The organism is Mycobacterium sp. PSTR-4-N, assembly GCF_022348085.1.
Lineage (GTDB): Bacteria > Actinomycetota > Actinomycetes > Mycobacteriales > Mycobacteriaceae > Mycobacterium.
Window position 1 is genome coordinate 1 of record NZ_JAKRFN010000019.1, and the last position, 115343, is coordinate 115343.

At 69.5% G+C, this 115343-nt stretch carries 83 protein-coding genes and 1 riboswitch (1 of these 84 running past the window's edge); of the genes, 33 read left to right on the plus strand and 50 right to left on the minus strand.

Annotated features, from left to right (window positions below):
• Both MHN84_RS21875 and MHN84_RS21880 read right to left on the minus strand, forming a co-directional pair.
• A partial coding sequence (locus MHN84_RS21875; protein ID WP_241206617.1) for an iron ABC transporter permease occupies window positions 1-829 on the minus strand: 829 nt, incomplete at its 3' end.
• Window positions 826-1794: an iron ABC transporter substrate-binding protein gene (locus MHN84_RS21880; RefSeq protein ID WP_374238402.1), complete on the minus strand. Its 969-nt coding sequence runs from the start codon at window positions 1792-1794 to the stop codon at window positions 826-828. The genes MHN84_RS21880 and MHN84_RS21875, both read right to left, overlap by 4 nt.
• A gap of 376 nt (window positions 1795-2170) precedes the next feature.
• Here MHN84_RS21880 and MHN84_RS21885 point away from each other — a divergent pair, with 376 nt between their 5' ends.
• The 7 genes from MHN84_RS21885 (at window position 2171) to MHN84_RS21915 (ending at window position 12719) form a co-directional block, all read left to right on the plus strand.
• On the plus strand, window positions 2171-3547 hold the full coding sequence (locus MHN84_RS21885; RefSeq protein WP_241206619.1) for a hemolysin family protein: 1377 nt from the start codon (window positions 2171-2173) through the stop codon (window positions 3545-3547).
• Window positions 3540-4601, plus strand: a complete 1062-nt coding sequence (locus MHN84_RS21890) for a hemolysin family protein (RefSeq protein ID WP_241206620.1) — start codon at window positions 3540-3542, stop codon at window positions 4599-4601. Before MHN84_RS21885 ends, MHN84_RS21890 begins: the two co-directional genes overlap by 8 nt.
• 5 nt (window positions 4602-4606) lie before the next feature.
• Window positions 4607-5581 carry a 3-methyladenine DNA glycosylase gene (locus MHN84_RS21895; protein ID WP_241206621.1) on the plus strand — a complete coding sequence of 325 codons (975 nt, stop codon included), beginning with the start codon at window positions 4607-4609 and terminating at the stop codon, window positions 5579-5581.
• On the plus strand, window positions 5578-7779 hold the full coding sequence (locus MHN84_RS21900) for a malate synthase G (RefSeq protein ID WP_241206622.1): 2202 nt from the start codon (window positions 5578-5580) through the stop codon (window positions 7777-7779). The genes MHN84_RS21895 and MHN84_RS21900 overlap by 4 nt, the downstream gene beginning before the upstream one ends.
• A gap of 47 nt (window positions 7780-7826) precedes the next feature.
• Window positions 7827-9719, plus strand: coding sequence for a substrate-binding and VWA domain-containing protein (locus MHN84_RS21905; RefSeq protein WP_241206623.1), 1893 nt, complete (start codon window positions 7827-7829; stop codon window positions 9717-9719).
• 52 nt (window positions 9720-9771) lie between these two features.
• Window positions 9772-11373, plus strand: coding sequence for a peroxidase family protein (locus tag MHN84_RS21910; protein ID WP_241206624.1), 1602 nt, complete (start codon window positions 9772-9774; stop codon window positions 11371-11373).
• A 167-nt stretch (window positions 11374-11540) separates the two neighbouring features.
• Window positions 11541-12719 (plus strand): alkane 1-monooxygenase, encoded by a 1179-nt coding sequence (locus MHN84_RS21915; protein ID WP_241206625.1) that lies wholly within the window; start codon window positions 11541-11543, stop codon window positions 12717-12719.
• Here the strand turns inward: MHN84_RS21915 and MHN84_RS21920 are convergent.
• Window positions 12702-13532: an SDR family oxidoreductase gene (locus MHN84_RS21920; protein ID WP_241206699.1), complete on the minus strand. Its 831-nt coding sequence runs from the start codon at window positions 13530-13532 to the stop codon at window positions 12702-12704. The two genes, MHN84_RS21915 and MHN84_RS21920, sit on opposite strands and share 18 nt — an antisense overlap.
• A gap of 43 nt (window positions 13533-13575) precedes the next feature.
• Entirely contained in the window at window positions 13576-15009 is a 1434-nt protein-coding gene (locus MHN84_RS21925; protein WP_241206626.1) for a PE-PPE domain-containing protein, read from the minus strand.
• 891 nt (window positions 15010-15900) lie between these two features.
• Here MHN84_RS21925 and MHN84_RS21930 point away from each other — a divergent pair.
• The 5 genes from MHN84_RS21930 (at window position 15901) to MHN84_RS21950 (ending at window position 21866) form a co-directional block, all read left to right on the plus strand.
• Window positions 15901-17226, plus strand: coding sequence for a PE-PPE domain-containing protein (locus tag MHN84_RS21930; RefSeq protein WP_241206627.1), 1326 nt, complete (start codon window positions 15901-15903; stop codon window positions 17224-17226).
• 184 nt (window positions 17227-17410) lie between these two features.
• Window positions 17411-18892, plus strand: a complete 1482-nt coding sequence (locus MHN84_RS21935) for an NAD(P)/FAD-dependent oxidoreductase (protein ID WP_241206628.1) — start codon at window positions 17411-17413, stop codon at window positions 18890-18892.
• A gap of 58 nt (window positions 18893-18950) precedes the next feature.
• Window positions 18951-19613: a cutinase family protein gene (locus tag MHN84_RS21940; protein ID WP_241206629.1), complete on the plus strand. Its 663-nt coding sequence runs from the start codon at window positions 18951-18953 to the stop codon at window positions 19611-19613.
• Between the two features lie 192 nt (window positions 19614-19805).
• Complete coding sequence (locus MHN84_RS21945) at window positions 19806-21011, plus strand: PE-PPE domain-containing protein (protein ID WP_241206630.1); 1206 nt, start codon at window positions 19806-19808, stop codon at window positions 21009-21011.
• A gap of 27 nt (window positions 21012-21038) precedes the next feature.
• Window positions 21039-21866: a class I SAM-dependent methyltransferase gene (locus tag MHN84_RS21950; RefSeq protein ID WP_241206631.1), complete on the plus strand. Its 828-nt coding sequence runs from the start codon at window positions 21039-21041 to the stop codon at window positions 21864-21866.
• Here MHN84_RS21950 and MHN84_RS21955 read toward each other — a convergent pair.
• The 4 genes from MHN84_RS21955 to MHN84_RS21970 form a co-directional block, all read right to left on the minus strand.
• Window positions 21863-23233, minus strand: coding sequence for a cytochrome P450 (locus tag MHN84_RS21955; protein WP_241206632.1), 1371 nt, complete (start codon window positions 23231-23233; stop codon window positions 21863-21865). The two genes, MHN84_RS21950 and MHN84_RS21955, sit on opposite strands and share 4 nt — an antisense overlap.
• Window positions 23234-23258: 25 nt before the next feature.
• Window positions 23259-24743 carry an NAD(P)/FAD-dependent oxidoreductase gene (locus MHN84_RS21960; RefSeq protein ID WP_241206633.1) on the minus strand — a complete coding sequence of 495 codons (1485 nt, stop codon included), beginning with the start codon at window positions 24741-24743 and terminating at the stop codon, window positions 23259-23261.
• 33 nt (window positions 24744-24776) lie between these two features.
• Complete coding sequence (locus MHN84_RS21965; protein WP_241206634.1) at window positions 24777-26327, minus strand: hypothetical protein; 1551 nt, start codon at window positions 26325-26327, stop codon at window positions 24777-24779.
• 347 nt (window positions 26328-26674) lie between these two features.
• Window positions 26675-27457, minus strand: coding sequence for an alpha/beta hydrolase (locus tag MHN84_RS21970; RefSeq protein ID WP_241206635.1), 783 nt, complete (start codon window positions 27455-27457; stop codon window positions 26675-26677).
• 58 nt (window positions 27458-27515) lie between these two features.
• On the opposite strand from MHN84_RS21970, the gene MHN84_RS21975 reads away from it, so the two are divergent.
• Both MHN84_RS21975 and MHN84_RS21980 read left to right on the plus strand, forming a co-directional pair.
• Complete coding sequence (locus tag MHN84_RS21975; RefSeq protein WP_241206636.1) at window positions 27516-28697, plus strand: LLM class flavin-dependent oxidoreductase; 1182 nt, start codon at window positions 27516-27518, stop codon at window positions 28695-28697.
• A gap of 325 nt (window positions 28698-29022) precedes the next feature.
• Window positions 29023-30315, plus strand: coding sequence for a hypothetical protein (locus tag MHN84_RS21980; protein WP_241206637.1), 1293 nt, complete (start codon window positions 29023-29025; stop codon window positions 30313-30315).
• Window positions 30316-30322: 7 nt separating this feature from the next.
• Here the strand turns inward: MHN84_RS21980 and MHN84_RS21985 are convergent, their stop codons facing one another.
• The 3 genes from MHN84_RS21985 to MHN84_RS21995 are packed head-to-tail and all read right to left on the minus strand — an operon-like array spanning window position 30323 to window position 32216.
• Window positions 30323-31030: a nitroreductase family protein gene (locus MHN84_RS21985; protein ID WP_241206638.1), complete on the minus strand. Its 708-nt coding sequence runs from the start codon at window positions 31028-31030 to the stop codon at window positions 30323-30325.
• A gap of 2 nt (window positions 31031-31032) precedes the next feature.
• Window positions 31033-31542, minus strand: a complete 510-nt coding sequence (locus MHN84_RS21990; RefSeq protein WP_241206639.1) for a DUF2505 domain-containing protein — start codon at window positions 31540-31542, stop codon at window positions 31033-31035.
• Entirely contained in the window at window positions 31542-32216 is a 675-nt protein-coding gene (locus MHN84_RS21995) for a flavodoxin family protein (protein WP_241206640.1), read from the minus strand. The genes MHN84_RS21990 and MHN84_RS21995 overlap by 1 nt, the downstream gene beginning before the upstream one ends.
• A gap of 88 nt (window positions 32217-32304) precedes the next feature.
• Here MHN84_RS21995 and MHN84_RS22000 point away from each other — a divergent pair, with 88 nt between their 5' ends.
• Window positions 32305-33129, plus strand: a complete 825-nt coding sequence (locus MHN84_RS22000) for a class I SAM-dependent methyltransferase (protein WP_241206641.1) — start codon at window positions 32305-32307, stop codon at window positions 33127-33129.
• Here the strand turns inward: MHN84_RS22000 and MHN84_RS22005 are convergent.
• The 23 genes from MHN84_RS22005 to secA2 all read right to left on the minus strand — a co-directional run bounded on the left by MHN84_RS22005 (window position 33126) and on the right by secA2 (window position 79059).
• Complete coding sequence (locus MHN84_RS22005; RefSeq protein ID WP_241206642.1) at window positions 33126-34382, minus strand: phthiocerol/phthiodiolone dimycocerosyl transferase; 1257 nt, start codon at window positions 34380-34382, stop codon at window positions 33126-33128. The two genes, MHN84_RS22000 and MHN84_RS22005, sit on opposite strands and share 4 nt — an antisense overlap.
• Before the next feature lie 34 nt (window positions 34383-34416).
• Window positions 34417-35274, minus strand: coding sequence for an ABC transporter permease (locus tag MHN84_RS22010; protein WP_241206643.1), 858 nt, complete (start codon window positions 35272-35274; stop codon window positions 34417-34419).
• Window positions 35274-36113, minus strand: coding sequence for an ABC transporter permease (locus tag MHN84_RS22015; RefSeq protein ID WP_241206644.1), 840 nt, complete (start codon window positions 36111-36113; stop codon window positions 35274-35276). The genes MHN84_RS22010 and MHN84_RS22015 overlap by 1 nt, the downstream gene beginning before the upstream one ends.
• Window positions 36110-37111, minus strand: coding sequence for an ATP-binding cassette domain-containing protein (locus MHN84_RS22020; protein ID WP_241206645.1), 1002 nt, complete (start codon window positions 37109-37111; stop codon window positions 36110-36112). The genes MHN84_RS22015 and MHN84_RS22020 overlap by 4 nt, the downstream gene beginning before the upstream one ends.
• 27 nt (window positions 37112-37138) lie before the next feature.
• Window positions 37139-41521: a type I polyketide synthase gene (locus MHN84_RS22025; protein ID WP_241206700.1), complete on the minus strand. Its 4383-nt coding sequence runs from the start codon at window positions 41519-41521 to the stop codon at window positions 37139-37141.
• Window positions 41522-41574: 53 nt separating this feature from the next.
• Entirely contained in the window at window positions 41575-46950 is a 5376-nt protein-coding gene (locus MHN84_RS22030) for a type I polyketide synthase (protein ID WP_308192978.1), read from the minus strand.
• Between the two features lie 29 nt (window positions 46951-46979).
• Entirely contained in the window at window positions 46980-52439 is a 5460-nt protein-coding gene (locus MHN84_RS22035; RefSeq protein ID WP_241206647.1) for an SDR family NAD(P)-dependent oxidoreductase, read from the minus strand.
• Window positions 52440-52444: 5 nt separating this feature from the next.
• Window positions 52445-57214, minus strand: coding sequence for a type I polyketide synthase (locus MHN84_RS22040; RefSeq protein WP_241206648.1), 4770 nt, complete (start codon window positions 57212-57214; stop codon window positions 52445-52447).
• A complete protein-coding gene (locus tag MHN84_RS22045) occupies window positions 57211-58959 on the minus strand; it encodes an AMP-binding protein (protein WP_241206649.1) in 1749 nt (582 codons plus the stop codon). Before MHN84_RS22045 ends, MHN84_RS22040 begins: the two co-directional genes overlap by 4 nt.
• A gap of 96 nt (window positions 58960-59055) precedes the next feature.
• Window positions 59056-64536 (minus strand): type I polyketide synthase, encoded by a 5481-nt coding sequence (locus tag MHN84_RS22050; protein ID WP_241206650.1) that lies wholly within the window; start codon window positions 64534-64536, stop codon window positions 59056-59058.
• Window positions 64533-66314 carry an AMP-binding protein gene (locus MHN84_RS22055; protein ID WP_241206651.1) on the minus strand — a complete coding sequence of 594 codons (1782 nt, stop codon included), beginning with the start codon at window positions 66312-66314 and terminating at the stop codon, window positions 64533-64535. The genes MHN84_RS22050 and MHN84_RS22055 overlap by 4 nt, the downstream gene beginning before the upstream one ends.
• 570 nt (window positions 66315-66884) lie before the next feature.
• Window positions 66885-67595, minus strand: a complete 711-nt coding sequence (locus tag MHN84_RS22060) for a thioesterase II family protein (protein WP_241206652.1) — start codon at window positions 67593-67595, stop codon at window positions 66885-66887.
• Between the two features lie 29 nt (window positions 67596-67624).
• Window positions 67625-70492 (minus strand): aminomethyl-transferring glycine dehydrogenase, encoded by a 2868-nt coding sequence (gcvP, locus tag MHN84_RS22065; protein ID WP_241206653.1) that lies wholly within the window; start codon window positions 70490-70492, stop codon window positions 67625-67627.
• Window positions 70493-70668: 176 nt separating this feature from the next.
• Window positions 70669-70762: riboswitch (glycine riboswitch) on the minus strand.
• 42 nt (window positions 70763-70804) lie between these two features.
• Complete coding sequence (locus MHN84_RS22070) at window positions 70805-71425, minus strand: MerR family transcriptional regulator (protein WP_221362162.1); 621 nt, start codon at window positions 71423-71425, stop codon at window positions 70805-70807.
• 226 nt (window positions 71426-71651) lie between these two features.
• Window positions 71652-72146 carry a bifunctional nuclease family protein gene (locus tag MHN84_RS22075; RefSeq protein ID WP_241206654.1) on the minus strand — a complete coding sequence of 165 codons (495 nt, stop codon included), beginning with the start codon at window positions 72144-72146 and terminating at the stop codon, window positions 71652-71654.
• A 92-nt stretch (window positions 72147-72238) separates the two neighbouring features.
• Entirely contained in the window at window positions 72239-73000 is a 762-nt protein-coding gene (locus MHN84_RS22080) for a MerR family transcriptional regulator (protein WP_241206655.1), read from the minus strand.
• Between the two features lie 37 nt (window positions 73001-73037).
• On the minus strand, window positions 73038-73508 hold the full coding sequence (garA, locus tag MHN84_RS22085; RefSeq protein ID WP_241206656.1) for a glycogen accumulation regulator GarA: 471 nt from the start codon (window positions 73506-73508) through the stop codon (window positions 73038-73040).
• A 146-nt stretch (window positions 73509-73654) separates the two neighbouring features.
• Window positions 73655-74050 carry a glycine cleavage system protein GcvH gene (gcvH, locus tag MHN84_RS22090; protein WP_241206657.1) on the minus strand — a complete coding sequence of 132 codons (396 nt, stop codon included), beginning with the start codon at window positions 74048-74050 and terminating at the stop codon, window positions 73655-73657.
• A gap of 39 nt (window positions 74051-74089) precedes the next feature.
• The gene (locus MHN84_RS22095; RefSeq protein WP_241206658.1) at window positions 74090-74908 is read right to left on the minus strand and encodes a DUF881 domain-containing protein; all 819 of its coding nucleotides are present in this window, start codon (window positions 74906-74908) and stop codon (window positions 74090-74092) included.
• 1 nt (window position 74909) lies between these two features.
• The gene (locus MHN84_RS22100) at window positions 74910-75242 is read right to left on the minus strand and encodes a small basic family protein (RefSeq protein WP_143818167.1); all 333 of its coding nucleotides are present in this window, start codon (window positions 75240-75242) and stop codon (window positions 74910-74912) included.
• Entirely contained in the window at window positions 75239-76117 is an 879-nt protein-coding gene (locus MHN84_RS22105) for a DUF881 domain-containing protein (RefSeq protein WP_241206659.1), read from the minus strand. The genes MHN84_RS22100 and MHN84_RS22105 overlap by 4 nt, the downstream gene beginning before the upstream one ends.
• A complete protein-coding gene (locus tag MHN84_RS22110) occupies window positions 76114-76749 on the minus strand; it encodes a CDP-alcohol phosphatidyltransferase family protein (RefSeq protein ID WP_241206660.1) in 636 nt (211 codons plus the stop codon). The genes MHN84_RS22105 and MHN84_RS22110 overlap by 4 nt, the downstream gene beginning before the upstream one ends.
• Window positions 76750-76758: 9 nt before the next feature.
• Entirely contained in the window at window positions 76759-79059 is a 2301-nt protein-coding gene (secA2, locus tag MHN84_RS22115; protein ID WP_241206701.1) for an accessory Sec system translocase SecA2, read from the minus strand.
• A 231-nt stretch (window positions 79060-79290) separates the two neighbouring features.
• On the opposite strand from secA2, the gene MHN84_RS22120 reads away from it, so the two are divergent.
• Entirely contained in the window at window positions 79291-81186 is a 1896-nt protein-coding gene (locus tag MHN84_RS22120) for an ABC transporter ATP-binding protein/permease (protein ID WP_241206661.1), read from the plus strand.
• A gap of 45 nt (window positions 81187-81231) precedes the next feature.
• Window positions 81232-83148 (plus strand): ABC transporter ATP-binding protein/permease, encoded by a 1917-nt coding sequence (locus MHN84_RS22125; RefSeq protein ID WP_241206662.1) that lies wholly within the window; start codon window positions 81232-81234, stop codon window positions 83146-83148.
• 3 nt (window positions 83149-83151) lie between these two features.
• Here MHN84_RS22125 and MHN84_RS22130 read toward each other — a convergent pair whose 3' ends face one another.
• Window positions 83152-84651: an FAD-binding protein gene (locus tag MHN84_RS22130; RefSeq protein ID WP_241206663.1), complete on the minus strand. Its 1500-nt coding sequence runs from the start codon at window positions 84649-84651 to the stop codon at window positions 83152-83154.
• Window positions 84648-85139, minus strand: coding sequence for a VOC family protein (locus MHN84_RS22135; RefSeq protein WP_241206664.1), 492 nt, complete (start codon window positions 85137-85139; stop codon window positions 84648-84650). Before MHN84_RS22135 ends, MHN84_RS22130 begins: the two co-directional genes overlap by 4 nt.
• 190 nt (window positions 85140-85329) lie before the next feature.
• Here MHN84_RS22135 and MHN84_RS22140 point away from each other — a divergent pair, with 190 nt between their 5' ends.
• Window positions 85330-85767 carry a hypothetical protein gene (locus MHN84_RS22140; RefSeq protein WP_241206702.1) on the plus strand — a complete coding sequence of 146 codons (438 nt, stop codon included), beginning with the start codon at window positions 85330-85332 and terminating at the stop codon, window positions 85765-85767.
• Here MHN84_RS22140 and MHN84_RS22145 read toward each other — a convergent pair.
• On the minus strand, window positions 85761-86441 hold the full coding sequence (locus MHN84_RS22145) for a TetR/AcrR family transcriptional regulator (protein ID WP_241206665.1): 681 nt from the start codon (window positions 86439-86441) through the stop codon (window positions 85761-85763). The genes MHN84_RS22140 and MHN84_RS22145 overlap by 7 nt on opposite strands.
• 106 nt (window positions 86442-86547) lie before the next feature.
• Here MHN84_RS22145 and MHN84_RS22150 point away from each other — a divergent pair, with 106 nt between their 5' ends.
• Window positions 86548-87003: a nitroreductase/quinone reductase family protein gene (locus MHN84_RS22150; RefSeq protein ID WP_241206666.1), complete on the plus strand. Its 456-nt coding sequence runs from the start codon at window positions 86548-86550 to the stop codon at window positions 87001-87003.
• Here the strand turns inward: MHN84_RS22150 and MHN84_RS22155 are convergent.
• From MHN84_RS22155 to MHN84_RS22175, 5 genes are all read right to left on the minus strand, one after another.
• A complete protein-coding gene (locus MHN84_RS22155) occupies window positions 87000-87674 on the minus strand; it encodes a S1 family peptidase (RefSeq protein ID WP_241206667.1) in 675 nt (224 codons plus the stop codon). The genes MHN84_RS22150 and MHN84_RS22155 overlap by 4 nt on opposite strands.
• A gap of 214 nt (window positions 87675-87888) precedes the next feature.
• Window positions 87889-89301, minus strand: a complete 1413-nt coding sequence (locus MHN84_RS22160) for an FAD-dependent oxidoreductase (RefSeq protein WP_241206668.1) — start codon at window positions 89299-89301, stop codon at window positions 87889-87891.
• 10 nt (window positions 89302-89311) lie between these two features.
• Window positions 89312-90208 (minus strand): sterol desaturase family protein, encoded by an 897-nt coding sequence (locus tag MHN84_RS22165; RefSeq protein WP_241206703.1) that lies wholly within the window; start codon window positions 90206-90208, stop codon window positions 89312-89314.
• A 49-nt stretch (window positions 90209-90257) separates the two neighbouring features.
• Window positions 90258-91835, minus strand: coding sequence for a carboxylesterase/lipase family protein (locus MHN84_RS22170; protein WP_241206669.1), 1578 nt, complete (start codon window positions 91833-91835; stop codon window positions 90258-90260).
• An 82-nt stretch (window positions 91836-91917) separates the two neighbouring features.
• The gene (locus MHN84_RS22175) at window positions 91918-93105 is read right to left on the minus strand and encodes an MFS transporter (protein ID WP_241206670.1); all 1188 of its coding nucleotides are present in this window, start codon (window positions 93103-93105) and stop codon (window positions 91918-91920) included.
• A gap of 85 nt (window positions 93106-93190) precedes the next feature.
• On the opposite strand from MHN84_RS22175, the gene malQ reads away from it, so the two are divergent.
• The 4 genes from malQ to MHN84_RS22195 all read left to right on the plus strand — a co-directional run bounded on the left by malQ (window position 93191) and on the right by MHN84_RS22195 (window position 97994).
• Window positions 93191-95335, plus strand: a complete 2145-nt coding sequence (gene malQ, locus MHN84_RS22180; RefSeq protein ID WP_374238403.1) for a 4-alpha-glucanotransferase — start codon at window positions 93191-93193, stop codon at window positions 95333-95335.
• A gap of 120 nt (window positions 95336-95455) precedes the next feature.
• The gene (locus MHN84_RS22185; protein WP_241206672.1) at window positions 95456-95929 is read left to right on the plus strand and encodes a hypothetical protein; all 474 of its coding nucleotides are present in this window, start codon (window positions 95456-95458) and stop codon (window positions 95927-95929) included.
• 59 nt (window positions 95930-95988) lie between these two features.
• Entirely contained in the window at window positions 95989-96897 is a 909-nt protein-coding gene (locus tag MHN84_RS22190) for a metal-dependent hydrolase (RefSeq protein ID WP_241206673.1), read from the plus strand.
• Window positions 96894-97994 (plus strand): PDR/VanB family oxidoreductase, encoded by a 1101-nt coding sequence (locus MHN84_RS22195; RefSeq protein ID WP_241206674.1) that lies wholly within the window; start codon window positions 96894-96896, stop codon window positions 97992-97994. Before MHN84_RS22190 ends, MHN84_RS22195 begins: the two co-directional genes overlap by 4 nt.
• On the opposite strand, the gene MHN84_RS22200 is transcribed toward MHN84_RS22195, so the two are convergent.
• Complete coding sequence (locus MHN84_RS22200; RefSeq protein ID WP_241206675.1) at window positions 97991-98476, minus strand: NUDIX domain-containing protein; 486 nt, start codon at window positions 98474-98476, stop codon at window positions 97991-97993. The genes MHN84_RS22195 and MHN84_RS22200 overlap by 4 nt on opposite strands.
• A gap of 32 nt (window positions 98477-98508) precedes the next feature.
• Between MHN84_RS22200 and MHN84_RS22205 the strand changes: the two genes are divergently transcribed.
• Entirely contained in the window at window positions 98509-99288 is a 780-nt protein-coding gene (locus MHN84_RS22205) for a hypothetical protein (protein ID WP_241206676.1), read from the plus strand.
• A gap of 11 nt (window positions 99289-99299) precedes the next feature.
• Window positions 99300-100079 (plus strand): SGNH/GDSL hydrolase family protein, encoded by a 780-nt coding sequence (locus MHN84_RS22210; RefSeq protein WP_241206677.1) that lies wholly within the window; start codon window positions 99300-99302, stop codon window positions 100077-100079.
• A 7-nt stretch (window positions 100080-100086) separates the two neighbouring features.
• Here MHN84_RS22210 and MHN84_RS22215 read toward each other — a convergent pair whose 3' ends face one another.
• Both MHN84_RS22215 and MHN84_RS22220 read right to left on the minus strand, forming a co-directional pair.
• Window positions 100087-100665, minus strand: a complete 579-nt coding sequence (locus tag MHN84_RS22215; RefSeq protein ID WP_241206678.1) for a hypothetical protein — start codon at window positions 100663-100665, stop codon at window positions 100087-100089.
• 59 nt (window positions 100666-100724) lie between these two features.
• A complete protein-coding gene (locus MHN84_RS22220) occupies window positions 100725-101531 on the minus strand; it encodes a nuclear transport factor 2 family protein (protein ID WP_241206679.1) in 807 nt (268 codons plus the stop codon).
• 103 nt (window positions 101532-101634) lie between these two features.
• On the opposite strand from MHN84_RS22220, the gene MHN84_RS22225 reads away from it, so the two are divergent.
• The 5 genes from MHN84_RS22225 to MHN84_RS22245 all read left to right on the plus strand — a co-directional run bounded on the left by MHN84_RS22225 (window position 101635) and on the right by MHN84_RS22245 (window position 106550).
• Complete coding sequence (locus MHN84_RS22225; RefSeq protein WP_241206680.1) at window positions 101635-102054, plus strand: hypothetical protein; 420 nt, start codon at window positions 101635-101637, stop codon at window positions 102052-102054.
• Window positions 102055-102245: 191 nt separating this feature from the next.
• The gene (locus MHN84_RS22230) at window positions 102246-102671 is read left to right on the plus strand and encodes an MmpS family protein (protein WP_255730777.1); all 426 of its coding nucleotides are present in this window, start codon (window positions 102246-102248) and stop codon (window positions 102669-102671) included.
• A complete protein-coding gene (locus MHN84_RS22235) occupies window positions 102668-105568 on the plus strand; it encodes an RND family transporter (RefSeq protein ID WP_241206682.1) in 2901 nt (966 codons plus the stop codon). The genes MHN84_RS22230 and MHN84_RS22235 overlap by 4 nt, the downstream gene beginning before the upstream one ends.
• Window positions 105565-105903: a DUF732 domain-containing protein gene (locus tag MHN84_RS22240; protein WP_241206683.1), complete on the plus strand. Its 339-nt coding sequence runs from the start codon at window positions 105565-105567 to the stop codon at window positions 105901-105903. Before MHN84_RS22235 ends, MHN84_RS22240 begins: the two co-directional genes overlap by 4 nt.
• The gene (locus tag MHN84_RS22245) at window positions 105900-106550 is read left to right on the plus strand and encodes a class I SAM-dependent methyltransferase (RefSeq protein ID WP_241206684.1); all 651 of its coding nucleotides are present in this window, start codon (window positions 105900-105902) and stop codon (window positions 106548-106550) included. Before MHN84_RS22240 ends, MHN84_RS22245 begins: the two co-directional genes overlap by 4 nt.
• Window positions 106551-106569: 19 nt before the next feature.
• On the opposite strand, the gene MHN84_RS22250 is transcribed toward MHN84_RS22245, so the two are convergent.
• The 3 genes from MHN84_RS22250 to MHN84_RS22260 all read right to left on the minus strand — a co-directional run bounded on the left by MHN84_RS22250 (window position 106570) and on the right by MHN84_RS22260 (window position 110101).
• On the minus strand, window positions 106570-107637 hold the full coding sequence (locus MHN84_RS22250) for a Fic family protein (protein WP_241206685.1): 1068 nt from the start codon (window positions 107635-107637) through the stop codon (window positions 106570-106572).
• Between the two features lie 205 nt (window positions 107638-107842).
• Complete coding sequence (locus MHN84_RS22255; protein ID WP_255730795.1) at window positions 107843-109012, minus strand: acyl-CoA dehydrogenase family protein; 1170 nt, start codon at window positions 109010-109012, stop codon at window positions 107843-107845.
• A 36-nt stretch (window positions 109013-109048) separates the two neighbouring features.
• A complete protein-coding gene (locus MHN84_RS22260) occupies window positions 109049-110101 on the minus strand; it encodes a hypothetical protein (protein ID WP_241206687.1) in 1053 nt (350 codons plus the stop codon).
• Window positions 110102-110342: 241 nt separating this feature from the next.
• Here MHN84_RS22260 and MHN84_RS22265 point away from each other — a divergent pair, with 241 nt between their 5' ends.
• Window positions 110343-111008 (plus strand): hypothetical protein, encoded by a 666-nt coding sequence (locus MHN84_RS22265; protein WP_241206688.1) that lies wholly within the window; start codon window positions 110343-110345, stop codon window positions 111006-111008.
• Window positions 111009-111021: 13 nt separating this feature from the next.
• Here MHN84_RS22265 and MHN84_RS22270 read toward each other — a convergent pair whose 3' ends face one another.
• Both MHN84_RS22270 and MHN84_RS22275 read right to left on the minus strand, forming a co-directional pair.
• Window positions 111022-113370: a Tex family protein gene (locus MHN84_RS22270; RefSeq protein ID WP_241206689.1), complete on the minus strand. Its 2349-nt coding sequence runs from the start codon at window positions 113368-113370 to the stop codon at window positions 111022-111024.
• 65 nt (window positions 113371-113435) lie between these two features.
• Window positions 113436-114221, minus strand: coding sequence for a SigB/SigF/SigG family RNA polymerase sigma factor (locus MHN84_RS22275; protein WP_241206690.1), 786 nt, complete (start codon window positions 114219-114221; stop codon window positions 113436-113438).
• Between the two features lie 242 nt (window positions 114222-114463).
• Here MHN84_RS22275 and MHN84_RS22280 point away from each other — a divergent pair, with 242 nt between their 5' ends.
• Together MHN84_RS22280 and MHN84_RS22285 are read left to right on the plus strand one after the other, a co-directional pair.
• Window positions 114464-115111: a UdgX family uracil-DNA binding protein gene (locus MHN84_RS22280; RefSeq protein ID WP_241206691.1), complete on the plus strand. Its 648-nt coding sequence runs from the start codon at window positions 114464-114466 to the stop codon at window positions 115109-115111.
• Window positions 115112-115147: 36 nt separating this feature from the next.
• Window positions 115148-115343, plus strand: partial view of a hypothetical protein gene (locus MHN84_RS22285; RefSeq protein ID WP_241206692.1) — the 5' portion only. It continues 914 nt past the right edge of the window; the window shows 196 of its 1110 coding nt (coding positions 1-196); the start codon lies at window positions 115148-115150; its stop codon lies off the right edge, out of view.

Consider the following 115343-nt stretch of genomic DNA (forward strand, 5'->3'; position numbering starts at 1 on the left):
GCACGACCAGCGCCGGCCCCTGCCAGCTGCCGAGCCGGCTCACCGGCGCCGGCCGCGGGGTGCCCGAGCCGACGCGCGACGCCGCAGCCCGGCCCCGCGCGGCGTGCTCGGCGACCACCAGGGCCACCGCGAACACCAGCAACACCAGAGACAGCACCGCGGCGCGGGACGGGTTGAACCCCGAGCGGTAGGCGCCGTAGATCACCCAGGTGAAGGCCTCGTACCGCATGGCGGCCACCGCCCCGAAGTCGCTGAGTACGTACAGCGCCACCAGCAGCGCCCCCGCGGCGATCGCCGCCCGAGACTGGCGCAGCGTCACCCCGAACAACACCGCCCAACCGCCCCGCCCCAGCGAGCGCGCCACCTCTTCCTGTGCGGGATCGACCCGGGCCAGCGCGGCCGTCGTCGTCAGCAACACCAGCGGGTAGCTCACCAGCGTCAGGACCAGCACCGCACCCCAGAACCCGGCGATCGACGGCACGGCCGAGACCCACAGGTAGGCCAGCAGATAGCTCGGCATCGCCAGCGGCAGCGTCAGCACCACGCTCCAGATCCGCCGGCCCACCAGATCGGTGCGGGTGAGCAGGACGGCGAGGGTCACCCCCAGCAGCACGCACGCGACGGTCACGGTGACCACCAGCAGCAGCGACCGGCCGATCAGCGCCGCGGTGCGCGGCTGCAGCACCTCGTCGACGACCGCGGTCCAGCCCCGCGAGAACGCGCGGTCACCCAGATAGACCAGTGGGATCAGCGTCGCGGCCGCCACCAGCGCGGCCGCCGCGAACAGCAGTACCGGCGGGCGGGCCGCCCGGATCGAGCCTGCGGTCAATTGGTGAGCAGGCCGGTCTCGACCAGGAGCTCCTGCGTGGTCTCGATATCGTCGAGCTGCGACAGATCGACCGCGGGCGGCTGCAGTTCACTCAGCGGCGGCATCTGCCCCGACGGCGACACGCCCGCGGCGAGCGGGTACTCCTCGGTTTCCTGAGCGAAGTACTTCTGCGCGGACTCGCCGACCAGATAGGACGCGAACCGTTGTGCGCCTTCGGGATTCGGGGCGGCCTTGAGGACGCCGACGCCCGCGACGTTGACCAGACCGCCGGGATCACCGGCGGCCATGAACTTGTTCTGCGCCGTCACCGCGTCCGCGCCCTTGGCGTCGATCAGCTCGTAGAGGTAGTAGTGGTTGACCAGGCCCAGCGGCACCTGACCGGCATCCACGGCGTCCCGCACTGCGACGTTGTTCTCGTACGGCGTGGGGTCCTGGGCCTTGAACGCGCGCAGCCATTGTTCCGCGCCGTCCTCGCCGCGCACCACCCGCAGCCCGGTCACGAACGCCTGCCACGACGCATTGCTCGGCGCGAAGCCGATCTTGCCCTTCCATTCCGGGGCCAGCAGCCCGTCGATCGTGTCCGGCGGCGTGTGCACCAGCGTGGGGTTGTACACCACGACCCGAGCGCGGCCGGACACCCCGACCCAGGTGCCGTCTGCGGCCGCGTATTGCGCGGGGACCGCTCGGAGCGTCTCGGCGTCGATGGGCGCGAAGAGCCCGGCCTTCGACACCGCGCCCAGCGCGCCGGCGTCCTGGGACAGGAAGACGTCGGCCGGGGACTCGTCGCCCTCGGTGATCAGCTGCGCGGCCATCTCCCCCGAGCCGGCATAGCGCGCTTCCACCTTTATGCCGGTGTCCTCGGTGAACTGGGTGAACAGCGGAGCCACCAGCTCCTCGCTGCGCCCCGAATACACCACCACCTTGTCGGCGTCGTCGGTCGTGTTCGACGATCCGCAGGCCGTCATGGCCACCAGCGCGGCGACGGTGGCGACCGCCCCCACCCACCGGGAGGGCCGGGAGTTCGAGCGAGTGACCGACTGTGTGAGCGACATGGGTCCGCCTTTCCTGATCGTTCGCTGTGAACCTACCACCGCGCTAAGGCGAGCCTAACCAGACCGATTGCCCGGCTCGGGGCAGCCGGACAGGTCGGCTAGCATGAACGGGCACTACCGTTTGTCACTGCGCCGAAAGGGATCAGGTGCCGCAGGCACTGGATGGACGCCCATCCGAGCCGGCCATACTCGCCGAGCGGCCCGACCGGGAGCCGGCCGAGACCGAGCCCTCCTCTAGTCAGCCGGGCGCTGGGCCCGGCGTCCCTTGTGTCTTCTCGGGCGGCCGCCGGTGACCGTCGTTACCTCGCTGCTCTCACTGCTGGCCATCGTGGTGCTCACCGCGGGCACCGCGGTGTTCGTCGCCGCCGAGTTCTCGCTGACCGCCCTCGAGCGCAGCACTGTCGAAGCCAATGCGCGATCGGGTAACCGCCGCGACCAGATGGTGCAACGCGCGCACCGCACGCTGTCCACCCAACTCTCGGGGGCGCAGGTCGGCATCTCGATCACCACGCTGGCGACCGGCTTCCTCGCCGAACCCGTGCTGGCCCGCCTCATCGAGCCCGGGTTGGCCGCGTTGTCGCTACCGGAAAGCTTCGCGACCACGCTGGCGCTGATCCTGGCCATTCTGATCGCCACCTCGGTGTCGATGGTGTTCGGCGAGCTGGTGCCCAAGAATCTCGCCGTCGCCCGGCCCGTGCCCACGGCGCGTTTCGCCTCGGGCCCGCAGCTGATGTTCTCGTTCCTGTTCACCCCGCTGATCCGGCTCACCAACGGGACCGCGAACTGGATTCTGCGCCGCGTGGGCATCGAGCCGGCCGAGGAGTTGCGGTCGGCTCGCTCCCCGCAGGAACTGGTGTCGCTGGTGCGCACCTCGGCCGAGAGCGGCTCGCTCGATCCGGTCACCGCCGTGCTGGTCGACCGCTCGCTGCAATTCGGCGTCCGCACCGCCGAGGAGCTGATGACACCGCGGTCGAAGATCGACACCCTCGATGCCGACGACACTGTGCTTGATCTGAGCCAGGCGGCGGTCCGTACCGGGCACTCGCGGTTCCCGGTGATCCGCGGCGACTTGGACGAGACCATCGGCGTCGTGCACGTCAAGCAGGTGTTCGCGGTGCCGCGCGACCAGCGCGCCACCCGCAAGCTGTCCGACATCGTGCAGTCCGTCGCGCGCGTGCCGTCGACCCTCGACGGCGACGCGGTGATGTCCGAGGTGCGTGCCAACGGACTGGCCACCGCCCTCGTCGTCGACGAGTACGGCGGCACCGCCGGCATGGTGACCGTCGAGGACCTGATCGAGGAGATCGTCGGAGACGTCCGCGACGAACACGACGACGAGCCGCCCGACGTGGTCCATGCCGGTGAAGGCTGGCAGGTGTCGGGACTGCTGCGCATCGACGAGGTCGCCGAGAACACCGAGTTCCGGGCTCCGGAGGGCGACTACGAGACGATCGGCGGTCTGGTCCTCGAACAGCTCGGCCACATCCCCGACGAAGGGGAATCGGTGGAACTGGTCGCATTCGACCCCGACGGGCCGATCGACGACCCGATCCGGTGGCTGGCCACCGTGGTGAAAATGGACGGCCGTCGCATCGATCAGCTGGAGCTGACCAGGCTCGGCCGTGCCGCCGACGAGGCCGAGAGCGGCGGGGAATCCGATGGGTGACGTCTTCGGCGTACTGCTCACCTTCGTGCTGCTCGCCGCCAACGCCTTCTTCGTGGCCTCGGAGTTCGCGCTGATCTCCGCCCGCCGCGACCGGCTCGAAGCACTCGCCGAGCAGGGCAAGAACAGCGCGGTCACCGTGATCAGGGCCGGTGAGAACCTGTCCCTGATGCTCGCCGGCGCCCAGCTCGGCATCACGGTGTGTTCGATCCTGCTGGGCCGGGTCGCCGAACCCGCGGTGGCGCATCTGCTGGAGAAGCCGTTCGAGCTCCTCGGCATTCCGACCGCGCTGCTGCACACCGTCTCGTTCCTGGTGGCGCTGTCGATCGTCGTGACGCTGCACGTGCTGCTCGGCGAGATGGTGCCCAAGAACATCGCGATCGCCGGACCCGAGTCGACGGCGATGCTGCTGATCCCGATCTACCTGGTCTGGATCCGCGCCGCCCGGCCGTTCATCGCGTTCTACAACTGGTGTGCCAACACCACGCTGCGGGCGTTCGGGGTGGAACCCAAGGACGAGCTCGACGTGACGGTGTCGACGGTCGAGCTGTCGGAGATGATCGCCGAATCGCTGTCGGAGGGGCTGCTCGACCCCGAGGAGCACACCCGGCTGACCCGGGCCCTGCAGATCCGCAACCGGGTGGTCAACGACGTCGCGCTGCCACTGCACCGGATCCGCGCGGTTCCCGCCGCGCGCTCCGGGGCGGGGCCGACGATCGGCGCGCTGGAACAGGCACTCAAGGAGACCGGGTACTCGCGCTTCCCGGTCGCCGACCCCTCCGGCGCGTACGCCGGCTATCTGCACATCAAGGACGTGCTCCCGCTACTGGACGGTCCCAACGACGATTCGGTGGTGCTGGAGTCGTCGATGGTGCGCCCGCTGCCCCAGGTGCCGGCCTCCATGCCACTCCCCGATGCGCTGACCCGGCTGCGCCGCACCAACAGCCACCTCGCGCTGGTCACCGCGGCCGACGGCGCGATCACCGCGATGGTCGCGCTGGAAGACCTCGTCGAAGACCTGGTCGGAACGGTCCGGGACGGCACCCACCGGGTGTGATTCGGATGGCAGCGCCGATGACGTGGCAGGAGCGGGCCGCCGCCCACCGTCGGCGCGCCGACGCCCTGCTGGCCCCGCACGTCGAGCGCCGGCAGGCCGGGCTGGCTCACCCGGTGTTCGATTTCCTGTTCACCTACTACCGCTTGCGTCCGCGGCACCTGCGCGTCTGGCATCCCGGCTACGGTGTCGTGCTGACCGGGCCCGGGGCGCGGGACTACCTCACCCGGGCCGGCTACCACCGCCACGGCGGCGGGGTCGCCGTCAGCCGCGACCATCTGGTGGCGCGGTCGGACACCGTGGGATTCATCGCCGATCTGCTGACCGCAACGGCGTCACGACCGCCCCGGTTCGGCTGCTTCGGCATGCACGAGTGGGCGATGGTGTACCGGACGTCGGAGGTGCGCCACGGCGCGGTGCCGCTGCGCCTGGGGGCGGCGGGCACGGATGCGGTGGTCGAGTCGATGCCGTTGCGGTGCAGCCATTTCGACGCTTATCGGTTCTTCACAACCGCGGCCGCGCCGCGCAACGCCCGACCGCTGTCGCGGGCGACGCAGATCGCCGAGGAACAGCCGGGCTGCGTGCACGCGGGCATGGATCTGTACAAGTGGGCGGCCAAGCTGGGACCGCTGATCGAATCCTCGTTGCTGCTGGATTGTTTCGCCCTCGCGGTGGACGCGCGGGTGCTCGACATGCGCGCCAGCCCCTACGACCTGCGGGACTTCGGCCTCGCACCCATCCCGGTCGAAACATCCGCGGGCCGAGCGCAATACGCCGCTGCCCAGGAGGCGATCAGCGTGCGCGCCGCCCCGCTGCGGGCGCGGCTCATCGACGCCTGCGACGCGCTCGCGGCCTCGGCTGACAACGGGGCTGCGCTCACCGGCACGGGTGGGGTGTTTACCGGCGGGTACGCTGGTTCGACGGAATTCACGACAGGTAGCGCGGGTTCGAGCGCGCGCATGCCGCCGAGGGAGGACTCATGACCGAACGTGTGACGGTGGGTAACCTGCGCGTCGCCCCGGTGCTGTACGACTTCATCACGAACGAGGCGCTCCCGGGTACCGGTATCGATCCCGACACGTTCTGGTCCGGTGTCGACAAGGTCGTCGCCGACCTCACCCCGAAGAACGAGGAGCTGCTGGCGCGCCGCGACGAGTTGCAGGCCCAGATCGATCGGTGGCATCGGGCCCGCATCATCGGCGGCTTCGACCCCGAGGAGTACAAGCAGTTCCTCACCGACATCGGATACCTCGAGCCCGAGCCCGCCGACTTCACGATCAGCACCTCCGGCGTGGACGACGAGATCACCACCACCGCCGGCCCGCAGCTGGTGGTGCCGGTGCTCAACGCGCGCTTCGCGCTCAACGCCGCCAACGCCCGTTGGGGCTCGCTGTACGACGCGCTCTACGGCACCGACGTGATCCCCACCGACGGCGGCGCCGAGCCCGGCGATTCTTACAACAAGGTGCGCGGCGACAAGGTGATCGCCTACGCCCGGACGTTCCTCGACGGTGCCGCGCCGCTGGCGCAGGGCTCCTGGGCCGACATCACCGGGCTGACCGTCGCCGACGGCGCGGTGACCGTGACGCTGGACGACGAATCGGTTTCGCTCGTGGATCCGGCCCAGTTCGTCGGCTACCTCGGCGAGCCCGACGCCCCGACCGCGGTGCTGCTGGTCAACAACGGCCTGCACATCGAGATCCTCATCGACGCCGACTCCCCCATCGGCTCCACCGACAAGGCCGGCATCAAGGACGTCGTGCTCGAGTCGGCGATCACCACGATCATGGACTTCGAGGACTCGGTGGCCGCCGTCGACGCCGACGACAAGGTGCTCGGCTACCGGAACTGGCTGGGCCTCAACCGCGGTGACCTGGCCGAAGAGGTCCGCAAGGGCGGCAAGACGTTCACCCGGGTGCTCAACGACGACCGCACCTTCACCGGTCCGGACGGCGCGGAGGTCACGCTGCCGGGCCGCAGCCTGCTGTTCGTCCGCAACGTCGGCCATCTGATGACCAACGACGCGATCGTGTTCGCCACCGATGACGGGTCCGACGCCGCCGAGGTGCCCGAGGGCATCCAGGACGCCCTGTTCACCAGCTTGATCGCGATCCACGGCCTGCGCGACGAGGACGGGAACGGCCCGCTGCTCAACAGCCGCACCGGCTCGATCTACATCGTGAAGCCGAAGATGCACGGCCCCGACGAGGTCGCCTTCACCTGCGAGCTGTTCAGCCGCGTCGAGGACGTGCTGGGGCTGCCGCAGAACACCATCAAGGTCGGCATCATGGACGAGGAGCGGCGCACCACGCTGAACCTCAAGGCCTGTATCAAGGCCGCCGCCGACCGCGTGGTGTTCATCAACACCGGCTTCCTGGATCGCACCGGCGACGAGATCCACACGTCGATGGAGGCGGGTCCGATGATCCGCAAGGGCGCGATGAAGTCGACCGCATGGATTCAGGCCTACGAGAACCAGAACGTCGACATCGGTCTCGAGACCGGGCTCTCCGGCAAGGCGCAGATCGGCAAGGGCATGTGGGCGATGACCGAGCTGATGGCCGACATGGTCGAGCAGAAGATCGGCCAGCCCAAAGCGGGTGCGACCACCGCCTGGGTGCCGTCGCCGACCGCGGCCACCCTGCACGCGATGCACTACCACGCGGTCGACGTGTTCGCGGTGCAGAAGGAGCTCGAGGGCAAGCGCCGCTCCAGCCTCGACGACCTGCTGACGGTGCCGTTGGCCAAGGAGCTGGCGTGGGCGTCCGACGAGATCCGCGAGGAGGTCGACAACAACTGTCAGTCCATCCTCGGCTACGTGGTGCGCTGGATCGACGCAGGTGTCGGCTGCTCGAAGGTGCCCGACATCCATGACGTCGCGCTGATGGAGGACCGGGCCACGCTGCGGATCTCCAGTCAGCTGCTGGCGAATTGGCTGCGGCACGGGGTGATCACCGCCGACGACGTCAAGGCGAGCCTGCGGCGGATGGCCGCCGTGGTCGACGAGCAGAACGCCGCGGATCCCGATTTCCGGCCGATGGCGCCCGACCCGGAGGGCAGCATCGCGTTCCAGGCGGCTCAGGAGCTCATCCTCGACGGTTGCGCGCAGCCCAGCGGCTACACCGAACCGATCCTGCATCGCCGCCGACGTGAGTTCAAAGCCGCCGCCGGCGCGCACTGAGCTCCGCCGACACACCAGGTCAACGACAAGGCAGGTACTGGACCACTTTGGGTAGACACAGCCTCCCCGATCCCGACGACTCCGACTCGACCAGGCGGCAAGGACCTGCACCCGACGAGTCACAGACCGAACGCTTCGGCGCGGCCCGAAAAGCCGACGGATCGCGGCCCGACGGTCAGCGCAGCGGCGGCTGGGACAACGGCGAGTGGACCGGCAGCCACCGGGCGGTCACCCCGGGACGTCGGAAGATCTCGGTCGGCGTCATCGTCGCGCTGATCAGCGTTGTCGTGATCGTCGGCGCGGTGATCATGTGGCGGTTCTTCGGTGACGCGCTGTCGAGCCGTTCGCAGACGGCCGCTGCCCGGTGTGTCGAGGGTGAGGTCGCCGTCGCGGTCGTCGCCGATCCCGCGATCGCGGAGCCCGTGACCGCGCTGGCGCAGCGCTACAACGACACCGCCGAGCCGGTGGGCGACAAGTGCGTGAAGGTCGAGGTCACCTCCGCCGATTCCGATCAGGTGTTCAACGGGCTGACCGGGGACTGGCCCGGTGACCTCGGGCAGCGCCCGGCCCTGTGGATCCCGGCGAGTTCGGCCTCGGAGGCCCGCCTGGAGGCCAAGACCGGACCGCGCACCGTCAGCGACAGCCGCTCCCTGGTCACCTCGCCCGTGGTGCTGGCCACGTCTCCGCAAGTGCAGGGCGCCTTGAAGGACCAGAACTGGGGCACCCTCGCGCGGCTGCAGAGCGATCCTGCCGGACTCGACGGCCTGGGACTGCAGGGCTGGGGCGGACTCCGCCTGGCGCTGCCCGTGAACCAGGACAGCGACGCGTCGTATCTGGCCGCCGAGGCGATCGCCGCCGCATCGGCACCCGCGGGCTCGCCGCCCAGCGCCGGGCTGGGCGCCGTCAGCACCGTCATGGCCGCGGCCCCCGACCTCGACGACGCCACCGCCGGCACGGCGTTCGACGCTCTGCTGGGCGCTGACGACCCCGCGACCGCACCGGTGCACGCCGTGGTCACCACCGAGCAGCGGCTCTTCCAGAAGGCTGCCGACCTGCCCGACGCGAACGCCAAGCTGGCGGCGTGGCTGCCGCCGGGACCCACCGCGGTCGCCGACTTCCCCACCGTGTTGCTCTCCGGCGATGGACTGGCCCAGGAGCAGATCTCGGCCGCCAGCGAGTTCGCCCGCTTCATGCGCAAACCCGACCAACTCGCCGAGCTCGCGAAGGCAGGGTTCCGGGTGGAGGGCCAGCAGCCCCCGGCCAGCTACGTGGTGTCTTTCCGGCCCCTCGGCACACCGGTCGACCTCGGCGACAACGCGCTGCGGGTCACCATTGCCGACATGTTGGCCAGCCCGGCACAGAGCCCGACGGTCACCGTGATGCTCGACCAGTCGATGCCGACCGACGAGGGCGGGAAATCGCGGTTGAGCAATGTCGTCGACGCGCTCACGGCGCGCCTGCAGGTCCTACCCCCGGATTCCGGGGTGGGTTTGTGGACGTTCGACGGGGTGGCCGGGCGCTCGGAGGTGCCGCTGGGAGCGTTGTCGGACCAGGTGAACGGCCAGCCGCGCTCGGCCGCGGTGACCGCCGCGCTCGACGGGCAGTCGCCGTCTGACGGCGGCGCGGTGTCGTTCACGACGCTGCGCCTGGTCTACACCGACGCATCGGCGAAATATCGTGAGGGTCAGAAGAATTCGGTGCTCGTGATCACCGCCGGCCCGCACACCGACCAGTCGCTGGGTGCCGACGGACTACAGCAGTACGTCAGCGGCGCGTTCGACCCGGCCAAACCCGTCGCGATCAACGTCATCGACTTCGGCGACGATCCCGACCGCTCCACCTGGGAAGCGGTCTCCCGGACCACGGGCGGCACCTACCAGAACCTGTCCAGCTCGTCGGGTCCGGAGCTGGCGTCGGCCGTCGCGACCATGATGGGCTGAGCGCGCCCCGGAGAACCTCCCCCAGCCGCGCTGTTGTCCTATATTGACGTCCGTGACCAGCGGGTTCTGGCGGAAGAACGGTGTCTCGCACGGTGTTCGCATCCTGGCGACCACGCATTTCGCGCTGATCTGGCGCGGGCTGCGCGCGACGCCAGGGGTGTCGAAGCTGGTCAACCGGTGGCTGATCAACTCGCTGATCTACACGATGCCGACCCGAACCGGTGCGTTGAGCACCAAGCAGGACTGGATTTCGTGGGAGTCACTGCACGACCGCCGCTTCAGCCAACGTCATCTGCCGTCGCTGCCGAGCCGTGCGGCCGACCTGCCCGCGCCGGCCACGGTGGCTGCGCTGTTCGCCCGCGCGGGCACGCGATGCCCGGAGTCGCCGAAGTCGACGCTGCTCTTCCCGATCTTCGCGCAGTGGTTCGTCGACGGATTCCTGCGGACCGACCCCCGCAACGACAAGAAGAACACCTCGACGCACGACATCGACCTGAGCCAGCTCTACGGCCAGGAGACAGAGGTGACCACGGTGCTGCGGGCGCACACCGGCGGCCGGCTGAAGACCGAACCCACCCTCGACGCCGAGTTCCCGCCCTATCTCTGCGACGCCGACGGCACCGTCAAGCCCGAGTTCGAGGGTCTGCAGACCGAGTTCCGGGGGCGAGACATCAAGGCCGAGCGTGGCGGTCCCGTACCGGATGCCCGCAGATCCACGCTCTTCGCGCTCGGCATCCCCCGCGGCAACATCCACTACGGCTTCGTGATGATGAGCACGCTCTTCCTGCGCGAGCACAACCGCATCGCGGGGCTGATCAGCGAGAAACACAGGGACTGGTCCGACGACCGGGTGTTCGACACCACCCGCAACACGCTGACCGTGGTGCTGCTCAAGATCGTCATCGAGGACTACATCAACCACATCACGCCGATCAAGTTCCCCTTGTTCGTCGAGCCGGGGATCGGCGCAGGCGAGAAGTGGTACCGGCAGAACTGGATGTCGGTCGAGTTCAACCTGCTCTACCGGTGGCATTCGCTGGTGCCGACCGAGGTCACCGTCGGCGGGCAGCAGCGGCGCTTCGCCGATATGTGGTGGGACACCCGTCCCGTCACCGAACACGGGCTGTCCGCGCTGTTCGACGAGGCCTCGCGCCAGCCCTGCAGCACGATCGCCCTCGGCAACACCGACCCGAGCCTGCTGCCGATCGAGGAGAAGTCGATCACGATCGGCCGCGACACCGGGCTGCAGCCCTACAACGCCTACCGGGAGCTGTGCGGTTTTCCCGCGCTCACCACCATCGACGATCTGACCTCGGATCGGCGGACCCGCGATGCGCTGACGGCGTGCTACGGCGCCGACGGGATGGACCGCGTCGAGCTGTTCGTGGGACTGTTCGCCGAAGACGTCCGGCGCGGCAGCACGCTGCCCCCGCTGATGAGCGCGATGGTGGCGGTGGACGCGTTCTCCCAGGCGCTGACCAACCCATTGCTGGACCCGGGCGTGTACGGTGAGACGACGTTCTCCGCGGTCGGGTGCGAGGTGATCGACTCGACGACGACGCTGTCGGACGTGGTCCTGCGCAACATCTCCGGAGAGGCGCCCGCGCCGCGGGTCAGCCTCGGCCGGCGCCACCGGCGACCCGGCGTCTTCTGATTGGCGAGCAACTGCTCGAAAGGGGTCGGTGAGCAGTCCGACACGACACGCTTCGCTCCTGAGATTGCCCGATGACGAGCAACAATGATATGACGGCGTTACCGGATCGACGCGCGGGGGTGCGAAGATCAGCTAACAGTACGGCGAGGAGGGGGAGCAGGCGCACGATGCCCACCCGACGGCCCGGCCACATCCGATCCGCTGCGGCGCCCCGTGACTGGCGCGACCGCAAGCGCTACGTGTGGCTGCTCGGAATAGTGATCCCCGTCCTGGTCCCCGCCTCGTGGGCAGCCGTTGCGCTGACCGGTTCGGGGCTGTTCTGGTGGTCCGGGCCGGCACTGATGCTGGTGATCATCCCGGTGCTGGACTACCTCGTCGGGCCGGACTCGGAGAACCCGCCGGACAGCGTGCTGGTCTACCTCGAGCAGGACCGCTACTACCGGTGGGCCACCTACCTCTATCTGCCCGCGCAGTACATGTCGCTGCTGCTGGCGTGCTGGCTGTGGACCGGCGGGGGCGGGGTGACGATGACGCCGCCCGACAAGGTCGGCCTGATGCTGACCGTCGGCGGCATCGGCGGCATCGCGATCAACACCGCCCACGAGCTGGGCCATCAGCGCGCACGCGCGGAGCGTTGGCTGAGCAAGGTCGCGCTCGCCCAGACCGGCTACGGCCACTTCTTCGTCGAACACAACCGGGGCCACCACGCGCGGGTGGCCACGCCCGAGGACCCGGCGAGCTCACGTCTGGGCGAGAGCGTGTACGCGTTCTACTGGCGCTCGATCACCGGCAGTCTGCGGTCGGCCTGGTCGCTGGAGAGCAGGCGGCTGCGCCGGCACGGACGATGGGTCTGGACGCTGCACAACGACGTGCTCAACGCGTGGCTGATGGCTGTGGGGCTGTTCGCAGCGCTGATCATCGGATTCGGGGTGCAGGTCGTGCCCTGGCTGATCGGTCAGGCTCTGCTGGGCGTCTTCCTGCTCGAGACCATCAACTACCTCGAGCACTACGGTCTGCGCCGGCAGCGCCGGCCCGACGGCTGCTACGAGCCGGTCCGCCCGGCGCACAGCTGGAACAGCAACTCGGTGATCTCCAATGTCTTCCTGTTCCACCTGCAGCGCCACTCCGACCACCACGCGAATCCTCAACGCCGCTACCAGGCGCTGTGCCACGCCGACGAGGCGCCTCAGTTGCCGGCGGGCTACGCGGCCATGGTGGTGCTGGCGTTGTGCCCACCGCTGTGGCGATGGGTCATGGACCGGCGCGTGAAGGACCACTATCGCGGCGACATCCGGCTGGCCGCGCTGCGGCCCCGGCAGGCGCAGCGGTTACTGCAGCGGGGCTGAGGCCACCTCGCGCGTGCGCTTGAGCGCGATCGCGGCCGTCTTCATCGACAGGGTCGGCGACAGGCGTTCCAGGTACCACAGCGCTTTCCACCAGCGCGGTACCACGATGATGGCGTGATTGCGGCGGACGCCGCGCAGGGCCTGGGAGGCGAACTGATCCGGCTCGATGGGGCGCAGCGCCTCACCGAGCTTGATCAGGTTCTCCCGGCTCACGGTGCGATTGCGCCCGTATTCGCCGCCGGACAGGATCGGCGTGCGCACCACCCCGGGGCAGAGCACCGACACCCGCACGCCGTGCGCGGCCGCCTCGACACGCAGTGTTTTCGACAGCGCGACGACGGCGTGCTTGGTGGCCGAGTATCCGGCCTGGGCGGACGTGGTGATCAGGCCCGCCATCGATGCCGTGTTGACGATGTGCCCGCTGCCCTGCGCGATCATCCGCGGATAGGCGGCCTGTACCCCGTGCACCACGCCGCGCAGGTTGACGTCGATGATGTCCGTCCAGTCCTGCAGGGTGAGCGCATCGACCTCACCGCCGATGCCGATGCCCGCGTTGTTGAACAGGAGGTCGAGACGGCCGCTGGTGCGCACGGTGTCGGCGATGGCGTCCTCGAACGCTGCGGGATCGCGGACGTCGAGGGCGACGGCGTGGGCGGTGGCACCCGTGCCGCGCAGCCGCTGGGCCACCGTCTCGGCGACCTCGACCTGCCGGTCGGCGATCCACACGTGCGCACCCGCAGCTGCCAGTGCCTCTGAGAGGGCGGCCCCGATCCCCGATGCGCCACCGGTGATGAACGCGACCTTGCCCGCCATACCCTCAGTTGCCACGACGGAAGGATAGCCGCCGGCCGCCGTGTCAGTTCTGCGAGTCGGTGCCGCCCCCGGCCGACGAGGACGCCGCCTTCGCCGACGAGGACGCCGCCTTCGCCGTCGCAGTCCGCCCGGTGTCGGACTTGGCGGTCTCGGCGGTCTTGGTGGCCTTCTCGGCCGCGATGGCCTTCAGGACGCCGCGCAGCGGCATGCGGTGCTTGGCCCGCGGCGCGGACGCGGTGCCGGTGTCGCCGTCGCCGTCGGATGCCTCGGTCGGCGTGTCGGAGGGCTGCTCGCCGTCCGGCGCCGTGGCGTCGTCGGCCGGCCGGTCGTCGGGCGTCACGATGTCGCCCGGCTCGTCGGCGGGGACGACGTCGGGATCGGTCGGCTGCTCGGACTCGGAATCGCTTCCGGTGTCGGGAGACTCGGGGCTCGGTGTCGTGTCGGGTCGCGCCGAAGCGTGCTCGCCACCGGTGCCGGTGGCTTCGGTGGCGTTCTTCTCCGAGTCCGCTGTCTCGGTGTCCGCGGTCTTGGTGTCCGCCGCGCGAACCAGAGGGCGAGCCTGCGGCGTGGTCACCGACGTCGAGGCCGTGGTCTCGGCACCCGCCGCGATGTCACCCAGCGTGGGTTTGCCCTCCAGCCAGGTCCGGTCGTAGGCCTTGTCGACGATCTCCCGCAGTTTGGGCTCGATGTCGGCCACCAGTGACCCGAGCCCCAGATCGTAGAAGCCTTGCAGCAGGGGCAGATGCTCGGTGGGCACGTAGACGTAGGTGGTCTTGCCTTCCTTCCAGACGATGTTGTCCGGATCGTCGAGGTCGACCTCGTCGTAGCGCAGGTGGACGTAGACGAAGGCCGCGACACCGTTGGCGACCGCGAGCAGATTGAACGGGTTGGTCGGGAAGTCGGCGATCGGGTCGTACTCGCCGGCGACGTCGACGACGTCGTACTGGGTGTCGGTCGGGGTCCGCAACAGATCCCCCCAGAACCAGCCGTTGACTCCGCCGTACTTGCGGCCGCCGTTACCGAGCAGCACGAAGGACAGATCCTCCGGTGCTGGTGCGTCCTTGTCCTCGGCGTGATCCTGCAGCCACACCGACGCGATGCGCGCTCCCCCGCTGAACGCGTAGACGATCTTGGGATCGGTCCCGACGTGATGGATCGCCCAATCGAGACGGTTGACGTTCTCGGTGACACCGAACTCGATGGGTCCGTACGGCTGAATCCAGTCGTAGCGGACCTCCTTGCACACCTTCGGTGCTTCGCACAGCGCCCCGCCGAGGTTGTCGGCCATGTCCCACGGCGTCGGACCATGATGCAAGACAGTGGCAGGGCCGGGCGGGATCACCGACGAGGCCGAAGATATGGCCGCGGCGGCCGCGGCGGCAGCGGCCGGCATCGCTGCGCCGCCGAACGTCAGCGGGAGTGTCGCCGCAATCGGCAGTGCCGCTGCGGTCATCACTGCCTTGGTCGCTCGTTTCACGCCACATTCCTTCCGAAGAGACGACTGTGCTGTCGTCAGATGACGGGTCAACTGCTGGGGGTAGAGCCGGGGGTGGAGCGGAGTGGGCGAGCGCCGGGAGCGAGAGGGCTCGTGGCCAGTGCCTGAGGGCCACGACTGCGCTTCTCTCGCCGACGCGATGCCGGCGCGTCGACCGTCGCGGACGTTACCGCATGCAACTACTTTTTGCGTGGCTACCTAGCAAACGCGCGGTGACTGAAACTTCCCCTGCGAAGGGCATGTTGCGCCGCTGTGGCTATTCCGGCGTTGTCACCACGCCAGCTGCGCGCCGACGATGCCACGCGGAACAGCACGCGTCGAGGAACCCGTCGTGGATGCCAAAAGTGTTGCGCAACTGGGCTTTTGCCTAAAAACACCTCCGCCGTGGGCGGACGGCGGCGTCAGATGCCGGGGGCCTCGGCAAGCTCACCGTCGATTGCTGGGTGGCGTCGCGTGTCACTTGGGTTTGCTCCGTGGAATCCGTTTGTTACTCGAGAGTCAGTTTGGGTATTGCCGACAGCGTGACCGGAGCTGACGGCGTGGTTCGAGGGCGAGGCAATGTTCACCCGCCGTCCACGCAGCGGCAAAGGTGTGCTGTGGGTGATGGTACAGACCAAAAATTTTTTTTAGCCGACCAGGTGTCAGCAACATCTCAGCTACACACTCTACGAATACAGAGATGGCGATAGTTACAGTAACGTAATTTTCGCTCGCGAATGCCAGCGGTGGAGCATTCTGCCTACTAAAAGCCCGTTCAGCGAGTCTTTTCCTCCCGGGCGTGATGACCGGTGCCTTTTCCTGCCGCCGTGAGCGTAAATTCTCTACTAACGTAGAGAAACTATAAACAATGGATAACAGCAATAGACGACCACTTTGCCCGAATTGCATAAATTGGAAATGTTGGGTTTTTGCTACGAACTTGTTGACGGACGCGCAATATGCTCATGTCGCGCCGAGCACGGCGAGTCGACAATCGTTTCAATTCGGGGAGATGTCATGAAGAACACCATTCGCAAAGCCGGTGTTGCCTGTGGCACCGCTTTTGCCTCTATCGCGCTAGCGCTGACCACTGCCACGGGAGCCAGTGCCGTGAGCACCGCGGTGATCATCGGCGGTATCAAAATCAAATCCATGGACGACACGTTGATGAAGCCGCTGCTCGAGGGCGCCTTCAAAGACGATGTTCGGACGTCGGTGACATGGCCGGCAGAGGCCGGGCCGTACTCGGGCAAGGGCGACATGACACTCGGCGCGTCAATTCGCGTCGGCATCCCGAATCTGGACGCTGCGATCGACACAGCCGTCGGCAATCTGTCTGCTCCCACGGACAAGGTCACGGTCGTCGGATTGTCGGCCGGCTCGCTGGTGGTCAACGAGGTGATGCGCCAGTGGATGGAAGAGGGCACGATGCCCGACCCCTCGAAGGTGACGTTCATCGTCGTCGAGGATTCCAGCCGCCAGGAACTGATCAAAGACGCCAAGTACAGCTCGAAGTACGACTACACCTACCAGCCGCCGCCTGTCACGCCCTTCAACGTGGTCGTGATCACCGGTGAGTACGACGGCATGGCCGACATGCCCGACCGCCCGTGGAACTTCCTGGCCATGGCCAACGCGATAGCCGGCTCGATCGTCGTTCACGTGCCAGTCATGTACACGACCTCGATGGCGGAGCTGGAAGCGCTCAAGGGGACGATGTACTACGAGAAGACCGTCAACGCCAAGGGTGGTGTCACCGAGCACTACCTGGTTCCCACCGCCACGCTGCCGCTGGTGCAGCTGATGCCGTGGCTGAAGCCCAAGGAGGCCGAACTCGAGGCCAAGATCCAAAAGGGCTACAGCCGCTACGATGCCGCCCCCGCCGTCAAGGTCGCCGCGATCGCCGCACCCGAAGTCGAGGCCGTCTCTGACGCGTCGGATGCCCCTAGTACCACCGGCGAGGACGCGTCGGCGGGACAGGCCCAGCCGGAGCCCAAGGTGACGGCACAGGATCGCCGCGACGCACGGGCCGAGGCCCGGGCGGAGGCCAAGGCGAAGCGGGCGGAAGCCAAGGCGGCCCGTGCCGAGGCCAGGGCCACGGCGAAGGCGGAGGCGGCCGCCAAGCGCGAAGCACGGAAGGCAGCCCGCCAGCAGGCTGCCGAGGACGACTCGTCGTCCGATGGATCTGGGTCGTCTGACTCCTCCGGCTCCTCGGAGTAAGCCCTCCCCGGAACTCGAGGCTGCCTGAAGCCTTCAGACACCCGCCCGGAGCCCCGGCCATTGGTCGGGGCTTCGTGGTGTCGGTGGATCGGCCGGGCGGATGTGACGGTGAGCGCGGCCGCGGGCGGCGACCTAAACTGCTGTGGCCCGATGACCTATTTGCTGTGAGGTAGCGTTGATGTCCATGGATTCCCCGCAGTACGACGCGATCGTCGTGGGCGCCGGGTTCGGCGGAATGGGTGCCGCGATCCAGCTGAAGAAGATGGGTTACGACAACATCCTGATCCTCGATCGCGAGGACGACCTGGGCGGCACCTGGCACGTCAACCACTACCCCGGGTTGGCCGTCGACATCCCGTCGCCGACCTACTCCTACTGGTTCGAGCCCAACCCGCGCTGGTCCCGGCTCTACGCCCCCGGCTCGGAGCTCAAGGAGTACGCCGATCACGTCGCCGACAAGTACGACGTGCGCAGGCACATGCGCTTCAATGCCCCGGTCGACGGTGCTCGGTGGGACGAGGAGAACCAGCTCTGGCAGGTCACTCTGTCGGACGGGGAGACCCTCACCGGACGCTTTCTGATCACCGCGACCGGCTACCTGTCCCAGCCGCGCAATCCCGACATCCCGGGCATCGCCGACTTCGAAGGCCGCGTCATCCACAGCATGGACTGGGACGACGACTACTCCCCCGCCGGTGAGCGGATCGGTCTGATCGGCACCGGAGCGACTGCGGTGCAGCTGATCCCCGAGTTGTCCAAGACCGCGGCCGACCTGACGGTGTACCAACGCACGCCGATCCACGTCGTGCCGAAGATGGACTTCGCCATCCCGCCGTTCGTCCGCCGGCTGTTTGCCCGTATCCCCTTGCTGCAGCGTGCGTTCCGCTTCACCACGGATGCCAATCTCGAGGTGATGATGATCCTGTCGGTGGTCAACTACAAGTACTTCCGGCAACTCAACGTCTTCGCGTCGTACCTGTCTGCGCTGCATCGTTTCCTGTCGATCCGCGACAGGAGTCTGCGGGCGAAGCTGACCCCTGACTACGACTTCGGGTGCAAGCGACCCACCTACTCGAACTCCTACTACCGCACGTTGGCCGAACCGCACGTCCACCTGCAGACCGCCGGAATCGAGCGGATCGTCTCCGACGGCATCGTGGCGTGCGACGGCACCAAGACCACGATCGACACGCTGGTCCTGTGCACCGGATTCGACATCTGGGAGGCCAACATCCCGGCCATCGAACTGATCGGCCGCGACGCCCGCAACCTCGGGAAGTGGTGGCGCGACAACGGGTTCCAGTCGTATCAGGGCGTCACGGTGCCTGCGTTCCCCAATCTCTTCATGCTGGCCGGTCCGTACGCGTCCAGCGGCCTGTCGTACTTCAACACCATGGAGTACCAGATGCGGCACATGGACCGGCTGTTCGGCGAGTTGCAGCGCCGGGGTGCGCGCGCTTTCGAGGTCACCGAAGAGGCCAATACGGCTTTCCGCGAACGGATGTCGGCGAAGCTCGGCAAGACCGTGTTCCGGCAGGGCGATTGCGCGCGATCGCGGTCGTACTACTTCAGTCCCAGTGGGGAGACCCTCGTGCGGCCCGCCTCCACCAACGAAACGAACCGCGAGAACGAGAGCTTCCCGCTCAGTCATTACGCCTTCGCCTGACGCTGCAGGTCAGAGCGACGTCAGAGGTTCCTGTGAATGCGATCGCTAGCATGGTCTTATGGGTGTGCGACACGTCAGGGGCGTTCTCGGAGCAGTGATTCTGGCGTCGACGGTGCTGCTGGCCGGGGTCGTCGGCGCTCCGGCAGCGCAGGCGCAGCCCTGCCCGGACATCGAGGTGATCTTCGCCCGGGGCACCGGGGCAGACCCCGGCCTCGGGTTCGTTGGCGACGCCTTCGTCGATGCGTTGCGTTCGCGCGTCGGTGACCGGTCCGTCGGCGCGTATGCCGTGAACTACCCTGCGGGCTTCGATTTCGACAAGTCGGCGCCCGCCGGTGCCGCGGATGCCACTGCCCGTGTGCAGTGGATGGCCGACAACTGTCCATCGACGAGATTGGTGCTCGGCGGCATGTCCCAGGGCGCCGGCGTCATCGATCTGATCACGGTGGACCCGCAGCCGCTGGGCCACTACACGCCTACTCCCCTGCCCGCGCATCTCTCCGACCACATCGCAGCTATCGCGGTGTTCGGCAATCCGCTGCGCGATGTCAAGGGCGGCGGACCTCTGCCGGCGATGAGCACCACCTACGGCCCGCGGTCGATCGACATGTGCGCCCTCGACGATCTGTTCTGCTCGAAGGGGCTGAGCCTGCCGGCGCACTTCGCCTACGTAGACAACGGGATGGTCGACCAGGCGGCGGACTTCGTCGCCGGCAAACTCTGACTCGCGGGCAAACCCGATACCCACCTCTGAGCATCCTCAAACCTCTCATGCCCGGCAATCATCTTGACGTCACGTGTCACCTTCGGTGTCGTCGGCGAAACTCACAGCTGAACATCCCTGTTGTCATCTGGACTGCGAGTAGGGTGTGCGCTACGCAGCAAATTGCAGCGCCGGGGAGAACAGGGGCACCACATGAACAGGTCAGCTAAGCGATCTGCGCGACGCTGGGTCGCGGTGGCCGCCGCGGCCGCCATCGCCCCGCTGGCTGTCGGCGTGCCCAGCCTCGCGACGGCACCCGAGGCGATCGCGGCCCTGCCCGATCAGCTCAAAGTCGTGACCTTGGCGCTCTATCCCGGGGACAACAGCGACGACCACGGCGGCATCATGTGCACCGGAACCCGCACGTGTTCGCCGGTCACCTATCCCTACCTCGACCGCTACACCGGCGCCGACGACCTCCAGAAGGCCTTGGCCGCCACCGATTTCACCAACCCCATGGTGGTGTTCGGGTACAGCCAGGGTGCACGCGTGGTCGGACAGTGGCTCGAAGACCATGCCGGAACCGAGGGCGTGCCGACGCGGGAGCAGATGAGCTTCGTGCTCATCGGCAACCCTGACCGCAAATACGGCGGAACGCACCGGCGGTTCGGCTCGGTCACGCCGGCCACCGACTACGACATCATCGACGTGACACGGCAATACGACCGAGCCTCCGACTGGCCGGACAACCCGATGAACTTGCTGGCATTTCTCAACGCCAACGCCGGCTTGACCAACATCCACGTCAACTACGACGACATCGACATCTACGATCCGGCGAACTACGTCTGGAAAGAGGGCAACACGATCTACGTGTTCGTTCCGACGGAGGACATCCCGCTGCTGGATCCGCTGCGCAAAATGGGACTCGACAAGCTCGCCGACGAACTCAACGGTCCTCTGAAGGCGAAGATCGAGAAGGGGTACGACCGGTCCTATCTTCCGGACTCCCCCGGCTGGCCTCCGGACCTGCTCCCCCCGGTCGTGCCACCGACCCCCGAGCCCAACCCCGAGCCCGAGCCACAGACGCGCACAGCCACCCCCCTGGTGACCGCGCTGACCACTGCGCGGGATGCGCGAAAGGTGCGCGCGGCCGAGTCGGCGGAGCCGACTGACGCCGAACCCGAGGTCGTCCAGCCCGAGGTCGCCCCTGCCGACGAGCCGACGGAGCGAGACGATCTCGCACAGGAGACCGCCCCGGCCGCCCCCGCCACGACTGTCGCGGAGAAGTCCACCGCGAAGAAGGAGGCCGCGGATCGCACAGCGACCCGCAAGCGGCCCTTCGCGCGTCTCTTCGATCGGCACACCCGTGCGTCACATACCGCAGCGAGCGCGGACAGCACCTCTGCGACGCAGTGACCGAGCCGGCTGTGCTTGGCTGATGTCATGGACGTCAGCCATCTCGCACCGCTCGAACAGACCGCTCTGCTGACCGAATACTGCCGCGCACTCGACCAGCGCGCGCCGCGGCCGATCCTCGGCGATCGGTGGGCGCTCGACACCGTCGGTGCCATCGACTACGACTTCACCAGCCTCGCCGCCACCCCCAGCGTGGTGCCGTTGGTGGCTCTGCGCGCCAAGATTCTCGACGAGCTCATCAGCGCGTTCCTGGCAGAACATCCAGATGCCGTGGTGGTCGATCTGGGGGCGGGTCTTTCGTCGGCTGTGCACCGGGTGAACCCCGGCGCCGGAGTCGACTGGTACAGCGTCGACACGCCCGCCGTGCTGGCGCTGCGCGCCGACGTGCTGCCGGCCCATCCGGCCGACCATCCGATGTCCACCGATCTGACCGCCCAAGGCTGGGCCGATCAGATTCCGGCGGACCGGCCCGCCCTCGTGTTCGCCGACGGGTTGATCGCGTTCCTCGACGAGCCGGCGGTGAAGGCATTGTTCTCGGACGTGACAACACATTTCGCGACGGGCGTGCTCGCGTTCAACGACTACGGACCGGTGAGCCGGGCCAACCGGTTGCTGGGTCGGCTGGCCACCTCGCGGAAGACGAACTCGCCGCACGATCAGTGGAACTTCCCCGGATTCGCCGACGCCCGCCGCCCGGAGTCCTGGAATCCCGCCCTGCGCCTTCGCGACGAGCAGAGCGTGATGCAGCGGCCCGAAGCCGCGGCATTTCCCCGCGGGCTGCGTCTTGCCGCGCGGCTCTCCCACCGCATCCCCGCGATCGCCCGCAAGGCGCGGGTGCTGTCCTACCGCTTCTAGCGGCTCTCGCCGTTGCCCGCCGAGACCGAATCGGCGGCGCGCGGTCCGGCCGGTGTGCGGCGGTGCACGACGACGCGGCCACCCCGGCCCGGTGTGACGGTCACGCCGCGGCTGTGGGGCTTCTCGTCGGGTTCGGTGGTCGGCTCGATGCGGAACTCACGCAGGATGGTACGAAGCGTGACCTCCATCTCCATCGTGGCGAAGGAGGCTCCGATGCATCGCATCATGCCGCCGCCGAACGGGATCCACGCGAAGGGGTTGGGCGGCTTGCCGACGAAGCGGTCCGGGTCGAAGCGCTCGGCGTCGGGAAAGCTGCTCTCGGCGGCCATCGCGAGCTGGGTGCTCGCCAGGATCGTGGCGCCCTCGGGAATGATCCACTCCCCCAGCTGGATTCGCGTGCGAGCCCGCCGGAGCGCCGCGGTCAGCACCGGCCGGGTGCGCTGCGACTCGGCGATGGTGGCCAGCAGGAGCTCGTTGCCGCCCGCGTCGACCTCGTCGGTGAGCCGGACCAGCAGGTCGGGATGGCGACGGATGCGTTCGATGGTCCAGGCCAATTGCGTCGAGGTGGTCTCATGCCCGGCCACCAGCATGGTGAGCAGCTCGTCGACGATGTAGTTGTCCGGAATGGGTGCGCCGTCGTCGTAACGAGCCTGCAGCAGCAGTGACAGCACATCGCCACGGTCGGCGAAGTCCGGGTCCGATCGCGCTCGACTCATCAGCGATTTCAGCAGCTCGTCCATCCGGCGTCGGTAGCCGGCGAACTTCCCTCCCGGGCTCCACGGCCCGACGTCCTTGCGCACGACGGACGGCATCAGCGCGATCTTCGATCCGAACTCGACGGCCTTGGGCATCAGCTCACGCATCTCGTCGAGCTCGGCGCCTTCGGCGCCGAACACCGCTCGCAGGATCGTGTTGAGCGTGATCCGCATCATCGGGTCGACGGTCGGGAACTCGACTCCCTCGGCCCAGGAGCCGATCTCGCGCAGCACCTCCTGCTCGGTGATGCTCTCGTAGGCACGCATGTTCTTGCCGTTGAACGGCGGAAGGAGCAGCTTGCGGCGGGCGAGCAGCGCGTCCCCTTCGAGGTTGAAGATGGAGCCGGGGCCGAGCACGTCACCCCCCAGGTTGTTCTGCGGCCGCCCGATCAAGTCGCGGCTGCTGCTGAACAATTCCTTCACCAGCGCGGGATCGCTGATCACCACCGTGGTGCCGAACACCGGCACCTTGAGCGTGAACGTGGAGCCGTAGCGGCGGCCCAGCGCCGCGATGGAGCCGTAGCGGGCCGTGAGCACATACGCGCCCTGAACCAGCTTGGGTAGGGGCGGTCCGGGTGGCAGCTTCACCGGATCCGTGGTGGCCGCTGTCATGGTGTCACCTCGTTCGTCGGGGGCGTCAGGCTATCTGGTAATCGCTGAGCGGGAAATGCTCCTGCTCTTTGACGGCCTGTCGGATGGACGTGGGCCGGAACAGCGGCGCCTCGCCGGACTTGTTGAACCAGTACGACCGCGAATTGGTGCAATCGCCGAGCCGGAACACCGAATCGTCGAGCAGGGTCAGCATGCGATCGAGGAACCGGTCGTTGGCCGCCTCGGTGACCTCGAACGCGCGGCCGCCGCTGCGCTGCAGCTCACCGAACAACCGCTTCATGTGCCGCATCTGGTATTCGACGGTGTCGAACCAGGACATGCCCACCCACGCGTAGGGGCTCGCCTGGTTGATCATGTTCGGGAACATCGGCACCGTCATGCCCTCATAGGCCTGGAACCCGTTCTCCCGCCACCACTTTCCGAGGTCGCGGCCCTCCCGGCCGATCACCGGGATCGCGGGCAGGTTGGATTCCCACACGTCGAAGCCCGTGGCCAGAACCAACGTGTCCACGGTGCGCTTGACGCCGTCGGTCGTCACGATCCCGTCGGGATCGATCCGCTCGATGCCCGCCGTCTCCAGGTGCACGTGCGCCTTGTTGAGCGCGCGGTAGTACACGTTCGACAGCGTCGGGCGCTTGCAGCCGAAGTCGTAATTCGGGGTGAGCTTGCGCCGCAGCTCCCGGTCCCGGATCGACAGGTAGCGGTGCAGGGCGCCGATGGCCGCTGCGGCGCTGTTGACCGGACGGAACTGCCGGAACTTCCACATCGCGATGGTCACCATGACGTCCATGAAAAGATCGCTGGACATCCGCAGGAGCCGTTGTGCCACAGGGAATCTCGCGAACAACTTCTGGGCGGCGGGGCCGAACGAGAGGTCGAACTTCGGCATCACCCAGATTGGGGTGCGCTGATACACGGTCAGCTCGGCGACGTCCTCGGCGAGCTTGGGGATCAACTGCACACCGGTCGAGCCCGTTCCGATGATCGCGGCCTTCTTCTCGCGCAGCGAGTAACCGTCGTTCCATTCCTGGGCGTGCAGCACCGTGCCCGCGAAGTCCTCGATGCCGGGGATGTCGGGCTTCTTCGGCTGGCTCAGGTATCCGGTCGCCAGGATGAGGAACTGCGCGCGGATCGTCTCACCGCCCTGCAGCGAGACCTGCCAGGTCTGCGTTTCCTCGTCCCAGCGGGCCCCGTCGACCGTGGTGTTGAAGCGCATGTAGCGCCGCAGGTCGTACTTGTCGGCGACGTGCTCGGCGTAGGTCTTGAGCTCAGCGCCGGGAGCGTAGAGCCGCGACCAGTACGGGTTCGGCTCGAACCAATACGAATACGTGGTGGATGGGACGTCGACCGTCAGACCCGGATACCGGTTGACATGCCAGGTACCGCCGAGATCGTCTTCCCGATCGAGGATGACGATCCGGCGGTACCCCAGCCGATTGAGCTGGATCGCGGCACCCATCCCACCGAATCCCGCACCGACGATGACAGCGTCGTATTGCTCGGTACTCACGTGGCGATAGTACGGGCGATCGCAGTCCCGTTCCTACTTGCTGTCACCGCCGTCGGACTTGTCCGCGCCTGCCTTGGCACCCGAGCCGCTGCCGCCCGAGTCACGCTTGCCGAACTTCGGCGCCTTCTTGGCCGGTGCCGCGTTGTCCGACGACTTCGACCCTGCGGCATCGCTCTTCGCGTCGGCCTTCGTCGTGTCGGCATCGGCATCGGCCTTCGTCGTATCGGCGGCCTTGCGGTCCTTGCCGAACGACCACTTCTTGGCCGGCTTGGCGGTGTCGTCAGACGACGTGTCGTCGGTCTTGTCGGCAACCGGGGTGACCTCGGCGGCGGGGGTTTCCTTGACCTCGCCCTTGTCGGTGTCCGTGGCACCGGCCTCGACCGTGTCGGTCTTGGTGTCGTCGGTCTTGGCCTGGTTGAACTTGTCGGTGAGGTTCTGGATCGCGTTGGCCAGGAAATCGTTCTTCTTGGCCGGCTTCACCGCGTCGGCCGAGGTGTCCTTGGTGGGCTCCTCGACAGCCGTCTCGACCGCGGGCGTGGTCTTCGACGCGAGCAGCGCGGTCGCGGTGGACGTGTCTTCCTCGCCGGGCTTGGGCCCGATCCACTTGCCGTCCTCGCCGTAGTTCTTCTTGTACTTCAGCGGCACGTAGCTGTTCGGCGGGATGTCGTCGCCCGGCTTCCAGTCCGTCGGCATGAACGGATCTGCCGGGTTGCAGGTCGGGCAGAGCACCTTCGCGAACGGGCGCAGCACGTAGGCCGACAGCGACATCTGCGGGTTCCACAGCGTGCTCTGCGGCACGAAGGGGTACCAGCTCTTCCACAGCGCCGACGTCAGCCGGACCGTGGTGTCCCAGATCTCCTTGCCGGACGGGAAGTCGACCGGCTCGGGATCGTCGAGCAGGTAGTCCCAGGTCGCGTTCCAGCCGGCGTTCGGGTCGAGCAGCCAGGTCGTGTTCGACCATGGGGTCTTCTCACCCGTTTCGCCGAGCTCCTGACCCCAATAGGTCTCGTTCTCGCTGACCGGGTTGATCACATCGCCGAACGTGTAGCCGTCACCGGTGTAGAACTCCCACGGGGCCACCTGGAACATGTGGCTGAGGATGCTCTCGGGGTGCGGACACGGCGGCAGGCCGGAGCAGCCCGCATCCATCGGGAAGTTCGCGGCGAACCAGAGGAACGTGGCGATGCCGGCCTGCTCCGAGTAAGGCTTGAAGGGCAGGAGCATGTCCACGAAGCCCTTGGTCATCTCCTCGTTCGGCGGATCCCACCCGAGGACGTTGACGTCGCTGTAGACCCACCAGCTCTTGCTCTCCTCCATCGCGGCGGAGAAGCGGTTGATGCCGTCGATCTCGGCACGCGGGATGCTCAGCACCGCGTTGAACAGGTTCGGAATGATGTTGGCGTAGGACTGGCCGGGCTTGAGACCCGTCGACGCGGCCACCAGGCTCACGTCCATCGACGAGATCGTGCGCTCCTGGGCGGCGCTGACCGCCGCCTCGACCGGCAATACCGACCCCGCCGCGATCAACGACGCCCCGACAAGCGCAACGCCTGTCGTGACGTACGGCCGCAACGCTGACTGCATGTGTGCATCCCTCTCGTCGGACGTGCTCAGGGCTCTCGCGTAACGGGTCACGACGAGATCACGATGACAGTACCGAAGTGTGATGCAGGTGTCCAGCTAACGAGAAATTGCTACGCCGTCACATGTGTCCGCGACGATGGGCCCGTCTTGCGTGCCTGGCGCACTCGGCGGGCGATTCGGCGTGCCGGCGCTGCCCCGTCGAAATGCGCTGGCTGATCAGGCTTTGCGGCTGTCGGCGACGTCAATATGACCGGTCTCCGCGGTCTCGTCAGCAATGTGAAAGCGCAAACAAGTGGTTGTGGCCCGGGTGCGGCGATGCTTTGCCGGAGGCCGTGCGGCCGCCGGTGTCAGAGCCGCTGCGCGGTCAACCACGCGTCGATGCGGGCCGCCACGGCCTCCCAACCCGGCTCCAGCATCATGTTGTGCCCCATCCGCGGGAAGAACTCGGCCTCGGTCCGGTACGCCCGCGCGGTCGCCTCGACCTCCGCGCGGGTGACCGCCCCGTCGTCATCTGCGCCCAGGACCAGCATCGGGGTGCGGATCCGCTCCGGGTGCGGCCGGTTGAAGATCCCGTCGGTGCCCGATCGCGCGCTCTCCTCCCCCAGTCGCCCGGCATACCGCAGCAGTAGGTCCTCGGGGGTGTGCGGCGAGAAGAACCGCTCCCGTGCCAACTCGGGAGTGCTGACATACGGCAGCGTCCGGCGCGTCACCGACATCTTCGCGAAGTGCCAGGGGTGCCGGCGTAGCCAGCGCAACCCCGACCGCAGGTAGCCCTGTGGCGGCATCGACGCCATCAGCACCGCGACCGGCGCGTCGTGGGACTCCAGATACTTCTGCACGACGAAACCGCCCATGGAGTGCCCGATCGGCACCGGCGGCGTCTCCACGGTCGCGGCGACCGTCGCGACATCGGCCTCGAAGTCGTCGAAGGTGCAGTCGTTGAGGGGTTTGTCCGTGCCACTTGCGCCGTGACCGCGCAGGCTCAGCGCCAGCACCCGGTAGCCGCGATCGGCGAACCAGCCCAGGAAGTGCTCGTCCCAGCACCACGCGGCATGCCAGGCGCCGTGGACGAACAGCAGCGGAACCGGATGGGCGGCGCTCGCCTCACCCCGGTCGAGCACCTCGAGCATGGTCTCCTCGGATCCGGTCGGACAGGCGGGTAGCGCCCCTGATAGTACGGTTCCTCCTATGAGATTCAGCGCCCGACGAGACGGAACATCCACCGGCGGGCTGCGATTCGGGCTGCTCGACGGGATCGTCAACACCCGCTTCTCGCCGACCGCTGCCACCCGGTTCGCCGGCGCCACCGTGGCCATGAACGGGGGTGACTCGCTGTGGGTGGGCGATCACCTGAACTCGCTGATCCCCCGCTCGCTGGCCACCCCCGAGCACCTCGGCGTCGGAGCCAAGCTGGTGCCCAAGGTCGACGCGATCCTGGAACCCTGGACGATGCTCGGACACCTGGCCGCGCGCAACCGCTTCACCCGGCTGCGGCTGGGTGTGTGCGTCACCGACGCCTCCCGGCGCAACCCGGCGGTCACCGCCCAGGCCGCCGCGACCCTGCACCTGCTCACCAAGGGTCGCGCCCTCCTCGGCATCGGGGTCGGCGAACGCGAGGGCAACGAGCCTTACGGCGTGCCCTGGGAGAAGCCGGTGGCGCGGTTCGAAGAGGCCGTGGCGACGATTCGCGCGCTGTGGAACTCCGGCGGTGAACCGATCACCCGGGATTCGGAGTTCTTCCCGCTGCACAATGCGGTGTTCGATCTGCCGCCCTACCGCGGCACGTGGCCGGAGATGTGGGTGGCCGCGCAGGGCCCCCGCATGCTGCGCATCACCGGCAGGCACGCCGACGGATGGGTGCCGTTCACCGTGTCCCGGCCCGCCGACTACGCCCGCTCCCTGAGCGTCGTGCACGACGTCGCCTCCGACGCCGGCCGCGACCCCGCCGCGATCGTCCCGGCGCTGAACCGCGCCGTCGTGGTGGGCCGCACCCGCGACGACGTCGACGAGGCACTCGACGGGGTCATCCTGAAATCGTCGGCACTGGCCGCGCCGGCCGAGACGTGGGCCCGCCACGGCGCCGTGCACCCGCTGGGTGCCGACTTCTCCGGTGTGCAAGATCTCGTCCCGCAGACCATCGACTACGAGAGCGCCCTCGCCTACACCAAGGCGGTGCCGCCGTCGTTGATGCGGGAGATCACCTTCTGCGGCACGGCCGACGAGGTGCTCGACCAGATCGCCGAGTGGCGAGACCACGGGCTGCGCTACCTGCTCGTGCTGAACGCCAGTCAGCTCAATCCGCGGCTGCGCAAGGCGGTCGCGGCCAGTGGACCGTTCGGCACCGTGTTGCGCGGACTCAAGAAACTCTGACCAGACACTCGGGCACGCGAGTTAGCTGACATCGCCGCAGGAGCGGGTTTCGTTACATTGCTGCGTGCGGTCGGCGTGACGTGGGCGGGGCCGGCACGCCCGGTGATTATTTGCCGTCAGGTCAATTTTGCCGCCTCTGCCAGCGAGGTCAGGCGTGTCGCTCGGCGCACGCCAGCGGCGCCGAACTCGTCGTACAGCTTTTCGTGGTCTTTGCACACGACCGTGCCGTCACCGTCTATCGTTACTTTGCTACGGTCGCATTCGTCCGCCGCATACGGGGAGCGGGTTCTATGCTGCCGTCACCTCGACCACAGAAGGATTCTCGATGCACACAGCTTTGCGTCCGTACGCCACCGCGGGCGTTGCCCTGGTGGGGGCCGGCCTGATCGCCGTCGGTCCCGTCACCCCGACTCCGCACGCGTTCGTCGTGCGCGACGCCGACGTCGCGTTGACCGGTTCCGTGGCCAACATTCCGGCCAACGCGTTCATGGCAGCGCTCAACACCCCGGCCAACCTCGTGTTCGGCATTCAGCGCTTCGCGGACGCGATGGCGGAGAGCGGCAGCTGGGAGGTCTCCCAACCCAACAACGTGTGGGGCTGGGACCCGGCGAACCCCGAGATGCTCGAAGGCTTCGTCGACATGCTGGTGCCGTTCCCGGCGCTGTCGCGCCCGCTCGGCGAGCACCTGAACTGGTGGGCCGCTGCGAATCTCCCGATGCACGAGGGATGTGCGTTCGAGTGCACCGACCCCATCGGCATGCTGCAGTCGATGTTCACGGTGCCGATGTGGAAGTTCTACTCCCCGGAGGGCTACACCTTCGGTGAGGTCATCAATCCCGTCGACGGAAAGCCCACCGAGTGGTCGGGCAAGACGATCAAGCTGGACCGCTTCGAGGTCATCAAGTCCGTCGCCGACTACTTCACCGGCGAGCCGCAGGCGTTCCGACCCGTCACGATGTACGACTTCGTCACCGCCAGCGCCAATCTCGCTGCGGCATTGCAGGTCACCGGGCACGTGCCGGACTGGCTGGCCGTGCGGGAGATCGAGACGTTCGTCAAGCTGTTCATCCCCAAGCCGGAGAACCCCGCCGTCGAGGACAAGGACTACCCGGACAATCCGACAGGCTGGCCCGGCGGCGCTCCCGAGACCGCGACCACCACTCTGGTCGGCCTGGACACGCTGAAGGTCGCCAAGACCGAGGTGCAGGCGCCGGCGCAGACCGCCGCGCCGACGCCGGCGGTCACCACGGAGCCGGTGGTCGAGACCACCGTAAAGGCCACCGAGAAGGTCACCGAGAAGGCCGCCGAGGAGGCCGAGGCAACCGAGGCCCCGGACACGGCCGAGGAATCCAGCGACAAGGCCGATGCGTCCACCGGGGGTCAGTCGGGGCGCAAGGGCACGTTCAGCGTCAAGGACACGGTCGCGTCGCTGCAGAAGAAGTTCGAGTCCGCCAAGCAGCAGGCCGAGGACAGCGCGTCGGAGCGCAAGAGCGCCCGGGCGGAGAAGAACGCCGACCGTCAGGCGAAGAGCACAGCCGGGACATCGGCGAGCAGCAAGGCCGACAAGGGCAGCGGCTCCAGCGATTCGGGCGGCGGCGATTCGGGCGGCTCCGACTAGATCCCGCTCAGCGACGCGGTCCGAACCACGCGCGGTTGCCGTACCGGTCGAGGTGCACCACCTCGTCCACCGGCCTGCGCGTGGTCGGGCCGTATCGGCCCTTCGGCCATCCCAGCGGCACCACCGCGCACGGCGTGACGTCCATCGGTAGCCCGAGGATCCGGCGCGCCGACGTGAGATTCCACAGCGGCAACGTGATCAGCGAAGCGCCCAGCCCCATCGAGCGGGCCGCCAGCAGCAGGTTCTGCACGCTGGGGTAGATGGAACCGAAGAACGCCGAGGCGGCCGCGTGCGGCATCGGCACGAACGGCACCTTGCCCTCCCTCGCGCCGAGGCGCAGGCACGCGATCACCAGCACCGGAATCTCGGTGAAGTGCTCCAGCTGCCATTCGATGGCCTTGACGCTCTTGGCCATCTCCTCGTCGTAGGACGCGATGTCGGCAATCGACGTGCGGTGAAAAGCCCGCCACGCCAGCCGGTATCGACGCTGCAGCTTCTTCTTGATCCGCCGGTCCTTGACGACGACGAACTCCCAGTTCTGCCCGTTCGCTCCGGTGGGTGCCCGCAACGCGAGCTCGATGCATTTGAGCACGATCGCGTCGTCGACCGGATCGGGGCGCACCCGCCGGATCGCGCGCTGGGTCATCATCGCCTCGACCAGTGGCATGGAGAGCCGGGCCAGCGCGTCCTCGGCGCTCGGGATCGGTTCGGGCACTGCTACGCCTCCCCGGCGATCCAGGACGCGGTGAACTGCTGCATCTGCGGCACGTCGCGGGCGATCAGCTCGGCGACGTAGCGTTCGATGCGACCGCCCATCATCGGGATCCGCACCTCGACCGTGCCCCGCACGCGCAGCCGCGAGCCCGTCGGAATCGCCTGCAGCACCATGGTTCCCGACCCGGAGCTGGGCACCCCGCGGGCCGTGATCGCGAACTCGCCGTGTGCCTCCCCCGCGTCGGCGCCGGGCCGCCAGGATTCCCTGCGCGTGATCGAGGTGTTCCCCGGCAACATCCGGCCGATCTGGCCGGGCAGCATGTCCTGGCGCAGATCCTGCGTGGTCTGCACGACGACGGCGCCGTCGGGGTCGACGGTCAAGGAATCCAGCGTCATCGAATCACCGCCGTAGGCGGCCAGGCGGGCCAGCCAGTAGTCCCTGGCGGCGAAGGCGGCGAGCACGTCGGCGACCTCGGCGCCCGCCTCGGCGCTCACGTCGAACGGACGGGCCACTACGGACGCTCCGAGGGTGTTCGACCGAACACCTTGTCGGCGACGCGGTCGGCGAATCGCCGTGCCTCTTCGAGGTGTTCGTCGTTGATATTGGTGGGGGGCAGCTTCATGCCCAGGTAGCGCTCCTTGTACTCCCCCGACCCGAGGTAGCTGGTCAGCGACAGCATCGACGGCAGCTCCCCGCCGGGATAGGTGAAGTGGATCCCGTCGACGTAGCGCCCGCCCTTCTTCTCGGCCAGCTTGCGGACCCCGGCGAGGTTCTTGCGCCACTTGCGCCGACACACCACGAACACCGCAAATCGCTTGCCGTCCAACACCGGCCGGGCCTCGTGCGACATGAGGAACGTGCGCAACGGCATCGACACGGTGTCCCACCACGTCGGCGACCCGATGCAGATCAGGTCGTAGGAACCGGTGCGCACCGCCTCGGGGGTGCGGATGTCGCCGGTGCGCTTGAGCGTCTGCGCGGGCAGCATGCCGAGGAACTCCGGCCACACCCGGCGCATCGGGAAGCGGGAGAACCGCTCGGCATAGCGCGGATCGGTGAACTCGATCGGCGCCTCGGTGACCTCGTACCCGCGGGCGCGGAACCGTTCGGCCGCGGCGTCGAGCACCTTTTTGGCCTGCCCTGTGTAGCTGTAGTAGAGCAGCAGCACCTTCGGTGATTCAGCCAACTCCGGCACATCCTTTCCTGGCCTTCCCAACCCCAGCCTTCCCAACCCGGCGTGCCACGCCGGGCCTCGAGCGCATAGCCTCACACACGTGAACGACAAAGTTGCGGTCAATCTGAGCGGCCCCGCGAAGACGATGCTGTCCACGTTGTACCTCAAGGCACTCGACGCCGACTTCGATCAGCCCATCCTCGGTGACACCTTCGCCAAGGCGGCGATCGGCAAGCTCGACTTCGACTGGAGTGAGCTGGAGATCACGCCGAAGTGGGCGCCGCTGTTCACCGTTCGCACCGCGCAGTACGACATCTGGGTGCGGCAGTTCATCGCCGCGCACCCGGAATGCACCGTCGTACACCTGGGCTGCGGGCTGGACTGCCGCGTGTTCCGCGTCGACCCCGGTCCCGGCGTCCGGTGGTACGACGTCGATTTCCCGCAGGTGATCGCGTTGCGCGAGCAGATCTACCCCAGCCGCGACAACTACGAGCTGATCGCCACGCCGGCCACCGAACCGCAGTGGCTCGAGCAGATTCCCGCCGACCGGCCGACACTGCTGATCGCCGAGGGCATCAGCATGTACCTGACCGAGGACGAGGGAATCGCGCTGCTGCGCCGGTTCGTCGACCGCTTCGGTACCGGCGAGCTGCAGATCGACTTCTTCAACTGGCTGGCCATCAAATCGCAGAAGAGCCAGTCGCTGGTGCGCACCTCCGGCTCGGTGCTGTACTGGGCGGTCAACGACCCCCAGCAGATCCTCGACAAGCTGCCCGACATCCGGTTGCTCTCGGCGGCAACGTTTTTCGACGCCAGCACCTACGCCCGGACCGGTCGCGGCATGCACGCGCTCAAACGCCTCGTCGCGGCGGTGCCGCCGCTGCGTACCTCGTTGCAATACCATCGCTACGCGTTCGGCACCTAAGCGCCCGTGCTCGCGGCCTGCTTGGCCACGATGCCGTGCAGCTGGGCCTCGATCGCGGCGATCGACTTGTCGCGATCGGGGCCGTGGCTGTGGTACTCGATCATCAACTGCCCGTTGAAGATCTTCGACGTGTAGATCTCGATGCCCGCGCCCACCGCGAAGTAGAACTCGCCGTGACTGGCGGCCACCTGCATGTCCGGCGGCGTGCGCAGCGGCGGCACGATCCCGTTGTCGGTGAACATCACCACATCGGGCAGCCCGGGCGGATTGCCGACGTACTGCGGGCTGAAGTGCAGGAAGCTCTGCTGGATGACGCCCTCGGCGATGTCCTTCTTGTAGGTGTCGTTGATGTCGCGGGCCAGCGCCGCCACATCGGTGCCCGGATGGATTTCCGCCAGATACGTCGCGATCCCCACCGGATTGGTGCTCTCGGTCGCCGACACCGGCGGCGTCAGCAGGTAGCGCAGATCGACCGGATACACGTACGGCACCGGGATGTTCGGGGTGTTGCGCACCTGCCACTCGGCCATCAACACCGCCGCCGACAGCAGGCTGTTCAGGCCCAGCTTGTTGGCCCGGCAGAACGCGATGATCTTCTCGGTGTCCTGCTCGGACAGCGTGCAGTACTCCATCGGAACCAGCTGCGGCAGCACCGGATTGGTCTCCGAGGGCGCCCGGCGTGACGGCGGCAGCTCGTAGGCGAACATCGCCGCCAGCAGGCGTTCCAGGCCCGAGCGTGGCCTCTTCTCGACGCCACGGCTGGCCAGGATGACCTCCAGCGGCTCCGGCGCGGGATGCACCGTGACCGGCTTGGTGGTCCCGGTGGTGACCAGATCGGTGTAGGTGGAGAACAGCTCCTCGACGAGGCTGAACTGGTGGTGACCGTCGGCCAGGCTGTGGTGGATGTAGAGCGTCGGCTGAGCCACACCGTCACGGATCGTCAGGCGCAGGTGCACCAGCGACTGGGTCTGGTCGAAGATCAGCGGCGGCGCCGGCTGGTCGCCGGTCAGTTCGACCACCTCGATGCCGGAGTGCATCAGATCGTCGAGCACGATCTCCCACTTGCCGTCGGGCAACTGCTCGAGATGCCCACCGAGCACGGGATGCGCCTCGATGAGCGCATCGAAGGCATCCGAGAGCGCGTCGGCGTCCATCGGTCCCGTGACGTGCGCCGCCAGGCCGATGAAGTTGTGCGTCTCGGCGAACATCTCCTCGCTGCGCGCCAACTTGCGGATCCCGGAGGTCGGATACACGTCTGTCACAACTCCCTGTGCGTCGAAAGCGGGGTCACCCGCGGCGGCTGGCCCTGCGATAGCCGATGGCCAGCGGCACCGCGCACACCGCGAAGATGCCGGCGGACCACAGCACCGTGAACAGGACCGGTTCGGCGATGGGCCCGTCCAGTGACAGGCCGCGCATCGCCTTGATCGTATAGCTGACCGGCTGGTGCTCCACGAACGGCTGCAACCACTTCGGGTACTGGTCGAGCGGAACGAATCCGATCGAGAAGAACATCAGCACCGCGACCACGATGTCGGTGGCCTGCGGGACCAGCGTGCTCGACGAGTAGAGCGCGAGCGTCAGCACCGCCGCGGACAACGCCACCCCGAACATCGCGGGCATGAACACCCACGCGATCGCCGCCGGCAGGCCCTGCTCGAACCGGAACCCCAGCGCGAACCCGACACACATCACGACCAGCGTGATCACCACGATGCGGACCCACTCGGCCAGCATCCGCGACAGCAGTCCGGCGGCGCGGTGCATCGGCACCACCCAGAACCGCGACAGCAGACCGGTGTCGCGTTCCCGCATGACGCTGATCGCCCCGATGATCGCTCCGGTCATCCCGCCCACGAGGGCGACCAGCGGAACCTGCCCGTACAGCCCGCTCTGCCCGCTCACCTGCTTGATGACGTCACCGAAGACGATGTCCAGCGCGGCGAGGAACCCGGCGGGCATCACCAGCGACTGCACCAGCGTCGCGGGGTCGCGGCTCCACCGCCGCAGGATGCGGTAGGTCAGCAGCAGCACCTGCGGAACGAGCCGTCGCGGCGAGTTCTCCCACACCCGGGCGTCGCGATGCCGGCCGGACCGGTACGGCGCCTTCGCGACGGGCTCGGGAACCGTCTGCGAGCCCGCCATCACCGCCTCCTCCTGCTGACGATGCGGTGCAGGACGACGGCGACGACCCCGGCGCCCACCGCCCACGCCAGTCCCGGGGTGAGGACGGCCCAGGTCACCTCCGGTGCCGCGTCGGTGGTGTCCCCGGCGAACGCCTGCAGGCCGTAGACCCACTGCGACAGCGGCTGATTGCGGACGAAGCCCTGAATCCAGTCGGGGAACTGCTCGACCGGCTGCAGACCCACCGAGGCCAGCCCCAGAGTCAGCTGCGGCACCAGCATCATCGGTGCCGTGGCCTCGGGGTTCTGGGTGGCGATGCCGATGAGGTCACCGATGACGGCGAGGGTGGCGCCGATCAGCAGCACCAGGCCGGCGAATCCGAGGGTGTGCCACACACTGCCGTGGAACCGGAACCCGATGACGTGGCCGCACGCCACCGACACGACCAGCGCGATCACGCAGCGGTACATGCTGGCCGTCAACCGGGAGGCCAGCGGCATGATCGCCGGGATCGGCATCGCGCGGAACCGCCGGTTGATGCCCTGTACCGAGTCGGTGGCCGAGCGGAACGCGGCGGAGACCGCCGCGAACCAGATGGCCTGCAGGATGATCAGCGGTGTCAGGTACTGCGCGTAGCTCGACAGCGGCTGGACCTGGCCCATCATCTGCTTGAGAGGCAGGTAGTAGCCGATCGTGAACACGATCGATCCGATGATCTGCGTCGCCAACTCGCCGTTGCGCAGCGTCGGGATGATCATCCGGACCGTGAGCACCCACCACTGCTGCAGCGCGCGCACCGGCGGCCGGGAGGCCGCCGGAACGGTGGACCGGGCGGGTGCGGTCGAGACTGCCCCGCTCACGCGTAGGCGCCCGCCGCCGGAACCTCGGTGCGCTCGCCTGCATCCCGGGGCTGATCACCCGTCAGCGCCAGGAACACCTCGTCGAGCGACGGGCGGCGCAACGCGATGTCCATCAACTCGATGTCGGCCTCGTTGAGTTTGGTCAGCGCGGCCATCAGCGTGCGCGGACCCTCCGGCGCCGGCATCGAGATGCGGTCCGAGGTCTCGGTCAGCGCGGCGCGGTTGGCCTGCGGCAGCAGCGGGCCGAGCACACGCACCACCTCCGGAAGGTCCGCGATGTGGCGGGGCACGATCTCGCAGTAGGTGCCGCCGGTGCGCTCCTTGAGCTGGTCGGCGGTGCCCTCGGCGATCACCGTGCCCTTGTCGATCACGATGATCCGGTCGCTGAGCAGATCGGCCTCTTCGAGGTACTGCGTGGTCAGCAGTGTGGCGATGCCGGCTTCCTTGAAGTCGGTGACCAGCTCCCAGATCGCCTGGCGGCTGCGTGGATCCAGACCCGTCGTCGGCTCGTCGAGGAACACCACCTCGGGACGGACCACCAGCCCGCACGCGATGTCGATGCGCCGCTTCATGCCGCCGGAGTACGTGCTGACCGGACGGTCGCTGGCTTCGACCAGATCGAACTGCTCGAGCAGCTCCAGCGCGCGCTCCTTGGCCACCTTCTTCTTCAGACCCTGCAGCCGGCCGAACATCAGCAGGTTCTCCCGGCCGGTCAACATGTCGTCGAGCGCGGCGTACTGCCCGGTCAGCATCAGGGAGCGCCGCACACCGGCAGGATCGGCGACGACGTCGTGGCCGGCGATCAGGGCGCGCCCGCTGTCGGGGGTGATCAGCGTCGACAGGATGTTGACCGTCGTGGTCTTGCCGGCCCCGTTGGGGCCGAGCAGGCCCAGCACCTCGCCGCGGCCCACCTCGAAGCTGACGTCTCGCAGTGCCACCACCGAGCCGAACGACTTGCGGATGCCGGCGACGACGACCGCCTTGTCAGAGCGGGACATGAGCTCCTCCTGCCCGGTTGAGCCGTGTCACGAGAGATCGACGAGCGCCAGCTCGTCTCCGGCCGCATCCGCGTCCTCGGCGGCCAGCGCTTCCCGCGTGATCTCCAGCAGTGCGGTCGAATAGTGCCGGGCAAAGGATTCCACATCGGTGGGGCCCAGCCGGCGGCTGTCGTACCACCAGTCGGTGTAGAGCACCCCGGCCGAGCGGTAGACCCGCAACTCCAGTGCATGCCCCAGGCCGGGCAGTGCGTCCCTGATCGGCATCGCGGTGTCGGTGTCGAAGCGGACCGCGGCGTCCTCGGGCTGATCGGCAGGGACGTCGGGAATGGTGCCCACGTGGGTGAACAGGATGTCGGCCGAGCGGGTGTCCGCCAACGCCCGGGCGGTCGGCGCGTACAGGTAGCGCAACAGGCCGTAGCCGATGCCATAGTGCGGCACCGCCTTCAGCGTCTCCCGCACCTCGTCGAGCAGTGCCGGCGCGGTCGTCTGCTGGGCCGCGGGCAGCGCGACCGGGTGCAGGGTGGAGAACCACCCGACGGTGCGCTGCAGATCGACATCGGGCTTGAGCACCGAACGGCCGCGGCCGCCGAGGTCGACGGCCACGGTGCCCTCGCCGACCGTGGCGGCCACGGTCCGGCCCAGGGCTGCCAGCAGGATCTCCTCGACCGGGAGACGCAGCCGCCGCCGGGTGTCGTCGATCTCCCCGGTCTCGGCGGGCGACAGCGCGCTCGACAGGCGCACCAGGTCGTCGGCGCCGGGGCGCTCGGTCGGCTCCGGGCCGGCCACGGTGACCGTGGCGGCGCGGGCGACCTGAAGCCAGTAGTCGCGGCTGTCCAGGACCGCCGGGTGGGTGGCCAGCCCGGCGCAGCGCTGCGACCACTCCCGCCATGACGTCGGGACCGGGGCGAGGGTGATCTCCTCCCCCGCCATCCGCTGCGAGAACGCAGTAACCAGGTCGGTCAGCAGGACGTCGCGGGAGGTGCCGTCGTCACCCGGACCGCTCGCCACCCCGTGCAGGGTCAGCGCGAGCGACGACCGGCCGCCGTGCGCGCCGCGCAGGAACGTCGCGGTCAGCGGGGCGGTGAGCAGCTGGTGCTCGCGCACCTGCTCGTCCAACGCCGCCTGCACGGCCTCGCGTTCCTGCGGGCTGCCGGCTGCGACGCCGTCTGGCAGGGTCCGGACGATCAGCTCGGTGAACTCAGCGGGGTCGGCGATGTGCTGCTCCCAGGTGCCCGCCCGTTCGACCAGGTGCACGCGCAGCGCGTCGTGGGCCGCGGTGACGGCGGTCAGCACCGCGCGCACGTCGTCCTCGCCGATGTCGGCGCGCAGGCCCAGCACCACGGGGGTGCGCCAGCGGCCGACGTCGCGCAGACCGTGCTCGAGGAAGTAGGCGACGTTCGGCGGCACCGGTGGGGTGACGACGTCGTCGAGTGTCTGCCGGGCCAGGCCGCCTTCGGCGTACCGGGCGGTGAGCGCCTTGGCCAGCGACGACACCGTCTGGTTCTCGTAGAGATCCTGCGGTGTGAGGTCCAGCCCGCGGTGTCCCGCGGTCATCGCGACGCTGATCGCGATCAGTGAGTCGCCGCCGATCTCGAAGAAGTTGGCGTTGCGGTCGATGTCCGGCAGGCCGAGGCACTGTGCCCACACCTGCGCGAGCACCGTCTCGACCGACGAGGCGCCACCGGCGGCGGCCGGTGCGGTCGCCGGCGCCGAGGCGTCGCCGGCGAGACCGTTGGTCGCCGGGGCGCCGCCCAGCCATGCGGCGTTGGCGTTGTGCTCGACCCAGTGCCGCTGCTTGGCGAACGGATAGCCGGGCAGCGTGACCAGGTGTGGCTCCGCGTCGGCGTTCTGGGCTGGGCTCCAAGCCGGCGTCCAGTCGACGTCCACACCCGCCGCCCACAACTGGCCCAGCGCGAGCAGGAACGTGTCGCCGTCGCTGCGGTTCTGCGCCTGATGACGCATCAACCGCACCGCCCGGTGGCGTTCCGACCAGCGCGGGTGCCGGCCCGCCGACGAGGTCAGCGTGCCGCCCGGACCGACCTCGACGAGCACCCGGTCCGGAGCGGAGAGCAGCAGGTCGAGCTCGTCGGCGAAGCGCACCGTGGCCCGGATCTGACGTGCCCAGGTGTTCGGGTTGGTGGCCTCGGCCGCCGACATCGTGGTGCCGGTGATGTTGGACAGCAACGGGATTCGCGGCTCGTTGAGCGTCACCGAGGTCAGGAACGCACCGAACTCGGCGACCACCGGATCCATCAGCCGCGAGTGGAACGCGTGCGACGTGCGGACCCGGCGCGCGGCGACGCCCTTCTCGGCCAACGCGGCCTGGAAGGTGCGGATCGCGTCCTCGCTGCCGGCCACCACACAGCTGCCGGGATCGTTGATGGTCGCGACGTCCACGTCACCGGTGAGATGTTCGGCGACGGCCTGCGGGCTCAGCGGCACCGCGACCATGACGCCGCGCGGGGCGGCATGCATGAGTTGTGCGCGCTTGGCGACGACCCTGATCGCGGTGTCGAGGTCGAACACCCCGGCGATCGTGGCGGCGGCATATTCGCCGATGCTGTGGCCCGCCATGACCGCGGGCTCCACACCGTAGGACTGGAGCAGCTTCGCGAGTGCGTACTCGACGGTGAACAGCGCGGGCTGCGCACGGTCGGTGTGCTCGAGGTTGCGGCCCACCCCGTCGAAGATCTCCGCGCGCAGGTCGTAACCCATCAGCTCGTTGAACCCGGCCACGCACTCGTCGAAGTGACGGGCGAACACCGGCTCGGTGTCGTAGAGGCCGCGGGCCATGCCGATGTGCTGAGCACCCTGGCCAGGGAACAGGAAGGCCACCCGGTCGCCGGACTCCTCCGCGTCCGGGACCCCTTGGCCCTCGAAGACGTTGTCCGTCTCCGCCGCGGACAGCACGGTCGCGGCGTTGGCCTGATCGTGCACCACCGCGGCCAGCCGGAACGGATCCTTGCGGCGCCGGGTCAGCGTGTAGGCGGCGTCGGGCAGGCTGATCTCGTCGCTGTCGGCCAGTTCGCCGGCCAGTGCGGCGCGCGACTGCGCCAGCGCCTCCTGGGTGCGGGCCGAGAGCACCAGCACCTGTGGTTTGGCGCTCGGCGCCGGGGCGGGTGCGTAGGGCGCCTCTTCGAGCACGATGTGGGCGTTGGTGCCGCCCACACCGAACGAGCTGACGCCCGCGCGGCGGATGCCGTCGGATTCCCACGGGCCGTCGGCGGTGCGGATCCGGAACGGACCGCGGTCGATGTGCAGCTCCGGGTTCGGGCTGGTGTAGTGCAGCGTCGCCGGGATCGCCTTGTGCTCCAGGCACAGGATGGCCTTGATCAGCCCGGCGATGCCGGCCGCGGTCTCCAGATGGCCGATGTTCGACTTGACCGAGCCCAGGTAGCAGGGCGCGCTGCGGGTCTCCTCGGCCAGCTCGAACGCCTGCCGCAGACCTTCCACCTCGATCGGATCCCCGAGCGGGGTCCCGGTGCCGTGCGTCTCGACGTAGGTGATCGACGACGCGTCCACCCCGGCGATCGCGTGCGCCTCGGCGATGACCTCGGCCTGGCCCAGCGCGTTCGGCGCGGCGTAGGTCATCTTCGTGGCACCGTCGTTGTTCAGCGCCGATCCGCGGATCACCGCGTGGATGCGGTCTCCGTCGTCGATCGCGTCGGCCAGCGCCTTGAGCACCACCACGCCGACGCCGCTGGCGAAGATCGTGCCGTCGGACCGCACGTCGAACGGCCGGCACTGCCCCGTGGGCGACACCATCGCGCCCTGCTCGTACCAGTAGCCGACGTGGTGCGGGATGCGCAATGACGAGCCGCCGGCCAGCGCGATGTCGCATTCGCCGTTGAGAATCGACTGGCAGGCCAGATGCACCGCCACCAGCGACGACGAGCACGCCGTGGCCACCGACAGCGCGGGCCCGCGGAAGTCGAACTGATGCGCGACGCGGGTGGCGAGGTGGTCCTTGTCGTTCTGCAGGCTCAGGTTCACCATCTCGAAGCTGGCGCCCTGCCCGATCACCATCATCGGGTCGAAGTTCGACATCAGGTTGTGCAGCAGGTAGCCGCTGGAGCTGCTGGTGCCGAACACGCCGACGGTCGATTCCAGACCCGCGGGGTCGTAGCCGGCGTCCTCGAGCGCGTGGAACACCGCCTGCAGGAACAGCCGGTGCTGCGGGTCGAGCATCCGCGCCGCGTAGGGCGTGAACCCGAAGAAGTCCGCGTCGAACTCCTCGATGCCCGGCATCAGCCCGGCCCGCCGGACGTACCCGCGGTTGGCCAGCGCGCGTTCGGTGACGCCGTTGGCCAGCAGCTCGCTCTCCGACAGGTCGACGATCGACTCCACCCCGGCACGCAGGTTGCGCCAGAACGCCGACACCGAGTCCGCGCCGGGGAATTTCCCGGCCATGCCGATGACGGCGATGGCGTTGTCCGGGAGGTCCTGCTCGCCGGTACTGCTCGTCACGATCGTGGTCCTACCTTTCGCCGCGATGCGGCACGTTGACGCGCGGCGGCACGCTGCTGGGCGCGCTCACGCAGGGCGTTGGGACGCTCGGCGGACTCCTGCTCCTCCAGGCCGAGCTGACGGATCAGGTCCACCGCGAGGTCGGTGAGCGTCGCGCCCTGCAGCAGCAGCGCGACAGGCGGTTCGACGCCGAAGTCGCCGCGGATCGTGTTGCGCATCCGCACCGCCATCAGCGAGTCGAGACCCAGCTCGGTGAGCGGCTGCGCGACGTCGACTGCGCTGTCATCGGAGTAACCCATGATCGCCGAGATCCTTCGGCGCAACCGGGCCACCACGACACGGTGCACCTCCGCGGCGTCCATCGCCTTGAGCGCGTCGGCGCCGCCCCAGTCCTCGTCGATGTCGTCGGTCTGCAGCTCACCCACCATGTCGGTGAAGAACCCGATCTGGTGGATCTCGGGGAACGCCGCCGCGGCACGGTCGAGCCGCAGCCGGGCGATGCCGACGCGCGGCAGACCCGCGGCCATCACGCCGCCGAGAGCGTCGACGCCCTCGGCCGGGCTGATCGGGTCGAGCACCGAGAACCGCAGCGTGCTGGCCAGACCCACGTCGGCCCACTGGCCCCAGTTGACCGCGATGGCGGGCAGTCCCGCCGCCTGCCGTGCCGCCACCAGGCCGTCGAGCCAGGCGTTGGCGGCCGCGTATGCCGCCTGCCCGGGCGATCCGAGCAGCGACACGATCGAGCTGAACCCGACCCACCAGTCCAGGTCCTTGCCGACGGTGGCCTCGTGCAGGCGCAGCGCACCCAGGGCTTTCGGCGCCCAGATGGTGTCCAGGCTCTCGCGAGTCATGCCGACGAAGATCTCGTCCTCGAGGACCGCAGCCGAGTGGATCAGCCCGCGCAGCGGCTTACCCGTGTCCTCGGCCGCCGCGACCAGTCGCCCGGCCACGCCGTCATCCGCGATGTCGCCGGTGACGACCTCGATCTCGGCACGCTGCCGCAGCGTGTCGAGTTCGGCGGCCACCTCGTCGGACGGCCCGTTGCGGCCGTTGAGCACGAGCCGTCCGGCGCCGTGGCCGACGAGCCAGCGCACGACCGCCATCCCGACACCGCCGAGCGCGCCGGTGACGACGTAGCTGCCGTCCGCGCGGACCGTCAGCTGCCCCGGCGTGGCGGGCAGCGCGGCGCGGGCGAGCCGCTCCACCAGACGGGTTCCGCCGCGCCATGCGACGACGTCGTCCGCGGAGTTGCCCTCGATCTCGCTGCTCAGCGCGCCGGCCGGATCGTCGGCGCCGGTGTCGAGCAGCGTGGCTTTCAGGTCGGGGTGCTCGTAGGCCAGCACGCGCACCAGCCCCTTGAGGCTGTTGGCGGCCGGGTTGCCCGGGCCGTCCGCCGCGGCGGTCACCAGACCGCCGGAGGTGACCAGCCACAGGCGCGGCGCCTTGCCATGCCAGCTGCCCACGATCGCGCGGACCGTCCCGGCCACGCCCCAGATCACGTCGCGGGCATGGCTCAGGCCGGCAGCGAGATCGTCGCTGGCGGCTCCGAAGTCGCCGAACACGATCACACCGGCAGGCGGCAGATCCGGATCCGCCGTCGCGGTCGCGAACGCCTCCCGCACCGCCGACTCGTCGCCGAGATCGGCGGTGACGACGCGTCGCGTCGGGCCACCGAACCGCTCGGTGAACTCCTGCGCCGCCGCCTGGCCCGCGGCGCCGTCGGCCAGCGCGAGCCAGCTGCCGGTGACCGCTTGGGCGGCGGGCGCAGCGGCCTCGACCCAGCGCGAGTCGAAGATCTTCTGCGACAACGGAAGTGGCACCGTGCGGCGCTGGATCCGCTTGAGCGCCACGTCGTCGACGCGGGCCAGCACGGCGCCTGTGTCGTCGGTCAGCGTGACCCGACCGGTGGCGTCACCGTTGTCGGCGACGCTGACGAGTTCGGCGCGGCATCGGGCCCGGCGGCCCAGCTCCGCGAAGACCCGGATCGTGCCGAAGCCCACCGGCAGGTAGGTGTCCTCACCGGAATCGGCCAGCGTGGCGTCGCTCATCGCGGCGGCCAGGCCCTGCAGCGCCGCGTCGAGCAGCACCGGGTGCAGCGTGATACCGCGCTGCGGGGTCACCGACTCCGGCAGCTCGATCTCGGTGTCGGCGGCGTCGGCGGAGCGGGCGATGCGGGTCAGCGCCGCGAACGCCGGCCCGTGGTGGGCGCCGGTGCGCCGCAGGGCGGTGTAGAAGTCGGCCGGCGACACCGGGGTGGCCCCGTCGGCGGGCAGCGCTTTGCCCGGCGTCTCGGGCTCGGCCGCGGCGATGGTGCCGACGGCGTGCCGGGTCCAGCCCGCGTCGGAACGGGAATGGATCTCGACCCGCTGGACGCCGTCGTCACCGGCGGTGACCTGGGTGGTCAGTTGAGTCTTCGGGTCCAGCGGCAGCATCTGCTCGACCTCGACGGAGACCGCCACACCGGTGGCGGGCCGGCCGAGCGCTTCCTGCGCAGCGGCGAACGCGATCTCGGCGAAACCGGCGCCGGGCATGACCGGCAGGCCGTGCACGACGTGGTCGGCCAGCCACGGGTGCGCACCGGTGCCCACGTCGGACTGCCAGACGTGGCCGTTGCCCGTCGGAAGCTCGACGTGCACCCCGAGCAGCGGATGCGAGCCCGCGTACTGCGGGGTGCCCGCGCGGTCGCTGAGCCAGAACGGCTCGTGCTGCCACGCCGTCGGCGGCACGTCGACGAGCCGGCCCGCTGCGCCCTCGGCGCTGACCGCGGGCGGGCGGACCGCCGCGAGCTGCGCGTGGAAGGCCAGCGTCTCGGGCGTGTCCCGATTGACCGTGGAGCCGACGTGGAAGCGCTTGCTGACCGACTGCGCGGCGAGGGTGTCGCTGATCGCATGGGACAGCAGCGGGTGCGGGCTGATCTCGATGAACGCACTGTTCTCGGCGCTGGCCTCGTGCACGGCCTGGCTGAAGCGGACCGGGTTGCGCAGGTTGGCCGCCCAGTAGTCCGCGGTGTAGAGCGGTGCGTCACCGGTGTAGGCCACGGTGGACAGCAGCGGGATCTTCGGGGCGGCCGGCGTCAGCGACGCCAGCGCCTCCCGCAGCTCCGGCAGCACCGGATCGATCGTCGGGTGGTGCGATGCGACGTCCACCTCGACGCGGCGGGCCAGCCGGCCCTGCTTGTCGACGGTGGCGACGAGCTCGTCGACCTGCTCGGGCGGACCGGCGATGACGACCTGCTTCGGTGAGGCGTACACCGCGATGGTCACGTCCGGCTTGTCGGCGATCAGCTTCTCCGCCGCGGCGGGGTCGAGTTCCAGCAGTGCCATCGCGCCCTGGCCCGACAGCCGCTTCATCAGCCGGGTGCGGGTGGCGATGATGTCGAAACCCTCTGCGGGAGTGAGCACTCCGGCGACGACGGCGGCGGTGGCCTCCCCCATCGAGTGGCCGATCACCGCGTCGGGCTCCACGCCGTAGGAGCGCCACAGCTCGGTCAGCGCGAGCTGCATGCCGACCAGCACCGGCTGGATCCGGTCGATGCCGACGACCGGCTCCCCGGCCTCCAGCGTCTGGCGCAGCGAGAAGCCCACCTTGTCGACGAATGCCGGCTCGAGCTCGTCGACGGCCTTGGCGAACGCGGGCTCCTCCGCGAGCAGCGCCTTGCCCATGCCGGCCCACTGCGCGCCCTGCCCGGAGTACAGGAACACGGTGCCCTTACCGAGGCGGGCGTCGTGGGCGCCGATCACGCCGGGTGCTGGCTGACCGGTGGCCAGCGCGCGCAGACCGGTGACGGCCTCGTCATGGGTGCGGGCGCAGACCGTCGCGATGGTCTGGTAGCGGCTGCGGTGGTGGTTGACGGTGTAGGCGACGTCGGTCAGCGGCACCGACGCGCCGTCGCCGGCGAGCCAGTCGGCCAGCGACCGGGCCGAGGCGGCCAGCCGGGCCGGGGTCTTGCCGGACACGACGAGCGTGGTGACGGCCGGGGCCTCGGCGGTGGCGGGCGCGGGTTCGGGACCCTGCTCGAGCACGATGTGGGCGTTCGTGCCGCTGAAACCGAACGACGACACGGCCGCGCGGCGCGGGTGGTCGCTGGCCGGCCACGGCGTCGCCTCGGTGGGCACGTAGAGCCGCGTCGGCTTCGGATCGATCTGCGGGTTCCACTTGTCGAAGTTCAGGTTCGGCGCGATCGTGCCGTGCGCCAGCGTGAGCACGGTCTTGATGAACCCGGCCACGCCGGCGGCCGCTTCGAGGTGGCCCATGTTGGTCTTGACGGTGCCCAGCGCGCAGGGCACGTCGCCCTTGCCGTAGATGGCGGCCAGCGCGTCGAATTCGATCGGATCGCCCAGAGCTGTTCCGGTGCCGTGGCATTCGATGTAGTCGACGGTGCCCGCGGCGACGTCGGCCGACTTCAGCGCCCGCGTCAGAACGTCGCGCTGCGACGGGGCGTTCGGTGCGGTCAGCCCGTTGGACCGGCCGTCCTGGTTGACCGCCGAACCGCGGATGACGCCCAGCACCCGGTCCCCGTCGCGCACGGCGTCGGTGAGCCGCTTGAGCACGACCACGCCTGCACCCTCGCCGCGCACGAACCCGTCGGCGCGCGAGTCGAACGCGTAGCAGTGCCCGTGCGGGGACAGCATGCCCCACTTGGCAAGCGCCAATTGGGTTTCCGGGCGCAAGTTGAGGTTGACGCCACCGGCCAGGGCGAGGTCGCTCTCGCGCATCCGCAGGCTCTGGCAGGCCAGGTGGATCGACACCAGCGACGACGAGCACGCGGTGTCGACCGCGACCGCCGGGCCCTTGAGGCCGAGCAGGTAAGCGATGCGGCCGACGGTGACGCTGTGCGCGTTGCCGGTGGCCGAGTAGGCGTCGATCGCGTCGGCGTTCTCCGGCGAAGCGTTGTGGTACTCGCTGTAGTACACGCCGAGCATCACCGCGGTGCGGGATTCGCCCAGCTGATCGGGTGCGTAGCCGGCGTTCTCCAGCGCCTCCCACGCCACCTCGAGCGCCACTCGCTGCTGCGGATCCATCGACATCGCCTCACGAGGAGTGATGCCGAAGAAGTCGGCGTCGAAGCCGGTGATGTCCTCGAGGTAGGCGCCCCACTTGGTGGGCATCCGGCCCGGCACGCTCATGTCGGTGTCGTAGAACGCCTCGGCGTCCCAGCGGTCGGCGGGCACCTCGGTCACCGCGTCGGTGCCGCTCTCCAACAGCTTCCAGAAGCTCTCGGGTCCGGTGACACCGCCGGGCAGCCGGCAGCCGATCCCGACGACGGCGATCGGCTCGGCACCGGCGACGCGCGAGGCCTTCTCGAACTGTTCGGCCAGCTTGTCCCGCTGCTCGGCGGACATCGCCGAGATCCGGTCGAAGGTGGTTTTGATGTTGGGGGTTTTTGGCTTGGGGGTCGTCATCAGATGGTGCCCTCACTGCCGGCGTTGGCCGACTCGACGGAAGATTCGATGCTGTCGAAGAGGTCGTCGAGGCTGAACTCGTCGGAGTCGTCAGCCTCTCCGGGCTCCTCCTCCGGTTCGGGCGAGGCCTGCTGCATCGGGGCGAGTAGCTCGGCCACGAACTCCGACAGCTGCGCGATCGACGGGTGGTTCCACAGCATGGTCGCGGACAGGTCGATGCGCACCAGCGCCTTGGCGTCGCGGAGCAGGTTCATCGCCATCATCGAGTCCAGGCCCAGCTCGGGGAACGCCGACTCGACGTCGACCGCGGTCTCCGGCATGCCCAGTTCGCGGGCCAGGATGGCGCGCAGCCGAACCCGCAGCGTCTCCACCGTCTCCTTCGCCGACATCGTCGACCAGTCGATGAATTCGGCTGCCGCAGAAGCGCTCTCGCCGACCGCGGGGGCCGGGGCCGACTCGACCGGCGCGAAGGTCAGACCGCGCACGTCCACCCAGACGGTGCCGTCGGGGCCGGTGACCTGCGCATCGACGACCAGAGCGGCCCCGTCACCGTCGCGCCGGAACACCTCGATGGTGGCCGTGCCCGCAGCTGCGTCGTTCGACTCCGCGAGGCTTTCGGCGCCGGCGGGGAGCAGCAGCGCGGCGTTGTCGGCGTCGGCGAGGCGGGCGACGTGCACCGCGGCGTCCAGCAGGGCCGCGGCAGGCGACTCGGTGTCGGGCACCTCGACGGTGCCGCGTGCGCCGGCGGTCGTCGCGGTGGCGTCGGCGACGGTCCAGGTGAACGGACGGCCCTCGACACCCCAGGCGCGCTGCATGTCCTCGATGGCCGCGCCGTTGAACACGGTGCCGACCGGACTCTGATCGTCCTGCCGCGGCTGCTGCGGGGCGGCGGTCAACGTGGCACTGGCGTGCCGGGTCCAGCGCTGCGGGGCGGCGTCGGCGGTGGCGCTGGACCAGATGGTCAGCGCGTCGCCGTCGGCGACGGCGTGGATCACCTTCGGCGCGTCGGCCAGGATCGGGTACTCGAACCGGACGTCGCCGGCGATCCGGTCACCGCCGACGTGCTCGGCGAGCGTCGACAGCGTGTGCAGCACCACCGAGACGGGCACCACTTCGACACCGCGCACCCGGTGCGCGTTCGCCCAGGTCCGCTCGCCGGGCAGCAGTCGCGCCCGCCACAGGTGCTCGTGGTCGGCCGATTCGGCCGGCTCACCGAGCACCGTGCCCCACTCAGCGGCGGGCACCGCGGACAGATCGGCGTCCTCGCCGGGCCCCGCGACCAGGCGGTCGAGCACCTTGACCGCGGCACGCATGCGATAGGCCTCGGCCAGTCGCGGCCAGTCGGCGCCTGCGAGCACGATCTGCGTGCCGGCTTGCGGGCTGAGCACCGTCGGCAGCATGCGGATCGCGACGTCGTTGGGCATGGGCTCCAGCCCCGCGGCCTTCATCTGCGGCTGGGCGTCCGACCAGGACTTCCACAGCCCCCAGTCGACCACCGTGGCCGGCAGGCCCAGCGCGCGCCGCGCATAGGCGAAGGCGTCGGCGAACGCGTTGGCCGCCGTGTAGTGCGCGACCGCGCGGGACCCGAGCAGCCCGGTGACCGACGAGAACAGCACGAAACGGCGCACCGGCGTGGTCAGCGACAGCTTGTGCAGCACGGCGGCCGCGTCGACCTTGGCCCGGAACATCGGCCGCAGATCGTCGTCGGTCATGTCGGTCAGCAGCGCTTCACCGCCCGCGAGCGAGGCCAGGTAGACGCCGTCCAGCGGCGGCAGGTCCGCGCCGAAGCGCTCGAACACCGCCGCCATCGACGCATCGTCGCCCGCGTCGGCGGCGACCTCGACCAGCGTGGTGCCCTTGGCGGCGACTTCCGCGGCGAGGTCGGCCAGGCCGGTGCCGCGCCGCGACACCGCGACCACGGTCGCCGCGCCCATGTCGGCGAGCTGGCGGATCAGGTACGGACCGACGTTGCCGGTAGCGCCGACGACCAGGTGGCTGGTGTTGTTCTCCAGCCGGTTCACCGCGACGGCGGGCAGCGCGCGGGGCGCCAGGCGCGGCACCCGCCGCTCCCCCGCCCGGTAGACCACCTGGTCGTCACGGTCGGTGCCCGCGCCCCCGAGCGCCTCTGCGGCTTCGGCGTGCAGGTACGCGCCCAGAAGTTCGGCGGGCAGCGTCTCGTCGACGTCGATCAGCCCGCCCCAGAACTCGGGATGCTCCAGGGCCAGCGTGCGACCCTGACCCCACAGCACCGCGTGCGCCGGGTTGGCCCGGTCGCCCTCGGTCACCGGCTGGGCGTTGCGGGTGACGACGAAAAGCCGTGGCGCGGAGGATGTTCCGGCGAGTGCGACGACGATCCGGCGCAGCTCGTCGAACATCTGGTACGCGGCGGCGGCGTCGAAGCGCTGCGCCGGGACCGCCGGCGCGTACACCAGGACATCTGCTGAACCCATGCCGTCGAGCGCGTCGAGGCCGACCGTACGGCCGTTCAGCGCGGCCGCGAGTTCGGCGTCGTCGGAGATCACGGCGATGCCGCCGTCGACGCGCCCGGGCGCGAGATCGCGCACCGGCCAGGTCACTTCGTGCATCCACTCGTGGTAGCCGCCCTCGGCGTGGGTAGCGGGCGCCTCCGAAGCCCCGGAAGCCCCTGCCGGCGCACCGGCGGCCGCGCGCATGGCTGCCGTCTGGATCCAGTGGTGCGCGTGATGCCACGGCGTGGTGGGGATCTGCACGCGAGGCCCGGGACGAGACGGCGTCTTCGGCGGCCGGGTCGTGTGGGTGGCGTTGAGGTTGGTGCGGAACGTCAGGGTGTCGTTGGCGTCGCGCTGCAGCGTCGCGATGCTGTGGTGATGGCTCGGGCCTGATTTCTGGTCTCCGACGAGGGCCGCGAGCGTGTCCTTGATCGCATACCCGAGCAGCGGATGCGGGCTCACCTCGACGAACACGGTGTTGTCGGCACCGGCGGTGGCGACCGCGCGGGCGAACCGCACCGGGTTGCGCAGGTTGGCCACCCAGTGGTCGGCGTCGAAGACATTGGTGCCGTCGGTGGGCCGGCCGTCGGTGGTGACGAGCACCGGGATGGTCGGCGTGCGGGGCTGTAGCGTCGCGAGCTCGGTCCGCAGGTCCTCGAGGATCGGGTCGATGATCGGGTGGTGCGAGGCCACGTCCACATCGACGCGGCGAGCGAGCTTGTCCTGCGCGTCGACCACGGCGATCGCGGCGTCGACCTGGTCCGGCGGACCGGCGATCACGGTCTGGTTCGGCGAGGCGTACACCGCGACGGTCAGCCCGTCGTAGCCCGCGATCAACTCCTCGGCCGCGGCGGCGTCGAGTTCGAGCAGCGCCATCGCGCCCTGCCCGGACAGCCGCTTCATCAGCCGCGACCGGGTGGAGATCACCTTCAGCCCATCGGCGGGGCTCAGGGCCCCGGCCACGACGGCCGCGGTCACCTCACCCATGGAGTGGCCGATCACCGCGTCGGGGACGACGCCGTGGGAGCGCCACAGCGCGGTCAGCGCCAACTGCACACCGACCAGCACCGGCTGGATGCGGTCGATACCGACGACGGTCTCGCCGGATTCCAGCGTCTGGCGCAGCGAGAAGCCGGCCTGGGCCACGAAGTCTGGTTCGAGCTCGTCGACGGCGGCGGCGAACGCGGGCTCGTCGGTGAGCAATCGCCGGCCCATGCCGGCCCACTGCGAACCCTGTCCGGAGTAGAGGAACACGGTGCCGGGCTTGGCGCCGGTTCCGCAGGCGCCGTCGTGCACAGGCACCACGCCGGGGGCGGGGTAGCCCTCGGCGAGCGCGCGCAGGCCGGCGACGGCCTGGGTGCGGTCGGTGGCGGCGACGGTCGCGAAGCGGGGGTGCTGGGCGCGGCGATGGTTCAGCGTCTCGGCGACGTCGGCCAGGCTGACCTCGGCGGCGGCGGGGCTGTCGAGCCAGTCGGCCAGCGCGCCGGCCAGCGATGCGACGCGCGCCGGGGTCTTGCCGGTCACCACCAGCGTGCTCACCGGCGGTTCCGGTTGTGGCGCAACGGATTCGGACTCCGGGGCCTGCTCCAGCACGATGTGGGCGTTGGTTCCGCTGACGCCGAACGACGATACCGCGGCGCGGCGCGGACCGTCATGGGCGGGCCACGGCGTCGGCTCGGCGGCGATGTGGAACTTCTTCGCACCCTCCCCGGCCTGCGGGGTCAGCGTCGAGAAGTGCAGCATCTTCGGGATGAACCCGTGCTGCAGACTCAGCACGGTCTTGATGAAGCCGGTGACACCGGCCGCCGATTCCAGGTGGCCGAGGTTGGTCTTCACCGAGCCGAGCACCAGCGGCGCCGCGTCCTTGCGGTCGCCGTAGACGGCCGAGAGCGCGTCGAGCTCGATCGGGTCACCCAGCCCGGTGCCGGTGCCGTGCGCCTCGACGTAGTCGACGTCGGAGGGCTCCAGCCGGGCGTTGCGCAGCGCCGTGCGCATCAGCTCTTGCTGGGCGGGCCCGTTGGGCACGGTCTGGCCGCTGCTGGCGCCGTCCTGGTTGACCGCCGACCCGCGCACCACCGCGAGCACCCGGTCGCCGTCGCGCTGGGCGTCGGACAGCCGCTTGAGCACCACGACGCCACAGCCCTCGCTGCGCACGTAGCCGTCGGCGTCGGCGTCGAACGTCGCGCACCGGCCCGCGGGCGAGAGCATGCCCCAGCGCGAGCACGCGATGTTGTTCTCCGGGCTCAGGATCAGGTTCACCCCGGCGGCCAGCGCGTGGTCGCTCTCGCCGCGGCGCAGGCTCTGGCAGGCCAGGTGGATCGACACCAGCGACGAGGAGCACGCGGTGTCGCTGACCACGGCCGGGCCCCGCACGCCGAGGAAGTAGGAGAGCCGGCCGGCGGCGAAGTTGGGCGCGTTGCCGAACGGGATGTAGGGGTCGATCTCCTCGGGTTCGAGTACGCCGATCACCGAGCGGAAGTAGTCGTTGGCGGTCAGACCGACGAACACGCCGGTCGACGAGCCGCGCAGGCTGCGGGGGCTGATGTTGGCGTTCTCCAGCGCCTCGACCGCGACCTCCATCAGCAGCCGCTGCTGCGGGTCCATGCCGGCGGCCTCGCGCGGTGAGATCGCGAAGAACTCCGCGTCGAACTCGTCGGGCTTCCATGTGGTGAGGAAGCCGCCCTCGCGGTTGCAGATCGTGCCGGGGACGCTGTGGTCGGGCGAGTAGAACTCGTCGGCGTCCCAGCGGTCGGCAGGCACCCGGATCACGCCGTTGCCGCCGTCGAGCAGGAACTGCCAGAACTGGTCGGCGTCGGCGACGCCGCCGGGCAGGCGCGCACCGATGCCGACGACGGCGATCGGCTCGGTCTCGGCCTTCTGCGCCGCCGCCAGCTTCGCGGACAGATCGTCGATCTTGCGCAGCGCCTCGGTGATGATCGCCCGACGGTCCGGCGCGGCGCCCGAACCGGGCGATCCTGAGCTTGCGGTCATCACACTCAATTCAATCGTTCCGAGAGCCTGGCCAGCAGTTCGTCCTCGGCCAGGTCGTCGTAGGCGTCCTCGGGTTCCCCGATCGCGTCAGCATCGGGGCTGCCGGCGACCTCGTCGTCGTTACCGGCGGTCTCGATTATCTCAGGCAGCACCGACGCCAGATAATCGGTGAGCGCCTCGATGGTCGGATAGTCGAAGACGACCGACGCGGGCAGGACCTCCCCCAGACTTTCGCTCAGCGAGCGCTGCAACGTTACGCTCATCAGCGAATCCATGCCGAATTGGAAGAAGCCGACCGTCGGGTCCAGCGTGTGGGCCGAGGCCAGGCCCATCGCGGCAGCCACCTGCGCGACGACGTGATCGGCCAGCAAATCCCTGCGGTGCTCGGCCGGTGCGTCGCGCAGCGCGGTCCGGAACGCGGTGTCCCCGGTCAGCGTCGCCGCGGCGTCGTCACCGTCGAGCAGCTCGTCGAGGATGTGCAGCTGGGCGCGGGTGTGATACGCCGCCGCCAGGCGCGGCCAGTCGGCGGCGACGACGGTCGCCCGGGCGGGTGCGCCGGGCCCGGTGACCAGGCGCAGCGCCGAGATCGCGACGTCGTCGGGCATCGGCTCCAGTCCGGACTCGGCGGTGGCCTGCTTCTCGAAGCCGGTCTGCACGTCGGCCAGCGACTTCCACAGCCCCCAGTTGATCGCGCACGCCGGCAGGCCGGCGGCGCGCCGGGCGTAGGCGAAGGTGTCGAGGAACGTCGTCGTCGCGGCGTAGTGCGCCAGCCAGCGCGAACCGAGCACACCCGAGATCGACGAGAACAGCACGAACTGCTCCACCGGTTGAGCGAGTGACAGCTCGTGGAGGTGGCTGACCGCGTCCATCTTGGAGCGGAACATCGCGACGACGTCGTCGCGGGTCATGTCCGCCAGCGTCACCGGCCCGCCGCTCATCGCCGCCAGGTAGACACCGCCCAACGGAGGCAGGTCCCCGCCGAACCGCTCGAACAGCGCGCCCAGGGCCGCGCCGTCGGAGGCGTCGGCCGCCGCGGTGACCACGGTCGTGCCCTGCGCCGCCAACCGCGCGGCCAGCTCGTCGAGCCGGGTGCCGGGGTTCCGCGACACGGCGACAACGGTGGTCGCGCCCGTCGCGGCGAGCTCCTCGATCAGCCGCGGCCCGATGTTGCCGGTGGCGCCGATGACCAGGTGGGCTTTGTCCGGGTTCAGTGGCGCCCCGCCGGCACGCGGCAGCTGATGCACCAGCCGTGCCACGCGGCGCTCGCCGGCGCGGTACACCACCTGGTCTTCGCCGTCTCCGGCGTGTGCCTCGGCGAGCACCAGACGGGCCGTCACCGGGGCCGGCGCCGAGGCGTCGACGTCGATCAGCCCGCCCCAGATCTCGGGATGCTCCAGAGCCAGCGTGCGGCCCAGACCCCAGAGCACTGCCTGTGCGGGGTTGGCGCGATCCCCTTCGCTGACCGGCTGGGCGTTGCGGCTGAGCAGGTACAGCACCGGCGGTGCCGGCTGCTCGGCCGCTGCCGCAGCGAGTGCGCGGGCACCGTCGAACAGGTCGTATCCGAGCTCGTCACCGGCGCGCTCAGCCGGCGCGAACAGGACGTGGGTCGCGCCCGAAAGCGCCTGCGCCAGGTCGTCGGCGTCGGCGCCCCGGGTGACGACGGGCGATCCGAGGCGGCGCGCCATCTCGGCGCCGATGCGGTCGTCGCCGACCACCACCCAGCTGCCGGCCGGGGCATCGGTGCCGGGGGTGGCGAGCGGCTTCACCGGCCAGGTGAGTTCGCAGAACCACTCGGCCGGCACCACGGTGTCTGCGGGCAGTGCCCCGGGTCGGCTCGCCGGGACACGGTGCGCCGACCGGACGTCCACCCAGTGCCGGGTGCGCTGCCAGGGGGTGGCGGGCAGCACGACGTGCGGCTCGCCGTGGTGCGGCGTCTGGGGTGGCCGGGTGGTGTGGGTGGCATTGAGGTTGGTGTGGAACGTGACGGTGTCGTCGGCGTCGCGGGCCAGCGTGCCCAGCGAGAGGATGCCTGCCTCGTCGGCCAGCGTGGCGGCGATCGGCTGACCCAGTGTCGGGTGCGGGCTGACCTCCACGAAGGTGCCGTGGTCGGCAGCCGCGGCGAGGATGGCCCGGCTGAATCGGACCGGTTCGCGCACGTTGGCCACCCAGTAGTCGGCGTCCAGCGTCGGGGTCTGCGTCGGGTCGGTGACCGTGGACAGGAACGTCAGCGTCGGCGCGGCCGGCGTGATGTCGGCCAGCGCGGCGCCGATGTCGGCGAGCACCGGGTCCATCAGCGCGGTATGGGAGGCGACGACCATGTTGACGCGGCGGGCGAACGCGTTCTGCGCGGTGACCGCGGCGATGACCGCGTCGACCTCATCGGGCAGGCCCGCCACGACGGTCTGGCGCGGCGACAGATAGCCGGCGATCTCGACGCTGCCGTGCGCGGCGATGTGCGCGGCGGCGGTGTCCTCGTCGACGGCGAGCAACGCGACGGCGCCCTGGCCGGCCAGCCGCGACATGATCGAGGAGCGGGCCGCGATCACGGCGAGCCCGTCGGCCAGGGACAGCGCCCCGGCGACGACGGCCGCGGTCACCTCACCCATCGAGTGGCCGATCACCGCATCCGGATGCACGCCGCAGGACCGCCACAGCTCGGTCAACGCCACCTGCAGGCCCATCAGCACCGGCTGGACTTCGGCATCGCCGCTGACCGGGCGGCCCTCGGCGAGGATCTCCTGCAGCGAGAAGCCGACTTTGTCGACGAACACCGGCTCGATCTCGGCCACCGCGGCCGCGAACGCGGGCTCATCGGCCAGCAACCGCCGACCCATCCCGGCCCACTGCGACCCCTGCCCCGAGTACACGAACACCGTGCCCGGCTTCGGGACGACTCCCCCGGCCGGTACCACGCCGGCGGCGGACTCACCGGCCGCCAGCGCGTGCAGACCGGTGATCGCGTCGGCGCGGGTGCGTGCCGCGACGGTCGCGAACGTCGGGTGCTGGGAGCGGTGATGGTTCAGCGCGTGCGCGACGTCGGCGAGCGACGCCTCCGCGCCGGCACCGGCCATCCACTCCGCCAGCATCCCCGCCTGCGCGGCGACTCGCTGCGGCGTACGACCCGACACCACCAACGTGGTCACCGGGGTGTCGTCGGGCACGTCGGCCGGCACGGTCACGGGCGCCTGCTCGATGACGACGTGGGCGTTCGTGCCGCCGAAGCCGAACGACGAGATCCCGGCGCGGCGCGGCCGCCCGGCCGGCGCCCAGTCGGTGTGCTCGGCCACCACGGCCAGTCGCAACTTGTCGAACGGGATGTGCGGGTTCGGGGTCTGGTAGCCACGATTGGCCGGAATGGTGTTGTGCTGCAACGCCAGCACGGCCTTGGCGAACCCGGCGATCCCGGCTGCGGCCTCCAGGTGGCCGAGGTTGGACTTCACGGCGCCGACCAGCAGTGGCCGGTCCGCGGGCCGGCCCTTGCCGAGTACCGTGCCCAACGCGCGGGCCTCGATCGGATCACCCAGCAGCGTGCCGGTGCCGTGCGCCTCCACATAGTCGACCTCGCGGGGATCCACCCCGGCGGCCGAGTATGCCGCGCGCAGCACCGCCATCTGCGCGGAGGGATTGGGTGCCATCAGCCCGTTGGACCGGCCGTCCTGGTTGACCGCAGATCCGCGGATCACCGCGAGCACCCGGTCGCCGTCACGCTGGGCGTCGGAGAGGCGCTTGAGCACCGCCACGCCACAGCCCTCGCCGCGGACGAACCCGTCGGCGGCGGCGTCGAAGGCATGGCACTGCCCGGTCTTCGACATCGCGTCGGCCTGGTCCAGGCTGCGCGTGCCCGCCGGTGACAGCAACAGGTTCACCCCGGCGGCGAGTGCCACGTCGGAATCCCCGGTCCGCAGGCTCTGGCAGGCGAGGTGGATCGCCACCAGCGACGACGAGCACGCCGTGTCGATGGTGACCGACGGGCCGCGGAAGTCGAAGAAATACGAGATGCGGTTGGCGATGATGCTGATCGATCCGCCGGTGCTGTACCAGGCGTCGATGGCGCCCAGGTCGGCCGCGCCGAGCTGGGCGTAGTCCGCGGCGCTGGCGCCCGCGAACACGCCGGTGCGGGTCTCGGCCAGGGTGTCGGCGGGGATGCCGGCGTTCTCCAGCGCCTCGTGGGTGACTTCGAGCAGCAGCCGCTGCTGCGGATCCATCCGCATCGCCTCGCGCGGGATCACCTCGAAGAACTCGGCGTCGAAGGCGTCGACGTCGCGCAGATAGGAGCCCCAGCGGGTGGTGTTCGCCAACGCGGTCGCGCCGTCGGCGGTGCCGTCGTCGAACGGTGCCCACCGCTCGGCAGGCACCTCGACCACGGAGGACCGGCCCTCGGTCAGGAAGTCCCAGAACGCGTCCGGGCCCTCGATGTTGCCGTCGGCCTCGGCCCCACCCGGCAGCCGCAGGCCGAGCCCGACCACCGCGATCTGCTCGTCGGACGATCCACCGGAGCGCACGCCGACCGGCCCCTCGACCGGCTCCACCTCGCCGCCGGTGAGGAACTTCGCCAGCGAGTCGACGGTCGGGTACTGCCAGAAGTCCACTGGCGACACCGGCCTGCCCAGGTACTCCGACAGCACACCGGTCAGCACCACGGCGTCGCGCGAGCCGACCCCGAGGTCGTGCATCGAGGCGCCGCGCGCGATGTGCTCAGGACTGCAACCGTTGTTCTCAACCAGGTAGTCGGTCAACCAGCGACGAACCGCAGCCTCGTCGAAAGCAGAGGTCATCTAGTGGCGTCCAACCGTTGGAACTTGTTGTCGCGGTACAGGTCTGCGCTCATCGCGCGACGCACCTTGCCGCTGGTGGTCAGCGGCAGCGAGCCAGGTGGCACCAGCGCGAAGTCGGCGAGCCGCACGCTGTGGGTCATCGAGATCGCCGAGGTGACCTGCTGGGTGACCGCCTCCAGCTGCGCCGGATCGACCTGCTTCTTCAACTCGGCGATCACCACCAGCTTCTCGCTCGCGCCGTCGGGCACCGAGATGGCCGCGACCCGACCACCGGTGAACTCCGCGACCGTGCCCTCGATGTCGTCCGGGTAGTGGTTGCGGCCGTCGACGATCAGCAGATCCTTGATGCGTCCGACGATGTAGAGCTCGTCGTCGAACATCACGCCGAGATCGCCGGTGCGCAGCCACGGACCCTTGGGGGTGTCGGCACTGGGCTCGGCGAGCTGCCCGGAGAACAGCTTCTGGGTCAGCTCGGGGTTCTGGTAGTACCCGCCGGCGACGTGCTCGCCGTGCAGCCAGACCTCACCGATCGTGCCGGCGGGGTTCTCCGTCAGCGTCTCGGGATCGACCACCCGCACCGTCGTCGACCGCGGCACGCCCAGCCCGATCTGCTCGGTGCCGTCGTCGGCGACCTCGCTGCGCACCGCCTGCCCCGCAGCCAGCTTCTCGTAGTCGAAGCGCACCGCCGTCGGAGGCCGGCCGCCCGCGGTCGCCACCACGTACACCGTCGCCTCGGCCAGACCGTACGACGGCCGCATCGCAGCATCGGAGAGGCCGAACGCGGCGAAGCGATCGTTGAACCGGCGGACCGTGGTGCCGTGCACGCGCTCGGCGCCGTTGATCATCACGGCCACGGTGCTGAGGTCCTTGCCGGCCATGTCGTCGTCGCTGGTGCGCTTGACGGCGAGCTCGAACGCGAAGTTCGGCGCCGCGGTGAACGCGCTGGGATGCGAGCCGAGCAGCTGCATCCACCGCGCGGGCTTCTGCATGAACGAGATCGGGCTCATCAGCGCGGCCGGGGTGCCCAGCATGATCGGGATGAAGACACCGACGATCAGCCCCATGTCGTGGTAGAAGGGCAGCCACGAGACCACCGTGGTGTCCTCGGGCGCCCGGCCCTCCGGATAGGCCTCGTAGTAGTCGGTGAGCAGCTCGGCGACGTTGACCAGCACGTTGCGGTGGCTGACCACCACACCGGCGGGCAGCCGGGTCGAGCCCGAGGTGTATTGCAGGTACGCGGTCTTGGGTAGCGACACCGGCGCGGCCGGCCGCAGTGGTGAATCGAAGTCCAGCGTGTCGACCTCGAGGAACTTCGGCGCACGCTGACGGTCGAGCTGACCGTAGTGGCGGATGTCGTCGACGACGGCGGAGGTGGTCAGCACGGCGACGGGCTGGGAGTCCTTCATCGCGCCGGTGACGCGCTCGTCGTGCTGGCGCAGCTGCGGCATGGTCAGCGGCACCGCGATGAAGCCGGCCTCGATGGCGCCCAGGAATCCGATGATGTACTCCAGGCCCTGCGGCGCCAGGATCACCGCGCGGTCGCCCGGGGAGCCGAGGGTGGCCAGCTTCGCGGCCACCACGCGGACCCGGTGGTGCACCTCTGACCAGGTCAGCGTCTCGGAGATGCCTGCGGGGTCGGCCTCGTAATCGAAGAACGTGTACGCGTCATCGTCGGGTTGCTGCTGCGCACGGTCGGCGAGGAGCGCGGGAATGGTCGTCACGGTGGGCGCCGTCAATGCTGGCATCAGTGATCCTTTCGCAAACATCTCCCGACATGGTCTCGCGCGTCGGGTCGATCCGGGAAATTCTGGTGGTTCCGTCGCATCGGCATGCTCGCGCGATCAGTTCGATTCGACGCTGTCGAACAGGGAGTCCAGCAGGCTGTCCTCGTCGTCATCGTCGGCGACCGCGGCCTCGTCGCCGCCGGCCTCGGGGTTGAGCTGCTGGGCCAGATAGCCGGCGAAGCTGTCGATCGTCGGGTGGTTGAACAGCATCGTCGCCGACAATTCCAGCCCCACCAGCCGCTCGATCTCGCGGCGGATCGACATCGCCATCACCGAGTTCAGGCCCATCTCGGCGAACGGCCGATCCGTGAGCACATCGCTCTCCGGCAGGCGCAGCTCGGTGGCGAGGATGCCGCGCAACCCGTCGCGCAGCTCGTCGAGCAGCTCGTCGCGATCCAGCGCCGCCCAGTTCCGCGTCGGCGCCGAGGGCCGGTGGGCGTCACCGGTGACCGCGGCCGCGTCGTGCGCCGAGCTCATCGGGGCCATCACGACCTGGTCGATGTCGAACCGGGTGACGTGGTCCCACGCCGCGAACGCCTCGCCCGCTGCGACGGGACGTGAGCCGACCCGCTCCAGCTCGGACACCACGACCTGGGCCTCGTTGCCGAACCCGAGGCCGCGCCAGGCGACCCAGTCCAGGCTGACCGTGTTGTCGCCCTGGGCGTGCCGGGCGCGGGCCAGCGCGTCGAGGTAGGCGTTGCCCGCGGCGTAGGCGCCCTGACCCGGGATGCCGAACACCGCACCCGCGGACGCGGCCAGGTACAGGAAGTCGAGCGCCTGCGGCGGGAACAGGTCGGCGAGCACCGCAGCGCCGGCGACCTTCGGCCACACGGTGCGGTGCACGCGCTCGGGCTCCAGCTCGGTGAGCAGCTGCGCCTCGGTCATGCCGGCGGCGTGGATGACGCCGCGGATCGGCGGAGCGCCGTCGGCGTCGCGGCGATCCAGCACTGCGGCCACCGCGTCGCGATCGGCGATGTCGACGGCGACGGTGTCGACGGTGACGCCGCGCAGCTCCAACGCCTGGATCGCGTCGATCTTGTGCCGCAGCTCCGGCTCCGACACCTGCGCCCACTCGCGTCGCGGCGGCAGCGCGGTGCGGCCGGCCAGCACGATGCGGCGCGCGCCGTGATCGGCGAGCCAGCCGGCCATCAGCAGACCCAGCGCACCCATGCCGCCGGTGATCAGGTAGGCGGCATCGGGCCGGCAGTGCAGCGGCTCGCGGACGGGCGCGTCGGTGATCTCAGCCAGCGTCGGGGTCAGCAGGCTGCCGTCGCGCCACACGGCCACCGATTTGACCGGACTCGACAGCAACCCCTTCAGCGTCGGAGCCAGCGTTTCGGCATCCGTGTCCGCCTCGGGCACGTCGATCAGGCCGCCCCACAGCTGTGGCTGCTCGGCGCCGATGACGCCGGCCAGCCCCCACAGCGGGCTCTGTTGCAGCGCCGACTCGGTGGCCGACTCGAAGACACCCTGCGTGATCACCCACAGCGTGGCGGGGCGACGCGGGTCCCGATCGGCGAGCGTGGCGACGAGGCCGGCCACCTCGGTGGTGAGCCGGACCGCGATCTCCTGGGCCGAGGGTCCGTCGGAGTCGGCGACGTAGACGACCGAACGGGCCTGCGCCACCTCGGTGTCGGTGCCGACCGCCGCGCGCAGTGACTCGGCCAGCGCGCCGGCGCCGACGACCGCGACGGGTCCTGCGTCGGTGCCCGCGGCATCCGCGGTCCAGGGTTGCCAGTCCAGCCGGTGGGCGATCCGGCGCGGCTCGGCGGCGCTCGGAGCCGCCTCGTCGACGTCGACGGCGGTGTAGCGGACGCCGCGCAGGTCGGCGACGACCGTGCCGTCAGCGGATTCGACGGACAGGTCGAGGACGAGGTCATCGCCGTCTCGGCCGCGGTGGCGGCTGACGACGGTGCCGCGCCCCGTCGCCGGTTGCCCGACGACGAACAGCTCGATCGCGGCCGGCACCATCAGACCGGGTGTGGATGCATCGATCAGGCGACCCAGGTTGACGGCGGCGTCCAGCGCAGCGGCCAGCGGCGCTGCCGGCGCGTCGGCGAACGTCACCTCCGTGCGCGCTTCGCCGCCCGTCTGCGCATGCCCGTCGACAGTCCAGGGGTAGGCCAGGCCGTCGATCCCCCAGGCCTGATGCAGTTCGGCCAGTGCGCTCGGGTCATAGCCCGCCACGTTCGAGTCGGCGGGCTCGGCGGGGCCGACGGGCTCCCGGCTGATCCGCGCGCTGACGTGCCGGACCCACTGACGGTCCTGGCTGTCGTCACCGGTGGTCGACGAGATCGTCAGCACGTCCGCGTCGGCGTAGACCTGCACCACCCGCGGTGTGTCGAGGGCGATCGGGAACTCGAACCGGACGTCGGCGAGCGCGGCGGCACCCACCCGGTCGGCGGCCAGCGCCAGCGTCTGCAGCAGCACTGCCAGCGGCACGATCTCCACGCCGGCGAACCGGTGGGGGTGCGTATACGGCCGGGCCTGCGCCGTGAGCCGGGCCTGCCACAGATGTCCGGGCTGCGGGCCTGCGACCGCGGTGTGGCCGCCCAGCACGGTGCCCGGCTGCGGGGCGGTGGCGCCCGTGGACGTCGGCTTGCGGATCGCCCAGTGCCGGGTGCGGTGCCACGGCGTGGTCGGCAGTGCGACCCGTGGGCCGCCCGGATGCGCGGGATGTTCGGTCTCGGGGGGATGTGTGGTGTGGGTGGCGTTGAGCGTGGTGTGGAACGACACCGTGTCGTCGCCGTCGCGGACCAGCGTGCCCAGCGCGTGGTGGTGACCTGTGGTGAGCGTGTCGGCGATCGCGTAGGTCAGGATCGGGTTCGCGCTGATCTCGACGAACGTGCCGATCTCCTGCGCGGCGGCCATCACGGCCCGGCTGAACTGCACCGGCCGACGGACGTTGGCGACCCAGTAGGCGGCGTCGAGCACCGGATCCTGCTCGTCGCGCACGGTGGACAGGAACGGGATCGAGGGGGTGCGCGGGGTGATGGCGGCGAAGGCCTCGCGCAGATCCGGCAGCACCGGGTCCATCAGCGCGGTGTGCGAGGCGACCTCCATGTTGACCCGGCGCGCGAAGCGGTCCTGCGCGCTGACGGCGGCGATGACCGCGTCGACCTCGTCGGGTAGACCCGCGACGACGGTCTGCCGTGGCGACACCAACCCGGCGATCTCGACGCTCGAATAGTCGGCGACCAGCGCCTCGGCGGCGTCGGGATCGAGTTCGACGAGTGCAACGGCGCCCTGGCCGGCCAGCCGCGACATGATCGAGGAGCGGGCCGCGATCACGGTCAACCCGTCGGCCAGGCTCAGCGCGCCGGCGACGACGGCGGCGGTCACCTCGCCCATCGAATGCCCGATCACCGCGTCGGGGTGCACCCCGTAGGAGCGCCACAGCTCGGTCAACGCCAGCTGCAGGCCCATGAGCACCGGCTGGACTTCGGCGTCGCCGCTGACCGGGCGGCCCTCGGCGAGGATCTCCTGAAGTGAGAAGCCGACTTTGTCGACGAACACCGGCTCGATCTCGGCCACCGCGGCCGCGAACGCGGGCTCATCGGCCAGCAACTGCCGACCCATCCCGGCCCACTGCGACCCCTGCCCCGAGTACACGAACACCGTGCCCGGCTTGCAGGCACCGATGTGCGGGCCGACGACGCCGGGCGCGGACTGGCCGGCCGCCAGCGCCTGCAGGCCGGCAATCGCGTCGGCACGGTTGCGCGCGGCCACCGTGGCGAACTTCGTGTGGTGGGAGCGGTGGTGGTTCAGCGCGTGGGCGATCTCGGCAAGCGACGTCTCCGCCCCGGCACCGGCCATCCACTCCGCCAGCATCCCCGCCTGCGCGGCGACGCGCTGCGGCGTGCGGCCCGTCACGACGAGCGTGGTCACGGCCGGCTCGGGGGTGGGGGCGGGTGCGCCCGATCGGGGTGCCTCTTCGATGACGACGTGGGCGTTCGTGCCGCCGAAGCCGAACGACGAGATCCCGGCCCGGCGCGGTCGACCGTTGCGCTTCCACTCGGTGTGCTCGGCGACCACCCGGAGGCGCAGGTTGTCGAACGGGATGTGCGGGTTGGGATTCTGGTAGCCGAGGTTGGCCGGAATCGTGTCGTGCTGCAACGCCAGCACGGCCTTGGCGAACCCGGCGATCCCGGCTGCGGCCTCCAGGTGCCCGAGGTTGGACTTCACCGCGCCCAGCAGCAGCGGAGCATCGGCGGCGCGGCCGCGCCCCAGCACCGTGCCCAGCGCGCGGGCCTCGATCGGATCACCCAGCAGCGTGCCGGTGCCGTGCGCCTCTACGTAGTCCACCTCGCGGGGCTCGACGCCCGCGGCGGCGTAGGCCGACCGCAGCACGGCCATCTGGGCGGCCGGGTTCGGCGCCATCAGCCCGTTGGACCGACCGTCCTGGTTGACCGCAGAACCGCGGATCACCGCCAACACGCGGTCGCCGTCACGCTGGGCGTCGGAGAGCCGCTTGAGCACCGCCACGCCACAGCCCTCGCCGCGGACGAACCCGTCGGCGGCCGCGTCGAACGCGTGGCACTGCCCGGTCTTCGACATCGCCTCGAGCTGGTCGAAGCTGCGCGTCACCGCCGGCGACAACACCATGTTCACCCCGGCCGCCAACGCGACGTCCGAATCGCCGGCGCGCAGACTCTGGCACGCCAGGTGGATCGTCACCAGCGACGACGAACAGGCGGTGTCGATGGTCATCGACGGACCGCGCAGATCGAAGTAGTAAGACACCCGGTTCGCGATGATCGACAGCGCGCCGCCGGTGCCCGACCACGAGTCCACATCGCCTAGATCCGTGGTCGACAGGTAGCCGTACTCCCCCAGGCACGCCGCCGCGAACACGCCGGTCTGGGTGTGGCGCAGGCTGTGGGCCGGGATACCGGCGTGCTCGAGTGCCTCGTGGGTGACTTCCAGCAGCAGCCGCTGCTGGGGGTCCATCTTGTCGGCCTCGCTCGGCGAGATCTCGAAGAACTCCGCGTCGAAGGCGTCCACGTCGCGCAGGAACGAGCCCCACCGGGTCGTACCGGCGAGCGCGGCGGCCGCCTCGGGCGAGTCGATCCGGAACGACTCCCATCGGTCGGCGGGGACCTCGCGCACCGCGGACCTGCCCTCGGAGAGGAACTCCCAGAACTGCTCGGGCCCCTCGATGTTGCCGTCCATGTCAGCGCCACCGGGCAGTCGCAGCCCCAGCCCGACCACGGCGATCGCGTCGTCGTAGTCGGCCCGGCCGCTCTCCCGCGCCGCGTTGACCGCGCCGGCGGCACCCTCGAGAGGATCCACCTCGCCGCCGGTCAAGAACTTCGCCAGCGCGTTGATGGTCGGGTACTGCCAGAACTCGACCGGTGACACCGTGCGACCCAGCAGCTCGGACAGCTCGCCGGTCAACACCACGGCGTCACTGGACCCGACGGCGAGGTCGTTCAGCGGAGCATCGAGATCGATTTCGTCAGGGCTGCATCCGATGTTGGTGACCAGGTAGTCGACCAACCAGTGCCGGAGTGCATCCTCGTCGAAAGCAGAGGTCATGTAGTGACGTCCAACCGGCTGAACTCGTCTGAGCGGTAGCGGTCCACGCAGGCCGAGCGCCGGATCTTGCCGCTGGTGGTGATCGGGATGGAACCCGGAGCGACGAGGACCAGGTCGGAGACCCGCACGCTGTGGGTCTTCTTGATCGCCGAGGCGACCTCACGCTTGACGGCCTTGAGCTTGTCCAGCGCCTCGGCCTCGGAGGTGCCCTTCTTTTTCAGCTCCACCACGGCGACGAGCTGCTCGCTGGTGTCGTCGAGTACCGAGATCGCGGCCACGCGGCCGCCGGTGATCTCCTGGATGGTGGCCTCGATGTCGTCCGGGTAGTGGTTGCGACCGTCGACGATCAGCATGTCCTTGATGCGCCCGATGATGAACATCTCGCCCTCGCTCATGACGCCGAGGTCACCGGTGCGCAGCCACGGACCGACGGGCGTGCCCTCCGACGGGTTCACCAGCTGCCCGTTGAACGTGCGCTCGGTCTTGACCGGATCCCGCCAGTAGCCCATCGCGACCTGCTCACCGTGGATCCAGATCTCGCCGACCTTGCCGTCCGGGTTCTCGACGCACGTCTCCGGGTCCACGATGCGCATCGTCGACGACCGCGGTGCGCCGTAGGTGACCAGCTCGGTGCCGGATTCGGTGCCGCAGCGCTCGGCGTGACCGGCGGCCAGCTTCTCGTAGTCGAAGCGCACGGTCGACGGGGTGTGGCCCATCGGTGCGGAGATGACGTACAGGGTCGCCTCGGCCAGCCCGTAGGACGGCAGCACCGTCGTCGCGGGCATGCCGAACTTGGTGAACCGCTCGTTGAAGCGGCGAATGGTCGCCGAATGGATGCGCTCGCTACCGCTGATGATGCCCAGCACACCGCCCAGGTCCATGCCCTCGAGGTCGGCGTCGGTGGTGCGACGCACCGACAGCTCGAACGCGAAGTTCGGGGCGGCGGACCAGGCGCAGCTGTTCAGCGCCAGCTGCTGGATCCAGCGGGCCGGCTTCTGCAGGAACGCGACCGGGCTCATCACGATCGCGGGGCGGCCGTGCAGCGCGCCGCCCGCGTCCTCGTCGGGGGTCAGCAGCGACGCGAAGACGCCCTGGATCAGCCCCATGTCGTGGTAGAAGGGCAGCCACGACACCATCGTGATGTCGCGCGGCGGTACGCCGTTGCGGTGCTCCATGTAGTCGTCGAACACCTGCTTGACGTTCGCGATCACGTTCTGGTGGGTCATGATCACGCCGGCGGGAGCGCGCGTGGAGCCCGAGGTGTACTGCAGGTAGGCGGTCTTGGGCAGCGGCCCGACGTTGACCTCGGGGGTCACCGGGGAATCGAGGTCCAGTGCGTCGACCTCGACGACGGCCGGCGGATTGCCGCCGGGCAGGTTGCCGACGTAGGTCAGGATCTCGCCGACCACCGCCGAGGTGGTCAGCACCGCGGTCGGCTGGCAGTCCCGCAACGCACCGTTGACGCGTTCGTCGAGCTGGCCCATCGCCGGCACGGGCAGCGGTACCGCGATCATGCCCGCGGCCATCGCGCCGTAGAACGCGACGATGTACTCGAGGCCCTGCGGCGCGAGAATGGCGGCCCGGTCCCCCTTGCTGCCGTGCCGCAGCAGTTCCGCCGCGACCACCTGGACGCGGTGGTGAACCTGCGACCAGGTCAGGGTTTCGGCGTAACCGTTGGGGTCCACGTCGAAGTCGAGGAAGGTGTACGCCGCATCATCGGGCTGCTGCCGAGCGCGCTCGGCGAGGAGGCCAGGAATGGTCGACTCAAGCAAAGGCATGGCGACGTCCTTTCATCTCAAAGATCCTGCGTCCCGGCCCCGTTGCCGTGTGGCATACCGGACACCGGCCCATGGCCGCGCATCCCCCGCTTGGCCGAAGGCTAACACCGAGCTGTCACAAATGTCGTGTAATCCGACCAAGGATTAGACCACGAAGTGCTTGCCAGAGGGAAGTCGCGCAATCGGCCCCGATTTCGCCGGAAACGCGCTGTATCGACGGCCGATTTTATTCCCGACGCAACTCTCGCAATGTTGCCAGCTCGGCAAACGTCCACCTCACTAACGGGCGGACGGTTGCTCAGAAGCGGGCAGGTCCGATATGCGAAGCACCGGCCGCGGCAGCGCAACGCCGTGCTCCGCTTGCGTTGACGCGCGCGTAAAGGGTTTGCGGAATCTGCACGCGCGCGTCGAGTTAGCTTCTGACTCACCGGTAAGTTGCGGCTCTGACCAGCCCCGGAAAGGCAAAACGGACATGCCCTGCCCGTCGAGCCGATGTGCTCCGCGACTCGCCCCGGTCGTCGGGAACAGCGCCCCGAACGAGCCCCGGTGTGGCCAAGACCACAGGGCCCCTCAAGCCCGTCCCGCGGTCCTCGCCAGGATCTTCGCCTCGATGTCGGGCACCACGTCGCCCAATCGTTCATTGAGGTAGAAGTGATGGCCCGGCAACTCCCGCGCCGTGAATTCCGAGCGGGTCCGCTCGGCCCACGGCGCCACCTTCGCCGCGGTGGCGATCTCGTCGTCGTCGCCGAAGTAGGCGTGGATCGGGCCGGACAGCCGCACCTCGGGCGGGCAGCTGTACGACGCGATCGCCTTCAGCCCGCGCAGCGTGGGCAGGATCGCCGCCGCGAACTCCGGGTTCTTCATGAACTCGGGATTGGCCCCGGTCATCGTGCTCACCGCACCGAGTAGCCCCTCGTCGTCGTCGGGGATGTCCTCGTATCCGACATGGCCCGGCGCGGCCACCGCGGACACGAACAGTCCGCTGATCGGCCGGCCCGCCTCCTCGAACCGGCGCGCCACCTCGAACGCCAGCAGCCCGCCCATGCTGTGCCCGAAGAAGAACACCGGACCGCCGTGGTCTTTCTCCGGGGACACCATCGTCACCACCTCGTCGGCAAGTGCCGGCAGGCTGGTGAACGATGCGAAATCCTGCTTGCCGCGCTGTCCCGGGTACTGCACCGCGGTCCGCTTGACGTCGATCGTGAACGTCTTCGCGAACGGCACGTAGTACTGCGCGGAACCGCCCGCGTGCGGAAAGATGAACAACCTGGGCTGTGTCACCGGGACACCCTAACGACTCCGAGACGCCTCTACGCGAAGGCCTCCACGGGCGGGCACGAGCACACCAGATTCCGGTCGCCGTACGCGCCGTCGATGCGCCGCACCGGCGGCCACACCTTCGGCCGGAAGCCATGGCCGAGCGGGTAGGCCGCCTGCTCCCGGGTGTACGGATGCGCCCAGTCGTCGACCAGCAGGCTCTGCGCGGTGTGCGGGGCGCCGCGAAGCGGGTTGTCCTCGGCGGGCCACTCCCCCGAACCGACCTTGTCGATCTCGGCGCGGATCGCGATCATCGCCTCGCAGAACGCGTCGACCTCGGCCAGCGACTCACTCTCGGTCGGCTCCACCATCAGCGTCCCGGCCACCGGGAAGCTCATCGTGGGCGCGTGGAAGCCGTAGTCGGCCAACCGCTTGGCCACGTCGTCCACCGTCACGCCGGTCGCCTTGGTGATGCCGCGCAGGTCGAGGATGCACTCGTGGGCCACCATGCCGTTCTCGCCGGTGTAGAGCACCGGGTAGTACTCGTCGAGCCGACGGGCGATGTAGTTGGCCGAGGCGATCGCGACCAGCGTCGCCGACCGCAGGCCGGCCGCGCCCATCATCCGGATGTAGGCCCACGTGATCGGCAGGATCGACGCCGACCCGTAGGGCGCCGCGGACACGGTGTAGTCCTGACCCAGCTCCTCGGCGAGCGGATGGCCGGGCAGGTACGGCGCCAGATGCGCGCGCACCGCGACCGGGCCGACGCCGGGGCCACCGCCGCCGTGCGGGATGCAGAACGTCTTGTGCAGGTTCAGATGGCTGACGTCGCCGCCGAACTTGCCCGGCCGGGCCAGCCCGACGAGCGCGTTGAGGTTCGCGCCGTCGACGTAGACCTGACCGCCGGCGTCGTGCACCGCGGCGCAGATGTCGGCGACGTCGTGCTCGTAGACGCCGTGCGTCGACGGATAGGTGATCATCAGCGCCGACAGCCGTTCGGCGTGCTGGGCGATCTTGGCCCGGAGATCGTCGAGGTCCACGTCGCCGTTCTCGCGGCACGCGACCACGACCACCTTCATGCCGGCCAGCGCCGCCGACGCCGCGTTGGTGCCGTGCGCGCTCGACGGGATCAGGCACACGTTGCGTTCCGCCTGCCCGTTGGCGATGTGGAAGGCCTGGATGGCCAGCAGACCGGCGTACTCGCCCTGCGATCCGGCGTTGGGCTGCAACGAGATCTCGTCGTACCCGGTGATGCCGGTCAGCCAGGCCTGCAGGTCGGCGATCAGGCGGCGCAGTCCCGGGGTGTCCCCGGCAGGCGCGAACGGGTGCTGCCGCCCGAACTCCGGCCAGGTGATCGGCTCCATCTCGGCGGCTGCGTTCAGCTTCATCGTGCACGAGCCCAGCGGGATCATGCTGCGGTCCAGCGCGATGTCCTTGTCGGCCAGCGAGCGCAGGTAGCGCATCATCGCGGTTTCGGTGCGGTAGGACGTGAACGCCGGATGGGTGAGGAAGTCCGAGGTGCGGGTGGCGATCTCGGCGCCCGACCGGGCGGCGGGCACCGCGGTGGCGCCGCCGGTGAAGGCGGCGAGCACGTCGGCCATGTGCGCCTCGGTGGTCGCCTCGTCGCACGCGGCCGACACGTGGTCGTCGTCGACGCACCACAGGTTGATGCCGCGGCGCTTGGCGGCGTCGACGATCTCGCGGGCCTGGCCGGGCACCCGGGCCAGGACGGTGTCGAAGAACGCGGGGTGCACGACCTCGACGCCGGCCTCGGTCAGGCCGCCGGCCAGCGCGCGGGCGCGGTCGTGCACGCGGGCCGCGATGGCGCGCAGCCCGTCGGCGCCGTGATAGCTGGCGTACATCGCGGCCATCACCGCGAGCAGCACCTGCGCGGTGCAGATGTTGCTGGTCGCCTTGTCGCGGCGGATGTGCTGCTCACGCGTCTGCAGTGCCAGCCGGTAGGCCGGCGCTCCGTCCGCGTCCACCGACACCCCAACGAGGCGGCCGGGCAGCTGCCGCGCATGCTGCGCGTGCACCGCCAGGTATCCGGCGTGCGGGCCGCCGAAGCCCATCGGCACACCGAAGCGCTGTGTGGTGCCGAACGCGACGTCGGCGCCGATCTCTCCGGGCGGGGCGATCAGCGTCAGCGCCAGCAGGTCGGCCCCGATCGCCACGAGCGCGCCGCGGTCATGGGCCTCGGTGACCAGCGTGCTCCAGTCGTGCACGGCGCCGCTCGCGCCGGGCAGCTGCGCGATGACGCCGAAGAAGTCACCCTCGGGCAGGCCCTGACGCAGGTCGGCGGTGACGATCTCGATGCCCAGCGGCTGCGCGCGCGTCGACAGCACGGCGGCTGTCTGAGCGAAGACGTCGACGTCGACGGCGAGGCGGCGGGACGAGCCGCGGACCGCGCGCTGCATCAGCGTCATGGCCTCGGCGGCGGCGGTGGCCTCGTCCAGCATCGAGGCGTTGGCGACTTCGAGGCCGGTCAGGTCGGTCACCATGGTCTGGAAGTTCAGCAGCGCCTCGAGGCGGCCCTGGCTGATCTCCGGCTGGTACGGGGTGTATGCGGTGTACCAGGCCGGGTTCTCGAGGATGTTGCGCAGCAGCACCGGCGGGGTCAGCGTGTCGTAGTAGCCCTGTCCGATCATGGACACCGCAACTGTGTTGGAGTCGGCCAGCGCGCGCAGTTCGGCCAGCGCCTCGGCTTCGGTGGCCGCCGGGGGCAGGTGGTCCAGGCCGGGTGCCAGCCCGTCGGTCGGCGAGTCGAGGATGCCGGCGGGCAGCGCCTTGGCGGCCAGCTCGTCGAGGGAGGCGACGCCGATGGTCTCCAGCAGGGTGGCGACGGCGTCGGCGTCGGGGCCGATGTGGCGGTCGACGAAGGTGAGTTCGCGGGGGGCGGACTGATCGGTGGTGTTCGACACGGGATCTCCCGACGTTCGGGGCGCGAGGCGCGCAGGCGTACCGGCGCCTCCCCCTCTGTCGTCCGCCCGGCCCGGGCTGCCTGAGAGATTCGGCGCCCGGCTCGCGGGGATCCCCGAGCCGGCATGCCTTTCCCCATGGGCGGGTGCGTCGCACCGCTTTCCAGAGGCATCGGGGCCTGACGCGGTCCGGGGGCCTGAGAGGTTGACGGAGAGGTGTTGCTCCTTCGGCGCCCGTGGCTGGCGGCCACGGAACTCTCCCGCGTGAGGGCGATGCGCCGCCGAGTCTACCGGCCCGTCTGCACGGGTGCGGTGTCAGCCGATCTTGCGGTCGCGATGTTTGCGTCGCGAGGCCAGCTCGTCCTCGGGTGCGGAGATCGATTCGCCACCGTCGGCGCGCTCTCCCGGGAAGTCGGCGATCGCGCCGGTCAGCTCGCGCATCGCGCCGGAGACCGCAATCCCGAACACACCCTGGCCGCCCTGCAGCAGATCCACCACTTCCTCGGCCGAGGTGCACTCGTAGACCGTGGTGCCGTCGGAGAACAGGGTGATGTTGGCCAGATCGGACACTCCGCGCTGACGCAGATGGTCGACGGCGACGCGGATGTTGTGCAGGGAGATGCCGGTGTCGAGCAATCGCTTGACGATCTTGAGGACGAGGATGTCCTTGAACGAGTACAGGCGCTGGCTGCCCGAGCCCGCGGCGCCGCGGATCGAGGGGACCACCAGGGAGGTGCGTGCCCAGTAGTCGAGCTGGCGGTAGGTGATCCCCGCGATCTGGCAGGCGCTGGGCCCGCGATAGCCGACGAGTTCATCCGGCACCGAGTCATCGGGGAACAGGCCCGCCTGGACCGGCTCAGCGGCGACCCGCGGCAGGGTGTCCGCGGGCGCGCCGGTGTTCAGGTCCAATTCTTCCTGGCGTGGCGTGTCTCCCACGTGTCGAATCCTCTCGCCGATCGAAACTCGCGTCGTCTCGTGGGCGCACGTTATCCCAGCCCGAACTCGGTTCGAGCATACGCTTGGACGCCTGCTGTGACTGCCCGTCGGAACCAAGTATCGCCGCCGAATCCGGTGAGGTCGGATACGCGCTGCGCGTGTCGAACAGGACGAGACGCATCCGTGACCAACAGGTCGGTTTAGGTGGCTCGCTCAGGTGGCCGGCTCAGGTGGCTTTGAAGTCGTCGGGCGACACCGAGTCCAGGAACTCCTTGAACTTCTCGACCTCGTCCTCGCGCACGGCGCCGGGGGCCTCGTCGTCGTTCTCGTCGGGGATCAGCAGCCCTGCCTCGGCCAGCACCGCCTCTTCCACATAGATCGGCACCCCGACGCGCAGTGCGATGGCCACCGAATCCGAGGGCCGGGCGGAGACCTTGATGTCGCGATCGAAGATCAGATCCGCGTAGAAGGTGCCCTCCTGCAGATCGACGATGCGAACCTCTTTGAGCGAATGCCCAAGCGCGGCAATGACATCGCGGAACAGGTCGTGGGTCAGAGGGCGGGCCGGCTCGACACCCTGCTGCTCGAGGGCGATCGCGGCGGCTTCGGACTGCCCGATCCAGATCGGCAGGTAGCGGTCACCGGTGGCCTCGCGGAGCAGCAGCACGGGCTGGTTCTGCGGCTGCTCCACACGGATTCCGACGACGCGAACCTCACCCATCTGTGCCTACCCTCCGCACCGGTGTTGCGCTGTAGCCGCCCGGCCCGAAGGGGCCGGCGGAGACGAAAAAACCGTCGGGTCGAGTCTAGTCCTCAGCGATCCAGAACGTCGCGTACGGCCGATTTGATCAATGACGTGTGCAGCGTGATGGCCAACGCCGCGACTTCCCGTGCGAGGTCGTCGGCGCGGTCACGGGCGCCGGCCTTACCTGCCTTGACCACCGGGCCCGCGATCTGGGCGATCAGGTCCGATTGCCGGTCGGCCGCGGACCGAAAGGCCCTCAGGTGCCGTGGCTCCACGCCGTAATCGGCCAGCGCGCGAGCGCACTGCGCGATCACCACCGAGTGCTCGTCGAAGAAGACGGTGCCCGCACCCTTGAAGATCGGCGTGATCACGCCCGACTTCACCAGCGAGGTGAGCAGCTCGTCGCTCACACCGGACCGTTCCAGCAGGGTGTCCCGGCTCAACCGCGCCTGCGCCGGCGCAGCCGGGGCGCCGTAATGGTCAGCGTCGTGCTCGCCGTCCGTCGCTCCCACCGGCGTCAGTCGCGTCGCGTACGCCGACGGGCTGTGCGGCAGTTCGCCATCGGGCTGCGCGTCGAGTTGTGCCTTGATGACCTTCAGCGGCAGGTAGTGATCGCGCTGCGCGGTCAGGATGAATCGCAGCCGCGCACAGTCGTATGCGGTGAACCGGCGGTAACCGGACGCCGTGCGCTGCGGGGTCACCAGACCCTCCGCTTCCAGGAAGCGGATCTTGCTGATCGTGACGTCCGGGAAGTCCGCCCGCAACGTGTCGAGCACGACCCCGATCGACATCCCGGGCAGTGCCTGCCCCGAGGCCTCGGGTTGGGTCATCGCTGGTCGTCGCGATCGAGAAGAAGGTCAGTCCGGGTCAGCCGGCGCTGCCGTCGTCGTCCTTGGGTCCGGTCAGGAACACCAGGCGGAACTTGCCGATCTGCACCTCGTCGCCGTTGGACAGCACGGCCGAGTCGACGGGCTCACGGTTGACGTAGGTGCCGTTGAGGCTGCCGACGTCGACGACCTGGAACTCGCCGCTCTCGAGGCGGAACTCGGCATGCCGCCGGCTGACCGTGACGTCGTCGAGGAAGATGTCGCTGTCGGGGTGGCGGCCCGCCGAGGTGGTGGGCTGGTCGAGCAGGAAGCGCGAGCCGGCGTTGGGTCCACGCTTGACCACCAGCAACGCCGACCCGACGGGCAGGCCCTCCACGCCGGAGACTGCGCTCTCGCCGCCTGCGGCGGGCGGAGCGTCGAGCTCGTTGAGGAAGTCGGCGCGGAACACCGATGTCGTTTCCACGGTGACTTCGTCAGAGTCGGCCCCCGATGTGAAGTCTTTTTCCGTCACCCGCTGCTCCTCACTGGCTGCTGTGGCGATCTCCGGCCGGGACCTCCAGCGCTCTCGCCGCTGGTGTCGACCGTACCGCGCAGCGGACCCCATTGGGTCCACCACGGCCGGATCCGCTTACTGGTCGACTGCGACCCTAACAACCCTCAGTCGGTCACGTGGCCGCGGTAGGCCTCCGCGTCGAGCAGGGCCGCCAGCGCGGTCTGCAGCGACTCGCCGTCTGCCTGCAGTTCCACCAGCCAGCCGTCGCCGTACGGGTCGGAGTTGACCAGTTGCGGGTTGGCGTCCAGATCGGTGTTGACCGCAACGACTTTCGCGGTGACGGGTGCGTAGAGGTCCGACACCGACTTGGTCGACTCGACCTCACCGAAGGACTCCCCCGCGGCGATCTCCGCGCCGACGTCGGGCAGCTGGACGAACACCACGTCGCCGAGCGCCGACTGCGCGAAATCGGTGATACCGACGCGCACCGTGTCGTCACCTGTCTTCGCCACCCACTCGTGCTCTTCGGTGTAGGACAGGTCGGCGGGGATCTCGGTCACTGTGCTCCTCGATTGTTCACGCGACCTCCCGTGGTCGCGTCACTTGACGGGCTGAGCGTATTGGCGGGGTTTCGGTTGCCGCAAGGCGGTGACGTCGACCCGGTCGGACTGTTGTATCACCATCGATCCGCCGACGCGTTCGATGCTGTCCATCGCGCCGCCGGGAATGTTCATCGCCGCCGCGAGCGTCGGCGGATCGCCAATGGCGACAACCGAATACGTCGGATTGAGCGTGGTGGAGTCGACCACCAGCGCGCCCGCCGAACCGACGACCCAGGTGTCGACCCCGACGCGCACCGCCGTCTGCCCGCCGCCTGCGGTCGCGCCGCGGATCTCCATGGCCTCGGCGCCTGCGGCACGCAACTCGTTGATGACGTCGAGCATGGTCTCGGCGGCCACGCCCTTCGACGGATCGGCGATGGTGAGCGTGACGCCCGGACCCGTCGCGGGCACGGTTCCGATCAGGATCGACAGCGCCGCGAGCCGGGCGCGGGCGTTCTCGATCGCCGCCTGGTCGCTGCTGCCGGAGGCCTGCAGCTCTGACAGCGTGCGCTGCAGATCGGTGACCTCGGAGTTCAGCGCGGCTTCGCGCTGCTGCAGGGAATCCAGCAGCACCAGCAGGTCGGCGGGCCGGGCCGTGTCGAGTGCGTCGCCGGAGTCGGTCTGGCGGACCTGGGTGGCGATCGCGATGCCGAGCACCAGGCACAGCAGCACCGCCAGCACGCCGAACACGCCGCTGCGTGGTCTGTTCGGCGATGTGAGGCGCAGCCGGCCCCACGCCGAGGCCTGCTCGGCGGGCGGCATCTCGTGCCGGCCGTGATGGTCGGCCGGGGGTTCCGGCTTCTCCGGATCGGTCATGTCAGGCTCCGAACAGCCGGCGCCGCAACGCCGCGGCGTTGCCGAAGATCCTGATGCCCAGGACCACGATGATCGCGGTGGACAGCTGCGTCCCCACGCCGAGCTGATCGCCGACGTAGACGATCAGCGCGGCCACCAGGACGTTGAAGACGAACGACACCACGAACACCTTGGCGTCGAAGATGTTCTCCAGGTAGGCGCGTAACCCGCCGAACACGGCGTCGAGCGCGGCGACGACCGCGATGGGCAGGTAGGGCTGGATCACCTCGGGCACGCTGGGGTGGAACACGACACCGATCACGATGCCGATGACCAGGGCGACGATTCCGATCACTGCAGTCCTTTGGCGAAGGTCAGGTCTCGCACGGAGCCGGCGGGCAGGGTCAGGCCGTCACCGGCGGTCACGGTCACGCCCACGCCGTAGGAGGCCTCGAGCAGCCGCAGGCGCTGCAGGCCCGAACTGCGGTCGAAGGCGTCGGCCATCCCGTGCGGCGGGCCGACGGCGACGACGGCGTAGGGGCTGCTGATGGGTTGATTGTCGACCAGGATGCCGCCCCCCGCTTGGCGGATCGTCACGTTGGGCCCGATGCGCACACCGCCGACCGAGATCGCTTCGGCTCCCGCCAGCCACAGTGAGTTGACCACCAGCTGCAGGTCCCGGTCGAGGATGACCTGCCTGCTGCCCTCGACCCGCTGCGTGGCCACGTCGGTCAGATCGCGGGTGACGCCGGGATCGGTGACGGTGACGGTCAGGCCGGGCCCGATGACCGGGGTGGCGGCCGCGGCGAAGCTCGCCTCGTCGAGCTGGCTGAGCAGCTGCCGGCCCGTCGCGTCGCCGGCGAGGCGGCTGCGCCGCAGTGCATCCGCGGAGGCGGCGAGGCTGTTGCGCTGCGCGGTCAGCGCGTCGGTGGCGGCTTCGGCGGCGCGCACGCTGGCGACCAGGACCTGCTGGGATTCGCGCACGCCGGGCGCCGTCGCGCGCGCCTGCGACCACGCCAGCGCGAACACCGTGGCGACCAGCGCCGCCGCGACCAGCTGCCACCACCGGTCGGTGCGCCCGCGCGGCGACTGCGCGGCCGCGGCATAGCCCGGGTCGAGATGCTCGGACAGCAGGGAGCGCAGCAGCGACGGCACCGGGATCAGCGTCGGCGCCCCCGCCCGGTGCGCGTTGCGCCCCGACGACGGGTCGAAGCCGCCCAGCTGGGTCACGACGCCCGCACCCCGGTCCCCCCGGGCCTCGAGGTCGGCATGGACCGCACGACCATGCCGACCTGGATGAGGTAGAGCACCCCCGACCACAGGTACATCGCCGTGCCCCAGATCACGAAACCCCACCCGAACGCCAGCACCGGCGGCTGCCAGCCCGCATCGCCCTGGCCGAGGAGAACCAGCGGTAGGCCGGACATCAGCGCGAACGTCGCCGCCTTGCCGATGTAGGTGACCGGCAGTGCGGTCAGCCCGCGGCTGCGCAGCAGTGGCAGCGTCGTCGCGAGCACGACGTCGCGGCCCAGCAGCGTGAGCACCAGCCACCACGGCACGATCCCGGCCAGTGCCAGCGCGATCGGGATCACGACCATGTAGATGCGGTCCACGGCAGGATCGAGCAGAGCGCCCAGCCGCGAGGACTGGTTGTCGAACAGCCGGGCGATCTTGCCGTCGGCCCAGTCCGACGCGCCGCTGAACATCAGCACCGCCACCGCCCAGCCGGTCTGGTGGGTGACCAGCAGCAGCACCAGGAACACCGGAACCAGGACGAGCCGCAGCACCGACAACACGTTCGGGATCGTCAGCACCCGGTCGCGCGGTGCCGGGGTGTCCCCCGGTTCGGACCCGCGAGCCATGCGTAGAACCTAGCGGAACACCCCGGGCAGGCTCAGCGCCGACAGGGTGTCGTCGTTGAGCGGGTTGTCGTGCACCATGTACGTCCACGTCGATGTCGGGCGCGCCAGCTTGGACAGATCCACCCCGGGCTCGTCCTCGATGGACGGCGCGGTGTCGAAGGTCTGCTGGGCGGCCTCGATCGCGTCGGCGGCCAGCGACCCGAACGCATCGACGGCGAGGCGGTGGAATTCGTCGAGCGGGTTCTGCCGCCCCAGCGCGCGCAGGTGGATGCTCTCCCGGATGTCGGCCAGGTAGGCCAGGTGATCGGCCCAGCCGCGGTCGAGGTGGTAGAGCATGATCAGCCGGCAGATCTTGGTCAGCTTCTCCTCGCCGCCCTCACCCAGCTCCTCCAGCAGGCTCTCGTAGCGCTGCGGGGACAGCGCGGCGAGTTCTTCGCGCGCGGTCTCGGTGCGCAGCAACGCATCTCGGCGTTCGACGAGGATCGCGCGCTGCTGGGCGATCAGCTGGTTGTAGCGCCAGGTGTTGGCGTGCACGTCGAGCAGCCGGCCCTCGGCGACGCGCTGGGCGTGTTCGAGCAGGGTCGCGGCCTTCGGGCTGAGCACCTTGCCGTCCGAGTCGCACTCCAGCGGCAACTTGCCCGCGTCGAGGTGCGAGACCACCACGTCGTCCTCCCAGCTGGAGAAGAACACGGTGGAGCCGGGATCGCCCTGGCGTCCGGCGCGCCCGCGCAGCTGGTTGTCCAGCCGCTCGGTGTGGTGCCGCCCGGTGCCGATGACGTGCAGCCCGCCCAGTTCGGCGACGGCATCGTGGTTCTTCTCGTCGGAACCGCCCAGCCGGATGTCGGTGCCTCGGCCGGCCATCTGCGTCGACACCGTGACCGCACCGAGCTGGCCGGCCTCGGCGATGACGGCGGCCTCCTCCTCGTCGTTCTTGGCGTTCAGCACGACCGCGGGGATGCCGGCCTTGACCAGCCGCCGGTGCAGGTCCTCGGATTCGGCGACGTCGCGGGTGCCGACCAGGATGGGCTGGCCGCTCTCGTGGATCTCGGTGATGTGTTCGAGCACCGCGTCGTTGCGCGCCGCGGCGGTGACGTACACGCGGTCGGGTTCGTCCTCGCGGATGTTGGGGGTGTTCGGTGGGATCGGCGAGACGCCGAGCTTGTAGAACTGCCGCAGCTGTTCACCGGCGGCCAGCGCGGTGCCGGTCATCCCGCACACCGTCGGGTAGCGGTTGATCAGCGCCTGCACGGTGATGGTGTCGAGCACCTCGCCGGTCTCGGTGGTCTCGATGCCTTCTTTGGCCTCGACCGCGGCCTGCAGCCCGTCGGGCCAGCGCTGCAGCGTCGCGATGCGGCCGCGGGAGGCGTTGATCAGGTGCACGGCGTTGTCGCGGACGATGTAGTGCACGTCGCGCTGCAACAGCACGTGCGCGTGCAGCGCGACGTTGATCTCGGTGAGTGTCGTGGCGACGTGTTCCTCGGAGTACAGGTCGATGCCGCCGAGCTTGGCCTCGATCTTCTGCGCGCCCGATTCGGTGAGGTGGACGTTGCGGCCCTCGGCGTCGGTGGCCCAGTCGACGCCGTCGGTGAGCTCGCCGACGTACCGGATCAGGTCCAGGCGCGGGGCCTCACGATGGCTGGTGCCGGCCAGCACCAGCGGCACCAATGCCTCGTCGACGAGGACGGAGTCGGCCTCGTCGATCAGCGCGACGTCGGGGTTCGGGGACACCAAATCGGCGACGTCGGTGACCAACTGGTCGCGCAGCACGTCGAAGCCGATCTCGTTGACCGAGGCGTAGGTGACGTTGCACTGATAGGCGGCGCGCCGTTCGTCGGCGGTGGAGTCGGCGGTGATCCAGCCGACGGTCAGTCCCATGGCCTCGATCAGCGGCGCCATCCACTCGGCGTCGCGGCGGGCCAGGTAGTCGTTGATCGTGATGACGTGCACGCTGCGGCCGGCCAACGCGTAACCGGCGGCGGCGATCGCGCCGGAGAGCGTCTTGCCTTCGCCGGTGGCCATCTCGACGACGTCGCCGGCCAGCATCCGCTGCGCGCCGAGCAGCTGCACATCGAAGGCGCGCAGGCCGGTGGCGCGTTCGGAGGCCTCCCGCGCGATCGCGAGGAACTGCGGGATGTCGGCCGAATCGGCGAGATCCTCGAGCTGCAACAGCGTGGCCGCCTTGGTCAGCTTCTCGTCGTCGAGATCGGCGGCCTTGGCGTCGAAATCGGCAGCCGCCCGGACCTGGTCCATCGAGCGGCTCTGGTTGCGATCCGTGCTGGCTCCCAGGAGCTTCCAGAAGCGTCCCGACAAGCGTCCGCTCGGCTTCTTCGACGGTGCCGTGTCCTTGGCAGCATCGGCGGCCGGGGACGACGTCTTCGATGAGGTGCGTGCCACATGATCACGGTACGCGGGAGCCCTCGGATTCCCCGTCGTGACTCCCGCCCACCCGCAGATCCCCGGTGCGCGCGGCGTGCGCGACGACGCCGCCGGCCTGCGGTAGCTTCGCCGCAGACCGGGCCGTGCGGAAGGGGGGCGCGCACCGTGGACACCGACACGTTCGTGCCGACGCTGGACTGGAGCCGCGAATGGCTCAATTCGGCGATCTGGGTGGCGACGACGTTCGTGGTGACCGCGCTGTGCCTGGTGGCGGTGCTCGTCATGCTGGGCCGCTTCACCGAGTGGGGGCGTCAGTTCTGGCGTGTCACCCGCGGGTACTTCACCGGCCCCGGCAGCGGGAAAGTCTGGGCGGTGGTGGCGCTGCTGCTGCTGTCGGTGATCATCTCGGTCCGCATCAACGTGCTGCTGACCTACTACGTCAACGACTTGTTCACCGCATTGCAGATCGCGTTCTCCTCGGGCCCGGACCGGTCCAGCGGCATCGCCGGATTCTGGGCGACGATGGTGGTCTTCGCCGTGCTCGCCGCGTGCTACATCGTGCGCCTCCTGCTCGACATGTACGTCACGCAGCGGTTCATCATGCGGTGGCGAATCTGGTTGAGCAGGAAGTTCATCGACGGCTGGCTGGGTGAGCTGGCCTACTACCGGGCGCAGTTCGGCAGCCGGCCGATCGACAACCCCGATCAGCGCATCCAGCAGGACGTCGACGTGTTCACCACCGGGGTCGGCGGGGACACCAACAATCCGATGTTCACCTCGGGCAACACTCTGCTGTTCGGCGCCGTGGAGGCCGTTCTGTCGGTGCTGTCGTTCGGGGTGATCCTGTGGCAGCTGTCCGAGCCGCTGACCGTGGGCGGGCTGACACTGCAGCGTGCCCTGTTCTGGATCGTGCTGGTCTACGTGCTGGTGGCCACCCTCGTCGCCTTCGCGATCGGGCGCCCGCTGATCCGCTTGAACTACGTGAACGAGTTGCGCAACGCGGGCTTCCGGTACGCGCTGGTGCGGGTGCGGGACGGGGGCGCGGCGATCGGGCTCTACCGAGGCGAAGCCGCCGAACGCACCGTGCTGGGCCGGCGCCTGGACGCGGTGATGGACAACTACCGGCACTGGTTGAACCGGATGATGCTGTTCTTCGGCTGGAACGTGTCGATGAGCCAGGCGATCAACCCGCTGCCGTGGCTCGTGCAGGCCCAGGGTCTGTTCGCGCAACGCATCTCGTTCGGCGGTGTGTGGCAGTCGTCGAACGCGTTCGCCGCGATCCACGACAATCTGTCGTTCTTCCGCAACGCCTACGACCAGTTCGCCAGCTACCGCGCGGCCATCATCCGGCTCGACGGGCTGGCCGACCAGAACGCCCGGGCGGGCAGGTTCACGCCGGTGTGCCCGTCGGACTCCCCCGACGGTCGCGTGGAGGTGTCGGGGGTCGCGGTACGCCGGCCCGACGGCAGCCCGCTGCTGCACCCGCTCGACGTCGCCCTCGAACCCGGGGAGTCACTGGTCGTCACGGGGCCGTCGGGCATCGGCAAGTCGCTGCTGATGGCGAGCCTGGCCGGGGTGTGGCCCTACGCCTCGGGCGAGGTACGCCTTCCCGGTGGACGCGACGGGGTGATGTTCGTCCCACAGCTGCCCTACCTGCCGTTGGGTGAGCTGCGCACCGTGGTGGCCTATCCCCAGTCGCCGGACACCTTCGACGACGCCGCCATGCAGGCGGCGCTGCGCGATGTGGCGTTGCCGCACTTGATGATCCGCCTCGCCGAGGCCCAGGACTGGGCCAAGGTGCTCTCGGTCGGCGAGCAGCAGCGCATCGCGTTCGCCCGGGTCCTGTTGGCTCAGCCGCGGGCGGTGTTCCTCGACGAGTCCACCTCTGCGCTGGACGAGGGACTCGAGGAGATGCTCTACCGCCTGATACGGGAGCGCCTGCCGGACACCATCGTGGTCAGCGTGAGTCACCGTGCCACCGTCCACCCGATGCACGATCGCCGGCTTTCCCTGCTCGGCGACGGTGAGTGGCGGCTGGAGCGACTCGCACCATCGGGTTGACGGCTCCGCAACGCCCCCAGCAGTTTCGCGCGGTACCTTGCCCGCATGGAGGAAATGTTCACCCCGACGCTGGACTGGGGCGATCAGCTGTGGGTCTCTCTTGCCTGGATAGCCAAGGGGTGGCTGTACGCCGCGGTCGCGACGCTGGTCGTGCTGCTGCTCGTCGGCCGGTTCACCACGTGGGGTCGACAGTTCTGGCGCATCTCGGGCGCGTACTTCACCGGCCGCGACAGCATCAAGGTCTGGGCCTACCTGGCGGTTCTGCTGGCCTCGGTGCTGATCAACGTGCGCCTCGACGTGCTGTTCACCTACCAGAGCAATGACCTTCTGACCAGCTTCCAGGTGGTGGTCCAGGGCCTGACCTCGGGCAACGAAGAGGTCAGGCAGTCCGGCATCGACGGGTTCTGGTCGACGATTCTCATCTTCAGCATCCTGGCCACGCTGTCGATCACCCAGCTGCTGCTCGACATGTACCTGTTCCAGCGGTTCTGCCTGCGCTGGCGCGCCTGGCTGACCGACCGGCTGACCGGCGACTGGCTGAACGGCCGCGCCTACTACCGGGCCCGGTTCATCGACGAGACCATCGACAACCCGGATCAGCGCATCCAGTCCGACATCGACATCTTCACCGCCACCAACGGCCCGCAGCCCAACCTGCCGTATTACGGCTCGAGCAACTCGCTTCTGTTCGGCGCGATCTCGGCCGTCATCTCGGTGATCTCGTTCACCGCGATCCTGTGGAACCTGTCGGGGCCACTGACCGTCGCCGGGATCACGTTGACGCACGCCATCTTCTGGATCGCCATCGGCTACGTGCTGTTCGCCACGATCGTCGCGTTCTGGATCGGCCGCCCGATCATCGGACTGTCGTTCCTCAACGAGAAGTACAACGCGGCGTTCCGGTACGCGCTGGTGCGACTGCGGGACGCGTCGGAGGCCGTCGCGTTCTACCGGGGTGAGGCCGCCGAGCGGTCCGGGCTGCGCCGACTCTTCGCCCCGGTCGTCACCAACTACCGGCGCTATGTGAACCGGTCGCTGCGCTTCAACGGCTGGAACTGGTCGATGGGCCAGCTCATCGTGCCGCTGCCCTACCTGGTCCAGTTCCCCCGCTTCGCGGCCGGGGAGATCCCGCTCGGCGCGCTGAACCAGTCGGCGTCGGCCTTCGGCGCGATCCAGGGCGGCCTGTCGTTCTTCCGCAATGCCTACGACATGTTCGCCGGCTACCGGGCCGCGATCATCCGTCTCGACGGCCTGGTCACGGCTGACGAGCAGGGCCGGGCGCTGCCGCACCTCGACGTCGCCGGCTGCACCGGCCAGAACGTCACCCTCGAGAAGGTCGAGGTGCGCACCCCGGACGGCAAGCAGTTGCTCGAACCCGTGGACCTACGCCTGGAGCCGGGCGAATGCCTGATGGTGACCGGCAAGTCCGGCACCGGGAAGACCACGCTGCTGCGCAGCCTGGCCCAGCTGTGGCCGTTCACGTCAGGCCGGTTGACCTACCCGATCGACGAGAACGAGACGATGTTCCTGTCGCAGATGCCGTACGTGCCGCTGGGCGATCTGCGCGCGGTGGTGTCCTATCCGAACAACACCGGCGACCTCAGCGACGACCAGCTCCGGGACGCGTTGCGTACCGTCGCCCTGCCGCACCTGGCCGATCGCCTCGACGAGGTCCAGGACTGGGCCAAGGTGCTCTCCCCGGGCGAGCAACAGCGCATCGCGTTCGCCCGCATCCTGCTGACGCGGCCCAAGGCGGTGTTCCTCGACGAGTCGACCTCGGCGCTCGACGAGGGCCTGGAACTCTCGATGTACGAGCTGGTGCGCACCCGGCTGCCCGACACCATCCTGGTCAGCGTCAGCCACCGCAGCAGCCTGCAGCGTCACCACACCCGGGAGCTGAAGCTGCTCGGCGAGGGCGCGTGGGAGCTCGGGGTGATCGGCGAGGAGCCCGCCCGGGTCTGACGATCAGACGACGGCGGCCGTGGCCCGGCTGGCGGCGTGCCGCCCCGCGCGGCGGCCGAAGAACGACCCCTCGCCCAACTGCGTTCCGCTGGCGTAGCCCACGCCGTCCTGCGCGATGTTCGACGCGCACGCCCCGGCGGCGTACAGGCCCTCGATCGCGCTCCCGTCGGAGCGCAGCACCTCGCCGTCGATGGACACCTTCAGCCCGCCCATGGTGAACCCGGAGTACATGGCGCGGCCCAGGGAGAGGTCGAACGCCGCCCACGGGCCCGTGTCCTGCGCGGCGACGTACTCGGGCTGCTTGTGGAAGTCGGGATCCTCACCGCGCGCAGCGTGGGCGTTGTACCGGTCCAGCGTGGCGGCGAGGTTGCCCGCCGGGATGCCGAGCGCCTCCTCCATCTCGGCCACGGTCTCCCAGCCGTCGATGAACTTGATCAGCGGCATCTCGGGCATCTGCATGTGCGCCTCGTCGACGATCAGGTACGCCACCTGATCGGGCTGTTCGAGCACGAATGCCGACGTCCGGGCGTGGTAGGAGTCCTCCGCGACGAACCGCTTGCCCTCGGCGTTGACGATCACGCCGGTGAGCAGGATCTCCGGCGGGTACGCCGCGGCGGTGATGAACAGCTGATCCATGTGGGTGGCCACGCCGCCGGCCGAGACGCCGAGCCCGATGGCCAGGCCGTCGTCGTTGGGGTTGCCCAGGATGTAGGGGGCGACGGTGCCGTGGTGCTTGGTCTTGCGTTCGGCACCCAGCGCCGGGGTGTACTCGGCCACCAGCTCGGCGTTCATCGCGAAGCCGCCCGCGGCGATCACGACGGCCTTGGCCTTGATGTCGCCGGTCTCGCCGAAGTGCTTCCAGCGCACCCCGGCCACGGCGCCGTCGTCGTCGAGAACCAGCGCGGTCGCCCCGGTCTCGTACCGGAACTGCACCCCCAGCTCCTGCGCGCGGGCGACCAGCAGGTCGATCACCATGCCGGCGCCGCCGAGTTCGCCGGGTACGGGCACCGAGTGGCCGCGGGGCGCCGGGACGGCCTGCTCGCAGAACGGCCAGACCTTCTCGTTGCCCGTGTACGAGAGTCCCTCGGTGCCGGGCGGTACGACGACCTTCCCGGGGTAGTAGCTGCGCTCGAACTGGAAGCCCAGCGCCTCGAGCCAGTCGAAGTGCTCGACGCTGCCCTCGCAGTAGGCCCGGATCTTGTCGTGCTCGGGGTCGCGGGACTGCGAGACCAGGTACTTGTACATCTCTTCGGGGGTGTCCGGATGGCCGGTGGCCTGCTGCACCGCGGTGCCGCCGCCGAGGTAGAAGTGACCGCCCGCCATCGAGGTGGTGCCGCCCGCGGCGGCGGCCTTCTCCAGCACGAGCACCCGTGCGCCGGCTGCGGCGGCGCTGACGGCGGCGCAGCCGCCGGCGATGCCGAACCCGATGACGACGACGTCCGTCTCGTCGGACCAGGAGGTGACGTCGGTTGCGCGGACGGTGTCGGGGATGGGCAAGCTCACTTCTGCTCCTGTTTGATGTGGTCGAAGAACGCGGCGAGGTCGTCGGGGATGTAGGCGATTTCGATGTAGGGCACGCCGGCGTCGGGGGCCTCGAGGTAGGCGAACCGCATGCCGGCCATGGTGCCGGCCATCGCGACCGGGGTGCCGTCGCGCTCGGCGGCGGCCACCGCGGCGTCGAACGACTCGAGGTCGGGTGCGGCCCGGCACACGTGGTGCAGGCCGGGACCGCCGCAATCGAGGAATTCGGTGTAGATGCTCTGCCCGCGCACCGGACAGATCAGCTCGAGCTGGGTGTCCCCCGCGTAGCTCAGCGCGACGTCGGCGACGTGGTCGGCGGGGCGGCCGCGGTAGGTGCAGGAGTCCGGCCCGAAGTGCACGCCCGGCATGCGTACCCAGGTGCGAGCCCCCATCATGGCCGTCAGCGCCGCCTCGGTCGCGTCGAGGTCCCGCGTCACCCACGCGATCTGGACAGGTGTCTGGTCAAGCATCGAGTCGAGAATATCGTCAGCCGGCCGCCGGTGCTAGAACGCGTTCTATTATTGGTGGGCTAACGACAACGCTGACCGCCGCGATGATCACTGCATGCGCACCCCGGCTCGTCGCGCCGCGCCCGTGCTGGTGTGTGCCGGCCTGCTCGCCGGCGCCATCCCCGCACACGCCCTGCCCGCCGAGGTCGACCTGACGGCATATCCGGCGGTCGATCCGGCGCCGTACCAGGTGTCCGGAGCCCATCCGAGCACCTCCGGGTGGATCTTTCGCACCCCCGCAGGCGCTCGGTGCCAGGACAGTCTGATCCCCGACCTCGGAATCGTCTGCTCCGGCCCGCTGGCGGGGACCGACGCGACGACGGTCTCGGTGTCATTGACCCACGAAGCGATGTTCAGCTCCGACATGGGGCCGGCCGGATCAACGCCGGGTTCCGAGCCGCCGCTGCTGCCGGTGGGCTCGCGTTTCGACGCGGGCAACGGCGTGGTGTGCGCCGTCCCGGACGCCGAGACGCTCGCCTGCCACGCGGCCAAGCCGGCGTCCTGGCCGGCCGACACCGCGGACCCGCCGGATCGCCACTACGGCGAGCACGGCTTCGTGACGTCGCCGGGCGGCAGTCGGGGTTACTGAGTCAGCATCTCGGTGAGCAGCTGCACCTGGGTGTCGAAGAGCATCGCGGGATCGGTCAGGGTGTCGGCGCCGTACTGGCCGAATACCTCGAGGCTGATCGCGCCGACGAGTGCCGCCCAGAGCAGGAAGCACCGGCCCAGCGTGGCATCGTCGAGCGTCACCCCGAACTCGGCCTTGAGTTTGCCGAAATCCGATGAGAGTGGTTGTGGCGCAGGCGTTGTGGGGCCAGCGATCGCGCCGGCGGCAACGGCGTCGTCGAGAATTCCGAACAGGGTCCCGATCACCCGGGTGCCGGGTCCGACGGTGCGTTCCGCGGGTGCGTGGTAGCCGGGCACCGGGCTGCCGTACAGCAGCGCCCAGCACGCGGGCTGCTCGAGCGCCCAGGTGCGGGCCGCGCGGGCGACGGCGGCCAGCTGTGTCCGCCAGTCCGGACCCGCGCTGCGGTGCGCTTCGTCGACCGCGTCGGCGAGTTCGGTGTAGGCGTCGATCAGCAGCAGCGTCAGCAGTTCGTCGCGGCTGGCCACGTAGCGGTACACGGCCGAGGACACCATGCCGAGGTCGCGGGCGACCGCCCGCAGTGACAACCCGGCGGCGCCGTCGGTGATCAGGTGGCGTCGGCCGATCTCGACGATCCGCGCCTCGACCTTCGCCCTGCTGTCCTCGCGTTTGCCCACGGCAGCCAGTGTGGCACATCAGAGAGCACTGCTCTTGAATTTCAGCCTGCGTCGTGTCACAGTTTTGAGAGCAGTGCTCTCTGCGCCGAAGATGAGGAGTTCCGACATGACCGACCGCCACACCGCCGCCCGGTACGACGTCCCGGGGCCGAGCGCACGCGCGTTCAACGCCGCGATCCGATGGCTGGCCGAGAGAGGGGTCAGCATCCAGGGCAGCACCGCGCTGCGGGTGCGGGGCCGCGCCAGCGGTGAGCCGCGTCAGGTGGTGATCAATCTGCTGACCGTCGACGGCCGCGACTATCTGGTCTCGCCGCGCGGCAACACCCAGTGGGCGCGCAACGTCCGTGCCGCGGGCGAGGTCGACATCGGCTCCCGCCGCAACGCTCGGACCCGCCGCGTCGCCGAGCTCGCCGACGACGCGAAACCGGCGCTGCTCCGGCGATATCTCGATCGGTGGTACTGGCAGGTCAAGGGCCACATCGGTGGGTTGACACCGGCCTCGACCGATGCGCAGGTGCGCGCGGTGGCGCCGTCGATCCCGGTGTTCGCGCTGTCGGACTAGGGCTGGGCGGAGACCGGCGTGATCTCGCCGGAGGCCGCCGAAATGATGTCGGCACGGGCCTCGGCGCTGGCGGTCTGCCAGGAGACGGCGGCCGGGTAGGTGCCCCACGTGCTGTTGAAGACGCCGATCAGAACGGTGCGGCCGTCAGGCGTGGTGGTGTACACCGGCCCGCCGGAGTCACCTTTGCGACTGACCACGCCGTTCGCCATCGTGAACCAGCCGTTGTTGACGGCCTCGACGGTGCCGCAGCTCTCCCCCGTCACGACGCCGAAGTGGCAGACCGGCATCCCGGCGACGGGCACCACCGCGGCATCGGTGACCAGTGCCTTGCCGCTCGGCAGCACGTTGTTGATGGTGGCCGACGGCAGCAGGTGGATGACCTCCCAGTCGGCGATCTGATGGTTGGTGTCGACGGTCATGCCGTCGGGGGTGTTGTCACGGAAGGAGCCCTGGGTGCCGATCACGGTGCCCGTCTTGTCGGTCACGGTGCCCGAGGCCCGGCAGTGCCCGGCGGTGAACGCGGTGCGGGTGGCGGGGTCGACGTAGCCGAGCGTGCACAGCACGGAGTCCTGGTGGATCTCCATGCCGGGGTGCACCAGCGGGTCGGGCTGCGCGCCGGCGGGGACGGCCGGCATCAGCAGCGCCAGCAGCGCGAGAACGGCGGACGACATGCCAACCGACATGCGATGACGCGATGACAGGCGACGCGGCAGTCTGTTCAGCACGGCCCCTCCACTCTCCCCGGGTGAGTTCTCGGCGACCGCCGCTCACGATGAGGAGGTGATTACCCCCGTGCGCTGACGGTGTAACTGGCTCATCGCGGGTCGATAACGGGGCGTTACACCCGCACGGCCGGCTCCGGCGGGGGGCGGGCCGGATCGCGCGTCAGGAATCGAAGCCGAGCCCCACCGCGTCGAGTCCGCGCAGCAGCAGGTTGCGCCGGCCGCCGTTGTGGTCGGCGCGGTCGAGTGACCAGCGGGTGGCCTGGATGCCGGCGCTGGCGATCGGCTCGGGGGGGAACGGCAGCGGCTTGCGGCGCACCATCTCCAGCTGGGTACGGGGGGTGGAGAGCCCGTCGAGCAGGTCGAGGCACACGTCGGCGGCGAAGCGGGCCGCCCCGACACCGAGGCCGGTGAACCCGTTGACGTAGGCGACCCGGCCGTCGCGCGCGGTCCCCCAGTGCGCGCAGAACCGCGTGTTCGTGTCGATCGCACCGGCCCACCGGTGGGTGAAGCGGACGTCGGACAGGGCGGGGAACGTGAGGAAGAAGTGCGCGGCCAGCCGGCGGTAACTGTCGGTGCGGTCCTCGTAGCTGGACTTGACCTTGCGCCCGAAGTGGTACACCGCGTCGTAGCCGCCCCAGACGATGCGGTTGTCCATCGTCAGGCGGTAGTAGTGGAACTGGTTGGCCGAGTCACCGATCCCCTGGCGGCGCCGCCACCCGATGCGGTCGAGTTGGTCGTCGGTGAGCGGTTCGGTGGCCAGCACGTAATCGTAGACCGGCACGGTGTGGAGGCGGTTGCGGCGCAGCAGGCTGGGAAAGACGTTGGTGGCCAACACGATCTGGCGGCAGGTGAGCACCGGGCCGTCGGTGTCGACGCGCAGCGCCGCCCCGCCGGAGTGGATCTTGCGTGCGGTGGTGTGCTCGAAGATCTCCACGCCGGCCTCCCGGCAGGCGCGGGCGAGTTCCAGTGCGAGCTTCGCGGGGTTGACGATCGCGCAGTCGTCGGCGCTGTAGAGCCCCGCCAGGTAGGTCGGCGAGTCGACCTCGGCCCGCACCGCGGCGGTGTCGAGGAACTCACCGTGGGCCGGGGCCGACTCCGAGAGCCACTCCACCTGGTGGGCTTCGGTGGCCACGGTGAGCATCCCGGTGCGCTGCCACTCGGTGTCCAGGCCGAGTTCGGCGATCTCGGCGGCCATGCCGTCGAGGTTCTCGAGGCCCATCGCCTCGAGTGCCTCGATCTCGTCAGGCCAGCGCGCCTTCCCGTTCTCGTAACCGTGGGTCAGGCTGGCGTCGACGAAACCGCCGTTGCGGCCGGAGGCGGCCCACCCGATGCGGTCGGCTTCGATGAGCACGACTCGGCGGTCGGGGTGGCGGCGCGCGGCGTGCAGCGCGCTCCACAGTCCGGTGTAGCCGCCGCCGACGACCAGCAGGTCAGCGGTCAGCGGCCCCGACAGCGGCGGGTGATGCGGACGCTGGACCGAGCCGGGGTCCAGCCACACCGAGCCCAGCGTGCTGCCGGCCAGGGACCGGTCCACGAGAGCGGGGTCGACCGGGGCGTCGAAGACTGTCTGCACACTGCGCAGACTACGGGCTGACATGGGCCTCAGGGAGCGCCCCGGGCTGGTCTGCCGGGTGCCAGCCGGGCGGACCGAAGACGTAGCCGAGCTTGTCGCGCACGCGGCGCGCCGCCCGGACGTCGCGACCGATCGCGGCGTACTCGCGGGTCTGCAACCGCCAGATGTTGAACGTGTGCACCGGCTTCGTGAGTCCGTAGCGCGGACGGAACACCTCGGGCTGGAAGGTCCGGAACAGCCGGTCCCACAGGATCAGGATGCCGCCGTAGTTGCGGTCCAGGTAGAGCTGGTCCATGCCGTGGTGCACCCGGTGATGCGACGGGGTGTTGAACACGAATTCGACGGGCCGCGGCAGCCTGCCGATCCGCTCGGTGTGGATCCAGAACTGGTAGACCAGGCTGACCGAGAAGCTGAAGAACACCATCCACGGCGGAACACCCAACAGCGGCAACGGAATCCACATCACGATCTCACCGCTGTTGTTCCACTTCTGCCGCAGTGCGGTCGCGAAGTTGAAGTACTCGCTGGAGTGGTGCGCCTGGTGGGTGGCCCAGATCAGCCGGACCCGGTGGGCGATGCGGTGATACCAGTAGAACAGCAGGTCCACCCCGAGGAGCGCGATCACCCAGGTGTACCACTGCGTCGCCGGCAGGTGCCACGGGGCCAGGTAGGTGTAGATCGCCGCGTACCCGAGCAACGCCAGGAACTTCCATGCGCCCATCGTGGCGACCGAGACCAGCCCCATCGAGATGCTCGCCCACGCATCGCGTGCCAGGTACGACCCCACGCCGGGCCGATCCTGTCGATCACCTTCTGTGACAACGTGTTCGAGCTTGCGGGCTGCCACCCACTCGATGACGAGCAGCAGCAGGAAGAACGGGATGGCGAACAGGACCGGATCCCGCATCGCGGGCGGCAGCACGGTGAGGAAACCCGCTGAGGCCACTCGAGGTCCCCTACCGGAAGCTCAGCACGTCGTCGCCCCAGGCCTGGCGAACCGGCGCGTCGAGATCGTCGACGACCGCGTCATGCCTGTCGATCACCAGTGTGGCGCGCGCGCCGTCGTAGGGGCGCCAGTGCGGCGCGGCCGCCGGTGCGCCCGGAACACCGTCGCGGGCGAAGCCGGTCCACCGGGCCCGCATGCGCCGCGACACCTCCGCGCCGGCCGCGCGGCCACCGAGCGCGAACATCGGATCCTTGCGCCCCGCGCCCAGATTGCCCCATACGAAGGGCAGCTCGGTGGCGTGGGCGGCGGGCATCCGGAGCACGCGCAGCATCGGGGTCGCGAAATCGAAGCGGTACAGGTACACGGGCGCGGTCGCCCGGTGACCGTCGGCGAACCAGATCGAGGGCATCCGGAAGCCGAGGTCACTGGCCAGCCCCAGGCCCTTGCCCGCCCGCCTCCCGCGGTACATGCCTTCGAGCTGCGCTCGCTCGGGCAGTGTCAGCTCCGGTTGTTCGGCGGCGATCTGGGCGAACATCGCCTGGATCGCATCGGCCTTGATCGGCAGGAGCGGCAGCTTCATGTAGCGGAACAGCGCCGCCTCGTTGCGGTTGGTGCCGATGATCAGCGGCACCGGGTGCGTCTGCCCGTTCTGGGCGAGCCGGATCGGATAGTCCGGCACCAGGTCGCGGTCGACGATCGGCGCGAAGGCCAGCCGACCCGGGGTGCGCACCGGGACCTCGTTGAACACCGTGCGTGACGCCTCCACGATCGCCCCGGTGGGCAGCCGGGCGAGCCGGGACAGTTCGTCACGGCCCACCCCGACGACGTCGAGGAACCGCGCTGCGATGCGGCCGGCCTGTTCGGCGTCGTAGGAGGAGGTCACCGGCGAACTCTGCGCGATCGCGGCGTGGAAGAGCCCCTTGGCCGCAGGTGCACCGAGCAGTGTGGTCACCACACCGCCGCCGGCCGATTCGCCGAACAGGGTCACCCGGCCCGGATCGCCACCGAAACCGGCGATGTTGTCCCGCACCCAGGTGAGCGCGGCGAGCACGTCGCGCAGTCCGACGTTGGTGGCGAAGCGCTCGGAATCGGCATCGAGCGCGGCGAGCTCGAGGAAGCCCAGCGCTCCGAGCCGGTAGTTGACGGTGACCACGATGACGTCGCCGTCGGCGGCGAGCCGCCCGCCGTGATAGAGCGGCTGGCTGGCCGCACCCAGGATGTAGGCCCCGCCGTGCACCCACACCATGACAGGCTTGCCGGCTCCCGGTTCGGTGCCCGACGGCGCCCAGACGTTGAGGGTGAGGAAGTCCTCGCCCTGGGGAGCGCCGAGGGGAAGGGGAATGCGCGGGTCGGTCGGCTGTGGGCAGGCCGGCCCGACACGGGAGGCGTCGCGCGGTTCCTTCCAGGCGGTCGGTGGCACCGGCGCACGCCAGCGCAGGTCGCCGACGGGCGGGGAGGCGTACGGGACCGCCTTCCAGGATGCGAACGTGCCGTCGTCGACACCGCGGACCGGCCCGTGAGTGGTGTCGACCACCGGATGACCACTCGCGGTGCTGCGGGTCTCGTCGGAGCGTGCTTCCGCGGTCATCTCAGTGGATCTCCTTCGATCGAAGGGCGCGTGGGCCCCCGGTACTCGCCCCGGTACGCCACTGTACCAGCGCTGCTCGGCGTCATCGTCCAGCTCTGCCGCTCAACACACCGCCCAGGGCCAGCAGGCTGATACCCGCCGCCACGACGATCAACAGCCCGACGCGCAACCCTGCCGCGTCGGCGACAACACCGACGATCAGAGGTGCGCCGAGGAAACCGACGCGCATCAGCCAGGTCAAGATCGTCAGACCGGTGCCGGCGCGCAGCCCGGGAAGCTCGTCGGCGGCGCGCATCGCTGCAGGCACCGCCGTCGCCACGCCGAACCCGGCCGCGGCGAATCCGGCGATGCTGCCCGGCACCGATGGAAACGCCAGCGCGGCGCCCATCCCCATCGCCGTGACCACCCCGCCGGCCCGCACCACGGCGCGGTCACCGAAACGGTCGACCAGGCGGTCGCCGATGAATCGCCCGATGCACATGGCGCCGACCAGGGCGACGTAGCCGAACGCCGCCACCGGCCCGGCGGCACCCAGGCTGTCCCGCAGGTACAGCGTCGCCCAGGAACTGCCGGCGTCCTCCACGGCGGCACCCGCGATCGCGATGCCGACCAACGCCAGCAGGACCAGATACACGGCCCCGCCCGCAGGAGCGGGGCCGCCGTGGCCGCTCGGACGGTCCTCGTGGTCGGGTCCGTGCAGCAGGAACGGATACGCCGCGGCCGCCACCGTGCAGAACAGCGCCGCTGAGAGGCCCAGGTGCACGGTCCGCGGCAGGTGCACGGCGATCGCGCCCGCGGCCATCAGCCCGCCCACCACTGCTCCCACCGCCCAGACGGCGTGCAGGGAGTTGATGATCGAGCGCCCGTATTGTCGTTGCAGCCGTAGAGCGTTCACGTTTTGCGCGACGTCGGTGATCGCGTCCGCGGCGCCGGCGACGAAGAGCGCCGCGGCGAGCGTGACGGCGCTGGGCGCAGCCGAGGCCATCACGATGAACCCCGCGAGGATCAGCGTGGTGCCGAGATTCACGCGGGCCGACTGGTAGCGCCGGATCAGCAGTGCCGCGGCGGGGCCGGCGATCAGGGCGCCCGCCGAAAATGCGGCCACCGAGCCGCCGAGCATCGCGTTCGACAGCCCCAGGTCGGTCTTGACCTCGGGCAGCCGCGGCAACAGGTTGGCGAACAGTGCACCGTTGGTGAGGAAGACGGCGCCGATCGCGATCCGGGCTCGCCGGTCGCGCGCCTGGCCGCCGTCGAGCGGGTGGGGCGCCATGGTGGCTGTGACCCTACCGGCGGACCGGGCGGTCGCTGCGACGCGGCCGTGCCGACGCGGCAAGATGGCGCGCATGTCCATGCCGATGCCCGAGGACCGTTCGTCGCTGCTCGCCCTGGCCGCCCGGTACGGCGTGGCCACCGAGTACCAGGACTGGTCGGGTCGCCACGTCGCCGTGCCCGACACGACGCTCGTGGCTGTGCTGGGCGCCCTGGGCGTCGCTGCGGGAACCGACGACGAGCGGACGGCCGCTCTGACCGCACACGACCGGGCCTACTGGGCGCGGTCGCTGCCCGCGTCGATCGTCGCGCGGGCGGCGACGGCGACGCCGTTCTGGGTGCACGTCACCCACGGCGACCCCGTGGACGTATGGCTGCAGCTCGAGGACGGCACCCGTCGCGACGGTCTGCGACAGCTCGAGAACAACCGGCCCCCTTACGATCTCGACGGCCGCCTGGTCGGCGAGGCGACCTTCGAACTGCCCGACGACCTGCCGCTCGGCTATCACCGGGTGCACTTGCGGGTCGGCGCGTTCGACACCGCCGTGACGGTGATCGTGACGCCGTCGCACATCGCCACCCCGGTGCGCATGGGTGCCCGCCGGCTCTGGGGGCTGTCCACCCAGCTCTACAGTGTGCGCTCCGAGAAGTCCTGGGGCGTCGGCGATCTGACCGATCTGACCGATCTGGCCGTGTGGTCGGCGGGACAGCACGGCGCCGGCTTCATCCTGGTCAACCCGCTGCACGCGGCCGCGCCGACACCGCCGATGGAGCCCTCGCCGTATCTGCCGACGTCGCGCCGATTCGTGAATCCGCTGTACCTGCGCGTCGAAGCCGTGCCGGAGTACGCCTACCTGCGCCACCGCGGCCGCGTGCGGAAGGCGCACGCGCGGGTGCAGGCCCGCGCCGCCCGGGCGCACAGCATCGATCGCGACCGTGCATGGGAGGCCAAACGTGCTGCGCTGCAGAGCGTTTACCTAGTTCCGTTCAGTCGCGGCCGCGAGCTCGCCTATCAGGGGTACTGCCGGCGGGAGGGAACCCCACTCGACGATTTCGCCACCTGGTGCGCGCTGTCGGAACAGTACGGGTCCGACTGGCGCGCCTGGCCGGAGGAACTGCGGCACCCGCGCAGCGAGGCGGTCGCCGCGTTCGCCGCGGAGCATTCCGCCGCGGTCGATTTCCACCGTTGGTTGCAGTGGCTGCTCGACGAGCAGCTCGCCGCGGCGCAGGCCGGCGCGGTGGGTGCGGGTATGGAGGTGGGCGTGATGGCCGACCTCGCGGTCGGGGTGGACCCCGCAGGTGCCGACGCGTGGGCGCTGCAGGACGTGTTGGCCCTCGGCGTGACCGCGGGCGCGCCGCCCGACGAGTTCAACCAGCTGGGGCAGGACTGGTCGCAGCCGCCGTGGCGACCCGACCGGCTTGCCGAGGTCGCCTACGAGCCGTTCCGCGCGCTGGTGGCCGCGGCCCTGCGCCACGCCGGCGGCGTGCGCATCGACCACATCATCGGACTGTTCCGGCTGTGGTGGATTCCCGCGGGCGTCGCGCCGACCGAAGGCACCTACGTGCGCTACGACCACGAGGCGATGATCGGGATCGTCGCGCTCGAGGCATACCGGGCGGGTGCGGTCGTCGTCGGCGAGGATCTGGGCACCGTCGAGCCCTGGGTGCGTGACTACCTGCGGGACCGGGGTCTGTTCGGCACGTCGATCCTGTGGTTCGAGGCCGGTTCCGACGGTGCGCCGCTGCCGGCCGAGCAGTGGCGGCAGGCCTGTCTGTCGGCGGTCACCACCCATGACCTACCGCCCACCGCGGGCTATCTGGTGGGCGAACACGTCCGGCTGCGTGACGAGCTGGGCCTTCTCACCCGCCCCGCCGAGCAGGAATGGGCGGCCGACCGCGCGCATCGCGACGCCTGGCTCGCGGAGTTGCGCCGGGTGGGCCTGCTCGCCGAGCAGTCGGACCCAGGTGTCGATATCGATGTCGATGAGGTCGTCATCGCCTTGCACCGTTATCTGGGTCGTAGTCCGGCGCGCCTGCTGGCGATGTCGCTGGCCGACGCCGTCGGTGAGACCCGGACCCAGAATCAACCCGGAACCACCGACGAGTACCCGAACTGGCGGGTGCCGCTGGCCGGGCCCGACGGCCGCCCGGTGCTGCTCGACGCGCTGTTCGACGACGCCCGCGCCGCGGCACTGTGCGACGTCATGCGCGCCGCGGCCGAGCTCCCGTGACCGTCACATGACACCGTCGGTCGCGGCGGCCTGTAACGCGGGCGGCCCCTGCAGCGGTTTCACAATCGTCACCGCTGCGATATGTTCGCACCGCGTCGCCGACCCGAGGAGAGAGTTGTCGTGAGAAAGCTCGCCGTGTTCAGCGGTGGCCTGGTGGCCGCCGGAACGATCGCCCTGGTCGGGGCCGGTGCCGCGCTGTCTCAGCCGGCGGGGGCGCCCAGCCCGTACAACGTGACCGGTGAGCAGTACGGTCGCGCGCTGGCGATCCTGAAGAGCCAGGGCATCAAGGCCTACTTCGGCGGTTCCCGGGGCAGCGTGCTGCCGCAGTCGGCGTGCCTCGTCGATCAGCAGAAGGTCACCAGCGGCGGCCGGATGCTGTTGTCGCTGGACTGCACGCAGGCCGCCGCCGACCAGATCAAGGCGCAGGGCCCGGTGGGCGGACCCACGGTCGGCGCCAACGGCGTGACCACCGTGACGCCGACGCCGGTCGTGCCGATCGCCGGGGCCCCCGGTGCCGGTGCTCCCGTCGCCGGAGCGCCGCAGCAGATCCCCGGCGGGCCGGCGATCCCAGGCCAGCCGCTGCCTGCCAGCTGAGCTGATTACCCGGGACCCACGGTCCCATCAACAGCGGTGTTCGTCGTAAACTCCTCGACATGCTGCGACCCCGCCGCGACGCCGCGACCGTCGACGACATCGATCCCGGGCCTGTGCAGATCCAGGCCCGTAAGGTCGACTTCGACGTCAGCGATGTTCCGCTGCACTGGATTCCGGGCCATCCGGCCGCCTCGCACGTGATCAGCGTGCTCAACCTGGTGCTGCCCGCGGGTGAGCGCTGGTTCGTGCAGACGTTCAACGAGGCGCTGCCCATGGTCACCGATCCGCATCTCGCCGACGACATCCGCGGGTTCATCGGTCAGGAGGCCACGCACGCCGACGTGCACAACGCGATCCTGCACGAGTTCATGGTCGAACGCGGCGTCGACCCGGGTCCGATCCTCGCGCAGGTCGAGCACGTCTTCTCCCGGGTGCTCGCGCCGGTCGACTCCGCCGACCCCGGCGTGCGCCTGAACCATCTCTGTGAGCGGTTGTGGCTCATCGCCGCGATCGAGCACTACACCGCGGTGATGGGCGATTTCGCGCTGAACTGCACCTGGGATGACCACGGTGCCGACCCCACGCTGACCGACCTGTTCCGCTGGCACGGCAGCGAGGAGGTCGAGCACCGCAGTGTCGCCCACGACGTCGCGACGTACTTCCACGACAGCTACCTGTCCCGCATCCGGGCGATGACGGTCGCGGCGTCCATGCTGTTCGTGTTCTTCCAGCGCACCGCGTGGTACCTGGTCAAGACCGACCCCGCGGTGACGGCGTCGTGGTGGGGTTTCAACCGGATGCGGATGCGCGACTCCAAGCTGGGCCTGCTGCCGCGCTACCGCTCGCTGTTCGGATCGAGCACTCTGACCTACTTCCGGCGCGGCTATTCCCCGGAGCAGTTCGGGTCCACCGCGCAAGCGGTCGCCTACCTGGCGAGCTCGCCGGCGGCGCGCGCGGCTCATCTGTGACGTCCGTGATCGGCAAGCATTACCGGCAGACGCCGCCCAGCGCATCGGGACGCAGCCGCCACGACCCGGTGCTGGCGCTGGCCAGCGCGGGATTCGCGCGGTTGTTCTCCGTCACCGCGACGCGCCGGATCCGTCCGCCGAGCAGGCAGGGGCGGGCGACGCTGGCGCTCACCGTGCGCGGGCGGCGGGTGGTGGCCCACGATCAGGACGTCGTCGAGTTCACGCTCGGCGCGGCCGACGGCGCCGCGCTCCCCCGCTGGTATCCGGGTGCCCATCTGGACGTGCATCTGCCGAGTGGCCGAATTCGCCAGTACTCGCTGTGCGGCGACCCGGCCGAGTCCGGCGAGTACCGCATCGCGGTGCGCCGCATCCCTGACGGCGGCGGAGGGTCGGTCGAATGCCATGACGCCCTGTCTCCCGGCGCCGTGGTGCACACCCACGGCCCGCGCAACGCGTTTCCGCTGACGGTGCCCGGGCACGGATCCCCCACCCGCCGTGTGCGATTCATCGCCGGCGGCATCGGGATCACCCCGATCCTGCCCATGCTGCGGGCGGTGCGGCACCTCGGCGTGGAGTGGTCGATGATCTACACCGGCCGCAGCCGCGACAGCCTGCCGTTCGTCGACGAGGTGGCCGCCCTCGGCGCGGCGATCCGCACCGATGATGTGAACGGATTACCCTCGGCGGCAACGCTTCTCGGTGATTGCCGGGCGGGCACCGCGGTGTACGCGTGCGGTCCGGCGCCGATGCTGACGGCAGTGCGCGCGGCGGTGGTGGACCGCGCCGACGTGGAGTTGCATTTCGAACGGTTCGCGGCAGCTCCGGTGCAGGACGGCAGCCCGTTCGACGCGAGCGTGGCGTCGACCGGTACCACGATCGCCGTGGGTGCCGAGGAGACCCTGTTGGCGGCGTTGCAGCGGGCCGGGATCTCGGCACCCTACTCGTGCCAGCAGGGATTCTGCGGCACCTGCCGGGTCCGGGTCCTCGACGGCGCGGTGGACCATCGTGACACGCTGCTCACCGACCCCGAACGGGCGGCCGGCATGATGTTGACCTGCGTGTCCCGCGGCAGCGGACCGTTGACCCTGGACCTCTAATCCCGACCGTCGACCACGGCCTCGATCAGCGCATCCAGCAGCGGCAGTTGACTTTTGAGCAGTTTCACGCGCGCTGTCTCGAGGTCCCACCAGGCGACCCGGTCGAGTTCGGGGAACTCCGCCATCCGCCCCGACCGCGGCGGCCATTCCATCGTGAACGTGTTGCTGACGGCGGCGCTGACGTCGAGGTCGCCCCGCACCGCGAACGCCGTGACGACCTTGCCGCCGGACTGACGCACCGGCGGCAGCTCGAGGCGCGGCCCGGTCGGCGCGGGCGTACCGATCTCCTCGGCGAACTCGCGTTGCGCGGCCGCCCAGGGATCTTCGCCCTCGTCGTACTCGCCTTTCGGAATCGACCATGCGCCGTCGTCCTTGCGCGCCCAGAACGGCCCGCCGGGATGGCCCAGCAGCACCTCGAGCCCGTTCTCCCCCTCTCGGTAGAGCAGGAGTCCGGCGCTGCGCGAGGGCTTGCGGGAAGACACAACCGACAATAGCCCGTGCGAGGATGGAGGCGATGACCCGTCCCACGCGGCGTATGCTCACCTCGCTGTGGTCGGCGACCACCATGGTCCCGGTCAACAGCGGCGCCGCAGCCGCCTATCGCACGCTGTTCGTGACGGTCCGCCGCCTCGTTCTCGGGCGCCGGATCACCGTTCGCCTCGACGACGGCGATCTCGCGCTGACCGTCACGCGGTTCGATTCGCGGCTCGACGTGCACGGCCTGGCGGTCGGCCAGCTCACGGACGTTCGTCTCATCGCCTCCGACATCCGTTGGCAGGGCGGCGTTCTCAACACCGCAACCGTGATCCTGCACAATGTTCACGTGCGGCCGGGCGCGCCGCCCACGCTGGTGGCCGCCCCGGTGGAGGTGACGCTCGAGGTGCCGGCACCGATGGTGGACGACCTGTTCGGGCGGGCGGCGCCGCGGCTAACCGGCGAGGTCGACGAGGACGGGGTGGCCCGCATCCGGTTTGCCCGCAGGCCCCGGTTCGGCCATGTCGAGGTCGATGTCAGCGTCGACGGTTCGACACTGTGGCTGCAGGCCCACACGGTGGCCCTGGGCACCAGGCGCTGGCGGCTGCCGGCGCGCACCCCGGCCTACCCGGTCAGGCTGCCCGAGCTGGCCCATGGCCTGACGCTGACCGGGGTCGAGTTCGCGCCCCGGGTGGTCCGGGTGACGGGCACACTGCCTCAATGGCGTGCTGAGCTCGACCGGAAACGCCTGGAGGACAGCATCACTCAGCTCAGCGTCGGCATGGTCTTGAACCTGACCCGGCTGGGCCGGTCGCGTTAGAGTCTGCTGTCGTGGTCGCTCACACCGGATACAGCCGCTACGTCGCCCTCGGCGACAGCCAGACCGAGGGACTGTGGGACGGCGACGATGCGGCGGGACTGCGGGGGTTCGCCGACCGGCTGGCCGAGCGGCTCGATGAGCTGCGGCCTGGTCTGCAGTACGCGAACCTGGCGGTGCGCGGCAACCAGATCCGCGATGTGGCGGACGTTCAACTGCCGGCAGCGGTGGCGATGGGCGCCGACCTGATCACCCTGTGCATAGGCATGAACGACATGACCCGTCCCGGAACAGGTTTCGAGCGGGCGCTGGCCCAACTCGATGAGGTGCACGGCGCGCTGGCGGCATCCGGCGCGACGGTGGTCACGACGACGTTCCCCGACCTCGCCCGGATCCTGCCGATCGGGCGTGTGCTGGGCAGCCGGGTCCTCGCGATCAACGAGGTGATCCGTTCGGCCGCCGCACGGCACGGTTTCGCGCTGGTCGACCTGTACCGGGCGCCGTCGATGACCCAACCCGACACGTGGAGCCCGGACCGGGTGCACGGTTCCCCGCGCGGGCACCAACTCTTCGCCGACGCGGCGGCTGAGGCGCTCGCCTTACCGGGCAGCTCCCCCGCCTGGGCCACCGCGGATCCGACGGCCCCCCCGCCGTCGCTGCGGTCGCGCGCCTACTCGCAGGCGCTGTGGACGCAGAACATGCTGATGCCCTGGCTGTGGAACCACCTGCGGGGCAGGTCGGTCAGCGATACCCGCGGTCCGCGACGGCCCGAACTGACCCAGCTCGTCGGCTGACCCGGGCTCAGATTCCCGTCCACGTCGTGTCGAGTTCATGCGCGACGTCGATGACCTTGGCCTTCTGCGACTCCGGGCTGTCGATCTCACCCGCGACGTGCGCCGCGATGAACCGCCTGATCTCGGCGTCCACACCGCCGATGATGCGCACCACTTCGCCCCGCAGCGATTTCGATGTCACATGGATCGCGATGTCGCTGGCACGCGGCTTCTCGACGTCGATGATCAGCAGCAGCGGTTCGGCGGCGCGGGCCACAGCGCGCAGCGAGATCTCGCCGAACACCATGAACCTGGGCTTGTCGATGCGCAGATCGACCACCATGTCGATCTCGAGCGGGATACGGATCGCGAACGTGATCTCCTCGGCCACGCGGCGGTTCACCCGTGGCGTCAAGATGCGCACCTTGGCCGTCACCTTGGCCAGCCGGCCAGGCCCCTGGGCGATCGGTCCCATCTCGAAGGCGTCGCCGGCGATCTGCCCGATCGCCTCGCCCACCCGTTCTTCGGTCACCGCGACCTCGAAGAACCGACGGCCGAACTCTTCGTAGCTCATGTACGTCGTGGCAGCGCGGGAGGTGGTGTCCATGGTCCTGCTACGTTCTCACGTTCGCCGCGCCGGAGGCGACAACACCGCCGTTCTGGGGCTCAGTCGGTGTCGGTGAAGATGCGCAGCCGGCTCAGCTGTGCGCGGGAGGCTCCGCGGGCCCGGTACTCCCCGATCAGGATCGCGGGGCGGTCGGCGGTATGCACCCGGGCCACGACGGATCGACCGGAGCGGATTCGTTTGTCCCAGCGGGCACCCGAGAGCAGCCGGGCGAGGTCGGAGGCGGTCCGCGGTTCGTCGTCCCCGGCGGTCATCACCACGCCCGCGGTGCGGCGCCGCAGCCCCACCTCGTCACCGGCGCAGGCATCCTCGAGTACCCGCGCAAAGGCTTTTCCGGCGCCGCTGCCCGTGCCCTCGAACCCGCGTAGGAAGGCGACACTGCCGCCGACGCCCTGGTGGGTGGCCATCGCGCGACCCAAGGTCAGGCCGGCGGACAACGCCCCGAAGCCGCCGCGCAGGAACCGGCGGATCATCGCGGGCAGTTCCCAGTAGGCGGACAGTCCCGCGATCCGGAGCCCGTCCGGGGTGTGCGCCATGTCGTAGCGGATGTACGTGGGCACGTGCATGGTCAGCGTCGGCGACATCCGCACCGCCAGGGTGAGGTCGCGCAGCACCGTGGTGCCGACAACCAGGTCGGCGTCGAGGTCGTAGGTGATCTCGCGCGGGCCGATGAACGTGTCGTAGAAGTGCCCGATCGCGGCGCGGCCGCGGTGGGGCGCCGAGCCGACGGGGTCCTCGACTCTGCCGTCGGCGGCGAACAGTCCGAGCCAGCCGGAGCGGTCGTGCGCGCCGGCGGCGGCCAGGGAACGCTGGGCGGCCGACAGGACGTCGGCACGCGAAGAGGCCATACGGTTGCCTACCACTCGCCGGCACCGGCAGTCGACTGACCCCGCCGGCACAGGCACACTGGAGGCATCTGCTGTGCGCGTCACAGCCTGCGAGGAGGCGACCATGAGCGGTAACGGACCTTTCGGCTTCGATCCGGAGGACTTCGACCGGGTGATCCGCGACGCCGGCGAGGGTTTGCGGGATGCACTCGGCAAGTTCATGACGACGTCGGGCGAGCGCGCCGGCTGGTCGGTGCTGTTCGACGACCTCGCTCGCGGCGGGCGGCCGCGCCGGCCCGAGACAGCCGGCGAGACCGGTGACGGCGTGTGGGCGATCTTCACCGTCGACGCGGCCGGCGGCGCACACATCGAGCAGGTGTTCCCCACCGAACTCGATGCTCTGCGCGCCAACAAGGACAACACCGACCCGACGCGTCGGGTCCGCTTCCTTCCCTACGGCATCGCGGTCAGCGTGCTGGACGCCTCTCGACAGGACGCGGCGGCCGACGTCGAGCCCGGCACGGGCGGCGACACGGCGGAGTGAGGCAGGCGTTTCACATCTGTGACGCGTAGCGCACCGGCGGCGATGTAGTTAGCGGCACCACACTGACTTGATCTACTGTGTGTCCGATGAGAAGTTATACCGGCTAAGTTACTATCGCCGGAATACCGCACGAGGCCAGGGAATACATTGCGCGGCACGGGCCGGGAGCAGATCGGGAGACGCAGGTCGTGATGAAGGTTGCCAGGAAGGTGTGGCTACCGCTGCTGATCGTGTTCGTCGTGGTCGTCGCCGGTCTGACCGTCTCCCGGATCCGGACGTTCTTCGGTTCCGAGGGCATCATCGAGACGCCGCGCAACTTCGCCGACCTGCCCGAGCCGTTCGATCCCAAGGTGGTCCGCTACGAGATCACCGGCACCGGCAGCTACGCCGACATCAACTATCTCGATCTCGACGCCAAGCCGCAGCGCGTGGACAACGCGGCGTTGCCGTGGTCGCTGACCCTGTCGACGACCGAGCCGTCCGCGGCCCCGAACATCGTGGCTCAGGGTGACGGCAGTTCGATCACGTGCCGGATCCTGGTCGACGACGAGTTGCGTGACGAGAAGACGACCACCGGGCTCAACGCTCAGACCTTCTGCTTCGTGAAGTCCGCATGAGCGCACCCGTTCACGACGCCCCGACCGACGCCCACCCGCCTTCTCGTCCGCACCGGCCGCTCATCCCGCGACTGATCCGCACGCTGGCGCTGCCGATCGTGCTCGGCTGGGTCGCGGTGATCATCATCTTGAACACCGTCGTCCCGCAGCTCGAGGTCGTCGGACAGCAGCGCGCGGTGTCGATGAGCCCCGACGACGCGCCGTCGCTGATCTCGATGAAGAAGGTCGGTGAGGCGTTCGAGGAGGGCGACTCCGACAGCTCGGTGATGATCGTCTTCGAGAGCGACAAACCGCTGGGCGACGAGGCCCACGCCTGGTACGACCAGATGGTCACGAAGCTCGAGGCCGACACCACGCACGTGCAGTCGGTGCAGGACTTCTGGAGTGATCCGCTCACCGCGGCCGGGTCGACCAGCAATGACGGCAAGGCCGCCTACGTCCAGGTGAAGATCGCCGGTAACCAGGGCGAATCGCTGGCCAACGAATCGGTCGAGGCGGTCCAGAAGATCGTCGAATCCGTGCCTCCGCCGCCGGGCGTGAAGGCCTACGTGACGGGGCCCGCCGCGTTGGCGGCCGATCAGCACATCGCCGGTGACCGCAGCATGAGGATGATCGAGGCGGCCACGTTCACCGTCATCATCATCATGTTGCTGCTGGTGTACCGCTCCATCGTCACGGTGCTGATCACCCTGGCGATGGTGGTGCTGGCGTTGGCGACCGCGCGTGGGCTGGTGGCCTTCCTCGGCTACCACGAGATCATCGGCCTCTCCACGTTCGCCACGAACCTGCTCGTCACGCTCGCGATAGCCGCGGCCACCGATTACGCCATCTTCCTTATAGGTCGCTATCAGGAGGCGCGCAGTGTCGGCGAAGACAAAGAGACCGCCTTCTACACGATGTTCCACGGCACCGCGCACGTCGTGCTCGGATCGGGCCTGACGATCGCCGGTGCGACGTTCTGCCTCAGCTTCACCCGGCTGCCCTACTTCCAGACCCTGGGTGTGCCGCTGGCCATCGGCATGGTGATCGTGGTGCTCGCCGGCGTCGTGCTGATGGTGGCGATCATCTCGCTGGCCACCCGCTTCGGCCTGCTCGAACCCAAGCGCGCCATGCGCATCCGCGGCTGGCGCAAGATCGGCGCCGCGATCGTGCGCTGGCCGGGCCCGATCCTGGTGGGCGCCATTGCGCTGTCGCTGGTGGGCTTGCTGACGCTGCCCGGCTATCAGACCAACTACAACGACCGGAACTATCTGCCCGCCGATCTGCCGGCCAACGAGGGTTACGCCGCCGCCGACCGGCACTTCTCGCAGGCCCGGTTGAATCCGGAACTGCTGATGATCCAAAGCGATCACGACCTGCGCAATTCGGCGGACTTCCTGGTCATCGACAAGATCGCCAAGGCGCTGTTCCGGGTCGAGGGCATCGCCCGTGTGCAGGCCATCACCCGGCCCGACGGCAAGCCGATCAAGCACACGTCGATCCCGTTCCAGATGAGCATGCAGGGCACCACCCAGCGGCTGAACCAGAAGTACATGCAGGACCGGATGGCCGACATGCTCGATCAGGCCGCCGAGATGGACAAGACCATCGCCACGATGGAGAAGATGTCCGGCCTGACCAAGCAGATGTCGGAAGTCACCCACTCCATGGTCACCAAGATGAAGGGCATGTACGTCGACATCGAGGCGCTGCGTGACAGCATCGCGAACTTCGACGACTTCTTCCGGCCGATCCGCAACTACTTCTACTGGGAACCGCACTGCTACAACATCCCGGTGTGCTGGGCGATCCGCTCGGTGTTCGACACGCTCGACGGCATCAACGTGATGAGCGACGACTTCCGGGAGATCATCCCGGAGATGGAGCGGCTGGACACCCTGATGCCGCAGATGGTCGCGTTGATGCCCGAGATGATCTCCACGATGAAGACCATGAAGTCCATGATGCTGACGATGTATCAGTCGCAAAAGGGCATGCAGGACCAGATGGCGGCGCAACAAGAGGATGCCGACGCCATGGGCGAGGCGTTCGACGACTCGATGAACGACGACTCGTTCTATCTGCCCCCGGAGATCTTCGACAACAAGGATTTCCAGCGCGGCCTGGAGCAGTTCCTGTCCCCCGACGGCAAATCGGTGCGGTTCATCATCGCCCACGAGGGTGACCCGCTGACTCCCGAAGGCATCGCGCGGATCGACAAGATCCGCAACGCCGCGAAGGAGGCGATCAAGGGCACCCCGCTGGAGGGCTCGACGATCTACCTCGGTGGTACCGCGGCCACCTTCAAGGACATGAAGGACGGCAACAACTACGACCTGTTGATCGCAGGCATCTCCGCACTGGGGCTGATCTTCATCATCATGTTGATCCTGACCCGCGCCATCGTCGCGTCGGCGGTCATCGTCGGCACGGTGGTGATCTCGCTGGGCGCCTCGTTCGGGCTGTCGGTGCTGTTCTGGCAGCACATCCTGGGTCAGCCGCTGCACTGGATGGTGCTGGCGATGGCGGTGATCATCCTCCTGGCCGTCGGCGCCGACTACAACCTGCTGCTGGTCTCCCGGTTGAAGGAGGAGATCCACGCGGGCATCGGCACCGGCATCATCCGCGCGATGGGCGGCAGCGGTTCCGTCGTCACGGCCGCGGGATTGGTGTTCGCGCTTACGATGATGTCGATGGCGGTCAGTGAGCTGACCATCATCGGGCAGGTCGGTACGACGATCGGGCTGGGGCTGCTGTTCGACACGTTGGTGATCCGAGCGTTCATGACGCCCGCGATCGCGGCGCTGATGGGCCCGTGGTTCTGGTGGCCGCAACGGGTGCGACGGCGTCCCGTTCCGGCGCCGTGGCCGAGACCCGGTGGCTTGCAGAGTGATCCGGCAGAAGGAGTGAGGACATGAGACGAGTTCTGATGGGGATCGCTGCGGCGGCGTTGACGGTCGGGGCGATGGGTGCCGCGGCACCCGCGATGGCCGACCCGGACACCGACTTCGCCAACGAGCTGCACGTCTACGGGATCTACGGGCAGAAGGACTACAACGCCTGGATCGGCAAGATCATGTGCAAGCGGCTCTACACCGGGGTGGACCCCGATGTGTTCGCCACGGCGCGCTTCATCCAGATGAACATGGAGAAGGGCACCACCACCGAACAGACCTACCAGTTCATCGGCGCGGGTCTGCGCACCTATTGCCCGGAGAAATTGTCGGTTCTGGACGCCGCCCGCCAGCCATGACGTCGACCACCCGCAGACGGTTCAACGAGGCCGTCACGGGGTTCTGGGGTTTCGCCGCACCGATCTACGACACCGCGGTGGTGCAGCGGTGGGTCTACCGACCGGCCCAGGATGAGGTGATCGCGCTTCTGCAGGCGCACGGCTCTCATCTGATCGCTGACATCGGTTGCGGCACAGGCATTCTCGCTGACCGGATCGCCCGGGAAGTCCAGGGCGCTCGCGTCACCGGGGTCGACATGTCCGACGGCATGCTGGCCGAGGCGCGCCGCCGCTCCAGTGCGGTGCAGTGGGTACGGGCGCCCGCCGAGCAGCTGCCGTTCGCCGACGGCAGCCTCGACGCGGTGGTGAGCACGTCGGCGTTCCACTGGTTCAATCAGCCTGCGGCGCTGCGGGAGTTCCACCGGGTGCTCGCGCCCGGTGGTGTCGCGGCGGTGGCGACGCTGAGCCCGCGCCGGCTGGTGCCGGTCGATCTGTTGCCCGCGGTGCGCCTGCCGGCCTACGACGCGCCGGACCCGGCGGCGATGCGGCGGCTGTTCACCGACGCCGGCTTCACCGTCGCCGATCAGCACCGTGTGCGCCGCCCGGTGTGGACGCAGGTGTTCTCCGATCTGATCACCGTCGGCGAGGTATCCCCACAGCCGAATTGATCCCCAGGTGTTTCGCCCGTCAGCGTCGCCGGCCGGCGCGTGCGGCGAAAGCATCAAGTGCGGCAAGCACTTCGGGCGAACGCCATACCCGGTTACGAGGCCCGCTGGCTGCCTCGACGAGTATCCCCGCCTCGGCGAGCGGGTTGAGGTAGCGGTGTGCGTTGGTGGACTCGATGCCGAGCTCCTGCGCCAACAGCGCGGCATTCACGACCGGGCGACGGGTCAGCAAGTCTGCCACCCTCCACACCGCGGAGTCCGATCGCGCGGCGATCACCTCGTTCCACCCGTCGCGGATATCGCGGAGTTCGGTGACCAGTTGTCGCCCGTTGGCAATGGCCAGGACGGTGGCCTGGGAGAAGCATTCGACGATCGGCGCAGCGTCTCCGTCGCGGTAACGGGTCAACGCGGCGAAGTACGCGTCGGTGTCTGCCAGCAACCCGGCTGAGACCGGCACGGTCACCTGGCGAGTCAAGCCCTTGTTGCGCAGCAGCGCTTGCACCAGAGCGCGGCCCGTGCGGCCGTTTCCGTCGGTGAACGGGTGGATGGTTTCGAACTGTGCATGGCCCACCGCGATCTGCGGCAGCGTCGAAACGTCGGCGCGGTGCACAAAAGTGATGAGGTCGCCTATCGCCTCGGGGATCAGCTCGTGGCGCGGGCCGACGAACGTCGCACCGATCGGAGTCGAGCCGCCTCCGATCCACACGGGCTCGGTGCGGAATTCCCCTGGCGTGTGCAATGGATCGTCGGCCATCAACGCCCTGTGCATCGCCCGGATGGCGTCGGCATCGACGGTGTCGGAGAGGGCGAGCGCTGCACCCATCGCAGCGGCATTGGCGACGATCATTTCAGCGTTTCGCTTGGACTTACCGTTGGGCAGCTCCGCCTCGCCGATGGCGCGCGCGGTGGCGGTCAGGTTTTCGATCTGCGAGCTCGCCGCAGACTCCGACCGCAGCAACACAGAAGCAAAAGGTGCTATCTCGCCGCCGAGCTCCGCATCGAAGCGTGCTATCTCGCGGCTCGCGGATTCCGCCTCGGCCAACACCTGCGACGGCAGATCCAGAGTGAGGTCGGCGATGGCCGCGGGCACGGCAGGGCGATACATCCCGTATCGAGGTCGCGCCCCATTCCTGTGGCGTCCGCCCTGCGGCTCCCAGCGGACGTCCTCGTAGGTCGTGGGACGAAGTGAAGTCACTTTCCGACTTTAACTTCAGCTATACGATCAAGTGAAGTTAAGCGGGCGGGTTGACCTCAGATCCGCGGGCGAACATCACTGACGATTGAGTCGGACTGAGTCAGAGCCCGAACTGGTCCTCGACGATGCCCAGCCACACTTGGGCGGCGTCGATCGCGACTTTCTCGCTGATGAAGGCGTGCTGGGTGCCGGTGTAGATGTCGCGGAACGCGCGCTCCAGCCGGCTGCCCTCGCGGATGGCCGTCGTGCCGGCGGCCAGGTGTGCCCACTCCGCGCATTCCCGTGCGGTGTCGGTGGCGTGCACCGCTGCCACCCGCATATCGGCCCGCATCGTCGGGGTCAGGTCGTCGCCCGCCGCGACGGCGGCCTCGGCCGTGCCGAACGTGTCGAGCACCAGCAGCCGCGCTGCCCGCCATGCGGCGACGTGCCGGGCCAGGCCCTTTTGGAACGTCGGCCGCGTCGCCAGTGCTGCCATGTCGCTCATCCGGAATTTGGTCGCCGCGAGGTCGGCGACGTCGTCGAGCATGCTCTTGGCCACCCCGAGCGCCCAGGCGGCATGCCCGGCGGCGGTCACCGGCATCATGCCCATCCGCGTCGCGGGCGAGGTGCCCCGCAGCGGCTCGCGGGTGAACAGCGCGAACGTGCGGCCATGTGGCACGAACACATCGTCGATGGCGTAGTCGTAGGAGCCGGTGGCCTTGAGCCCCTGCACATGCCAGCCGTCGTTGAACTGGACGTCGGCGCGGGGCACGATCGCCACCCGCATGTCGGGCACGCCTTCGCTGATCCACTGCATCTCGCCGTCGACCATCGGCAGGAAACCGGCAGCGACGTATTCGGCGTGCCCGGTGCCGGAGCCGAAACTCCACGAGCCGGTGAGTCGGTAGCCGCCGTCGACCGCGACGCCTTGGCCGTTGGGGAAGAACTGCCCGCCCATCGTGACGTGGTTGTCGTGCGCGGTGAAGACCTCAGCGAATCCGTCGTCGGGCAGGTACGTCGCCGCGGCGAACGACGACGGCAGATTGGCGATCCCGACCCACCCGAAAGAGCCGTCCTGCCAAGCCATTTCGATCCACGTCTCGATCATCTGGGCGAACGAGGGCTCCACTCCGCCCGCGGACGCGGGGTTGAACGCCGACATCAAACCTGTCGACCACATCGCCTCGACGACGCTGCTGCTCAGGGTGCGCCGGCGCTCCGACTCGGCAGCCTCCTCACGCACCAGCTCTCTCATGCCACGAGCCACGCCGACCACATCGTCACGCGTCATCTGAGGGACCGTTGTCACGGCCTCGACGGTAACGCGTCAGGGCAACGCAGTGAACACATTCACCGGAACTGTCATCTCCGTGTCCGGCAGCGCCGGTGCCTCGGTGTCGGGGCCAGGCAGCGGTGCGACGAGCGGCTCCGCGCCGGGCAGGTGCTGCTGATCGTCGACCGGCAGGTGCGGTGCGGACGAGGGCGCCGTCGGCGTGCCGCTCGTCGCAATCGCCTCAGGCGCCTCGGGTCCCTCGGGGGATGCAACCGGTGCGGGGCCGGGAAGCGCGTTCGGGGCAGGAAGAGCATCGGGGCCAGGAAGAGCACCTGGGCCGGGAAGCGCCTCGGGTGCAGCCACGACCGCGGGCGCCGGTGCGGCAAGAGCCCTGGGTGCGGCCGGAGCCGCAGGTGCGGCGACGCGCACCGGAGCCGCGGCGTAGGTCGGCGACGGAGCGGTGACGAACTTGAGTGCAGGTTCTGCGGCAGCGTCCACCGGTGCCGTGACGCTGACCCATCCAGGTTCAGCGGCGGCGGGTGCGGCCGCCGCGCTCGCCGCCGGTTCGACCTCCGGCACCGATCCCGCGGTCAGGAAGACTGCGCCGACGGCAGCGGCAGCGGCCACCCCGATCGCGGCGGCGAGCACCCGCACGGGCCTCTTCCGGCGCGTGGCGACACGAGGCAGTGCCACGGTGATCGCCTCGGCGGGGTCCACCTCGGCCAACGCGGCACCGTAGGCGAGCGCCACCAAGGGCGGGATGTCGCAGTCTTGCGGGTCGATCAGCACCCGGGTCGCACAGACCAGCGGCACGGCGTCGACGGTCACGCCCAACGAGCGCAGATCGGTGCGCAGTCGCCGTCCCCGCGTCTCGGCATCGGGCGTCCACACCAGCCGCAACCGATCGACGTCGAGCCCGCAGGCGCGGGCCAGGCCGTGGCCGCCGCGAGCGGCGAGACGAGCGATGTCGGTGTCGATGTCGGTGCCGGTCTCCGAACCGCCGTCGAGTTCCAGCGAGTCGTGGTCGATGACGGTCCGCTCGGCTTCGTCCACCAGCGCCCAGGTGACCTCGGTGCTGGTCAACGACAACCCCAGAACTGCGCCCACGGCATCTCCTTCGGGTGTCGAAGCCGGTGTCTGTGGTTCATCGGGCGACCTGGATCCGGTGTTACACCGGCCACACGGAGGCCGCCGACGGCGAGCCTAACGCCACCCGCGAGATCCCGCGCGCCAACTGCGTGAGCAGCGGTTTCGAACCTCCGGCTGCGCACAGCAGGGCAACGGCAGACCTATCGGCATCACGACCGAATTGCTGGACACCCCTGACGGCGCGGTAAGGTGCAGGCCCGTGGGCAGACACCGCTTAGCCACCAGGCGCCGTCCTCGGTGGGCGGCGCCTGCCGCCGCTGTCGCGCTCCCCGCGCTGGCGCTGCTGTGTTCTGGAGCCGACTCGATTCACACACCGGATCCGGCCCCGGCTGGGTCTCCATCGATGGCACCGTGCTGCACGTCGCTGGTTGCCCTTCCGTCACCGATCCCCGAGTACCGCAGCACACCCGCCGACGACGGCCTGCGGCTCGCCGCCTCGCGGTCGATGCACCGCACCCTCGACGCCGCTCTGCCCAGCACCGTCGGCTCCGAGACCGGAATGCAGGTCAAGACCATCCTGGTGGCCCGCGCGGTCAGCGCGATCTTCCCGGAGATCCAGCGCATCGGTGGGGTGCGCCCGGATGCGTTGCGGTGGCACCCCGACGGTCTCGCCGTCGACGTGATGATCCCCGACTACAGCTCCGCCGAAGGCATTGCACTCGGAAACGCGATCGTGGCGTTCGCGCTGAGCAACGCCGACCGCCTCGGCGTCGCGCACGTCATCTGGCGGCAGACCATGTACCCGACCCACGGCGCCCCGCACGGCATGACCGATCTCGGTTCTGACAACGCCAACCACTACAACCACGTGCACATCGCGACAGTCGGCGGCGGTTATCCCGCAGGTCCCGTCTACCTGGGTTGATCGAGCGCCCGGCTCACCGCCCGAAACCCGCGGCGCGCAGCGCGTCCGCCATCGACCCTCCCGTGCTGCCGCTCCCCCGCCGATCGTTGCCGCCCTCGCGGCGCGGCCGCTGGTCGGAGCCTCGTCGCGGCCCCTGCCGCGGTGTCGACTCCTTGCGCGGGGCGCGGGTTTTCTCGTCGAGCCGCAGACTCAGCCCGATCCGCTGCCGCTCGACGTCGACGGACACCACCTTCACTCGCACGACCTCGCCCGAGCGCACCACCTCGTGCGGATCGGACACGTAGCGGTCGGACATGGCGGACACGTGGACCAGACCGTCCTGGTGCACGCCGACGTCGACGAAGGCGCCGAACGCGGCGACGTTGGTCACCACGCCCTCGAGGATCATCCCCTCTTTCAGGTCGGCCACCTTCTCCACGCCGGCCGCGAAGCTGGCCGTGGTGAATTCCGGCCGCGGATCACGGCCGGGCTTCTCGAGTTCGGCCAGGATGTCGGTCACGGTGGGCACGCCGAACCGGTCGTCGGCGATCTCGGAGGGCCGCACGGACCGCAGCGCACGCTGATTGCCGATGATCTCGGCCAGCGTCACCCCGGCCCGATCGAGGATGCGGTGCACCACCGGGTAGGACTCCGGATGCACCCCGGAGCTGTCGAGGGGATCCTCGCCGTCGCGGATGCGGAGGAAGCCGGCGCACTGTTCGAACGCCTTGGGCCCGAGCCGCGGCACCTCCAGCAATGCACTCCGATTGCGGAACGGACCGGTGCGGTCGCGATGCGCGACGATCGACTCGGCGAGTGTCTCGGTGATACCGGACACCCGGGCCAGCAGCGGCACCGAGGCGGTGTTCACGTCGACCCCGACCGCGTTCACGGCGTCCTCGACGACCGCGCCGAGACTACGGGCCAGGATGCCGGGCGTCACGTCGTGCTGGTACTGGCCGACGCCGATGGATTTCGGTTCGATCTTGACCAGCTCGGCCAGCGGATCCTGCAGGCGGCGCGCGATGGAGACCGCTCCGCGCAGCGTGACGTCGAGGTCGGGCAACTCGTGTGCGGCGTACGCCGACGCAGAGTAGACCGAGGCGCCTGCTTCGCTGACGACGGCTTTGGTGGGTGCTGCGGCGTCGGCAGCCCGGATCTCGGCGATCACCTCGGTGGCCAGCGCGTCGGTCTCGCGTGAGGCGGTGCCGTTGCCGATCGCGATCAGCTCGACGCCGTGCCGCGCGACCAACGCGGCCAGCGTGGCTTTGGCGGCGTCCCACTGCTTCTGCGGCTGATGCGGATAGACGGCACAGGTGTCGAGCACTTTGCCGGTGCCGTCGACGACGGCCACCTTGACCCCGGTGCGGAAACCGGGGTCCAGTCCGAGCGTGGTGCGGTTGCCGGCCGGGGCTGCGAGCAGCAGATCCTTCAAGTTGCGGGCGAACACGGTGACCGCGTCGGACTCGGCACGCAGCCGCAGCCGGACCCGCGCGTCCACCGACGCCGAGACCGAGAGCCGGGTGCGCCAGGCGAACCCGACGACGCCGTCCAGCCACGGGGTGGCGGCGGCGCCTGCGGTCAGGTCCACATCGAGCGCCCGGGCGATCATCGCCTGGTACTCGGCCTCGTCGCCGCCGTCGACGGTCAGCGCGAGCACTTCTTCCTTCTCGCCGCGCAGCACCGCGAGCACCCGGTGCGACGGCATCGCGGTCAACGGCTCGGCGAAGTCGAAGTAGTCCGAGAACTTCTGCGCCTTAGGTGTCGCGGCGACGGCGTCGGAGGCGGCGCGGGAGCGCACCGTGCCGTGCTGCCAGAAGTGTTCGCGCACCTGGCCGACCAGTTCGGCGTTCTCGGCGGCCCGCTCGACGAGGATGTGCCGGGCGCCGTCGAGTGCCGCGGCGGCGTCGACGACCTCGGGCCCGACGAATTCCGCGGCGGCCTTCTCCGGGGTCAGCGTGGGATCGGCGAGCAATCGCTCGGCCAGCGGCTCAAGCCCGGCTTCCCGTGCGATCTGGGCCTTGGTCCGGCGCTTGGGCTTGTACGGAAGGTAGATGTCCTCGACCCGCGCCTTGGTCTCGGCGGTCAGCAGCGCCTCGACGAGGGCGTCGGTGAGTTTGCCCTGCTCGCGGATCGAGGCGAGCACGGCCTCGCGGCGCTCGTCGAGTTCGCGCAGGTAGGTCAGCCGGTCTGCGAGCGTACGCAGCTGACCGTCGTCCAGGCTGCCGGTCACCTCCTTGCGGTAGCGGGCGATGAACGGCACGGTCGCGCCTTCGTCTAGCAACCGGACCGCGGCGCTGACCTGATCTTCTCCGACCGCCAGTTCCGCAGCGAGACGGGCGGTTACGGTCGGGCGGCGGGTCGGCGCGGAGCTCGTTGTCACGGCGCAGACCCTACCGAACCCGACCGACACCACCGCGTCGCGCACCGACGGTGTTTCGGGAAGAGTCAGGCCGCCTTCGCGTGCGGCCGGTCGTCCAGCATGCCGTCGCGGAGCCGGCACAGCGACTGGGTGAGCAGCCGGGACACGTGCATCTGCGAGATACCCAGCTGGGCAGCGATCTCGCTCTGCGTCAGAGACTCGAAGAAGCGCAGCACGATGATCCGTTTCTCCCGGGCGGGCAGCGTCTCGAGTTGAGCGCGCAGCGCATCGCGGTCTTCGATGAAGTCGATTCCGGGGTCGGGCTGCCCGAGCCGATCGACCAACGTCGGTCCGTCGTCTTCGTTGCGAGAGGTGTAGTCCAACGATCGGGGCTTGAAACCTGCTGCGGCGGTAAGCGCTTCGACCACCTCCCCGTGGTCCACGCCCAGCGCGTCGGCGAGTTCGCCCGCCGTCGGCGCCCGTCCCAGCCGCTGGGTCAACTCCGCGGTCAGTGGGCCGAGGGCGGGATAGAGATCCTTGAGGCGGCGCGGTACGTTCACCGACCAGCTGCAGTCGCGGAAGTACCGTTTGACCTCGCCCATCATGGTGGGAATGGCGTAGGAGAGAAACTCAGGACCGGCCGTCGGATCGAAGCGGTTCACCGCGTTCATCAATCCGACGCGCGCCACCTGGACGAGGTCGTCGTGCGTCTCACCGCGCCGGTCATAGCGTCGGGCGATGCGTTCCGCGATCGGCAGGCACTGCTCGATGATGCGGGTGCGCAACCGCTCGCGCGCGGGCGAATCGTCGGGCAGCCGATGCAGGGCGACGAACGCGTCGTGCAGCGTTGCGTTGTCGGGGTCATGTGTCATCGTGTGGCGCCTCCTGTGCAGTACTGATTCGAAGAGGCGAACAGCTTCGATGTTGAACCATCCGCACTGGGGATCGAGGACCCCCGCGAACCAGTATGTCCCGAAAACGCGGGTCTGCTCGGGTGTCGGCAACGACTTCGCATTGCGGCCCAGGCGACGTCCACGGATTCCGGAAGCGAGGCGGAACACTTCGTAGGACGGACTTTTCGTGATGCTCCCGGCGCCGTGGGTACCCGGCCTGCATGCCCTCCGTCAAGCCCTCAGTCACCGCCGCGGACTTCCTGCCGCCGAATGCCGAGCTCGGTGATCTCGCCGCCGCCGCCCGCGCCTGCCGGGGCTGCGATCTGTTCTCGCACGCCACGCAAACCGTCTTCGGCGACGGACCGGCCGGGGCGCACATGATGCTGGTCGGCGAACAGCCCGGCGATCAGGAAGACCGTCGCGGTGAACCGTTCGTCGGTCCCGCCGGACGGTTGCTCGACACGGCGCTGGAGGAGGCGGGAATCGACCGCGGATCGGTCTATGTGACCAACGCCGTCAAACACTTTAAATTCGTGCCCGCCGAGCGCGGTACCCGCCGCATCCACAAGACTCCGAGTCGCACCGAGGTGGTCTCGTGCCGGCCCTGGCTGCTCGCCGAACTGCAGGCGATCGCCCCGGAGGTCGTGGTCTGCCTCGGCGCCACCGCTGCGAAGTCGCTGCTGGGAAACGACTTTCGGCTGACAGCCCACCGCGGTGAGGTGTTGCGTCTCCCGGAGAAGGCCGACCCCGCGGTCATCGCGACCCTGCACCCGTCGGCGGTGCTACGCGGTCCCGCGGAGGCGCGGGAGCAATCGTTGGCGTCACTGGTTTCCGACCTGCGGTTGGCAGCGGGTGTGATGCGTAGGTGATCGTTTGTCGCGGCCCGCGGTGGGCACCCTGCCCGTATGCAGCCCAACAGATTCCGCTCTCTGATCGACGCACCGGGGCCGTTCGCCTCCGTCTACGTCGATGACAGTCACGACACCGCCGATGCGGTCAAGCAGGCCGAATTGCGCTGGCGGGCCGTCGAAGAGGACCTCGCCGGCCAAGGTGCCGCCGACGAGCTCGTCGGCACCGTGCGAGAAGCGCTCACCGGGGCCC

Excerpts from the sequence above, each read along its gene's own strand:
- MHN84_RS21880 (WP_374238402.1), bottom strand. The coding sequence starts at position 1,794 with ATGACGGCCTGCGGATCGTCGAACACGACCGACGACGCCGACAAGGTG.
- MHN84_RS21890 (WP_241206620.1), top strand. The coding sequence starts at position 3,540 with ATGGGTGACGTCTTCGGCGTACTGCTCACCTTCGTGCTGCTCGCCGCC.
- MHN84_RS21895 (WP_241206621.1), top strand. The coding sequence starts at position 4,607 with ATGGCAGCGCCGATGACGTGGCAGGAGCGGGCCGCCGCCCACCGTCGG.
- MHN84_RS21900 (WP_241206622.1), top strand. The coding sequence starts at position 5,578 with ATGACCGAACGTGTGACGGTGGGTAACCTGCGCGTCGCCCCGGTGCTG.
- MHN84_RS21915 (WP_241206625.1), top strand. The coding sequence starts at position 11,541 with ATGCCCACCCGACGGCCCGGCCACATCCGATCCGCTGCGGCGCCCCGT.
- MHN84_RS21920 (WP_241206699.1), bottom strand. The coding sequence starts at position 13,532 with ATGGCGGGCAAGGTCGCGTTCATCACCGGTGGCGCATCGGGGATCGGG.
- MHN84_RS21935 (WP_241206628.1), top strand. The coding sequence starts at position 17,411 with ATGGATTCCCCGCAGTACGACGCGATCGTCGTGGGCGCCGGGTTCGGC.
- MHN84_RS21940 (WP_241206629.1), top strand. The coding sequence starts at position 18,951 with ATGGGTGTGCGACACGTCAGGGGCGTTCTCGGAGCAGTGATTCTGGCG.
- MHN84_RS21945 (WP_241206630.1), top strand. The coding sequence starts at position 19,806 with ATGAACAGGTCAGCTAAGCGATCTGCGCGACGCTGGGTCGCGGTGGCC.
- MHN84_RS21950 (WP_241206631.1), top strand. The coding sequence starts at position 21,039 with ATGGACGTCAGCCATCTCGCACCGCTCGAACAGACCGCTCTGCTGACC.
- MHN84_RS21955 (WP_241206632.1), bottom strand. The coding sequence starts at position 23,233 with ATGACAGCGGCCACCACGGATCCGGTGAAGCTGCCACCCGGACCGCCC.
- MHN84_RS21965 (WP_241206634.1), bottom strand. The coding sequence starts at position 26,327 with ATGCAGTCAGCGTTGCGGCCGTACGTCACGACAGGCGTTGCGCTTGTC.
- MHN84_RS21970 (WP_241206635.1), bottom strand. The coding sequence starts at position 27,457 with ATGCTCGAGGTGCTCGACCGGGGTGAGGCGAGCGCCGCCCATCCGGTT.
- MHN84_RS21975 (WP_241206636.1), top strand. The coding sequence starts at position 27,516 with ATGAGATTCAGCGCCCGACGAGACGGAACATCCACCGGCGGGCTGCGA.
- MHN84_RS21980 (WP_241206637.1), top strand. The coding sequence starts at position 29,023 with ATGCACACAGCTTTGCGTCCGTACGCCACCGCGGGCGTTGCCCTGGTG.
- MHN84_RS22010 (WP_241206643.1), bottom strand. The coding sequence starts at position 35,274 with ATGGCGGGCTCGCAGACGGTTCCCGAGCCCGTCGCGAAGGCGCCGTAC.
- MHN84_RS22020 (WP_241206645.1), bottom strand. The coding sequence starts at position 37,111 with ATGTCCCGCTCTGACAAGGCGGTCGTCGTCGCCGGCATCCGCAAGTCG.
- MHN84_RS22025 (WP_241206700.1), bottom strand. The coding sequence starts at position 41,521 with ATGGCCGGGAAATTCCCCGGCGCGGACTCGGTGTCGGCGTTCTGGCGC.
- MHN84_RS22035 (WP_241206647.1), bottom strand. The coding sequence starts at position 52,439 with ATGACCGCAAGCTCAGGATCGCCCGGTTCGGGCGCCGCGCCGGACCGT.
- MHN84_RS22040 (WP_241206648.1), bottom strand. The coding sequence starts at position 57,214 with ATGACCTCTGCTTTCGACGAGGCTGCGGTTCGTCGCTGGTTGACCGAC.
- MHN84_RS22045 (WP_241206649.1), bottom strand. The coding sequence starts at position 58,959 with ATGCCAGCATTGACGGCGCCCACCGTGACGACCATTCCCGCGCTCCTC.
- MHN84_RS22050 (WP_241206650.1), bottom strand. The coding sequence starts at position 64,536 with ATGACCTCTGCTTTCGACGAGGATGCACTCCGGCACTGGTTGGTCGAC.
- MHN84_RS22055 (WP_241206651.1), bottom strand. The coding sequence starts at position 66,314 with ATGCCTTTGCTTGAGTCGACCATTCCTGGCCTCCTCGCCGAGCGCGCT.
- MHN84_RS22075 (WP_241206654.1), bottom strand. The coding sequence starts at position 72,146 with ATGGGTGAGGTTCGCGTCGTCGGAATCCGTGTGGAGCAGCCGCAGAAC.
- MHN84_RS22080 (WP_241206655.1), bottom strand. The coding sequence starts at position 73,000 with ATGACCCAACCCGAGGCCTCGGGGCAGGCACTGCCCGGGATGTCGATC.
- MHN84_RS22095 (WP_241206658.1), bottom strand. The coding sequence starts at position 74,908 with ATGACCGATCCGGAGAAGCCGGAACCCCCGGCCGACCATCACGGCCGG.
- MHN84_RS22110 (WP_241206660.1), bottom strand. The coding sequence starts at position 76,749 with ATGGCTCGCGGGTCCGAACCGGGGGACACCCCGGCACCGCGCGACCGG.
- MHN84_RS22125 (WP_241206662.1), top strand. The coding sequence starts at position 81,232 with ATGGAGGAAATGTTCACCCCGACGCTGGACTGGGGCGATCAGCTGTGG.
- MHN84_RS22135 (WP_241206664.1), bottom strand. The coding sequence starts at position 85,139 with ATGCTTGACCAGACACCTGTCCAGATCGCGTGGGTGACGCGGGACCTC.
- MHN84_RS22150 (WP_241206666.1), top strand. The coding sequence starts at position 86,548 with ATGACCGACCGCCACACCGCCGCCCGGTACGACGTCCCGGGGCCGAGC.
- MHN84_RS22155 (WP_241206667.1), bottom strand. The coding sequence starts at position 87,674 with ATGTCGTCCGCCGTTCTCGCGCTGCTGGCGCTGCTGATGCCGGCCGTC.
- MHN84_RS22165 (WP_241206703.1), bottom strand. The coding sequence starts at position 90,208 with ATGCGGGATCCGGTCCTGTTCGCCATCCCGTTCTTCCTGCTGCTGCTC.
- MHN84_RS22170 (WP_241206669.1), bottom strand. The coding sequence starts at position 91,835 with ATGACCGCGGAAGCACGCTCCGACGAGACCCGCAGCACCGCGAGTGGT.
- MHN84_RS22175 (WP_241206670.1), bottom strand. The coding sequence starts at position 93,105 with ATGGCGCCCCACCCGCTCGACGGCGGCCAGGCGCGCGACCGGCGAGCC.
- malQ (WP_374238403.1), top strand. The coding sequence starts at position 93,191 with ATGCCCGAGGACCGTTCGTCGCTGCTCGCCCTGGCCGCCCGGTACGGC.
- MHN84_RS22190 (WP_241206673.1), top strand. The coding sequence starts at position 95,989 with ATGCTGCGACCCCGCCGCGACGCCGCGACCGTCGACGACATCGATCCC.
- MHN84_RS22205 (WP_241206676.1), top strand. The coding sequence starts at position 98,509 with ATGACCCGTCCCACGCGGCGTATGCTCACCTCGCTGTGGTCGGCGACC.
- MHN84_RS22215 (WP_241206678.1), bottom strand. The coding sequence starts at position 100,665 with ATGGACACCACCTCCCGCGCTGCCACGACGTACATGAGCTACGAAGAG.
- MHN84_RS22220 (WP_241206679.1), bottom strand. The coding sequence starts at position 101,531 with ATGGCCTCTTCGCGTGCCGACGTCCTGTCGGCCGCCCAGCGTTCCCTG.
- MHN84_RS22225 (WP_241206680.1), top strand. The coding sequence starts at position 101,635 with ATGAGCGGTAACGGACCTTTCGGCTTCGATCCGGAGGACTTCGACCGG.
- MHN84_RS22230 (WP_255730777.1), top strand. The coding sequence starts at position 102,246 with ATGAAGGTTGCCAGGAAGGTGTGGCTACCGCTGCTGATCGTGTTCGTC.
- MHN84_RS22235 (WP_241206682.1), top strand. The coding sequence starts at position 102,668 with ATGAGCGCACCCGTTCACGACGCCCCGACCGACGCCCACCCGCCTTCT.
- MHN84_RS22240 (WP_241206683.1), top strand. The coding sequence starts at position 105,565 with ATGAGACGAGTTCTGATGGGGATCGCTGCGGCGGCGTTGACGGTCGGG.
- MHN84_RS22245 (WP_241206684.1), top strand. The coding sequence starts at position 105,900 with ATGACGTCGACCACCCGCAGACGGTTCAACGAGGCCGTCACGGGGTTC.
- MHN84_RS22255 (WP_255730795.1), bottom strand. The coding sequence starts at position 109,012 with ATGACGCGTGACGATGTGGTCGGCGTGGCTCGTGGCATGAGAGAGCTG.
- MHN84_RS22275 (WP_241206690.1), bottom strand. The coding sequence starts at position 114,221 with ATGACACATGACCCCGACAACGCAACGCTGCACGACGCGTTCGTCGCC.
- MHN84_RS22280 (WP_241206691.1), top strand. The coding sequence starts at position 114,464 with ATGCCCTCCGTCAAGCCCTCAGTCACCGCCGCGGACTTCCTGCCGCCG.